At 35.3% G+C, this 109,101-nt stretch carries 94 protein-coding genes and 4 pseudogenes; 44 read left to right on the top strand and 54 right to left on the bottom strand.

Annotated features, from left to right (window positions below):
- Window positions 1-330: 330 nt before the first annotated feature.
- Window positions 331-909 carry a hypothetical protein gene (locus C4F49_RS14385; RefSeq protein WP_196936541.1) on the bottom strand — a complete coding sequence of 193 codons (579 nt, stop codon included), beginning with the start codon at window positions 907-909 and terminating at the stop codon, window positions 331-333.
- 319 nt (window positions 910-1,228) lie between these two features.
- Between C4F49_RS14385 and C4F49_RS14390 the strand changes: the two genes are divergently transcribed.
- The 4 genes from C4F49_RS14390 to C4F49_RS14405 all read left to right on the top strand — a co-directional run bounded on the left by C4F49_RS14390 (window position 1,229) and on the right by C4F49_RS14405 (window position 4,902).
- Window positions 1,229-1,645: an Ntn hydrolase family protein gene (locus C4F49_RS14390; protein ID WP_196936542.1), complete on the top strand. Its 417-nt coding sequence runs from the start codon at window positions 1,229-1,231 to the stop codon at window positions 1,643-1,645.
- A gap of 334 nt (window positions 1,646-1,979) precedes the next feature.
- Window positions 1,980-3,305 carry a mechanosensitive ion channel family protein gene (locus tag C4F49_RS14395; RefSeq protein ID WP_196936543.1) on the top strand — a complete coding sequence of 442 codons (1,326 nt, stop codon included), beginning with the start codon at window positions 1,980-1,982 and terminating at the stop codon, window positions 3,303-3,305.
- A gap of 585 nt (window positions 3,306-3,890) precedes the next feature.
- A complete protein-coding gene (locus C4F49_RS14400; RefSeq protein ID WP_196936544.1) occupies window positions 3,891-4,184 on the top strand; it encodes a hypothetical protein in 294 nt (97 codons plus the stop codon).
- Between the two features lie 532 nt (window positions 4,185-4,716).
- Window positions 4,717-4,902, top strand: coding sequence for a CsbD family protein (locus C4F49_RS14405; RefSeq protein ID WP_196935910.1), 186 nt, complete (start codon window positions 4,717-4,719; stop codon window positions 4,900-4,902).
- A 198-nt stretch (window positions 4,903-5,100) separates the two neighbouring features.
- Here C4F49_RS14405 and C4F49_RS18170 read toward each other — a convergent pair whose 3' ends face one another.
- The 6 genes from C4F49_RS18170 to C4F49_RS14435 all read right to left on the bottom strand — a co-directional run bounded on the left by C4F49_RS18170 (window position 5,101) and on the right by C4F49_RS14435 (window position 13,727).
- Window positions 5,101-5,319 carry a DUF4113 domain-containing protein gene (locus C4F49_RS18170; protein ID WP_196936545.1) on the bottom strand — a complete coding sequence of 73 codons (219 nt, stop codon included), beginning with the start codon at window positions 5,317-5,319 and terminating at the stop codon, window positions 5,101-5,103.
- Between the two features lie 167 nt (window positions 5,320-5,486).
- Window positions 5,487-5,879 carry a hypothetical protein gene (locus C4F49_RS14415; protein WP_196936546.1) on the bottom strand — a complete coding sequence of 131 codons (393 nt, stop codon included), beginning with the start codon at window positions 5,877-5,879 and terminating at the stop codon, window positions 5,487-5,489.
- A gap of 431 nt (window positions 5,880-6,310) precedes the next feature.
- Window positions 6,311-7,825 carry an endonuclease/exonuclease/phosphatase family protein gene (locus C4F49_RS14420; protein ID WP_196936547.1) on the bottom strand — a complete coding sequence of 505 codons (1,515 nt, stop codon included), beginning with the start codon at window positions 7,823-7,825 and terminating at the stop codon, window positions 6,311-6,313.
- A gap of 12 nt (window positions 7,826-7,837) precedes the next feature.
- Window positions 7,838-8,686 (bottom strand): metallophosphoesterase family protein, encoded by an 849-nt coding sequence (locus C4F49_RS14425; RefSeq protein WP_196936548.1) that lies wholly within the window; start codon window positions 8,684-8,686, stop codon window positions 7,838-7,840.
- 11 nt (window positions 8,687-8,697) lie between these two features.
- Window positions 8,698-10,494 (bottom strand): RagB/SusD family nutrient uptake outer membrane protein, encoded by a 1,797-nt coding sequence (locus C4F49_RS14430; RefSeq protein ID WP_196936549.1) that lies wholly within the window; start codon window positions 10,492-10,494, stop codon window positions 8,698-8,700.
- A gap of 26 nt (window positions 10,495-10,520) precedes the next feature.
- On the bottom strand, window positions 10,521-13,727 hold the full coding sequence (locus C4F49_RS14435; protein WP_196936550.1) for a SusC/RagA family TonB-linked outer membrane protein: 3,207 nt from the start codon (window positions 13,725-13,727) through the stop codon (window positions 10,521-10,523).
- 293 nt (window positions 13,728-14,020) lie between these two features.
- Between C4F49_RS14435 and C4F49_RS14440 the strand changes: the two genes are divergently transcribed.
- Window positions 14,021-14,614 (top strand): TetR family transcriptional regulator, encoded by a 594-nt coding sequence (locus tag C4F49_RS14440; protein WP_196936551.1) that lies wholly within the window; start codon window positions 14,021-14,023, stop codon window positions 14,612-14,614.
- Here the strand turns inward: C4F49_RS14440 and C4F49_RS14445 are convergent.
- Window positions 14,611-14,886 carry a CBU_0592 family membrane protein gene (locus tag C4F49_RS14445; protein ID WP_196936552.1) on the bottom strand — a complete coding sequence of 92 codons (276 nt, stop codon included), beginning with the start codon at window positions 14,884-14,886 and terminating at the stop codon, window positions 14,611-14,613. The genes C4F49_RS14440 and C4F49_RS14445 overlap by 4 nt on opposite strands.
- Window positions 14,887-15,455: 569 nt before the next feature.
- Here C4F49_RS14445 and C4F49_RS18005 point away from each other — a divergent pair.
- Both C4F49_RS18005 and C4F49_RS18010 read left to right on the top strand, forming a co-directional pair.
- The gene (locus tag C4F49_RS18005; RefSeq protein ID WP_231388323.1) at window positions 15,456-15,623 is read left to right on the top strand and encodes a hypothetical protein; all 168 of its coding nucleotides are present in this window, start codon (window positions 15,456-15,458) and stop codon (window positions 15,621-15,623) included.
- A 122-nt stretch (window positions 15,624-15,745) separates the two neighbouring features.
- A pseudogene (locus C4F49_RS18010) lies at window positions 15,746-16,249 on the top strand (DUF5712 family protein).
- Window positions 16,250-16,648: 399 nt separating this feature from the next.
- Here C4F49_RS18010 and C4F49_RS14465 read toward each other — a convergent pair.
- The 6 genes from C4F49_RS14465 to C4F49_RS14490 all read right to left on the bottom strand — a co-directional run bounded on the left by C4F49_RS14465 (window position 16,649) and on the right by C4F49_RS14490 (window position 23,621).
- Entirely contained in the window at window positions 16,649-17,863 is a 1,215-nt protein-coding gene (locus C4F49_RS14465) for an erythromycin esterase family protein (RefSeq protein ID WP_196936555.1), read from the bottom strand.
- A gap of 1,195 nt (window positions 17,864-19,058) precedes the next feature.
- On the bottom strand, window positions 19,059-20,612 hold the full coding sequence (locus tag C4F49_RS14470; protein ID WP_196936556.1) for a sulfatase family protein: 1,554 nt from the start codon (window positions 20,610-20,612) through the stop codon (window positions 19,059-19,061).
- Between the two features lie 450 nt (window positions 20,613-21,062).
- A complete protein-coding gene (arsB, locus tag C4F49_RS14475) occupies window positions 21,063-22,094 on the bottom strand; it encodes an ACR3 family arsenite efflux transporter (protein ID WP_196936557.1) in 1,032 nt (343 codons plus the stop codon).
- Window positions 22,095-22,097: 3 nt separating this feature from the next.
- Window positions 22,098-22,712: an arsenate-mycothiol transferase ArsC gene (locus tag C4F49_RS14480; RefSeq protein ID WP_196936558.1), complete on the bottom strand. Its 615-nt coding sequence runs from the start codon at window positions 22,710-22,712 to the stop codon at window positions 22,098-22,100.
- Between the two features lie 17 nt (window positions 22,713-22,729).
- The gene (locus C4F49_RS14485) at window positions 22,730-23,203 is read right to left on the bottom strand and encodes a DUF6428 family protein (protein WP_196936559.1); all 474 of its coding nucleotides are present in this window, start codon (window positions 23,201-23,203) and stop codon (window positions 22,730-22,732) included.
- 88 nt (window positions 23,204-23,291) lie between these two features.
- Window positions 23,292-23,621 (bottom strand): ArsR/SmtB family transcription factor, encoded by a 330-nt coding sequence (locus C4F49_RS14490; RefSeq protein WP_196936560.1) that lies wholly within the window; start codon window positions 23,619-23,621, stop codon window positions 23,292-23,294.
- Window positions 23,622-24,450: 829 nt separating this feature from the next.
- Here C4F49_RS14490 and C4F49_RS14495 point away from each other — a divergent pair.
- The 5 genes from C4F49_RS14495 (at window position 24,451) to ggpS (ending at window position 32,446) form a co-directional block, all read left to right on the top strand.
- Window positions 24,451-24,996, top strand: coding sequence for a hypothetical protein (locus C4F49_RS14495; RefSeq protein ID WP_196936561.1), 546 nt, complete (start codon window positions 24,451-24,453; stop codon window positions 24,994-24,996).
- Between the two features lie 324 nt (window positions 24,997-25,320).
- A complete protein-coding gene (locus C4F49_RS14500) occupies window positions 25,321-26,634 on the top strand; it encodes a TIGR00341 family protein (protein WP_196936562.1) in 1,314 nt (437 codons plus the stop codon).
- A gap of 418 nt (window positions 26,635-27,052) precedes the next feature.
- Window positions 27,053-28,480, top strand: a complete 1,428-nt coding sequence (locus C4F49_RS14505) for an alanine/glycine:cation symporter family protein (RefSeq protein ID WP_196936563.1) — start codon at window positions 27,053-27,055, stop codon at window positions 28,478-28,480.
- Between the two features lie 13 nt (window positions 28,481-28,493).
- The gene (nhaA, locus tag C4F49_RS14510; RefSeq protein WP_196936564.1) at window positions 28,494-29,690 is read left to right on the top strand and encodes a Na+/H+ antiporter NhaA; all 1,197 of its coding nucleotides are present in this window, start codon (window positions 28,494-28,496) and stop codon (window positions 29,688-29,690) included.
- Window positions 29,691-30,205: 515 nt separating this feature from the next.
- Window positions 30,206-32,446 (top strand): glucosylglycerol-phosphate synthase, encoded by a 2,241-nt coding sequence (ggpS, locus tag C4F49_RS14515; RefSeq protein ID WP_196936565.1) that lies wholly within the window; start codon window positions 30,206-30,208, stop codon window positions 32,444-32,446.
- A 397-nt stretch (window positions 32,447-32,843) separates the two neighbouring features.
- On the opposite strand, the gene C4F49_RS14520 is transcribed toward ggpS, so the two are convergent.
- The 3 genes from C4F49_RS14520 to C4F49_RS14530 form a co-directional block, all read right to left on the bottom strand.
- Window positions 32,844-34,394 (bottom strand): fimbrillin family protein, encoded by a 1,551-nt coding sequence (locus C4F49_RS14520; protein ID WP_196936566.1) that lies wholly within the window; start codon window positions 34,392-34,394, stop codon window positions 32,844-32,846.
- A 29-nt stretch (window positions 34,395-34,423) separates the two neighbouring features.
- Entirely contained in the window at window positions 34,424-34,591 is a 168-nt protein-coding gene (locus tag C4F49_RS14525) for a hypothetical protein (protein ID WP_196936567.1), read from the bottom strand.
- Between the two features lie 113 nt (window positions 34,592-34,704).
- Window positions 34,705-35,892: an OmpA family protein gene (locus tag C4F49_RS14530; protein WP_196936568.1), complete on the bottom strand. Its 1,188-nt coding sequence runs from the start codon at window positions 35,890-35,892 to the stop codon at window positions 34,705-34,707.
- Between the two features lie 577 nt (window positions 35,893-36,469).
- Between C4F49_RS14530 and C4F49_RS14535 the strand changes: the two genes are divergently transcribed.
- A complete protein-coding gene (locus tag C4F49_RS14535) occupies window positions 36,470-37,093 on the top strand; it encodes a response regulator transcription factor (RefSeq protein ID WP_196936569.1) in 624 nt (207 codons plus the stop codon).
- 36 nt (window positions 37,094-37,129) lie between these two features.
- On the opposite strand, the gene C4F49_RS14540 is transcribed toward C4F49_RS14535, so the two are convergent.
- From C4F49_RS14540 to C4F49_RS14565, 6 genes are all read right to left on the bottom strand, one after another.
- Complete coding sequence (locus C4F49_RS14540) at window positions 37,130-39,160, bottom strand: tetratricopeptide repeat-containing sensor histidine kinase (protein WP_196936570.1); 2,031 nt, start codon at window positions 39,158-39,160, stop codon at window positions 37,130-37,132.
- A gap of 151 nt (window positions 39,161-39,311) precedes the next feature.
- Window positions 39,312-39,620 (bottom strand): hypothetical protein, encoded by a 309-nt coding sequence (locus tag C4F49_RS14545; protein WP_196936571.1) that lies wholly within the window; start codon window positions 39,618-39,620, stop codon window positions 39,312-39,314.
- Window positions 39,621-39,623: 3 nt separating this feature from the next.
- Window positions 39,624-40,082, bottom strand: a complete 459-nt coding sequence (locus C4F49_RS14550; protein ID WP_262894796.1) for a lipid A-modifier LpxR family protein — start codon at window positions 40,080-40,082, stop codon at window positions 39,624-39,626.
- Window positions 40,083-40,859: 777 nt separating this feature from the next.
- Window positions 40,860-42,596, bottom strand: coding sequence for an FISUMP domain-containing protein (locus C4F49_RS14555; protein ID WP_196936573.1), 1,737 nt, complete (start codon window positions 42,594-42,596; stop codon window positions 40,860-40,862).
- Between the two features lie 21 nt (window positions 42,597-42,617).
- Window positions 42,618-42,797, bottom strand: a complete 180-nt coding sequence (locus tag C4F49_RS14560) for a hypothetical protein (RefSeq protein ID WP_196936574.1) — start codon at window positions 42,795-42,797, stop codon at window positions 42,618-42,620.
- Window positions 42,798-43,478: 681 nt separating this feature from the next.
- The gene (locus C4F49_RS14565; RefSeq protein WP_196936575.1) at window positions 43,479-43,727 is read right to left on the bottom strand and encodes a hypothetical protein; all 249 of its coding nucleotides are present in this window, start codon (window positions 43,725-43,727) and stop codon (window positions 43,479-43,481) included.
- A gap of 277 nt (window positions 43,728-44,004) precedes the next feature.
- Between C4F49_RS14565 and C4F49_RS14570 the strand changes: the two genes are divergently transcribed.
- The gene (locus C4F49_RS14570) at window positions 44,005-44,964 is read left to right on the top strand and encodes a beta-1,6-N-acetylglucosaminyltransferase (RefSeq protein WP_196936576.1); all 960 of its coding nucleotides are present in this window, start codon (window positions 44,005-44,007) and stop codon (window positions 44,962-44,964) included.
- 350 nt (window positions 44,965-45,314) lie between these two features.
- Here the strand turns inward: C4F49_RS14570 and C4F49_RS14575 are convergent, their stop codons facing one another.
- Complete coding sequence (locus C4F49_RS14575; protein ID WP_196936577.1) at window positions 45,315-45,458, bottom strand: hypothetical protein; 144 nt, start codon at window positions 45,456-45,458, stop codon at window positions 45,315-45,317.
- 155 nt (window positions 45,459-45,613) lie between these two features.
- Between C4F49_RS14575 and C4F49_RS14580 the strand changes: the two genes are divergently transcribed.
- A complete protein-coding gene (locus tag C4F49_RS14580; RefSeq protein ID WP_196936578.1) occupies window positions 45,614-46,597 on the top strand; it encodes a hypothetical protein in 984 nt (327 codons plus the stop codon).
- A gap of 382 nt (window positions 46,598-46,979) precedes the next feature.
- Here the strand turns inward: C4F49_RS14580 and C4F49_RS14585 are convergent, their stop codons facing one another.
- From C4F49_RS14585 to C4F49_RS14600, 4 genes are all read right to left on the bottom strand, one after another.
- Window positions 46,980-47,504, bottom strand: coding sequence for a GNAT family N-acetyltransferase (locus C4F49_RS14585; protein ID WP_196936579.1), 525 nt, complete (start codon window positions 47,502-47,504; stop codon window positions 46,980-46,982).
- Window positions 47,505-47,513: 9 nt separating this feature from the next.
- Complete coding sequence (locus C4F49_RS14590; RefSeq protein ID WP_336244720.1) at window positions 47,514-47,867, bottom strand: GNAT family N-acetyltransferase; 354 nt, start codon at window positions 47,865-47,867, stop codon at window positions 47,514-47,516.
- A 597-nt stretch (window positions 47,868-48,464) separates the two neighbouring features.
- Window positions 48,465-49,535 carry a hypothetical protein gene (locus C4F49_RS14595; protein WP_196936581.1) on the bottom strand — a complete coding sequence of 357 codons (1,071 nt, stop codon included), beginning with the start codon at window positions 49,533-49,535 and terminating at the stop codon, window positions 48,465-48,467.
- Window positions 49,536-49,544: 9 nt separating this feature from the next.
- A complete protein-coding gene (locus C4F49_RS14600; protein WP_196936582.1) occupies window positions 49,545-49,724 on the bottom strand; it encodes a hypothetical protein in 180 nt (59 codons plus the stop codon).
- Between the two features lie 485 nt (window positions 49,725-50,209).
- Between C4F49_RS14600 and C4F49_RS14605 the strand changes: the two genes are divergently transcribed.
- Complete coding sequence (locus C4F49_RS14605) at window positions 50,210-51,271, top strand: fatty acid desaturase family protein (protein WP_196936583.1); 1,062 nt, start codon at window positions 50,210-50,212, stop codon at window positions 51,269-51,271.
- Between the two features lie 371 nt (window positions 51,272-51,642).
- Here the strand turns inward: C4F49_RS14605 and C4F49_RS14610 are convergent, their stop codons facing one another.
- A complete protein-coding gene (locus C4F49_RS14610) occupies window positions 51,643-51,969 on the bottom strand; it encodes a CHC2 zinc finger domain-containing protein (RefSeq protein WP_196936584.1) in 327 nt (108 codons plus the stop codon).
- A gap of 234 nt (window positions 51,970-52,203) precedes the next feature.
- Between C4F49_RS14610 and C4F49_RS14615 the strand changes: the two genes are divergently transcribed.
- The 8 genes from C4F49_RS14615 to C4F49_RS14650 all read left to right on the top strand — a co-directional run bounded on the left by C4F49_RS14615 (window position 52,204) and on the right by C4F49_RS14650 (window position 57,347).
- Window positions 52,204-52,545 (top strand): YciI family protein, encoded by a 342-nt coding sequence (locus C4F49_RS14615; protein WP_196936585.1) that lies wholly within the window; start codon window positions 52,204-52,206, stop codon window positions 52,543-52,545.
- A complete protein-coding gene (locus tag C4F49_RS14620) occupies window positions 52,545-53,207 on the top strand; it encodes an RNA polymerase sigma factor (protein ID WP_196936586.1) in 663 nt (220 codons plus the stop codon). The genes C4F49_RS14615 and C4F49_RS14620 overlap by 1 nt, the downstream gene beginning before the upstream one ends.
- 11 nt (window positions 53,208-53,218) lie before the next feature.
- On the top strand, window positions 53,219-53,845 hold the full coding sequence (locus C4F49_RS14625) for a RagB/SusD family nutrient uptake outer membrane protein (RefSeq protein WP_196936587.1): 627 nt from the start codon (window positions 53,219-53,221) through the stop codon (window positions 53,843-53,845).
- A 727-nt stretch (window positions 53,846-54,572) separates the two neighbouring features.
- A complete protein-coding gene (locus C4F49_RS14630; protein ID WP_196936588.1) occupies window positions 54,573-54,818 on the top strand; it encodes a hypothetical protein in 246 nt (81 codons plus the stop codon).
- A gap of 13 nt (window positions 54,819-54,831) precedes the next feature.
- Complete coding sequence (locus C4F49_RS14635; protein WP_196936589.1) at window positions 54,832-55,395, top strand: hypothetical protein; 564 nt, start codon at window positions 54,832-54,834, stop codon at window positions 55,393-55,395.
- A 49-nt stretch (window positions 55,396-55,444) separates the two neighbouring features.
- Window positions 55,445-55,921 carry a hypothetical protein gene (locus C4F49_RS14640; RefSeq protein ID WP_196936590.1) on the top strand — a complete coding sequence of 159 codons (477 nt, stop codon included), beginning with the start codon at window positions 55,445-55,447 and terminating at the stop codon, window positions 55,919-55,921.
- 91 nt (window positions 55,922-56,012) lie between these two features.
- The gene (locus tag C4F49_RS14645) at window positions 56,013-56,633 is read left to right on the top strand and encodes a hypothetical protein (RefSeq protein ID WP_196936591.1); all 621 of its coding nucleotides are present in this window, start codon (window positions 56,013-56,015) and stop codon (window positions 56,631-56,633) included.
- A 186-nt stretch (window positions 56,634-56,819) separates the two neighbouring features.
- Window positions 56,820-57,347 (top strand): hypothetical protein, encoded by a 528-nt coding sequence (locus tag C4F49_RS14650; RefSeq protein WP_196936592.1) that lies wholly within the window; start codon window positions 56,820-56,822, stop codon window positions 57,345-57,347.
- Window positions 57,348-57,417: 70 nt separating this feature from the next.
- Here the strand turns inward: C4F49_RS14650 and C4F49_RS18175 are convergent, their stop codons facing one another.
- Window positions 57,418-57,672 carry an integrase core domain-containing protein gene (locus C4F49_RS18175; RefSeq protein ID WP_196937285.1) on the bottom strand — a complete coding sequence of 85 codons (255 nt, stop codon included), beginning with the start codon at window positions 57,670-57,672 and terminating at the stop codon, window positions 57,418-57,420.
- 603 nt (window positions 57,673-58,275) lie between these two features.
- On the opposite strand from C4F49_RS18175, the gene C4F49_RS14660 reads away from it, so the two are divergent.
- From C4F49_RS14660 to C4F49_RS18110, 15 genes and pseudogenes are all read left to right on the top strand, one after another.
- Window positions 58,276-58,737: a JAB domain-containing protein gene (locus C4F49_RS14660; protein WP_231388324.1), complete on the top strand. Its 462-nt coding sequence runs from the start codon at window positions 58,276-58,278 to the stop codon at window positions 58,735-58,737.
- 1,033 nt (window positions 58,738-59,770) lie between these two features.
- On the top strand, window positions 59,771-61,246 hold the full coding sequence (locus tag C4F49_RS14665; RefSeq protein WP_196936593.1) for a hypothetical protein: 1,476 nt from the start codon (window positions 59,771-59,773) through the stop codon (window positions 61,244-61,246).
- A gap of 1 nt (window position 61,247) precedes the next feature.
- The gene (locus C4F49_RS14670; RefSeq protein WP_196936594.1) at window positions 61,248-61,646 is read left to right on the top strand and encodes a hypothetical protein; all 399 of its coding nucleotides are present in this window, start codon (window positions 61,248-61,250) and stop codon (window positions 61,644-61,646) included.
- Between the two features lie 3 nt (window positions 61,647-61,649).
- Window positions 61,650-63,164 carry a hypothetical protein gene (locus C4F49_RS14675; protein WP_196936595.1) on the top strand — a complete coding sequence of 505 codons (1,515 nt, stop codon included), beginning with the start codon at window positions 61,650-61,652 and terminating at the stop codon, window positions 63,162-63,164.
- A gap of 9 nt (window positions 63,165-63,173) precedes the next feature.
- Window positions 63,174-66,554 (top strand): hypothetical protein, encoded by a 3,381-nt coding sequence (locus C4F49_RS14680; protein ID WP_196936596.1) that lies wholly within the window; start codon window positions 63,174-63,176, stop codon window positions 66,552-66,554.
- Entirely contained in the window at window positions 66,544-67,311 is a 768-nt protein-coding gene (locus C4F49_RS14685) for a hypothetical protein (RefSeq protein WP_196936597.1), read from the top strand. Before C4F49_RS14680 ends, C4F49_RS14685 begins: the two co-directional genes overlap by 11 nt.
- A 2-nt stretch (window positions 67,312-67,313) precedes the next feature.
- Complete coding sequence (locus C4F49_RS14690; protein ID WP_196936598.1) at window positions 67,314-69,062, top strand: hypothetical protein; 1,749 nt, start codon at window positions 67,314-67,316, stop codon at window positions 69,060-69,062.
- A complete protein-coding gene (locus tag C4F49_RS14695) occupies window positions 69,059-69,748 on the top strand; it encodes a hypothetical protein (protein WP_196936599.1) in 690 nt (229 codons plus the stop codon). The genes C4F49_RS14690 and C4F49_RS14695 overlap by 4 nt, the downstream gene beginning before the upstream one ends.
- A gap of 44 nt (window positions 69,749-69,792) precedes the next feature.
- Entirely contained in the window at window positions 69,793-70,335 is a 543-nt protein-coding gene (locus C4F49_RS14700; RefSeq protein ID WP_196936600.1) for a thermonuclease family protein, read from the top strand.
- 10 nt (window positions 70,336-70,345) lie between these two features.
- Entirely contained in the window at window positions 70,346-70,639 is a 294-nt protein-coding gene (locus C4F49_RS18180) for a DUF6804 family protein (protein WP_418895779.1), read from the top strand.
- 399 nt (window positions 70,640-71,038) lie between these two features.
- Window positions 71,039-72,085 (top strand): type I restriction endonuclease, encoded by a 1,047-nt coding sequence (locus tag C4F49_RS14705; RefSeq protein WP_262894798.1) that lies wholly within the window; start codon window positions 71,039-71,041, stop codon window positions 72,083-72,085.
- 486 nt (window positions 72,086-72,571) lie between these two features.
- Window positions 72,572-72,850 (top strand): DUF3892 domain-containing protein, encoded by a 279-nt coding sequence (locus tag C4F49_RS14710; protein WP_196936602.1) that lies wholly within the window; start codon window positions 72,572-72,574, stop codon window positions 72,848-72,850.
- 143 nt (window positions 72,851-72,993) lie between these two features.
- Window positions 72,994-73,303 (top strand): annotated as a pseudogene (locus C4F49_RS18015) (YWFCY domain-containing protein); the annotation flags it as partial.
- On the top strand, window positions 73,295-74,593 hold the full coding sequence (locus C4F49_RS14715) for a type IV secretory system conjugative DNA transfer family protein (protein ID WP_231388376.1): 1,299 nt from the start codon (window positions 73,295-73,297) through the stop codon (window positions 74,591-74,593). The pseudogene C4F49_RS18015 and the gene C4F49_RS14715, both read left to right, overlap by 9 nt.
- A 111-nt stretch (window positions 74,594-74,704) precedes the next feature.
- On the top strand, window positions 74,705-74,830 hold the full coding sequence (locus C4F49_RS18110; RefSeq protein WP_262894789.1) for a hypothetical protein: 126 nt from the start codon (window positions 74,705-74,707) through the stop codon (window positions 74,828-74,830).
- Window positions 74,831-75,136: 306 nt separating this feature from the next.
- Here the strand turns inward: C4F49_RS18110 and C4F49_RS14720 are convergent, their stop codons facing one another.
- The 12 genes from C4F49_RS14720 to C4F49_RS14775 form a co-directional block, all read right to left on the bottom strand.
- A complete protein-coding gene (locus tag C4F49_RS14720; RefSeq protein ID WP_336244704.1) occupies window positions 75,137-76,354 on the bottom strand; it encodes a site-specific integrase in 1,218 nt (405 codons plus the stop codon).
- 606 nt (window positions 76,355-76,960) lie between these two features.
- Window positions 76,961-78,103, bottom strand: coding sequence for a Wadjet anti-phage system protein JetD domain-containing protein (locus C4F49_RS14725; RefSeq protein ID WP_196936603.1), 1,143 nt, complete (start codon window positions 78,101-78,103; stop codon window positions 76,961-76,963).
- Window positions 78,100-80,604, bottom strand: coding sequence for an ATP-binding protein (locus tag C4F49_RS14730; protein WP_196936604.1), 2,505 nt, complete (start codon window positions 80,602-80,604; stop codon window positions 78,100-78,102). Before C4F49_RS14730 ends, C4F49_RS14725 begins: the two co-directional genes overlap by 4 nt.
- Window positions 80,605-80,628: 24 nt before the next feature.
- A complete protein-coding gene (locus C4F49_RS14735; protein ID WP_196936605.1) occupies window positions 80,629-81,498 on the bottom strand; it encodes an ATP-binding protein in 870 nt (289 codons plus the stop codon).
- The gene (locus tag C4F49_RS14740; protein WP_196936606.1) at window positions 81,482-82,060 is read right to left on the bottom strand and encodes a DUF4194 domain-containing protein; all 579 of its coding nucleotides are present in this window, start codon (window positions 82,058-82,060) and stop codon (window positions 81,482-81,484) included. The genes C4F49_RS14735 and C4F49_RS14740 overlap by 17 nt, the downstream gene beginning before the upstream one ends.
- On the bottom strand, window positions 82,057-83,517 hold the full coding sequence (locus C4F49_RS14745; RefSeq protein ID WP_196936607.1) for a DUF3375 domain-containing protein: 1,461 nt from the start codon (window positions 83,515-83,517) through the stop codon (window positions 82,057-82,059). Before C4F49_RS14745 ends, C4F49_RS14740 begins: the two co-directional genes overlap by 4 nt.
- Window positions 83,514-84,542, bottom strand: a complete 1,029-nt coding sequence (locus C4F49_RS14750; RefSeq protein ID WP_196936608.1) for a hypothetical protein — start codon at window positions 84,540-84,542, stop codon at window positions 83,514-83,516. Before C4F49_RS14750 ends, C4F49_RS14745 begins: the two co-directional genes overlap by 4 nt.
- Window positions 84,543-84,557: 15 nt before the next feature.
- A complete protein-coding gene (locus C4F49_RS14755) occupies window positions 84,558-86,498 on the bottom strand; it encodes an AAA family ATPase (RefSeq protein ID WP_196936609.1) in 1,941 nt (646 codons plus the stop codon).
- Window positions 86,499-86,510: 12 nt separating this feature from the next.
- Window positions 86,511-86,729, bottom strand: coding sequence for a hypothetical protein (locus C4F49_RS14760; protein WP_196936610.1), 219 nt, complete (start codon window positions 86,727-86,729; stop codon window positions 86,511-86,513).
- Window positions 86,730-86,737: 8 nt separating this feature from the next.
- The gene (locus tag C4F49_RS14765; RefSeq protein WP_196936611.1) at window positions 86,738-86,947 is read right to left on the bottom strand and encodes a KTSC domain-containing protein; all 210 of its coding nucleotides are present in this window, start codon (window positions 86,945-86,947) and stop codon (window positions 86,738-86,740) included.
- 2 nt (window positions 86,948-86,949) lie between these two features.
- A complete protein-coding gene (locus C4F49_RS14770; RefSeq protein WP_196936612.1) occupies window positions 86,950-88,815 on the bottom strand; it encodes an ATP-binding protein in 1,866 nt (621 codons plus the stop codon).
- Entirely contained in the window at window positions 88,805-90,028 is a 1,224-nt protein-coding gene (locus C4F49_RS14775) for an SIR2 family protein (RefSeq protein ID WP_196936613.1), read from the bottom strand. Before C4F49_RS14775 ends, C4F49_RS14770 begins: the two co-directional genes overlap by 11 nt.
- A gap of 612 nt (window positions 90,029-90,640) precedes the next feature.
- On the opposite strand from C4F49_RS14775, the gene mobC reads away from it, so the two are divergent.
- A complete protein-coding gene (gene mobC, locus C4F49_RS14780; RefSeq protein ID WP_196936614.1) occupies window positions 90,641-92,677 on the top strand; it encodes a conjugal transfer protein MobC in 2,037 nt (678 codons plus the stop codon).
- A 33-nt stretch (window positions 92,678-92,710) separates the two neighbouring features.
- On the opposite strand, the gene C4F49_RS14785 is transcribed toward mobC, so the two are convergent.
- On the bottom strand, window positions 92,711-93,334 hold the full coding sequence (locus tag C4F49_RS14785) for a trypsin-like serine protease (protein WP_196936615.1): 624 nt from the start codon (window positions 93,332-93,334) through the stop codon (window positions 92,711-92,713).
- A 169-nt stretch (window positions 93,335-93,503) separates the two neighbouring features.
- Entirely contained in the window at window positions 93,504-93,737 is a 234-nt protein-coding gene (locus C4F49_RS14790; RefSeq protein WP_196936616.1) for a hypothetical protein, read from the bottom strand.
- Window positions 93,738-93,892: 155 nt separating this feature from the next.
- Between C4F49_RS14790 and C4F49_RS14795 the strand changes: the two genes are divergently transcribed.
- The gene (locus tag C4F49_RS14795) at window positions 93,893-98,368 is read left to right on the top strand and encodes an AAA domain-containing protein (protein ID WP_196936617.1); all 4,476 of its coding nucleotides are present in this window, start codon (window positions 93,893-93,895) and stop codon (window positions 98,366-98,368) included.
- Window positions 98,369-98,414: 46 nt separating this feature from the next.
- Window positions 98,415-98,876: a hypothetical protein gene (locus tag C4F49_RS14800; RefSeq protein WP_196936618.1), complete on the top strand. Its 462-nt coding sequence runs from the start codon at window positions 98,415-98,417 to the stop codon at window positions 98,874-98,876.
- A gap of 97 nt (window positions 98,877-98,973) precedes the next feature.
- Here the strand turns inward: C4F49_RS14800 and C4F49_RS14805 are convergent, their stop codons facing one another.
- Window positions 98,974-99,519, bottom strand: a complete 546-nt coding sequence (locus C4F49_RS14805; protein ID WP_196936619.1) for an NAD(P)H-dependent oxidoreductase — start codon at window positions 99,517-99,519, stop codon at window positions 98,974-98,976.
- A gap of 79 nt (window positions 99,520-99,598) precedes the next feature.
- Here C4F49_RS14805 and C4F49_RS14810 point away from each other — a divergent pair, with 79 nt between their 5' ends.
- Window positions 99,599-99,979: a winged helix-turn-helix transcriptional regulator gene (locus C4F49_RS14810; protein ID WP_196936620.1), complete on the top strand. Its 381-nt coding sequence runs from the start codon at window positions 99,599-99,601 to the stop codon at window positions 99,977-99,979.
- 6 nt (window positions 99,980-99,985) lie between these two features.
- Here the strand turns inward: C4F49_RS14810 and C4F49_RS14815 are convergent, their stop codons facing one another.
- The 9 genes and pseudogenes from C4F49_RS14815 to C4F49_RS14855 form a co-directional block, all read right to left on the bottom strand.
- Window positions 99,986-100,219, bottom strand: a complete 234-nt coding sequence (locus C4F49_RS14815; protein ID WP_196936621.1) for a hypothetical protein — start codon at window positions 100,217-100,219, stop codon at window positions 99,986-99,988.
- Window positions 100,220-100,311: 92 nt separating this feature from the next.
- Window positions 100,312-100,890, bottom strand: a complete 579-nt coding sequence (locus C4F49_RS14820; protein ID WP_196936622.1) for a hypothetical protein — start codon at window positions 100,888-100,890, stop codon at window positions 100,312-100,314.
- Window positions 100,891-100,921: 31 nt separating this feature from the next.
- Window positions 100,922-101,143, bottom strand: a complete 222-nt coding sequence (locus C4F49_RS14825; RefSeq protein ID WP_196936623.1) for a molybdenum ABC transporter permease — start codon at window positions 101,141-101,143, stop codon at window positions 100,922-100,924.
- A gap of 151 nt (window positions 101,144-101,294) precedes the next feature.
- Window positions 101,295-105,881, bottom strand: coding sequence for a sacsin N-terminal ATP-binding-like domain-containing protein (locus C4F49_RS14830; RefSeq protein ID WP_196936624.1), 4,587 nt, complete (start codon window positions 105,879-105,881; stop codon window positions 101,295-101,297).
- Between the two features lie 118 nt (window positions 105,882-105,999).
- Window positions 106,000-106,809: a hypothetical protein gene (locus C4F49_RS14835; protein WP_196936625.1), complete on the bottom strand. Its 810-nt coding sequence runs from the start codon at window positions 106,807-106,809 to the stop codon at window positions 106,000-106,002.
- 268 nt (window positions 106,810-107,077) lie between these two features.
- Window positions 107,078-107,560 (bottom strand): annotated as a pseudogene (locus tag C4F49_RS14840) (arsenic resistance protein); the annotation flags it as partial.
- A 3-nt stretch (window positions 107,561-107,563) separates the two neighbouring features.
- Window positions 107,564-107,746, bottom strand: a complete 183-nt coding sequence (locus tag C4F49_RS14845; protein ID WP_231388325.1) for a hypothetical protein — start codon at window positions 107,744-107,746, stop codon at window positions 107,564-107,566.
- Window positions 107,747-107,833: 87 nt separating this feature from the next.
- A pseudogene (locus C4F49_RS14850) lies at window positions 107,834-108,305 on the bottom strand (DUF6428 family protein).
- A 67-nt stretch (window positions 108,306-108,372) separates the two neighbouring features.
- Window positions 108,373-108,702 (bottom strand): ArsR/SmtB family transcription factor, encoded by a 330-nt coding sequence (locus tag C4F49_RS14855; RefSeq protein WP_196936626.1) that lies wholly within the window; start codon window positions 108,700-108,702, stop codon window positions 108,373-108,375.
- A gap of 97 nt (window positions 108,703-108,799) precedes the next feature.
- Between C4F49_RS14855 and C4F49_RS18020 the strand changes: the two genes are divergently transcribed.
- On the top strand, window positions 108,800-109,101 hold a 302-nt coding region (locus tag C4F49_RS18020; protein WP_231388326.1), incomplete at its 3' end, for a hypothetical protein.

Below are 109,101 nucleotides of genomic sequence, written 5' to 3' on the forward strand. Positions count from 1 at the left end.
TATTTCATCATCGGGGTCACCGATATGACCAACGAACAAGATGACAACTTGATTTATCCTTCAAAAGCTGATTATTCTCTTCAATATAATTTGAAAATAAATGTGCGAAAAGGCGAAAAGTGCGAGATGTTAAATTAGGAGTAAGTATTCAAGATTAATGAACAATTTTTTAAACGAACATTCCTCATCGATCTATAGTGTAGCAAATGGTAAGCTCGTAAATTACGAGAGATAAACTTTAGACGAATTTGTTAATATATTATGCTTTGCCTAGCGTATGTCTACCTGATATATTGTAAGATTTTACTCTTCGAATATAAACGACACAATTTAATCAACTACTTCGACTAGATTGAGCATAGCAGCCACAACTTCTTGATCTGAAGGTACGGGAGTTTGGGTAAATCCTTGAAAAGACACTTTATGGGCGGTTTTTCCATTCGAGTAAACTTGCGGTATATAAAGCTGAAACATCCAATCTCCAGGTTTATTATTGCTGTTTTTAACTATGAAAAGTTTAGGGAATTTCTGTGTTCTACTATCTTCGACCGCGACTAAATTTTCGTTTTCATCTAAAATGAGTTCCAAAGTTTCTTCTCCTGTTCCATCAACTCCCGCAGAGATCCTTTGATTATTCTGTCCTTGTCCAGATACTCCTTCTTTATTCATTGAAAGAGAATAGTAATATATGCCCGCCGAAGACGGGTAGGTGCCAATCTGAGTGAGTTGTAATTCTTCTGTTGACCAGCCTGCTGCATAATTGCCAAGCGATTCAACCAGCTGAGCTTTAGTCGTTATGTGCTTAAGTCTAGCTTTATTCATGTCAGCCTGCTCTAAGTGCAGTTTTTCTTGAGGTTTTCCGCAAGCGAACACCAAAGCGGCAGAAACGAGAAATCCAAAAATCTTCATTGTTTTATTTCTTAAATTAAAAAGGATAATTCGAAATTAATACAAACTTTATAGTATAGCTATCCACGAAAACTAGTATTTTTTTCTATTCATCAGAGCTTTTTCTGACAATGACAGGCTCCTTGCAGAGCCCACCTCCGAGAAATAAGTAAAAAGTTAATAATGTACAGAAAAATCTTAATAATTTATTGCAGAGGCCACAGCTATTCTATCGAATCTTTCTGTTGAATTCAATTGTAATATTTTTTTTAAGCCACAGGCTTATCGTTGCCAATATTATAAGAACAGAAACTTTTAGCAACGGTTCAATTACGCCGACATGCCTGAGGTGAATGAATTTCGAATACAACTAATATATCAGTGCAATTCTCCAACTGAAGATACAAGAATTGCATTGGCTAGCGTGTTCAGTGGAACTATAAATTGCTTCGTAACTTTTAGGGGCAGTTCCGAACCAGAACCGAATAGTTCTTCAACTCGCTGGAGATCAGTGGCTGATCAGAAAAACAAGAATTATTATTTTGAGAATGTTTTAAATCCACGAACATTCTGGTTGGACTTCGCTAAATTCGATCTGATTGCTGAGGCAAAATCTATAAAACTGTCTTTAGATCGGAATGTTTGTGTCAATGGTTTGTTAAATTCAATCTTTAGACCAGCAGAGCCATTTAAGTTTTGGGAATGTAGCAGTTTAATGTTGATTTACAGCTGGCTGAGCGAAGATATATTGCCTTAAAAAGCCAGCGAATATGACGTATAAACTAAAGTTCCAAATCATAGGCAAATCAATGGTTTGAAAGAAATCATTTGGATCGAAGAAATTAATCAGCCTGGCATTTACAGGATTAGTCTTTTTCTAAGGCGAATAAGTGCAACTAAAATTATAGATATGATATCTTTAAACATGTAGATAATTATTTGTATATTAATAATAAGTGATTTAAAGTAAATATCCCGCATCAGGAAGTTTTTTTTAGGATAGTGCGTGTTCCAGCGTAGTGTGATTGGTGTAGTTTGGTGCCACTGCTGAAAATTCAGTTCTTTTTGTTTTTGTATATTTGTCTGTTGATATGATAAAAACAATTAATATTGACGCACCATCCCATCAAGCAAGTTTAATTTACGACTGGACATCTTCAAAAATTGATTCTTTTGGTTTTTCAGATCAGATGGATCACATCCTGACCTCTACAACATTACTGATCGGATTTTTACTGCTGCTTTTACTTTGTGATTTTGTGATTCGGGTTTTCTTTAAAGGGGTATTTACAAAGTTTATTAAGAAAACCAACAATAAATTAGATGACTACCTGTTTGATAATAAGGTTTTTAAGTATTTGGCTCACCTAATTCCTTTATCATTTTCAAAAATGCTGTTGCCGATTATTTTTGTTGGTTTCCCTGCTCTTGTATCTATCCTATCAAAAGCCTTAAGCATCTTTATTGCTATTGGTATATATCTTTTGCTGAACAGTGTTTTCAAGACCCTTCGAGATGTGCTAAGATCTTCCAAAGGATTTAGTGATAAACCTGTAGATAGCTATCTGCAAGTAATTCAGATTTTTTTGATTTTTGTATGCGGAACAATTGTTTTTTCAATTCTTACGGGAAATTCGCCTTGGTCATTTTTGGTATCCTTAGGTGCGGCTTCGGCAATTCTTATGTTGATTTTTAAAGATACTATTTTGGGGTTTGTAGCGAGTATTCAGGTTTCAGCAAATGATTCCGTCCGAGTTGGTGATTGGATCGAAATGGCAAAGTACGGTGCTGATGGCGACGTAATACAGCTAAATTTAAATAATGTACGAATTCAGAATTTTGATAAAACAATTGTGACTATTCCGACGCACAACCTGTTGAGCGATTCTTTTAAAAATTATCGTGGGATGCAACAATCAGGTGGAAGAAGAATCAAACGGGCAATGAATATTAAAATTTCTTCTATTCGTTACCTCAAAGAACAGGAAGTTGAAGGGTTAAGAAAGATTCAAATCCTGTCAGATTACATTGATGAAAGACAGGCTGAAATCCAAGACTACAATGAGAAAACAAAAGCGGATTCTTCTGTTTTGGTAAATGGACGGCACATGACAAATGTCGGGTTATTCCGAGCTTATATCATGCGATATTCAAAGAGTCATCCAGAAATAAATCAGAATATGACATTAATGGTTAGGCAACTTGCTCCCACAGAATATGGTCTCCCGTTGGAGCTATATATGTTTACAGACGGAACGACATGGAGTTTTTATGAGAATGTCATGTCAAATGTTTTCGATCATCTATTTGCCGCTATTAAATATTTTGATTTGGAGGTTTTCGAACTACCTGCCTCAGACGACTTAAGATCGGTACTTTCAAAACAGGCGGAACAAACAGTCAGTGAACGTACATAAAAAGCTTTCCGTATCAAAAGTTTGGAAGATCTACTAGTAGATTGAAACTCAATGCAACTGATGTTTCAAACGAAATATAAGACTTCGCGAAAAGAAATATTGACGCTGCGAATTCAAAAATGGAGTCTGAAGTTCTCATAATTTGATGAAATTCATACCAATGGGTACCTAACTCAATTCTTTTGTCATTGCCAAAGTACAATCTTGCAATAATTTTAAAGTTGTTCGGCGCAATAAAGCAATTAGCCGGCGATACTAATAAATAACTTAGCTTGGGCGGTGGGGCTCGTTATAGTGGTATTTTCTCTACTTTGGTGTTTTGGGATTAAAAGGATGAAGTGAAATGGTCAAATTAGAAGATATTATATCCTCCGCTTAAAAAAAGTCAAATTGAGCACCAAAAATCGTTATGTACTTTGATTGTGGCTAATTTCATGTAGTTACAATGCCACTGGTTTAATGGGTCAGCAGTTGTTGCTGTTTACCAATAATTAAATTCTATATTGTATAAATAAATATGGTTATGGAAATTATTAAGGCAATAAGCATTAGTCTTACCTTATCTATATTTAGTGCTTTGCTGTTATGGATTTAGAAAGATTGAACGATTTTGAAATTAAAGTCAGCTCCTGCGAAAGCAAAGATGCTTTATTAGACTTCGTTAAAGATTATGAGTATTATGTTACAGCAAATGCCCCTCACGGGTTTGTAGGTGCAAGTGGTTGGATTTATTACTTTGATAGGTTAATTCATAAACTAAAATCATTAGAGAGTTCTCCTAATAGCAATATCTTAGACGATTACAAAGAGGAGTACCTGTCATGTATAATTGCAATAAATAAATATCTTATAAGTTATCTTGAGGACAAAGACATATAATTATGCGTTTTAATAAATCAGCCTTTACAATTTCTGAAGATTTTTTATAAAAAAACTACTATGAAAACTAAAAACGAATCAATAAAAATACTCAACATTTTTATTTATTTTAGTACTAAGCATAATAGTTGTTTATTTAACCATAAGATTGAATGGATATTAAAAAAATCCCCAGCATGATCGCCGGGGATTACTGAACTTAAAGAAAGCAACGGGGAGTTGCTCCCAAACCGCTGCGAAGTTAAAATAATTAACCGTATTTTAAATTATTAAACTTTAGCGACTTGATTTTTTATGCTTGCATAGCAAATGCAATCGATTGTTTAAAAAAAATGCTCATTTCGATTGTAATGATTACTTAGTAAATTGTTTCACCCCCAATAGAACTTGCTGGGGTATTAAACTACTCCAATTCGAGGCAGTGGGGTTTCGTGATACTTTCAGAACATAAAGGTGAATTAATTATAGACTTAAAAAAATAAAACCTTTTTTTCTTTGCACTGTTATATTTATATAAACGAAAGGAGATATTATGAGTGAATTAACATGGAAAGGTCGTTGGAACGAATTGAAAGGAAAAGTTAAACAACAATATGCAGACCTCACGGATGACGACTTGCTATATGCTGAAGGTAAAGAAGATGAGCTAGTAGGTAGGCTGCAAAAGAAAACCGGTAAAACAAAGGATGAAGTGAATAGCTGGTTAAACGATTTATAATACCGGTTAATTAAATTGAAAGTGAAACGTTAGAGACGGGGTAGGGTTTGATAATCCAACCCCTTTTCTTTAATAAAAAATTACGTCTTTGAACCTGTACAAATTGAAAATCCCCCGGAAAGGTAAACGGGGGATTTTACTCCTAAGTTATTGTTATGGCAACGAGCGTTGTTAGAGGCAAATTTAAAATGATTTTTTTTACTTAGCAAATACGGTAATTACTTGATTTAATTTAGTGTTATAATCCCTCGACCTGAATTCTTGTTTCATCACAAAACTTCTTTCGAATCCAGGAGAGCCAAAACAGACGGTGTCGCGGCCCATGTCGGACAAAGCAGAACAGTGGACACATTCTATAAAAACCTGTATAATCTTAATATTATAGCTGATAGGTTTGATGGCCACCCCTAGCGCCATCTCGATTTTGTTGACACCGCAAAAGGTAAATTAACAGATTGTTTCCGTCACCGGGAACTCACAGAAACACAAATATTGATCGTACTGATGTTGCTCGCTATTTATTACAAACGTTTTTTTGATGAGCATAAAATCGTTCGGTGGGAATACTGACGAGTAAATTATACTTAGTACTTTCGCAATCGTTTATTATCATTTCCATCTCTGGGAGATGCATTTTCCCAGTTCATTTCAGCACCAGTTAATTTCGTAATTCTATACTGCTCTGTATACTGATTGTTTTCATTGTAAAGTGTAATCAATGTATTATCATAGCTAAGTACAACCTTAATGTCGCGGACAAGGGAGTCCTTGTTAGAGAGTGCATTGTAAATTCTCTTTACACAGGTTCCATCTTTCTCAAACGTATATGTGATCGATCCATCCATAACAACATTTGCATCTGCGATTACATTCCATTCACCGCTCAGGTTATCAATAGAAATGGTTTCGTCTTTTTTGCATGAAATCACACCGCAAATAAGTACCAAAGAAAATAAGAATCTGAAAGCTTTTTTCATTATAATTTAGTTGTTTTCCATTAAACGGTTGTGACGTACAAATTGCTACATTCGAATTTCTGTAAGGTCGTATTTGTGTTTAATCATGTGATGTTTTTAAAGGATTCGGATAATCTGCAGTAGACGATCATCCTATACAATAGTGAGTTTAATAGAAAATAAAAAGACCTAGACCACATTTTAAAACTAACAAATACTCCTAAGAGAAAGTCATTTTCTTTTGGAGACATACAATAGAAACTTTTACTTTAGAAATTCTTTCTGCTACAATAAATTGTGTGCTTTAGAAATATAAAGCTTAGGCATAAAATATTAAACGGAAAGCTGAGTCCTTTTAAATAATTCGTCGCTATAGTTCTTTAACATGCATACAAATTGAAGCATCTACGCCATTATGTTGAAATTTAAATAGCTGTTTCTTATAAAAATCATCAGTGAGTTAGTGTAATAGTGGTTAATAAAGCTGCATGATCTGAAGGATATTTCACAGGATGGCTGTTGATTATTTTAGAATTTATAATTTTTACTGTTTTGCTTTTGATGTAGATGTAGTCAATTCTATCTTGAAAAGTATTCGGATTAATGGGTGTCCATGTAAGCCCTCTTGTTTTAAGAGGATCTGGAAAAATTTCTCTGAAACTATCTCGAAATCCCATACTCTCTAAATAGATTGAAGTAGGGAAGGGCATTACATATCCCGAATTCAGATGTCTGACAGAAGAAATCCAATCCAAATGAGATCCAGAATTGAAATCTCCAGCAATAATTACAGGTATAAGTTTGCTGTTTTCTAATGCGGGTTTCAATGACTGAATAATTCCTTCCATTGTTTGCTTGTTGCCGTCTTGAGCAATCTCCCATTTTTCTACATCTAATTTAATTCCTTTATCAATCTCACCCCAATAGTCTATTGGATAATTTAACCATATGGAACTGAATACAATGGATCGATCGGCAATTAAAATTTTAACATTTGCATTGTGAAATGATTTATACGCCGGCAATGTTTCTTCTATGGGATATCGGCTCATAATTGAAATATTATCGCTTCTCAAATAGAAATAGTATCCCAATTCGTCCGCTATTTTTGCGCCCGATCCATAGGTTTCTTGCATGGCGATAATATCTGCTTTAGATTGCTTGATTATATCAACAATTCGCTTATATCCAATCCCTTTCCCTGTTTCATTTCCGCCATGCCAAATGTTGTACGTCATGATACGAAGTGAATCGACAGGCTTTGCATTTTGTTTTATTATTTCAGAAGGAACAAGTTGCTTGTAATACTGTCTTACATTTTTTTGATTCCAAGCATAGTTGAACAGTTTGACATCATCAATCATTCCATTAAACGTTTCCCATTCTCCCAAATCGCCTTTTTGATCACCACCAATTTGTATCCTAATCGACAACGGAACTGTTTTTGGAATAAAATTTTCTAAGGAATAAATAGCGACTTGCTGGCCGTTGTAATAAAAGGCAACTTCATGTTTTTGAGCATTAAAACTTAAAGAAAGTAAATTCCATCCCTGAGTGATCAATTGCCTTTTAAATCCAGGCTTGTATTCATATTTAGCATGTTTACTATAGATTTCGGAAGCCCATGCATTATTCATTTGTTTCTGCAATTGGTAATTTAATTGGACAGAATCAGGATAATTTATGGATAAATCAATAATTTTATAGGATTCAAAATCTTCCTCTGCCCAAACCCAAGCCATTAATGTAAATGATTCTTTCCATTTTTTTGGATCAATATCGTAGCTTACTGCTATTCTTTTGGATGCATCTGCCTTAAGATTCAATGCCTTTCTAAGAATGCCTTTTGATAGGCGATCTTCTGTAAATGTCTCAAAGTTTTCCTCCAATAGGAGATTTTCCTGAGCGACAACAGTATGCGATAGCAAAGAACAATAGATCATTAAGAAATGGAAAAGAAATTTCATTGTTTAAGTTAGTTATTTTTTAACTACTTCCCATCCGTAATCTACATACTCCCAAGTGAAATCATTTCCTTGGATATTTACTTTTAGATAACCTTCTTCAGTTCCATGAAAAGCACCGCTCCACCAATTAGCCGAAATAGCTCCAGCTGTGATGTATTGAACGCCCTTGACTTTAATTTCTTCATAAAGATGCTGATGTCCTTGCAAAACTAATTTAAGATTATACTTGTCAAATAAACTTCTGACTTCCATTTGATTAGTGAATGTATCAGCGTCAGTATAATACCCCTCTAACACTGGATAATAAAGAGAAAGAAATGGCACATGGCTAGAAACAACAATCGGTTGGTCAGCTGGAGTGTTACTAAGAATGGAGATTAACCAATTTTTTTGTTTGTCCGAAATGCAATATTTTCCATTGCAGATTTCAGCACTATTCAATACAATAAATTTCCAGCCTTTATGATCGAAACTGTAGTAAGGCTGATTTAGATAATTGCTAAAAAGACCAGCACCATGTTCACCCTCTGAATGCCAATACCGATCATGGTTGCCAATGGTATAAAACCACTTCAAACCAGATCTATCAACTATACTTTTATATCTTTGAAACAATTCCTTTGCTGTTTCCAATTGCTGTTCTTTGAGCCCGTCAACATCAACATTATCGCCGCCAGTTAGTACAAAATCTACTTGTTTACCTTTAACGTGGTTAATCGCCTGCTCTAATCCATTAAATGAATTAGCCTTTTCATTAGTATTCAAATGTAAATCTGTAAAATAGGCGAATGAAAATTGCTCCTGTGCAATTCCAAAAGCTGCACTGCCTAATAGCAGAAGTGTAATTAATATCTTTTTCATCAGTGTTATTTTTATTTCCAACCAAATGGTTGTTTTAAGTTAGGGTTTAAAAGCATTTGGGTTTCTGGTATAGGACGATAGTAATACATTGGTTCAATAAATGTTCGCGTACGTGTGTCAGTGACCATGCTTCCTCCATTTGATCCATTGCTAAGATACACACCTGCCGTACTATTAAATGCTCCAATTGTATAATAAACTAAGGCTACTCCTAAAGAATTTTTTTCTCGGTCAGATGGAATTGTTTGTCCTTCAGGAATCAATTTAATATCAGAAATACCATCTCCTGTCAGGTCATAATTTCCAATAGATGGAAAATACATTCCCGTAGGAATTTTTTCTAATAATTTTCCTGCATACCAGCGCATAAGATCATCAAATCTGCTATTCTCGAATGCTAATTCTACTCTTCGCTCACGTCTTATTTCTAATATGACGCCCGTATTTGCGCCAGTAACATTTGGGAAATCGGATTTCAGTTTAGAGTCGGGGTTTGAATTCGCAGCCGTTAAAATCAAGTCAGGCATGCCCACTCTTCTTCGCAATAAATTAACTGTTGCGTTTAGATCTTCTTGATTCAATGTGCCCAATTCTGCCTTTGCCTCAGCAAGAATTAACAACACTTCTGCGTATCGGTGAACTGGAAAATCTACGCTGTTTAATACATTTTGATCTGTACTATTGACATAGCCCTTTCTTTGGTGATAACCTGTGAAATTTTTATTTAGTCTCTGAACATAAATAGTTGGCCCAGGTTGTCTTTCCCATTCAGGAAAGATCAAGGTCTGCGATAATCGGGGATCTCTGTTTTCAAATTCTCGAACAAATCCGTAGGTAGCATAATTCGCGTTTTCCATAAATCGCGTTCCGTCTTTCATCAAATAGGTTTGCACCAAATCTCTAGATGGTGATTGTTCATAATCTCCAAACACCACGCTGTTTACATTTTGGGTTACATTTTTTCCTTGATCAAATGCATTTACTAAAATAACTTCAGTATTTGATGTCAGATCTTGGGATTCAAAAAGAGCGGCATAATCATTTTCAGGATTTCCAGTGTTATGGATAGAAAACTTTGCAGAATTTATTATTTCTTGCGCAGCGCTTTCAGCGGTTTTCAAGAATTGATCAGACGTTTGCAGATTTAGCTCTTGATGGTATTTTTGATAAGTTCCTTCATGAAGTGCGATTTTTGCCTGCATTAAATAAACAGCCCATTTGCCAGGCGTTCCAGTGGGAACATTCTCTCTTACATTGCTTACTGCGAAATCCAAATCTTCCATTATCTTGGTCATTATTTCTGACCTGGGAGATTGTGACTTGTATAAATCGGGGTCACTAGGGTTCAAGGTCTTATCATACCAAGGTACATCAGAATAGCGTTTTACCATACCGTAGTAGAAGATTGCTCTGTAATAACGGGCTAATCCAGCATAATGATTTTTTATTTCCTCACTGACATTTGCTCGAGTATAATTTTCTAAGAAGTAATTGATATCTCTTAACCTTCCCCATGACCATCCCGTCGTTATCGTTTGAGAAGAGGGGTTTCCTGTCATCATGATTTTTATTTCTACAGCCGCTGTTGTAGCTGCATTATCTGTCGACTGGTCATTTAAGTAACTGCTCCGGTTTGGCAAATTCAGCAATCCGTTGACATACAAAGAGAGATCTTCTTCCGTATTGAAAAAAACTTCGGGCGTGATTTCGGTTTGCGGTGTACGATCCAAAAAATCTTTATTGCATGCGGTTGTGAATCCGATCAATAAGATTAAAAGAATATATAATCGTGTATTTAATAGTTTCATAATCGTGTAATTTTTACTCTATGATTTTAAAAATCTAAATTTAAGCCTATAGCAATTTTCCGCTGAAATGGATAGGCCCATGCGCTACCATCTGTTCCATTATTGATAGCCTCAGGATCGACGAATCTTTTCACCTGAGAAAATTCAAAAATATTTTCGCCTGTAATGAAGAATCTAAGCCTGCCCAAGTTCCAGTTTTCAAGTACGTCTGTCGGTAAAGAATAACCCAATGAAATATTTTTGATCCTTACGTAAGCACCATTTAACAGATATTGTGTATTTGGAATTGCTAATCCCTTTCCGTCATTCGCGTCGGCAAGCCATGATTGCAAAACCGGATAGGCCGCATCGACATTAGCGTCTGCCAAACCAGCAGCTAAATATGCCTGAGAGTGTTTTGCTCTTTGTTCAGGCGAATCTGCAGTTTCACGGTAAAAATCTAGATGCCAAGGATAGATATTTGCGTAAGGTTGTTGGTAAGGCCCCCAAAAAAGATAGTGCTGCGGGTAAAAATCTCTTTTTAAAACTCCTTGCAGGAAAACAGATGCATCAAATCCATTCCAGTCCATGTTCAAATTGAATCCGATCCTGAATCTATCACCAGAATTGCCTATCACCTTAAGGTCTTTCATAGCGTTCTCGGTTAAGCCCCGTTCTATTTTTCCATCTCCATCGAGATCCTTAAATTTTGGCCATCCGTTCACAATGCTCAATGCGCCCCATGGAATAATAGCAGTCTGATCCAATGCATCTATCTCTTGCTGATTCTGGAAAAGACCATCCCCTTCCAATCCGTAAATAGTACCGAATTCATATCCTTCAAAATAGTCAGACAATAATCTTTGGTCATTCTGAAACTTAGTTATTTTTGCTCTAGAATCTGACAGAACAAGTTTCGCATCAAAACGGAAAGGCTTGTCTGAAATATTAAATTGATCTTTGTAGGACAATGTCAATTCCCAGCCCTTGGTTTGCAAATCTGCAGCGTTCTGCCGGGGAACATTTGTGCCCAAAACGCCAGGCAATTCTTGTCCCCGCGTTAGCATACCTTGAGTAGCACGGATGTAGTAGTCAAAACTTGCGAAAAGCTTATCGTTGAAAAAACCTAGATCCGTTCCGAAATTTAAGGTCGATACGTTTTCCCAAGTGTACGTGTTAGGATCGATTGTTAACGGGGGAGCGCCTCCAATGACCTGTGGCTGGCTGCCATTGATTAAATAAGGTGAAAGACCCGTTGACATAGTTTGGATGTAAGAAAAATCGCCTACATTCTGATTCCCTAAGCTGCCGTAGGACAGTCGAAACTTTAGATTCGAGAAGGTTGGCTTGATATCCTCGAAGAAACTCTCATTGCTCGCGATCCAGGCTCCGGATACGGATGGAAAGAATCCCCATCGGTTATTTTCCGGAAATCTTGACGAACCGTCATATCGTCCGGTAGTTTCAAATAGGTACTTGTCGTCGAACGTATAACTAATGCGACCGAAGGCACTTTGAGTAGCATAGGAGCTATATCCTGCATCAATACGAGGATCTCCATAGGTTAATCCAAGATAGGGCAGTGTCGATGAAATGAGTTTGTCACGATATGCCGTAGTTGTTGAATATGTATATTCTTCTTGATTTACGCCTAAGGTAGCACCGAAGGAATGCTTGCCTATGTTTTTATTGTAGTTTGCATATAAATTAAATACATCATTAAAAATTTCACCTCTGCGGTCTTGAACATAGCCATTTCCTCCTTCTTCTCGAATATCATCTGGACCATAGCCGATCTTATATTTGTTGGAATGTTGGGGATATCGCCAATATTCGCGCTTAAAACTTACATCTGCCGTTACCACCAAATCTCCATTTAGAAATGTCCCCACAGCGTTAAAGATGTTTTGGAATCCGAACATATCTTCATTCATTTTTCCTCCATCTACTAATCTTGCAGCTAATCTTCCAGCAGCATTATTGCCCCAACTACCATCTGGATTTTTTACTACGTCGGTAGGTTGCAGGTAATATATGTCTGTAAGACTGGCGTTTGGTCTTTCACGATTAGTTTGGTAAATGTTCATGTTGTTGTCAATTTTCAGCCATGACAGAGGCGAGAAGGAAAACCTTCCTCGAATACCCTTACGCTGCCAATAGTCTGGAGCTAGTTTGTTCAATCCATTCTCCTTTGTGTAATCCGCAGATAAGTAATAACTAAGAGGCCTATTGTTGATTTGACCGCCACCTGAAAAAGTTAAAGAGTGGACGTTAGAAAATGATGAGTTGTTAAGAAAATAATCGTTCCAATTGTTGCCACCCATGTAAGCCCATTGCGTAGGGTCATCTGGGTTTATCCGCACGTCGGGCAGAGAAGGGTCATCGGAGCGCTCCTTTGCCCACTGATAATGAGCTTCGCTGTAGTTAACGTAATCCCATGGCGTGTTGTCAGTTGATAGTTCCAGTAACCTTGAGAAGATATAAGGATCCGTAATAGCATCAGGCATTTCTGTCGGTTTACCCCATGCAGTAGTTACATTGTAACTCATCACTTGTTTCCCTTGCTGACCCGATTTTGTAGTAATTAAGATGACGCCATACGTTGCTCGAGCACCATAAATAGCCGCAGAGGCTGCATCTCTTAATACTGTGTATGTGGCGATATCGTTAGGACTTAGCCTAATCATATCATATGTGTCTGACACGGGGATACCGTCTATAACAATTAGCGGACTTCCTCCGTTGATGGATGTTGTGCCTCGGATATTGATGTTAGGTATACCGCCAGGGCTTCCATTTCCATAAGTGATATTCAAACCTGGGCTAGCTCCTTGCAACCCTTGCATGATGTTCGTGACCGGCCTAGACTCAAGTTGTTTTCCAGAAATTTGATCGACAGCACCGGTTAAATTTATTTTCTTTCGCGTACCAAATCCGACAACAACGATCTCATCTAAATTACTTGCGTCGTTTTCCATAAGGATGTTCATGACCTGCCCTGAATTAGCGATTACTTCTTGAGTTTTGTAGCCCAAGTAAGTGAAAACAACAGTCGAATTCGCAATTCCATCAATTTGAAAATTTCCTTGATTATCGGTAGATGTCATTTTGTTGGTCTCCTTCACTGTTACGCTAACTCCAGAGATTGGATTACCATCAATGTCAACAACCTTGCCTTTGATAGGATAATCTTGCGCAAAAAGAGAAAAAGGTATTATCCAAACCAAAAATAGGAGCAAAAAATTTCTAAACATAACGTAGGATGTTTTTTTTAAATAATGGCAGTATTTCATATTTAAATTAATTGAATGTTCATTCAAAATTACGCTTCATACTGTTAATAAAATGTTATTTCTAAATGAAGTTTTTGTTTTTGATTAATTAATTGATTTAATTGGAATTAATGAATTTGGTCATTTCCGTATTGACAAAACTAAGGTATTAAATTATAAAAATTAATCCAAGATTTTTTTTAAAATATGAAAATATCTGCTCATATTAGGAGTAGAATTTATTAAATGAACATTCGTTCAAAAAAACATGTAACATGGGAAGAAATAGTCTTAAGGATGAACGGCAGAAAGAAATAATCCAAAAGTATTATTTGGTGGCAAAAAAAGAAGGGATTGAAAATACTTCTATCGCAAAAATCGCTTTGGAAATGGATATTAATCCTAGCCTTATAATTCACTATTTCAAAAATAAGGAGGAACTTAATTATGCGTTAGTTGATTTTATTCTTGAAAAATACTTAATTATTTATAAACGGCAAAATGTTGAAGAAGATGATTTAAAGGGATATCTTGTCGAATTGATCGACAAATTGTTCTCTAAAAAATGGAACGCTTTATTCAATGATAGCATATTCTACAGTTGCTACGCAATCGGATTCAGGGATAATATAATAAAGGGAAAATTCAAGAGATTGCACGATTCGTTGCGCAAGCATCTTTCAGATGTCCTAATGAAATGCAAAATAGCTGGAGTTATTCAAATTGATTCTCCTGAAGCAACAGCAGATTTGATTTATGTGCTTGTAGATGGTGCTTATTATTATTTAAGTCTGATTTCTGAAAGAGGGGAATATGAAAATAAATTGAAGTCCTATAAAGAATATGCGTTCGGACTTCTCAAAATCTAATTAGGCTTGACGACTTCTTTCTTTTCATCTCTTTTGGTAAGATAGGGCCTTAAAAGACCATATAGTGCAATAATCATCCAAATTGAATTGGACGTGATGTTAGGAAGGTCGTGGAAGTAGAGAGCACTAACAACCAGCCCAAATCCACCGACAATATTGATGGTTTGATAAATCCAAGAATCAAAATTTAACGTTTTAGTATTTAACAGAAGAAAACCTAAAGTGCAGAAGGCTACACCCATCCATCCCAAAATCGAAACAATAATTTCCATACCATTTAATTTAAATGTCTTACAAGATATACATTCTTGCTCAAATGTATGAACTCAAAAAGATTAACATTTTGTTAGTCACTTCTGTCTTCTTTTTCTAAAATACAGCCAATGCAATTTTTCATGCTAGTCGCAGGAAACTTATGCGGTTTGCAAGGAGACTTTCAATAGCTACTTACCTTAAATGCCTCTCAGAATTGATCCGGTACGGTTACCTTGAATATGTGCCTTCCTATCACGCTACAGAAGCTAGCAGGTTTCGTTTTATCCTCAACCAAAAACAAAGGTGAAAGCAAGACTGGATGAAAAAATAAAACCTGTTCGCTTTCCCAAAGAAGCGGACGATAGGCTAGTGCTGCTAGCAGGAAAACTTGGACGTACTAAGCGGCTGCTAGTTGTTCAAATGGTAGATCACTTCTAATAAAACAAAAAGGACCCCTCTGATCTAAACGATGAACTGTTGAAGAAAGAACTCTCTAGCGAGATCAGCAGAATCCTTTCCTTTATCCGCAAGTGCCGGAGCATCTATCAAGGAAAATGTCAGCTACCTCAAGCAGGTGTATGCTCTATTGAGGAAGGTACATGAAGGGTTATCCGAAAAACAGGATTTAAAGGCCAATTTCAGCAAGATCATGGAGCATTACATTGCAGGAAGAGAAACGCTTGGCTGGCCGGTTTCGTCGGCAAAAAAAGATGAACGGGCAAAAAAGGTAAGGCAGGCGTTTGAAAGTCTATAATCGCTTCAGAAATACATCAATATCGCCCCATCAGAAACGGAGGATAACAAGAGGAGCAGCGGAGCGCTGGTTCATTACTTAGAAGAAAACATTCCCATTCAGGATCTTCGCTTACAGGAAAGATGCTTCAATGGGAAGAGTGGCACCATAAACCATATGAAGCGTGCATTGGCAGTGAGAGCAATGTCGCCAAACTAGGCAAAGATGGCAACAAATTCTTCTCGATCAATGTCAGCCCGAGCAAAAAGGATTTGGCTCACTTGGTCGTCGCTTATGGAGAACAGGGCGCAAAAGAAAAGCTGAATTAATTTGCGGTTAAAGTGATGGATGAATATGCAATAAATCTTAAAAGACCGGGAATTGGTACCAACGAAGGTCTGTTGTGGTTCGGGAAACTTGAAAACTACCGTTGCTACGGCTATCAAGACAAAGAGGTTAAAAACGGGACAAGAAAAAAGGGGGAGCGCAAAGAAGGTATACAGATGCATGTGCAGATTGTCGTCAGCCGTAAAGATATCACCGACCGGATTAAGCTCAGCCTCCAGAATACATCCAGAGGCAAAAATAAATCGCACTCCGCGAAGCTAGGTCAATTTAACCCAATGGCTTTTAAAGAATCTGGCTAAAGACTGTTCGATAAACAGTTCAGATTTGATCGCAATCTTAAGGATAGCGCCGGTATGCGAATAGGATGAAAAACGGAACTTCCCGCCAGCAGGCTGGCCATTTGAGCTATTTAATACCTTTTCTCAGGCGGATTACAATGAAGATGAAACTCCTTAACAGAAGAAGAAAGAAAGCGCAAGCGCAGAAAAAAACAGGTGACTACAAAGGTAAATTTATCGATCTACTGCGTGATCGGTTCTGTCTGCTTAACGTATAAATTTAGCTGATCCATAATATCCGCACATATAATAAAACTGGGTTTGTTTTTTTACCTGCTACTAAATTACTTCACGTGTCTGGCACGGCTCTACAAGTGAAGGCAGGGGTTATTAGTGTTTAGAAATTTTATAAGACCTGAATCAATCAAGATTTGATAGAACCTCTGCGTCTGTCAAATTGGAAAATAAAAAAATAGCGTCAACTGGATTCAATTGCTCATCTAGAACCAATGTGACATCTCGACCTTTAAAAAAGGAAATCGATGCCGGAATAAACTCTTTTATATCCTTAATGTCTTTAGGAAGAAAGAACCGATCCCCTTTTAATGCTAAGTTCCGCGCACGCTCTGAACCCGAAATATCTTCTACGGAAATTTTTTGAGCTTCGATATCAGCAATTGGCAGTTGAGCCGATCCAGAAAAATCAGTTAAAAACGCACTATAATTGCCCTTTAACTTTATATGTAAATTTTTACCTAGAGTCGGTAATACGGGATTATCGATCACGCTTTTGGACTGAAAATTACCTTTCATGATCCGAGAATTCGAACTGTAAAGTATTGCTTTATCTTTTGATTTTTCAAGAACTTGATCAACAACATACGTTTCAAATCGATCAAAATCGCTAACAGAAAACTTCAAATCTTGTGAATTTGGCTTTAGAACCATCTTGTTATGGTTGATATCCTTTCTGTACTTTCCAATCAGCTGTGCTACTTCTGAAGTCATCGTACTTGCATCAATACTGTTAATCCAGTCCTCGACATGTTGGTAAGCCTCCGATTCAGAATAATGATTTTTAAACCATCTCTCAGCAAGTTTTGGAGTGGCTTCGTAATCAATTGTTGTAACATAATTGTTGACAAGATAGTCGACAGGAATAGAAGAGTTTGCTGAGACACCATAAACACCGACAATAGCATCTGGATTTGAAAGATTATATTTTTTTATCCAGATTATAAACTCTTTAAATTCACCAGTGCGCAGATTGGGAACGGATAGACCAAAGCGAACCAATGAATCAATTACTAAAGTGTCTAGAATATCTTTGGAAGCCAAATAGCCGTTGAGTTCCCGTACCTTCCAATCGTCTTCCTCCAAAAGAACGGCACTAAAGCCTTGCTTGCCGATCAAATACGCAGCTAGAGCCGTGTTGAACCGTTGGGTTTCTCGTGCGAATGTCGCTACCTCCCCAATCCCAAAAACTTTAGTCCCATCTTTTATCTGTTTCCCTACTAATCGTTCAATATCCAAAAGCGCTTCATCGATTGGTTTTTCAGAAATTGACTGTACATCTTGTGCTTGTAAAAATAACGTGAGATTTGTTAGAAAAATGGCAATACATACTTTGATCATAATAGATAGAATTCTGAGGATGCTGTATCCCCATATTAGAGAAAATGTTAGGTTTTACTTGTAAAGAAACAAATTATTAATACCGGCGAATCGACATTTCTACAGAAACAATAAACTTTTGCCTGCCTATAATTTACGCGGAGGCAATTCTAAAAAACATCGGATCTAAAATAATTTGGTCCCTATAATTTACAATTTGTTTTTTCTTTGAACAAGTATAATAAAATTTGTGTTTAATTATAAATAAAATAACAATAAACAGCAATTTATAAATTTTAAAATCGGCCCTTAAAAAGGCTGTCCATCTATAATGAGACGATAAACAGAAATACAAAATTTTTAAACGAAAATTTCCGAACAAACCCCATCGAAAATCCTCAGAAGCAATCGCCATTAACGTCACCTACAAACTACTGTGATTAAAACTAAGCTATAGCATTTATGAGAATTGCTTAAGGAAATTTTAAAAATATCTTGTTTTTATGCTGTTTGACAAAATGCTTACCAATAAAAATTCAAAGATAGCTTCGATAAAAATGTCGCGACATCATAAAACAAAACCCTGCTTGTGGACATGAGCCAAAAAGCCTATTGCGAAGAAACGTGTAATTTTAAAGGGTGTGCCGGAGTGAGAAATTTTAGACGAAAAGAGAGCTAAAAGCAACTCATCAGTTACATGACGAAAAACCTCCAAGAAAAAAAATCTTACATCGTGAAACGCTCTGCAAATCCATTGTAAACATCTCCCGCTAGTGTATTGCAATAAAATTTTAATACACAAAATAATACCAGGATTGAAGCTTATAAATAATGTAAGGGCTCTTTTGCAAAAAAATGATGGTTCTCACTCTGTAAATGAGTATTTCATAAAGCGATATTTTATTTGCTCTATTTAAAACTTTCAATCCTTTTGTTAAAATGCTCGTTTGTACTACAATACAGGTTTGTTAGTTCTGCATTTACGCTTATACGGCGTAGAAAAGTCCTTGCCTTTCAAAGTTTTTATAACGTTAAATTTCTGAATGCGGTAAAATAATTGCTTCTAAAAAAACTCAATTAGTACGTTAATTCACTTTGTCGTTGATTTTATTAAAAATTTTTCTCCTAATTGATTTAATGGTTTTGTTTAAAATTAAATATTTACGAAATCTTTATTGTTTTGAGTTTCTGACCTTCAACTGGCGGGACTTCACTTTTATTCATGCCTAGGAAAGGCTCTTATTACTCCTTCCAACCGAGGATAAGTTTCAAAAACATCGCCATCCCCTAAAAGTCTTGGATCCGCTGTTATTATTAACTGATGTTCAAGTGAGTTTTTAAGCTCAGCCTTAATTTTTGAAAAGGATGTATCACCAGCTAAATTGTAAATGCAGGAGGGATCCGTTTCTACGTTATACAATTCTTCCCAGGGTCTCTTAGCAGTTGCCAAGTCGAGAAAGTAAAGTAATTTTTTATTTTCTCTGTTCTCAACCAGAAAGGTTAAGCTAGGCGCGGCATCTATATCATAAAAAGCACCATAATCGCTTAATTCCAATTTGTCGCTTTGTCCTCTACTAATCAACGCATAGGGGTCGCCAGCAGGCCATAAGTCGGGCTTGAAATTCCTGATATATAGATAATCACCTCTGCGAATCGCGCGTTGCGGGTAGCCAAGATTACCAAACCGCGAAGAAGAATGTCTTTCTCTAGCAGCAAATGCTGAATGACTAACCGACCCAGACACTGGATTCAACCATTCCTTAAGCACACTGCGTCCCCACATAGGAAATGATAGTTGCAAGTTATTGACCTGAGCAGCTTCCAATATTGTGGGCGCTATATTAATCATGGTAAAAACATCAGTATTAACCCATCCTTGACGAATGCTGGCGGGCCAACTCACTACTAATGGCACATGCAATCCATAATCATATGTGTTTGCCTTAGCTCTAGGAAATGGCATCCCATTATCTGAGGTGACAATCACTAGTGTGTTATCCAACTCACCATTTTCTTCCAATTGAGCCAACATCTTTCCCAATTGCTGGTCAAACCACTCAATCTCAAAACAGTAGTCCAAGATATCATTTCTGACTTCTCGCGTATCAGGCAAGAAATCAGGTACCACAACGTCTTCGAGCTTCTTTCCATTTTTTTGCCCTATGCCCTTTGCAAAAGGACGATGCGGTTCATGTGCACCAAACCAGAAACAAAATGGTTGTCCGTCTTTTTTCTCAGCATAAAACTGTCGGAAATTTTCGGCATAGTTTATTTTAGACACTCCTTCGGGAGAATCAACAAACTTGACGGAATTATATGCTGGACCCGCCGGATTAGCCTTTCTTCCCGATTCACCCCAATTACCAGGACCCCAACCTTTTCCAGTGTAACCGATTTTATATCCAGCTTCTTCCAAAATATCAGGGTACACTTTGAACTTTGACGGAAAACTGCTGCCATGAGTGCCCGCTTCTTCAGTTTGCCAGTTGTGTCGTCCGGTCAGAATCGCCGCCCGGCTTGGGCTACAGCCTGGCGAGGCTACGTAAGCTTTGGTAAATAATATCCCTTTTTTGGCTACCCTGTCGAAATTAGGCGTACGGACAGCGCTGTAGCCATAGGCAGACGCATGTGGAAACGACTGGTCGTCTGTTATCACAAACAGTATATTCGGACGTTCTATAGAATTCTCTACCTTATCTTTTTGTTGTTGTGCAGAACAATCCAAGGAGGCTGCGCCTATCAACAGGAAAACAACAAGATACTTACACATATTTCATAATCGATTTGCAATTTTATAATATTGAAAATTTATTCCAACTTTATAGTTTTAAGTCCTTTTAATCATGCAAAAGATAAGGTTTTTTAGGATAGATTTTCCCGTAAACTTCTTTTCCATACTCCTTTTTGCCGTCTGTAGACAATTGTTGAATTTTATAAAAACTAACTAATATAAAGCAATTTAAGAATTTATATTGAAGCTTTAGATATTCTTATATAGAAATCCTGTCTGCCATTAACAGCACAATTTATAAATGTAATGAATTCATTTAAGAAGCAACGTTAACTATAAAGTAACATCTAAAGTAAAATGGAGTTCTAAAAATTTCATTGCACGGAATTCACAGTAATACAATAAAAGCATTACTCTACTTGATGTACAGAAAAATCCTAATAATTATTTCAGAGGTTACAGCTATTCTGTCGAATCTTTCTATTGAATTCAATTGTAATATTTCTTTTTAAGCCAAAGGCTTATCTTTACTAATAATATCAGAATGGGAACTTCTACCAATGGCCCAATTACGCCTACAAATGCCTGAGGTGAATGGATGCCGAATACCGCTATTGCAACTGCAATAGCTAGTTCAAAATTGTTTCCTGTGGCGGTAAATGCAATTGCAGCATTTTTATCGTAGGGAACACTCAAAGATTTATTGATAAAGAAGCTTACGAAAAACATTAATACAAAATAGACAACTAATGGTATAGCGACCTTTATGACATCCATTGGCAACTCTACTATTTTATCCCCTTTCAGACTGAACATCACAACTATGGTAAATAGTAATGCATATAACGTAATGGGAGATATTTTGGGTACAAATTTACGGTTATACCATTCTATACCTCTTAATTTGACAAGGAAGTAACGGCTTAAGAAACCTGCAAAGAAAGGTATCCCTAAGTATATTAATACGCTTTCAGTTACGTCTTTTATAGATACGCTTACATTGAAACTTGCAATACCTAATTTGCTTGGCAGTACATTGATAAATAGCCAAACTAAAAAACTGTAAGTAAGCACCTGGAAGATGCTGTTCAATGCGACCAATAAGGCCGCATACTCCCTGTTACCTTTTGCTAAGTCATTCCAGACTATTACCATTGCAATACATCTTGCCAAGCCTATCAATATCAAACCTACCATATAATCTGGCTCACTTCTTAAAAAAAGAATGGCTAATCCGAACATTAAAATAGGTCCGATAATCCAGTTTAACACTAAAGAGATACTAATAACTTTTTTATCCTTCAATACTATAGGCAATAATGAATAATCCACCTTTGCCAGTGGCGGGTACATCATCAATATTAAACCTATTGCCAACGGAATATTTGTAGTTCCGACGGATAGTGTATTTGTAATTTTTGAAATACCCGGAAAAAAGTATCCTAAGCCAAGACCAAGTGCCATTGCAAAGAATATCCATAATGTGAGGTATCTATCTAAGAATTTTAGTTTTGGTTGCATCGGTTACTTAGTAATTTTTGAAAACACATAAAACATTTCCAATGCTATTTGTAAGCTTCTTTCTGAATATACCATTGTCTGGTCAGAAGTGTTATCTGAAATTTTAGGATCTTCAAATGTGATGGGAATCCTTTTTTCAGCACCAGCGATAAAAGGACATCCAACGTCAGCCTGCGAGCAGGTCATTATAGCCACAAAAGCAGATACTGGATTAAAAGGACTGTCATACTTTTTAGAAAATCCAATTATAGGTTGGGAATCATCATTATATTTTATGGCATAAACAGGATTAGTGCCATCATTTATTTTGAAAATATTAAACCCCTGATCGGATAGAGTTTCAGCTACTTTTGGAAACAATGCGGTTTCTTCAGTACCTCCCGAATAGCAAATCACATTCTCAAAACCGAAATGAGAAGCCGCTGCTTGTGCCCAAACCTGCGCGAAATGGCTCCTGCGTGAATTATGGGTACATATAAAATTTATATTTATTTGTTGTTGGCTATTTATTTTTAGCTGAATAAAATCAATCAATGGCTGTAATGTTCTTTTACGCTCGTCATTATTAATTTGTTCCCAGTCTAGCTGTTGAATTGTCTTTGATAAAATTGAATACATAGAGATTCTATTAAAATTTAGCAACATCCGGAATTTGGCGTGCAACAATTTGATTGATTTGCAGTTAATTCGGAAAGGCTTTTGTTTAGTTTTTCAGTAGGAATTCCGCAAGCATCCTGAGCCAAGCAGGCAGTCGTTTTGTTTTTCAGCACAAATGTATTTCCGTTGAAATCTAAATCGTACTTACCAATAGTATCGCTTTGATATTCCACTTCTATCTCAGCATCTTCAATTCCTAATTTTTCTTCTGAAAGTTTAATTATACTTAATAGCTTTCCTGGCTTCAACCTGTGCTCATAATCATCTGCATTCCACAGTTGGAAATTGACTGTTTTTTCTGTACGGAATACGCCGCCACAATCAATAAAATTTTTTATGATTTGTCCCACTTCAGTAACGTGAAAGTGTTCAGGAACAAATGCTCCATTTTCTAATTGAAATTCAACATTTTCTAATGCTGGTAAAATTTCTTTGATTTCGGATAATTTCATAATACTAAATTTTAAAATGATAAAATAGATAATTAAATACATAATCGTTACATAGCAATATAACGATATTTAAATATAAAAAAATGCCTTAACAGCATTGCTTTACGTTTACATCCTGATTGAAAAAGGCGTTAAACTCATCTTGAAATTGTTTCCATACCTTTTCTTCAATACAATAACATACAGATTTACCTTCAATTGAACCTTGAATAATCCCTATGGTTTTTAACTCTTTTAAATGTTGAGAAATAGTTGCCTGCGCTAATCCTAATTCCTCAACCAGATCATTACAAATACAAGCTTTTTGGTTGATAATATATTGCAAAATTGCTATTCTGGCAGGATGCCCTAAAACTTTAAAAAGCGATGACAATTTATTTTGTTCGTCCGTATATATTTCAGTTTTTGTAACTCCCATTTTTCACACATATTTACATCGCAATATTACGATATTAAGTAGGGAAAACAAAATAATTTCTTTTTTATTTAGGAAATTCATTGTTGCTATATATGTCCAAAAATTTTTGAAGTGTGCTGCCATTCCTGGGGAATACTGTTTGTCAAGCTTGGACAAATTTTTCATTGATGTAATAGCATCCCATTTTTGATTGCTTATTAGATAATCAAATACATTTTTGAAGCCAACTCCACATGTTATAAATATTATTCGCATTGAAACAGGTTTAGATTGCGTTTATTTGTGTTTGTACATTGACGGAATTATTAAGAATCTAAATTTAAAAAGCAATAAAATTAAAGTTAAACTTATTACACCCAAGGATTTTGATTGTTTTAATAATTAACTATACGAAGAAACATGGAAAAATGGATTTTATAACCAAAAACAAATCAAGAATTCCATGAACAACTTAAAAGTTATGACGTACCTAAATTATGGGGGATATCTGCAGGCACTTTGCAAACGCTCCGAGCGATAGGCGCAATATGTTTTATTAAAACTGGCGGACAATATTATTAATTTGACGTTTCTAGGAACTTAATAGAAGAAGATAAGTTTAATGAAATCGACGGTACTATGTTATAAGAATAATGGAATCTATACATTACCTTTCTTTAAAAATGCAGAAAGTGTGAGATTAAGTGTCATTAAATTTACATTATCTGAATTCGTAATACTCGTTTTTGCTAACAAAGGAATCAAATACGCCAATTTTTTATTTGAAAACCAAGGTAAATAGCCAAAAACTTATTTAATAAATGTATAAAATCTACTCATCTATACTTTAATGAAAAAAAGCATACTTTCGTTAAAGTATCGAAATGTTTTTTTGATATATTTATCGCCACAATCGAATGTTAGCTCAGGAACGATGGGATTTTTTGACTTTATTTTTAAGAAAACAACAAAGCTTGATAATGATTTCTTTGGAGAAATCGAATTTTATGAAGACTGGAGAAATTCACTTAAGAGTTATTTTAGATGTAAAAGATCGTTTGATCATTATGACCAATTAGTGGAAATTGCTGTAGAAGCAGATCTGAACGGTCCAAGCCAAAAGCAAATAGCTTTCTTTAAAGGCATTGAGGATAATTATTCAGCAATAGTTGAAAAAATATCATCTTTAATCGATGATGAATTTAGACAGTGGGAGAATAGCCCTAAAATCGAGGACTTTAGAGCAGAATTTGCTCCAGTTTATATTCAAATTCCGAAATGTCAAAATAAACCTATAATATGGGAAATCGATTTTGAATCTTACCTAGATAAAAATCATATCATCACCTTAGTCATGTCTGATTTTAATGCGCAAAATATATTAATTGATGGATAGAACTCCATGCTAAAAATCTTTCTAGATAGTTGTATATTTAATGAGATTTATCTTTATCTGTTTTATTTTGTTTGCCAACTAATTTTATCGAATGCTGGTATCGCCTTATAATTTTTTGCTTAAAGACTTTCATTAGCTAACCGCAAAATTTAATGCAGAAGTCTGAATGTACTAGCCCGCTACTCAATCCAAACTACTCAATTTTCGCAATCTAGAACTAAGGTAATTTTGCCGAGCCCTACAATCTAAATGATATCAGCTATGAATATTATAAGCAATAAAGTTTCCAGACTATTTATATATTAGCGTAAAAATAATACCGAAATGAATAAAATTTTTAATTTTTTTGACCTTCATGAAGGGGAAGATAAAAGAGAAACGGTTCTAGACAATGTCATTAAAAATATTTCTTTCCGGGGAGCCAATGCATGGATTTTGGCATGTGCAATTGTAATCGCATCTGTAGGTTTAAATGTAAATTCAACTGCTGTAATTATTGGTGCAATGCTTATTTCGCCACTTATGGGGCCTATTGTGGGAGCTGGTTTTGCATTAGGAACATTTGATTTTCCATTACTTAAAAAATCAATTAAAAATTTATTGATTGCAACCATGATCAGTCTTATAGTTTCATTCGTATACTTTTTGTTAAGTCCCTTTAAGGAAGCTCAATCAGAACTTTTAGCTCGTACATCACCGAATATATACGATGTGCTAATTGCTATTTTTGGGGGACTCGTAGGGGTAATTGCTATTACTAGAGTAGACAAGGGAAATCCTATTCCAGGTGTGGCTATTGCCACGGCTTTGATGCCTCCCCTTTGTACTGCAGGGTATGGATTAGCCATAGGAAACATGTCTTACTTCGCAGGTGCCCTATATTTATATATTATCAACTGCGTGTTTATCTGTATTGCTACTTTTGCTATCGTAAAATATTTGCGGTATCCTAAAGTCCATTATGTGGATCAGAAACGTGAAAAACGCATAACGCAAAGCATAACCCTGATTACGTTGGTTTTAGTGCTACCCAGTCTTTATTTCGCATATAATCTATTAAAAGAGAAAAAATATACCACTAAAGTCAAAGAGTTTGTACAAACGGAATTTAGTAATAAAGGATTCACCGTTATATATGAGAAATTACATTTTAAAAGTAATCCAAAGAAATTGGAGCTTGCTTTTTTAACAAAAAAATTCAGTGATGAAGAACTCACATCCTTAAAATCATCTATGGAAACTTCTGGAATTGAAAATACAGAACTTGTCATTCATCAAGACAGCTTTGATTTAAAATCCACCATCCTCAGCGAAATTGATAAGCGCTCCAATTTGGTTAACAGCAAGGACTTAACAATCAGTGAGCTAAATAACGAACTCGCTAGATTCCAATTAACAAGTCCCCAATTGAATCAAGATGTTAAAGTGCTATTTCCCGAATTAAGTTTTTACAGTATAGGTTTACAGCAACATTATGCAAAAGCCGACAGTGTCGGTAGCCGTGTAGTCTTTATCTATTCAACTTCAGAGCAGTTTACTGAGGCTCAAAAAAGTAGACTCCATAATTGGTTGAAAAACCATTTTCCTCGAGACAGTGTGGAAGTTATAAACAGACCGGAGTATACAACTTCAAATTAGATTGAAAGCTGGCTTAAGAATGAGTAAACTATCCATCTCCATTGATTAGGATAGCTTTATGTCATTGATAACTATTAATAATTAGTGTTATAAGATGCTTAATTACGGAATTATTATCAGTTTTTGATTTGCAGTTTAAGCGATTTTTACCGTTTAAGAATATGGGGAGTAGATTATTTATACTTTGAATACACTGCTATTATAATTATATCTACACTACTTCTTAATTATCGCACCTTTCAAAAATATAGGTTTGAGAATCGCGTGTAAACTTCAACAAATCCCGTCAGATGTCATTTTGTACTCATAAATTACTAGACATAGTTATCGAATAAAGGATTGCAATTTCCATCTTGGCGGACAATAAATTTAACAGACTTTTTAAATTTTAAGTATTTTAGCAATCCAAGGATCTATTATGCAAAACATCATTGAAAAAGTATATAATATTATTTGGAGTGACGCTCTGGTTTATTTTTGTCTCTTGGCAGGTATTTATTTCACTATCGTACTCAAGTTTCCTCAATTAACCCACTTCCGCGAAATGCTTCGTTTACTTTTTAAAGGAAAAAGCTCAGCACAGGGGATTTCGTCTTTTCAGGCGTTTTCGTTAGCGATTTCTGGAAGGGTGGGTACGGGAAATATAGCAGGTGTAGCAACCGCGATAGGAATGGGAGGACCCGGTGCTGTATTTTGGATGTGGGTAATTGCCTTCTTGGGAAGTGCTTCAGCCATTATAGAGGCTACTCTCGCTCAGATGTATAAAGAAATAAATGATGGGCAATATCGAGGAGGGCCAGCGTTTTATATTTTAAAAGGTTTAAATTCGAAATTTTTTGCTTGGGCTTTTGCTATTGTTACGATTTTTAGTACTGGTCTACTACTTCCTAGTGTACAGAGTAATAGCATAAGTGTAGCAATTGATTCGGCTTTCAATATATCTCCTGCGTTTACGGGGGTATTTCTTTCAATATTTTTAGCCTTAATCATCATTGGTGGGGTAAGACGCATCAGTAAAGTTGCCGAATATGTTGTCCCCTTTATGGCTGGATCTTATATAATTATGGCACTTGTAATTATGGCACTCAATTATAAACAAATTCCCTCTATAATTGAACTTATAATTTCTTCCGCGTTAAACCTAGACTCAACATTTGGTGCCGTTGCGGGAACAGCTATTGCCTGGGGAGTTAAACGGGGAATCTATAGCAACGAAGCTGGTCAAGGAACAGCTCCACATGCTGCGGCTGCCGCAGAAGTGAGTCATCCGGTAAAGCAAGGGCTAGTCCAGGGCTTTTCTGTGTATGTGGATACACTGATTGTTTGTACCGCAACTGCCTTTATGATTCTTTTCACAGGACAATTTAATGTTCAACACCCATCGGGCGGGTTTATCGTAGAGAATATCCCGTCTGTAGAAATGGGAGCTGCTTATACACAATATGCTGTTTCATCTCATTTTCCAAGTATAGGCAGTGGATTTGTTGCACTAGCACTTACTTTCTTTGCGTTTACCACAATAATGGCTTATTATTATATCGCAGAGACCAATGTACAATTTCTTTCCCGAAATGGGAAAAATCAAATCCTTATTTGGATATTAAGGGTTTCAATTTTAGGATCCGTTTATATAGGCTGTATAAGTACAGCTGAATCCGCTTGGTTATTAGGCGATATTGGCGTAGGGATGATGGCATGGCTGAATTTGATTGCCATTTTTCTCTTGCATCGAAAAATGCTTGTCGTGTTTAAAGATTATAATCTGCAGAAGAAAAAAAAGAAAGATCCAGTATTTACTAATGAGCATTTGAAATTTCCGAGTATGGAAACTTGGTCAAATAAATAAAAAATAACAAACTATGAACCAACTAATCAATTTGACAGTTTTTAAAAACTTTTTTAAATCAAGCAATGCAGGAGGAATTATCTTATTTATTTGTGTGATTTTATCTATTGTTTTAGCAAACACATCTGCTAGTACTTATCTGCAAAATATTCTTGACTATGAACTCGGATATGAGTCTGATAGTATCCATCTTAAATATAGCGTATTATTGTGGGTGAACGATGGCCTTATGGCAATTTTCTTTCTTTTAGTTGGATTAGAGATCAAGCGTGAGATTGTTGAAGGTGAATTGTCGTCACCTAAAAAAGCCTCGCTTCCGATTTTATGCGCCTTTGGAGGAGCAATTGTTCCTGCTTTAGTGTATTTAAGCCTAAACACCGGTAAAGAAACGGCAAGCGGATGGGGAATTCCTATGGCTACTTATATTGCATTTGCTCTTGCTGTAATCGGTTTGTTAAGAAACCATATTCCAGCTAGTTTGAAAATTTTTTTAGCCGCCCTAGCAATTGTTGATGACCTCATCGCCATTTTAGTAATCGCAATCTTTTATTCATCAGGTATCGAAATTACCTATCTCTTATATGCGTCTCTCGGATTAGCAGTGCTTATTATTATGAATCGGATGAACGTACTGAATCCTTATTTGTACCTAATACCGGGGATTTTTATTTGGTATTTTGTCCACCATTCGGGTATACACGCTACAATAGCAGGTGTTTTAGTTGCTATGACAATTCCGACCAATAAAACTAACGTGGAGTCACCTTTGGAGAAGCTTGAGCATGCGCTTGTAAAGCCAGTCAACTTTCTTATTCTTCCCCTATTTGCTTTCGTAAATACAAATATTACTCTTGAAAGTGAGATGATTGAAGGTCTTATAGCTCCTCTTGGATTAGGAATAGGACTAGGTTTGCTCGTAGGTAAGCCGATAGGGATTTTAGCTATGGCGTACATTTGTACGAGGCTTAAGATAAGTGCTTTACCCGAAGGAAGTAATTTCAGGCATATTCTAGGAGTAGGACTATTAGCGGGAATCGGTTTTACTATGTCTATATTTATCGCGATACTTTCATTCAATAATATATTATATGTCAACGAAGCCAAACTTGCAATTTTGGGTACCTCAATCCTGGCGGGTATATTGGGTTACATTATTTTGTTAGGTGCTAAAAATAGTAAAGAACTATTAATATCAAATACTGATACTTAAAAGGTATTTTAACCATAGTAATATAGTGCGTGTATGGAACAATACTTCAAATAGGTGGATAATTATAGCCAATTATCCATCTAATTAGTTAAACCATTTTTCGGAAATTTGCTTATTAGTTTATTTTTTCAGTATATTTGTATCAAAACAAACCATAATTCGCAGAATATGACCTGATATTCTGCTGAAAGATATTCATACAGGTGAAAACTTCAGTGCGAGGGGATCCATGCCTAGTTATTTTCTATCTAGAGTTTATACGAGTCATTGAAATATCTTGTGACTGTTAGGCGGTTTAATAAACTCAATAAGAACTTCTACGTAATATTACATTTATTGCTTATAAAATCTAGATACTGAGTATGTTAGAAATGCGGGGAAGGACATTCAGGTCGTGTGAAATATAGTAGGTATAACTGATAAATTAAGTGTATGCTTTAATTTTTAGGGGTTAAGTGTTGTAAACATGCCAATGTTGGTATTGAATATAAAGTAATAGAAAGGGATTTGAGATAATGTTATTAGCGACAGATTTAGATGGAACGTTCTTGGGAGGTAAGATGGAAGATAAACTTCAGTTATATCGGATTATCAAGGAAAATAAAAATATTCAATTAGTCTTCGTTACAGGTAGAGGGTTGGAATCAATTATTCCTCTTTTAAATGATCCACTCATTCCTACTCCAGATTACATCATAGCGGATGTCGGGGCCTCCATATATAATGGGCACAATTTAACTAGCGTTGAGCCTATTCAGGGAGAAATAGAAAATGCATGGCCTTCCATATATGAAATCCAGCATGAACTGTCTTCCATTCCTAATTTAGTGTATCAGGATGTTCCACAACAACGCAGAAGTTCGTATTACTACGATGAAGGCACGGATTTGGACCATGTCAAAGCTATTGCAGCAGGTTTTAATTGTGATGTAGTAACATCCGTAGATTGTTATTTAGATATATTGCCACACGGTGTCAATAAAGGCAGTACGCTTTTAAAATTAATAAATCTTCTTCAAGTTCCTAAAGATCAGGTAATGGTTGCAGGTGATACACTAAATGACCTTTCCTTGTATGAGATTGATGTTCGTGGAGTTGCAGTTGGCAAATCTGAAATAGGTTTGCTGAATGCAACGCAAGACTATCCTCACGTTTTACACGCAAAATCCGAAGGTGCCGGAGGAATTCTAGAATTTATGTCTAAAAGCGCCAATCTTTCGGTTTTTATAAATGGATATAAACCGTTGATAAAAGGAAAAGTTTCCAAAGGAAAATCACAGTTAGTGATGGTATATCACCGTCTGCCATTCGAGAGTACCGAAGTGGACGGAAAAACAATCCGTAGCTCTCCAAAAAGTCCAAATGGAATAATCCCTTCTCTGTTAGGTTTATTTGAAAAGGGACGGTCAGGGATCTGGATCGGAGAGGAAGTTAAACAGGAAGGGGCACCAGTTGTGAAAAATCAACTGGTAGATGGCGAAAAATATCCAAATCTAATTGCTGCAACCATCTCTCTTCCCAAAAATGACATCGATCAATTTTATCGCGTATTTTCAAAAGAAGCTTTTTGGCCTACAATTTTTTCGTTCGTGGATAAGGCAAAATTTAATCATGATGATTGGCACCATTATCTTTCAATTAATAAAATGTTCGCTGACAGGATAGCCAAAGAAGCGGATGAGGGGGCACTTGTTTGGATACACGAATATAACCTATGGATGGTGCCTGCCTATTTAAAAGTGCTTAGGCCGGATTTAAAAATCGGTTTTTTTCATCACACCGCATTTCCCGCAGCTGATATATTTAATATTATTCCGTGGAGAAAGGAAATTATTGGTAGCCTTCTGCTATGTGATTTTATCAGCTTTCACATACCTAGATACGTGGAGAATTTTGTAGATGTACTACGCAGCCATACGCCTTTTAAAGTGCTGAAAAAAGTAAATGTTGCTAAGCAATTTTTGACGTACAGTATGGCTCTTGGTGTGGAACAAATGACAAAAACGATTGAAGTGGATGGTCGATTGGTTCGGTTAGGTGCACAACCTGTAGGTGTGAATTTCCAACACATTCAAACCCTGTTAAATTCGGGATCTGTAATGGAGCGTTTAGAAAATTATGAAAAGCAAAATAAGGATAGGAAAGTAAAAAGAATAGTGTCCATTGAACGCTTAGATTATGTCAAAGGTCCACTAGAAAAAATTAAAGCTTTTGGAGAGTTTCTTGAAAATTATCCCGAATTCCAAGGAAAAGTAGAACTCATAAACGTTTGTACACCTCCTTCACAGGGCATGCAGGTTTATGATCATATAAGAGATAAAGTTAATCAAGCTGTTGGGGAGATCAATGGAAGGTATGCGACATTAGATTGGACACCAATTCAGTATTTTTTTCAAACTCTACCATTTGAAGAAGTCTTGATCCAATATGCTTTAGCAGATGTTGCGTGGATCACTCCGTTGAGAGACGGATTAAACCTTGTAGCAAAAGAATATATTGCTACACAAGGAATCCTTAATAAAGCCGGAGTTTTAGTGCTGTCGGAGTTTGCAGGTGCTTCGGTGGAATTACCGTACAGTGTGACCACTAATCCATATGACAGTAAAAGTATGATAGATGGATTATTACGTGCATTAATGATGGAGAGTGGGGAAGCGAGAAATCGTATTGTTCGTTCATTAGAACAGGTAAAATATTATGACGTTCACTTTTGGGGTGCGGATTTTGTTAAGGAATTAGAAAAGAGCGTGCAATAATCACCTTCAGTAACTTTTATTAATATGGGGTTAGAAAATGTATATTGTGAGAGGTTGAAATCCCAATTAACACAAGCAAAGTCGCTAAAAGGGTCTATTCTGCTCTATAAATCATAAATCCTTGCTGTAATTAAAAAAGTAATTACGATGCTTTCGACAGGTTGTGATTTGGAAATATTAAGCGGTATCGTCGGTACTCCGAATTGAATTAAACGATGTTGGCAGACATGTTAAAATACCCATCGATAAATTGATGGGTAACTTAAATGAATTGACTTTGTCGATTTCTAAGGCAATCTACGTTATATACCTGCTTTCAATGCTGACTTCGTAATATGCATAAACAAAGGACCGACTGTATCTCGAGTCCTTTGCTTATTAATTATTTTAAAAATTGTTAATTGGTACAATTAACAATTTTCTTACCATATCCAGATCCTTGCATCAAAGTTGCTCCTTGCACAGACTGAGTGGCTATGATTGTATTATCTCCAGTTTTGTTCCAAGTAATTCGATTAAACTGGTTCCCATTCGAAAGTGTTAACGGAAACAATGGACCTCCCGACGTTTTAGAGCCAAACATGGTTACATCTCCTGTTTCGTTTATCACTACTCGTATAATTGGAGCTGTTTGTGTTCCTGTCAGATTATATATTTCAGACGCTCCAGTCCCTCCCCATAAGGTTCCGTCCGCGAATTGAATGTTTCTTGGAAGAGTCGCGACCCCGCTTTGAAACTGTAACTCTTTCGTTGCTAGAAGTGTATTATTGATTTCTAGATTAAACGAATTATCTAACTTGGTTAAATCAAATACAAAACCATAATCTGCTGCGGGAGCAGTAAAGGTTTGAGGGGTGCCACCAGATAGATTAAAAGGTGTTCGTGCCAAATCTTGAGTACAAGGGCTCTGTAAAGTGAGGTTCAAATTGTATTTTACACCCGGTGCAATACGAAGATTATTAATCGCAAAATTTGTTTTTGAGACTCCATTTACTGTAATACTTCCAATGCGGAAAGTTCCGTTTGCTGTATTGGCAGATATTACTTGAGTGGGCGAACTCGTCAAAGTTCTAACACCTTGCCCTTGTCCACTAAACTGAACATTAGCCCCTAAGGTAACCGCAGATCCATATGTTACTAAACCATCTGAAAGCTTAATGGAAGCATTTGCAGATGTTGGATTAATCGTTGTACCAGAGATCGCAGTAATTCCATTTCCCGAGGGGATAGTTGACGCTAGTTGGATTTTTGTCGTTATCTGACTAAACTGATGCTTTAAGATAACATCCAAATTATTCTGTCCATAGGTTAGTGTTAGCACCTTTTTAAAGTACATCAAATCCTGACTAACACCCGTTAAACTAGCAGTTGCTAACGTCTCCTTTCCAATAATAGTTGGGAGCGCCGAAGTGCTGTTGATTGAATAAACGATGAACGTATACGTTTTTCCGGCGTCTAAGACAATTCCTAAGGCATTGGATAATGCAGTGTTATTGTAGTCTTTTTCACCTTTTAATGTTCCTGAGCTATCATACACAAGGACCTTATATTTTATGTTGTTCCCTAAAGGATTTCTTACAGTTGCAGCTGATTTCTGTCCTTTAAGTCCTCCAGATGAAAGGGCACTTTTTTCTAAAGGATTTTCGGGGGTAAGCGTAGCATAAAATGCTAATTGATCATCGAAAGGTATAATCTGCTCCTGAGATAAAGATTGTTGTAGTTTAGTCGAGATATCGCCAATGGAAGCAGACTTGGAAGAATTAGATGCTTTATCATCTAAGCCTTCGAACGAATTATCTACTCCTAGTAAGTTTATATTGACTACAGGCTCTCCAGTGCCCTCGATGGATTCCTCTGTTTTACCACAAGAAGAGAGGGAGAATGCGACAGATAAAAGCAAAACCGTCGCTACATTCGATTTTAAATATTTTGTTAGTTGTAATAGCATTTAGTTTATGTTAATTTTTTTGAAAAGATTTACCAATTAATCACCCGATTATCATCAGGTAAAGTTTCCCATTCATCGAATATTTGCTGATTATTATTCGGAGATACTACAGTTGCAGAACCCGCAGAAAATCCTTCCTCAGTTTCAACTACTAGAAGTTCAATTGTTGGTTGCTGATATTTCACCTTTTTGGTCATTTTTTATAAATTTGTTTAATGTTAATTGTGCGTTTTAATGTAAAAGCTCTTCGAGTGCGTAATAAAAAAGTGCTATTCATTGCTATCTAAATCAGAATACTTTTCTCATCATTTTAATAACTAATTGTAATTACTGCACGACTCATTCGAGGATCATCATAGTACATGTTTTCTACCCCGCCCTCATGAGAAAGTATTATCTGCGACGATTGAACGTTAAATTCTTTTATCAGCACATTATATACTGCTTGTGCGCGCGCTTCGCTTAATCTCTGGTTTGTAATTTTAGAACCTGTTCCAGCATCCGCATAGCCTGTTACCCGATATTTAGCATCCGGATTTCCTTCTTTGATAACTTTAGCTAAGAAGCCTAGGTTAACACGCATTTCATTACTAACATCACTTTTGTTAATTGGAAAAGTAAGCAATATAGGAGCTGCAATAATGCGTTTCTCCACAACAATATCAGTTACAGATTTATTGTGCGATTCTTCTATTTGTTTGCGTAAAGCATTATTGTCATTAGCTAGTTGGTTAACTCTTTCAGCTATAGTCTTTAATTCTTGGGAATCGTAGTCGATAGTAGTCACCTTTATTTTATTCCACTCACGCTCCTTTAAGGAATATTTGAAACCCACGCTCGCGGTTAACAATCCGTCCTGTCTTCTGTTGCCGGTTTCTCCATCAAATCTATCATTCACCATGCTTCCTCTAACGTCTAATATAACATCCAGACTTTTGTTGACACGGAAGGAATTGTATAAGCCGAAATTTGCACTAATCTCTCTTTCTATCGGTTTATCGATCGTCTCCATCCACCCTAATCCAATATAAGTGCTAATATTATAAAATCGATTTAGCTTATAACCTCCAATAATATTAGTTAAATTGAACAAAACGTCCGTATGTATATGGAAATAATCAAACTGTTGCTTTTCTAGCCATTTAGTTGCATCGTAAATCTCGCCTGTTGTATAGCTTCCATTTTGTGTTACTCCTTTAATTGTTGCGCCGTTCACCCCCCCGCGTACCCCAATACCCGGTGTAAACCATTTTCCAACATGCAATTCGTAAACAGGGGTCAACCTTTCTCTAAATTTCATTTGTTTATTATGATCGCCAAAAAATAGTTGTGCTCCGCCACCTAAGCCGAAAAACCAATTGTCAAAAAAATGATTGGTTTCTATTTTATGTTTATCGGTATTGTAAACGACAACTGTGTCTTTTTTAAGATCAAGTGATTGGGTAAAACCTTTAGTCCAAAATAGCAGGAATAAAATATAAAGTATTTGTTTTTTCATATGGTATGGTATCGAAATACATCTATTGTAGATAAGATCTATTTATTTATGGCGCGAATTAATGAAAATTATTTTACTGAAAGTTTTAAATCGAATGTAAGTAGCAAAAAATAGGTACGTTTGTTGTTCTTTATGCCTAAAATATGCTATTCGTTTCAAAGCTGAATGTAATTTCAAGATTTAGATTCAGAAAGTTAAAACCAGCAGGAAATCAATTCTATATTAAATAAATGATTGTGTTTGTAAGTTAAAATATGGCTAGGAGAGGCTAAATCTTAAATTTTTATCATTTTTAGTTGGACGCTTTCTACTCACCTAATCTACATTAGAATGTTTTTTATGAAAAAGCGTTTCTAAAGTACTTTAAAGAAAAAGACATGGCTTCGATGTTATAGGAAATGAATTTTAGATGGATTTTATTATTTGCCGAAATGCATTCTAAGAATTTCAGCGGTAGTGAATACTCCCGATCACTTATTTTGTTTAGTTAATAATAATTTCGAAATTTGCGCTTAACTACCTGACCTTCGCAAGGTCTTAAAATGACTTACTTTCGTTAACTATATATTAATTTTCAATGCATACGATTAGACAAGCTGTAATATTAGACGATCACAAACTCTTCGCTGATTCATTCTCCCTGCTATTAGAAAAATATGATATATTTGATCTAATACACGTCTTTTACAGCAAAGAGGAGTTTAGTAGATTTTTATTGGCTTTCGGAACAGACGAAATTTATGTTTTTTTGGATTACTACCTTGAGAAAGAGAATGGTCTATCGTTATTATCTGATATAAAACGAATAAGTAAAACTGCAAAAACAATATTTGTAACCAGTGCGGTATCTCCCTTGGTCATAAAGACCCTTGAACAAGCTCGACCTAATGGAATTATAAGTAAATCTTGTGGCTTAGATATCGTCGTAAGTTGCATAAGCAGTATTAGAAAAAATCAGTTTTATGTAGATCCAAAACTTGAGGATATACTATCTATACTTAATCAAGCTGTTGTTTTTTCACCTAGAGAAGTAGAGTTGCTGGCCTATTTCTCAAAGGGAATGAATATATCCAAAGTGGCGGAAAAAACATACCTAAGCCCCCATACAATTATTTCCCACCGTCGTAACATGATGTCAAAAGTAAATTGCAACTCAATTACGCAACTTCTTAATTATGCAAAGGAAAATCAGATAATCTGATTTCCATTTTCCATGTTACATGCGCTTCTTAGTAAGTTAGCTGGGAAGTTCAAACCAAAATTTACTTCCTTGACCGTCAGTGCTCTCAACACATAATTCACTTCCGTTCAGCGAAAGATAATACAAACATAATTGAAGACCTAGTCCAGAACCCTCTTCACCATTTGTTCCTAAACGACTTAATTTTCTTTTATTCAACTTCAATAGTTTCTCCGTTAGAGATTTTGGCATACCGACTCCTGTATCTGCGACGCGAATAGTTACCACCTGATCTGTTTTGGATAATGCAGCCGAAATGTTAATCTGATCACCTGGATTACAAAATTTCAATGAATTATTTATAAGATTCCTAATAACGATGGTAATGGACTCCTTGTTTGCAAAAGCTTCCAGATTCTCGTCAATCTGGAGAATAATTTTTATTTTTTTCTTGCTAGCATTCAATTGTTGCAAACCAATTTCGTCTTCCAGTAAGTCCCCTAATTTAAATCGAACCTTCTCCACATCTCTGTTATAAATTTGTGCTCCTATCCAAAGCAAAAGATTATCTGTCAAATTTACAATCTCATTAATTTCTCTGTGACATGAAAGCATTAATCTTTGGATTTCTTCTGAAGTCAGTAGATTAGAATCAAATAGTTGGAGTATATTATTTAAACTAGATATTGGTGTTCTCATGTCGTGAGTCATAACGCCTAGGAGATGTTCTTTAAAGCTATTTGCTTCTTCTAGGGAAACGTTTTGTTTCTCAATAAATTCTTTACTATCAATTAGTTCTGAGTGTGATCTTTTCCTTTGTCGTAAGTTGATAATTAAAAGCATAGCAACAATAACTAACGAAACGGCTACAACAGAAGAGACTACAAGAAGTTTTTGTTTTTTTTCTAATTGAGATGTGTGAACTAGCTCTGTTATTGCTTCATTCTTTTCGTATTTGTATTTTTCCTCTAATCTAACCAGATTTTGTTTGTTTTCGTCATTATATAGACTGTCGGCTGCATTTTTTGACTGTTTAAGAAAGCTCAAAGCTTTCTTAAACTCTTCGTTTTTCTCATACCATTTACTTAGCAAGTCGGCAGAGGTATGAATATAGTAGAGTTGCTTTTGCGAGACAGACAAATTATATAACTCATATGCATATTTAAAGGCGAGCTTGTCGTCATTAAGCTCAATATAACAATGAGAAAGATTTTCTAACAGACGTAAATATTCAGTTTTCTCACCAGTCGATTCGAGAATTTTTTTGGCTTTTAGATAAAAATCAAGCGCCCTTAGCGGCATATTCTGTTGCACAAGAAAGTTTCCTAATGACTGTAATGCATTTCCTTTTCCTTTTTTGTTATCATATTTTTCAGCTAGCACTAAAGAAAAATTGTAAAAATCACCTGCCTTTTTGTAGTCCTTTTTATTAAGATACAAATGTGCCATATTCCCAAGAATAAATGTTGACTTACTGGTATCCCCAAGAGATTCGTAGATTATCTTGCTTTTGTTATAAAAATTTAATGCATCGTCAGTTTTCCCTTGGTAATGATGAACCATTCCCAAATTATGAAAAATATGTCCAGATGTCAATTTCAAATCATACTTTTCTGCAATCCTCAACGCCTGATAGAGCATCTGAGTTGCTTTGCTGTGGTCACCCAGAGCAATGTAAGAAGTTGCCAAGTGACTGTAGGACTCGGCTTGTTTTTTGTAATCTTTTAAGGAGTCAGCTCGACCTAATAACCTATTATAATAAAATATTGATTGCAAATAATCTCCTTTCTCATAATATCCTGCACCCAAATTTTTCAATGCACTCATTTCACCTTTGGAATAATTCAGTTGAATGCTTAATAACAATGCTTGATCAGCGAGCAGAATAAGTGAGTCCGGTTTAGAAGACCATAGATTGCTTGATTGCTGAATTAATCGATTCACATAATTTGTATCTTTTACATCATGGATTTTGTCTGGATCTGTTCGATTTTTCGCAAGTGAAACAACAAAAAACATTTGAATTAATATAAAACTGATTGGATAATAAACCTGTTTTTTATTAAAATTAAATTTCTTTGATTTCATTTTTTGTAGTTATAGTTTATTTTGAGATTCAGAAATGTTTTTTTGTGTTTTAAGACAGCTGCAAAAGTAGTGTTTATAACAATATATCTTAATTACTCCTACACGAATTGATTCTTTTTCTTTTAATACTTTAAAAAGTCGTTGTTAGTCTTTATTTTAAGTTTTTTAATACACCAATATTTCTGTTGAAACTGGGGATATCGAACCATCCTAATTCGATCTCAGCGCCCAATGCTGCATCCGTATACAGCGTTCCTATTTCCAGTTTCGGACCAAGTTCTCCATACACCTTAAATCCTTGGAGACAAGGTAAACCAAATTCACCCACATCAATCGTGGTCGTTCCTCTAGCCGAAAGAGAGTAATTTAAGATCGGTAACGTATTAGGACTTACAATGGCATTTGGCCAACCACGAGGAATAGACTTTGTATCTTTGTATTCCAAATCGTTCTTTGCCACAGCTTAACCGGGATGTATGCCAGATTGTAAAAATTGAGCAATGATGGATGGAAGCTTTCCAGTCAGACCGATAGAACATTCATAAGTTGCTTTATATCCAGATATAACAGATTTTTTTGAATTCGATGTCCATCTGACGTTTCGGAATCGTGTCGAATTTAGCATCGTAACAGCTGAAAATGGCCTGGTATTTTCTATGACATCATAACGGTCTATTTCATAAGGTGTAAATCCACTAAATGTAAAGCGTTGTGTGTAATGATCTGTCACATAAAAATCTTTGGGATTGAATAGCTTTTGAGTAAGTAGATTATCGATCGGATAACGAACTAAATATTTGAGCAGACGAATATCTTTATTACTATTATGCCAGTTTAGACCTAATCCCATTGTATAGTCCATATCTTTATTGGTAGGGTCGAAAACATCTTGGTCAAGTGCGACTTCAAAATATCGATAGATCTCAGATAATTATTCTGTTTGCACATTCGACTACAGTGGTTTACAGCAGTCGATAGATAAAAGAAAGAAAGACGGGTGAAGTACATGTCTATTCATACTCATAAAAAAGGTGATTTGGTGTTTATTGGCCGTTATAAGTCAATGACTTATAGATGATAAATATAAGTGTTTTCTAATAAATGAATTCAAAAAATATATTGGTTGGAACGGAAGATATTGGTATAACTTATTATTGCAGATTTCCTTTCTCTGCTGGCAAAAAAAATCAAAAAAAGGAAGTGAAAGAAAAGATACTGAAACCTTGAGGAGAAATCGAACTTTACAAAAATTATGCTGGTGATATCTTTAAGGTATTTTTTTAAGAATATTGCTCATCGTTTTAAAAATTTCAGTCATGAAAGTCGAACTACAACTGACTGCTCTATAATCGTTTGTTTCACAGTATTTTATTTGCATAAAATTTTTAAGAAACTATTTTTGATCTCATCTAACTTAGAATACGTATCTTTTGATTTCAAAGCTAATTCGTAAGATCATGAAGCTTCACTAATTTACTTATTACCAAATTTTTTCAAAATTAAATTCAAATTGATAGTTCTTTAGAACTTAGTAAAGATATTAGTAGCAGGTTTTTTGAAAGTGACTTTTTTAACCAATTATAAAGCATTTTATCCGTTAAATCATAAGTTTTAAATTGAAAACAGGACAAACAAAAATGAGTTTAGCAATTGCTAAACTCATTTTTTAGTACTATAAAATCAAATACATGAAAATAATTTATTGTCTAATACATCGGATATTCAGCCCAAATCCTCTGTTTCTTATCCCGTATCCAGTAATGGCGCCGTTGTCACTTATGCTCATCAGGACTCTATTTGCAGTATTGTCCGTGCCAGATTCAGTAGAGGTCCAATAAGCTCCTCTTAACCCTCTTTCGACAAGCGTTCTAGCAGAGACGACAGGGCCGATATTTGCATCAGTGTTTCCAGCATGATAGTATCCTGAAATTGGAAAGGTCAATATAACATTGCGATCACGTTTACTTCGAAAAACCTTGGCATTAGTATATCTATTATTAGCGGCTGTCCAATTTGCCGAAGCGCCACGATTGTCTTCTGCCAATTGAGTAGTACTATTAATTAGATCATTCCATTCTAAAACTGTTGGTACTCTCCAGTTGCTGGGGCAAGGATCATTGGTCGTGTTTTTAATAGGATTATTAACAGTACCGTTAGTTCCCATCCACGCTCTGTCAGAAGCAACATTAGACCAGTAATTGTTCGCTCCAGCGTTTGCCGTTGCCCCTGTTTCTGGAGTAGCAGCTATTACATTTCTACCCCAATGGTAGTAATTACCGAATAGCGACTGAAAATTAGCATTTGGACTATTTAACAGATCCGCATCAGAAGTTGTATTTGCGCCTAGGTTGTGACGCATCCATATTTTTCCATTAATGCGAACCGCAGGGATTCCAGATTCAGTTAAAAATGCATCTTTAGGATTTACTTTTATAATTAATCGATAATGCACCCCTGGTAAAAGGTTAATATTGGCGAAATTTAGTGCTGTATTAGAAGTCAAAGGACCTATGTTCAAGGAACCTATAGATAAGCTACCATTAGTAATGTTATTTGTTACACTTATCGGTGTAGAGGTTACTACACTGGTGTTTAAAGTAGGAAAGCTTATTGTTGGATTTACAGTACCTCCAGTAGGAGTGAGAATTTGACTTTCAAAGTTTACTGACGCACCAGTTCTGCTAGATGTCAATCTTGCGGTTCCTATATTTCTAATAAGATAACCGTTTGTTGCCGTAGCATCTACAACAACAGTAATTTTACTCAACATATGTTTTAAAATAATATTAAGCTTTGTAGTTTGATTGTGAGAAACTGAAATGAGTCCGGAGTTGAATAGCATGAAATCCGAAGTTTCTGTTAATGCGCTAAGATTAAATGTTGTATTAATTTTAGTTCCATTTAAAGATTCTGATGGAGCTATATTGTTGTTGTATGAATAAGCAACAAACGTGTACTGATCGCTTAACAGACTTAATGGTTGACCATCTTCAGGAGTTACTGCGCCACTTGTAGATATATTATAGATCTTGCTCTGTAAAAAATCGCCATTTTTATTGTATACTATTAACCTAAACTTTATAGCTCTTGCTATGGGATCTCTTTTTATAGCTGCAATTTTCTCATTCTTGTCCCTGCCACCGCTTTCGATCGAAGCAGTATTAAGTAATTCCGACTCTTGTTTTAATTCTGCAACGATATAATGTTCTCTATCAAAAGAAACCTCTTGACGTTGTACTTTTGCTGCTTTATGCAAATCAGCATCGTCTATCTGAGGAACAAGATCTCCTAAATCATCAACTTCTTGGCTACTAACACTTACGTCCAAAGTAATTAGATCGTTCCCTAAGTCGAATGCATCGTTTTTTGTTGAGCAAGATTGTAACACACTTGTGAAGAGTATAATAAACAATGTAATAGTTAAATTATTTTTCATAAAATATTAATTAAGGACTTGTTACCAATCTATTTCGAATTCTTTTTCTCTCTCATCCCATTCTTCCATGATTTGATTATTATCATTAACGGGCTGTACCAACGCCGATCCTGTAGCTATCGTTGATTCAAGAACCAATAATAAAACCTCAATTCTCGGCGTAGAATACTGAAGTTTTTGATGTTTTGATTTATAGGACATATTTTTTCCTTGATTATTTACCTGGTTGCAATAAGTGTCTGTTAGTGTTTGTTTAAGTTGGTGCAATTTTATGAAAAATAATTAACCACGAAGCAAACTTGTTTTGTCTATTTCTCATTTTGTAGGTTTTATTCTACTCAAGGTTTATTTATTTGCTTTATATAAGGTTTTTTTTACTAAATGATCCGCGTTATTGCTTTTCAATATTTTTTCACAACAAGGGGATAAATTATAGTCTTTATAAAAATCTTAATAATGTTTTTTATTGAAAAGATAGCCGTCGAAACCAAAGCTTATCAAGACATATTGGTTATTTTATCTTTTATTGGAGAACACGGAGAAGATAAAATGAAACAACAAATTGAAAGGAACTGTAAATCGTCAGCAAAAAGTGGACACGGTATTTTGGTAAAACTATACAAGGACTTTCTTTCTTTTAGATTATCATAATATGAAAATTCCATCACATCAAAAGAAAAAATCAAGAAATATGTAAGAAATATTTGCGACTACAAAAAATATAGCTGTAGAGATGCATTTGAATAAAAAATATTTCTTTTATTCAATTTTAGCATATAAACTATTGAAGTGTTTTTCAGACTTTCGAAGTGGGAGATGTAAAACATACAAAGGTGTCGAATTCGACACCTTTACGCTCATTTTTTAAATTAAGTAGATTGCTTAATAAAGTAAATTCCTATCTATTTCTTCTTTGTGATTAAAATAAAAATCCCAAACTATGGTATAGTTTCCCGATCCATCGACCTGCGTATCTATATCTGGATGTAATATTAGCAAATCGGACATATCATTATTGAATTTGATACCAAATGCATAAGCGCCATACTTTTTAGTAATAACGCTTACCGTTGCTAATATTGGCTCTACCCTTTGGATAAAACTAATGCTTATCACTTTAATAATTTCCATACACTTTTATATTTATGCAATTTAGATTTTAATTATTAATAAATACTAGCAGCCGCAAATCATTCGATTCAAGAGGGTTGTAACTACATCAAGTGCTCTATAAACGGAAATGTGTGGAAATGTACACTAAAATTACTCCCACAATTTCATTATGGAGTATGTAGACTATACTAGGAAATCCAGCAATATGACATCGGTACGTATATTCGTATAATTTTTAACCTTAACTTTAGAAAAATCACATTTCGTACTCACCAAGCGAAATTTAATCACAAAAATGGACAATCCTTATAAATCTTTCGATAAAGATGGGCTTAATCTCTTAAATGGCTCAGAAACTGTTAAAATTGCTTATTTTATCATGGTACATCGACTCCCAAAACAGTTCGTAAGATTGTTTTCTGCAATTTATGATGTCAATAATTTCTATCTGATCCACGTAGATAAAAAAGCGGATAAAAATATAGAAGAAGAGCTTAATTCATATCTGAAAAATTATAAGAATGTTGCGATTCTAAAAAGTGAAGATGTTATTTGGGGCGGGTACAGTATGGTTCAAGCAGAGTTAGAAGGGATTAAATATCTTCTCAATCTCTCTGTTGATTGGGATTATTTTATTAATCTTAGCGGACAGGATTTCCCGTTGAAATCTCAAAATATAATCAAACAGTTTCTGTTTGAACATAGGGGAGCGAGCTTTTTGAAGTATGAAAACCAAAAAGAGGTGAGACCAGATACCATGAATAGAATAGAAAATTTCTTTGAAGAAATTGATGGTGAGATCTCTGTAAAAACACACCCCAGATTTTATTTAGAAAATACTACACCTTATATCGGTGGGCAGTGGATGATGCTTACTCGAGATTGTTGTAAGTTTGTTTGCAACAGCCCGGAAGTTAAAAAATATGAATACTATTATTTGAATACTTTAATAGCTGACGAATCTTTCTTCCAAACAGTCTTAATGAACTCATCCTTTGATGGAGCTTTGATTAATGATGATAAAAGAGCAATAATTTGGATTCCCGACGGGCTAATAAAGTTAAGACCTAAAACATTTTCTAATGAAGATTTGACCTACTTACTTAATAGCAATAGCCTTTTTGCTAGAAAATTCGATGATAACATAGATAGCAACATAATCAATAAACTTATGTTCCACATAAATGAACCTATGATAAGGGTAGAATTTGATGAAATGATAGGTGTTAAATCAAGTAATAACCGTCTTTGCTAAGTGAAAAAATATTTTGAATTAATCTTTAGTAACTCTTTGTTACTATTAACATAAAAGGCGCAAAATCCCCCGTTTACCTTTCTGGGGGATTTTCTATTTTCAATACCTTTCGTTACACGTTAAATCAGATCACATCACAAAAAAACTATTTCCATTGCTTCTCAAGTCCTTAGTAGCTAATTCTGTCGTAAAACTGAGTGCCTAAGCGCAAAGTGTTACCCTTTTCTAGCCATATAGAAATATTGCCAGCAGAAGTCCATTCAGGATTTCTTCCTGGATAATATGTCATATTTTCTCCTTGCCATAGATTTTCACCCACATAAGACAAATTCCTTACTACATAGGCTCCTTTAGCGCTTTGGGGTAACGCCCAGATTATAGCGAACATCGATAATAACTCCAGACTGAGTGTGTTTGTACTTTCCGACAACCTTAGCTTCTGGTACGATATCTGCACCGTCATCTTCAGGCTCACAACCCGAAAATACGTTCATAGTAATCAGTAGAACAAGAAAGGTAATTACTTTAAATAATCTCATAATTTTGTTTTTTTCAAAAATAATTTATCTAAAATCTAAAATAAATACCTCCATGTAGGTATTTTAAAATATACCCTTCATGATTATTTTTGACTATCGTTATATTTCATATGAGCAAAAACAGAATACTTTCATTAATCGGAATATTTACATTATCACTTCAATCAATATTCGCACAAGAGGCATTAAGAGACGCTGAAAAAACATTAAAGGATTTGGTTTTTCTTTTGGACAAAGGAAGCATTTTGACACCTGACTCAAGATTTAGTGTAATAGATTATAATATGACCTTAAACAATGATGTTGAATTCATAGCGGATCACTATTCAAATGGAGAGGCTATTATATTATTCAAAAACGAAGGGAAATTGGAATATACGTACAAGGATAATTTTTATGAGTTTTTTTCTAAAGATAACGAAGCCTCAATTACGGAGGAAGAAGGAACCCTGCGTAAATCTAAAATTTTCTTTAAAGTTGAAAAAATAAGCAGAGTTCAAGCTGACAGCATAGTATTGCTATTCGAAAAACTTTCTCATAATTTAAAACGAGTCAGTGAAGAGAAATCAAAAGATCAGGAGAATTTCAAAGCTAATAAAAAAATCTTTTATGAAACAGTCAAATCAGTCGATGCAGATAAATATTTTATCAATATCCCAATACCAAACACTGCTAACAGAAGCTTTAAGTCTTACTCTTTTTTTGATAACCCGTTAGAAATAAACAATAATTTTTACTCGGGTTTTAAATTTACGCCTCGCATTGATGGATATTTATATTGGTATTTTAATACTGTTAAGGGGGATAAAACGTCTTTTTACATCGTAGACTTAGATAAAAATACAAATGATGTTGATATTCCATATTTCTCAAAAATGTCATTTCACAAGGGAGAAGATGGAGAATCATCTTATATAATTCAAAAATCAAACGTAAAGCTTAAAAAGGGGAACACATATATACTTTGGTTTGTATCTGATACAAAACCACAGCCGCAGGCTAAAAATATATCGATACAAATGGAAGAGTCATCTAATCAGATATTAAGCAAATATTTTGAAGATCAGTTCAAATCTATTCAAAATGATTATTAATTTTCCGAAAATGTATTTTTAATCCTTATTGCTAATTATAAACATAGAAAGTCAGGCTGTTTAAAATTCCACCTATATCTACTATGGAAAATGCACTGCATCTTTAAAATTGTACACGATCAACAGTATTACAACTACTGACAGCAATTATATTAAAAGAAAAACTACAATGGATGAAAGCCATTACGAATAAATCGCCCTGTATTAGAACCTATGAGAAAGATAGAATTCAATTTTTTAAAAATATGGAGAAGGAAGTCGTAGGATAGGAACGGAATATTTTAAAAATCAATCACAATCTTAGGTTTCTTTTCTGTCCTAACTCTCGGAAGAAAGTAGTCTATTTCGAATGCAATAAATGGGATAATAATTATTATCCCATTTATTGCATTATTTTAAATTTCATCATTATATCGGTCTGCTCGTCGTCGCCCAATTTGAAAATATGTTTATCAAACTCAACAAAACCATTTTTCTTGTAGAAATTAATTGCTCTTGGGTTTTCTTGCCAAACCCCTAACCAAACGTAGTCGGTGTTTTCTTGTTTAGCAATGTTTATAGCTTTCTCATAAAGCACCTGTCCAACCTTTTTACCATGAAATTCTTTTAAGACATAAATACGTTCGATTTCGAGTGCCTTGTCGTCCTGTAATTCTGTTTGTGATTTCCCGAAATTAAGTTTGAGGTAGCCGACTACATTTTTGTCGACTGTGGCAAAATAAAATTCAACATTTTTGTCGATCAATTCAGCCGTCAGCTTTTCTATGGAAAATCCCTCGTTTAAATAATTTGTCATATTTTCTTCGGTATTTTCTGTCGAAAAGGTTTCATAAAATGTCTGCCGACCTATTTGTTGCAGTTTCACAATATCGTTTAACGTTACTTGTTTGATTTCTATTTGTTCCATTGCTTTTATTTATAAACTCAATTCAAAATTCAGCCAATCGTTGTTATCTTTTGCCCCTAATCTTTCACAAAATTTTGTCCCTGCTTCGTTCCACGGGGCAACTGTCCATTTTATCTGTTTGCAGTTATTGAGTTCCGCTTCTTTTATCAAAGTTTTCATCAACTGTTCGCCAATTTTCTGCCCCCGATAATTTTCATCCACATAAATCTCTTTCATATAAATTGCTGGTATGTTTTGGGCGGTATAAGGTAGGAAATAATACACTAATATTCCTGCAATTTTATCCTCGTCTTCTGCCACAATACAATAAAAATCTATTGGATTTTTGCGGAAACCTCTCTTCCTAACAATTTGTGGGGTAATTAAAAAACATCAATGTATTCTTCCAAAACTACCAATTCTTTCATTAGAACCCAAACTTTCTCGCTGTCTGCTTCAACTGCTTTACGGATTTTTATTATTATATCAGCCATAGACTTTTGTCTTTTTTTAAGTAAAGGTAGGAGTTTAGATTGACGAAGAATTTTACAAATATAAAAAACATCTATTTCCGAAAAATTCTTGATAAATGGAGATTTCGGTGATATTGGTTTGTTCCCATTTTTGGTGGTCAAGACGGAGTATATACCACACGCTTCCTCAATAAGTCAAATCCAGCTCTAATCGGTCGTTGACTCAAAATAACCCATCCATCCATAGGATTGGACTATTTTGTTTACTTTGGCCTTTCTTTAAGTATCTACCCTTTGTCCCTTTAGAGCTGTATGAGTCTTTCGTTGAGTTCGAAGATCTCGTTGAGAGGGGTGTAGGTATACTTAAAATTACGTGCTCAATCCGTACGCCACCTGGTCGTTTGGAAACATCCAGATTACGAATTCAATATCTTACCAAAATCGTGCTTATCGAAGTGCGAATTTGTTTTATTTAAATTATTTCTCAAAAAAGGCTATTAATTCCTTTTTACAGTTTATTAAGTGTAATTGTGAATGTATTTCGTTGGCCTGCTATGGGTCTTATAGTTACTGGCAGTCGAATTTTCTTATCTATATATGCATGCACTATTGGATTGTGCACATCACTGTTATTCTCTAAAATTAAGCTATTAAGTTGAATTTCAAAATTGGCAATATCATCTGTTCCTAAGGTATAGAAGCTTGCAACTTTGACCGAATCACCTGTGCTGTTGCTGTAGTTTTTCCACTTTGTGTTATCCAGAGTGCTTATTGTAGGCGCATAAATAGATTCGACTTGGTTAGTCACAAGATTGAACGTGCCGCCTTTTAAAATTGTATTGCCAACAGGCGACAAGGAGATTTCTGAAATTTTACATTTCATCTTTCGAGCATCAAATATAAAAGTCAAAGCAGCGGTTTTCCTTTGAAAAGTGAAATTTAAATAGTTGTCTTTAGAAGATGTAATGATTGTTCCACTAGCGGCCATAAATTCCGTTGTTACATCATTAATGGGCATCGTGATTTGATCATAAAGCAATGTGGGTAATGGATTCGTTTCATTATATGATGCAGCGTACCATCTATAAGTGGTATTGCCATCTGTTGTTACCTTATTTGACGTATATCCGCTTATAGTCCATGTTGCCGCCCAACTGTTCCAATTTTGGTTATTTTGGAATAGCATGAATCTATAGTAAGTTGAAGGCAAAATCATCTCATTTGATGCGTTTAGGGATGCGCTATTTTTACTAGATTGTTCATTCATTTTTTGATTCAATGAGAAATTTGTCAACCTTTCTGATTCTTTGTTTATGCTGATGTCAGCTGCTATATCATCAAAGTAAGCTGTTCCAATTAAAGAAGATGTCGCATTTATTTGATTGGACGCTCTTTTTGAAGTGCTTAACTTGGTTTTTTGATCGTTGTAGTTTTCTATAGCTATTGCTCTTGGAATAATAGTTACCGTGTTTTCTGAAGAGTCATTGTCTTTGGAACAAGATAGGGCGAAAATGCAAATGAATGTAAATGTGCTATAAGTATTTCGAGATCGTATGTTGATGTTGTTTCTAGTCTTCATAATAATCTTTTATAAGTTCCAATCAAAATTTTCATTGATACCCGTATCTTGCCAAGCTTCAATTGTGGGTCTTTCGTTACTTGTCGAGCCTCCAGGTTTAAACGTTGTAGATCCTGCTGCAATACTTTCTTCTAGTTCGATGTAATCGACATGAAGTTTGGGAGGCAGGTATGTTCTTTTTTCTTCCATTTTTTATCAGAGATGAGGAAATATTTTGAGTGATCTTAGTGATTCAATGCAGGTAACTTACTGCTCTAATTGAAATTCAGCAAACGCTAATATAAGTTCATCACACTAAAGAGCTAAATTAGCTATATAAAGATTTATCTTAGTTTTTTAGGGGGGGACAATAGGGGGACAAGTTTACATTTTTTATTTTTTTATTTCCATCGAATGTAAGTTGTTCCGAAGAAGGTTAATGTAATCAATTTATGAGAGGAGTATATTGCTATATAATTTAAAAAAGCCGGGCCAAATCCTCGAAATAAGAAAAAATAATTTTATAAAATCATAGTTGCTTGCACTCGTCTCTTAACAGTTTGTTTTGAGGCGAGTTTTTTAAAAAAAATATGCTGACATTTTTTCGTAGTTTAATAATCATTTTTAATTTTGCAATTCAAGTGATCAATATTTTTATTTTTTACACAAAAGCGCAATTAAGCTAAGGAATAGATATGAACTCGCATGTTAAATTCAATAATATAAACACTTTTTTTTCAAAGGCTCTCAGGGAGAAAATTCAAAATTATTTCATAGTAACCTCAAAAGATAAAACAGGGGGCAGGAAATTATATTTGAAATCAGCCATTTTACTGGCTTCGCTAGTTACACTATATAGCATCCTAGTTTTTATTCACCCCCACTGGATTGTTGGTGTTTCAATGTGCATTTTATTGGGAATAAACTTTGCTGCGATTGGATTCAACATAATGCATGATGCAGGTCATAACTCATTTTCGAAAAATAGTAGGGTAAATTCAATTTTTTCATATTCATTGAACCTCTTAGGTGGAAATATTTATTTTTGGAAGCTTAAACATAATATTGCACACCATACATATACCAATATAGAGGGCGAAGACCACGATATCGAAATCAAATTTATGCGTATTCACCCTGATCAGGAAATTAAGAAACATCATAGATACCAAAAGTTTTACTTTTTAATCCTGTATGGTATTTCATACTTTGCTTGGGTTTTTTACCAGGATTATGAGAAGTATTTTAGGCAAAAAATGAGTAAAAATTCTCCAATATTTAATTTTCCATTAAAAGAAAGGATAATATTTTGGATCAGTAAAATTATTCATTTAATTATTTTTTTGATAATTCCCATACTTCATGTTGGACTGTTTCCAACGCTTGTGGGAATATCGATAAGTTATATAGTGTGCGGTGTGTGTTTAGCTGTGGTTTTTCAGCTAGCACATGTAGTTGAGAGTACGCAGTTTAAAACCATTGAGGCACATAAAGTAGAAGATGAATGGATGATACATCAAATACAGTCTACAGCAAATTTTGCAACAAAAAATAAATTTCTCTCATGGTTACTGGGAGGTCTAAATTTTCAAGTCGAACATCATCTATTTCCTAAAATTAGCCACGTTCATTACCCTGCAATAAATAAAATTGTAAAAGAGACGTGCGATCAATTTAGTGTCAAATACGCTGAATATGAAACCCTTGGGGGAGCATTTATATCGCATGTAAAGGTGATAGAACGAATGTCCAAGTAATTTGGATTTTGTGGTAGTCGCGTCGGTATTTTCCAAAGATATTTCAAGAAATATCTTTTATTTGCTTAAGTATGGTGGAGTAAAGATTAAGAACATTGTTCGATGTACTGCTGTGTAATTTAAAAAGTAATTACGATGCCGTTTTGGGTTTTTATTCACCGTAGTGGAAGACAAAAGTATTCATTTCGTTTGGGAGCTGTTAAATTCATACGCAACTTATGTATGGTCATTTGATGATAGGCTACTGCCTTATCCAATGCAACACGAAGGTTGAAGAGGAAATTGGTCATATTTAAAACTGGAAGGGAAGAGTATAAGCAAGCATATGAAGATTCAGAAACAAAATCAGTATTCGTTTTTAATGTAATCCATCACTCTTCTACTTTAGCGTGATGGATAATTGGCTGCTGAAGGGAAAAATTACCGCTTAGGCTATCCAGTAATTCACCGACGGTACAACGATGGTATTCGATACCAAAATCAACCAGGTTCCCACCTTTACCCAGACCATGATCATACCATCGGTTTAGTTTTCGGTTAATCTTGAAGGAGGGTGTCTTTTCCTCCCGTAGCGGAGATAGATACCAATGATCGTTGTTCCTGATTTTTAAAGGCTCATGGCCTAATGAAGACAGGTAATTAACCATGTCCATTTCTTTGGCTTCCTCTATGGAAAGCCTTAGTTTTCTGAAACCCATAACCACATATTTTCAACTTCACAATTCAGTTCACTGGCGTAAAGTTAAACAGGGGGTTTGGGTTCTACCTATCCTCATCATATTTTGATGAGGATAATAGACTGGAAGTATAACTTATTTAAATTAGCATTCAAGGCTATGTCTTTGTAAATTTATAGACTATAAATAATCACTACCGTTTGTCCCCAATTTGAAATCTTAATCGTCATAGACGAAACACTAAAAGATAAAAACATGAAAGAATTCGCATTAATTTTCAGATTAAGCAACATTGAAGATTTCAGGCCATCTCCCGAGCAGATGCAGGAAAGAATGAACTGGTTAGCTAATATTGCAGCTCAAAATAAGCTGGTTGACAAAGGCAATACGCTTCTGCCCACTTCAGGAAGTGCAAAGACGGTAAGATCAGACAATTCAGTAACGGACGGCCCATACACTGAAATAAAAGAATTTATAAGCGGCTATATCGTTATAAAAGCAGAAAATATTGTTGAGGCGGTAGAAATTGCTAAAGGTAATCCAATCTTTACTATAGGTGGTAACATTGAGGTAAGGGAAGTACTAAAACGTGACTAATGCAGGAAAAAAGTCCCTTAGAGAAAGAAATTTTACCTCACCTATTTAGGCAAGAGTATGCAAAAATGACGGCTGTACTGTGCCGTCATTTTGGTTTGGAGCATATGGAAATTGGCGAAGATATCGCCAGCGAAACATTTCTTAAAGCATCTGAACACTGGGCCATTCATGGTATGCCCGATAACCCCACAGCTTGGCTTTATGCCGTTGCAAAAAACAAAGCGAGAGATTATTTCAAACGCCAGCACATTTATAAAACACGGATCAGGACTCAGGTAAATGAGGATGAAATTCAAGAAGCATATAATTTTGATGAACGGGACCTTCCGGACAGTCAACTGGCCATGTTTTTTTTAGTCTGCAATCCTAAGCTTTCAGCCTCGGCACAAATTAGTCTGGTGCTTCAGCTTCTTTGTGGTTTCAGTGTCGAAGAAATCGCTAATGCATTTTTGGAAAAGCGTGAAACCGTCAAGAAACGCTTGTTAAGGGGAAGGTCTATTCTTCGTAAGTGTAATTTCAAGATCAGGATACCGAACGAAACTGAGATTGAATCAAGATTGGATACTGTTTTGAAAACAATATACCTGCTGTTTAATGAAGGTTATTTTTCTAAATCACACAACCAACCTATCACCTTTATGCTGATTCGGCACTTTCCATAAAGAGTGACCTGATGGACTATTCTGCACTGAACAGCAGCCCTACCTATCCGATTGCCCGGTACAACCAAGAGGTGATCTATCAATCGGCTATCGGTGCACCGCAGATACTGAGCATCTCCCGTGCGAACATCGTTGAGGAGATCACCGGTAGCTATGTAGATGGCGACCTGCGGAAAGCGCTTTATTTCGTTAGAAATACAGATGGGACGTATGGCTTTCGAGGGAATTATATTGGAAGTGCGGGGCTGTTCATGGGCTATGCAACAGATGAGCTGTACCTTCTCCGAGCAGAATCTGCAGCGCGGACCGATCGGCTGCGGGTAGCTCTCCAGGATATCAATGCGCTGCTGTCCACGAGATGGAAAAAGGTAAATGGTATATCCACGTATCAGCCTATAGAAGAGATCGATGCCGATGACCTGCTTGCATTTATATTGTCTGAACGAAGGAAAAGTTTGTTGTTCCGGGGATTGCGGTGGTATGATCTGAAGCGGCTCAACCGCGATGGAGCCAATATTACGCTGAGAAGAAGGATAGCAGGGCAAGAATATGTCCTGCTTGCCAATGACTTGCGGTATGCGCTCCCTATTCCAGAAGATGTTATAAGGATATCCGATATGGAGCAGAACCCGCGCTAAATTAAATATGGCACCCGAAAAGGTGCCATATTGCTTGTTTTTTAATTATCAAAGTTAAATGCTTAAGTACGTGGAGGAGTTTAAGTTTTTGTAGGCTGGTCAATTCGTCACGGAATTGGGTGGTCATAAGCTCCGACCCCCCATGTGACCAACCCTTATACTGAAGGTGGATTTCAGCTTGAAAACATCTCTGCGATTTTTAGCGACTTTTACAGAGGTCAATACGCTCCTATAAATCAACTATATTATATAATCTTATTCAGTTTTTGATTACCAAGCTTATTTTTTTTACCTAGTGAGTTTAATAATCCACCTGTGTAACATCATCTTGAAAAGGAAAATGTGTGTAGCTTAGTGAATCTAAAGGGAAATAAAATTAGGTTGCCTAAACAAAAAGAATATCGTCCTAGTCAGGAAAAAAATTTAAAGCATCGGGAAGAGGTGCTTAGGGGGTGAGTTGGGAGAAAATAACTACTTTACACTATAGTGTGGATTGTAACTATTTTAAAATGGTAATAATGGCAATATCCCCTAACAGCTATGGGGACATGCTTCTACTGCCGCCAATACCTTTTCGTATACCATATGATAAGCTCAACATGTTAACCAGTATGATGCCCCTTCTCCGTATGCCTATGGCTTTATATTTTTATTGTAAAATTAGTGTTGCTATTTGTTAGAGAAAAATTTTCACTACCTTTATAATAACAACCAAATTATAATAATTATGAAAAGAGCACTGAAAACCGAACTTTCATTAAGCTTATTAGAAAAGAATTTAATGCACTTACGTCTTCACAAGCCCAGCAATATCTTGGGGGATGCGATAGTTGCAGTGGAACTTATGGGTATTGGGATTGATCCAGCGGACTTTCAACAGAGATTATCTGAACTGGCGGTGTCAAGGGGTATGAGTGCTGCTGTACTAATTAAAGGTTTGTCAAATGGCTGCCACGCAAGTACCGGTAATTAGTAGGTGTTAAACTATGAAATACTATTTAATAATTGCCTTCTTATTCTTATCAGCTAATGCTTATTCCCAAAATGTGGATGAGTCTACTTTCGAAAAAGCTATTAATCAATGCAACTTATTTATCTTAAATGAAAAAAAGATCCCGATAAAAGAGAATAATTTTAAGATAATGCTGGTGGGTAATTATTTAGATAGCGTTTCTATCTTAAATGGTAGAAGTGTCAATATCGGAACGGGGGATGTTCGATTCCTAAATATAAAGATTGAATCATCAGATCCGGCTTACGTAAGAGCTGATAGCCTCAAGATTTTCAAAAATTTAGAATTCTTGAGTAAAGAGCCCGATACAGTTTTTGAAAGTTTTAATTTTATTAATACTTCTGGATTAACATTTGAAGTATTTAAAATATCAAAAACCAAGAAGGGATATTCAGGACTTTCAGATTTTTTCTTAACTAAGAAGAATAATATTTTCTTTTACTTTTATTTTTATGGAGACAATCTTGTGGAACAAAAGAAAAATATAATCAAAATTTTAGAAACTTATCTAAACTGCGTTTCAATAATAAGTGTTTAATAATACCCAAGCTTCATAAGAATTTTTAATCTTCTAGTCAAAAAATAAAATGTATAATAAAGATATGTTTAAAGCAATCTTAAAAGACAGGCTGCTCCTTCTATCGATTGCCGTAGCTTTATTTGTTTCTTGTGGAGGTACTCACGGTCATATTAAAAGATATCAATTTACATCTTCAAAATCAGAACTTAGCCAACATATTAGAGCAGTGATTCAAGACGAAAATCTATCGCTTCCCGATTCTTTAAACAATTTGAAAGTTTATTATGGTATTGATTTTTTAGATTCTGACAGTGTAAATTTTTACGTCCAACTAAATGGCTTGAGAGAAAACTCTCGATTAATTTTTTGGTGCAAAATTATGGGGGGTACGGAAAATTGGACCGAGGAGAGTTGTTTTCTTGATCTTGTTGGCTATCGAGAAGGAAATTACAAATTCCTTTTCCTAGATAAAGACATTTCAAAAGCTGAAAAGGAAAAGGTTCTAAAAATTTTTGAGGATAAATTCTTAAAGAAAATATTATAAAATTAAATAATCAATTGTAATAACAATGGTTAATATCTACTTAATCGATTAATCAAAAAAACGGTGGGTTGAGTACTTATGTTTTTTGACAATGTGTTGGGTTGGGTCCGGATATCCAGACATTACAGATGAGGTCGATGACACTGGAGGAGGAGGCAGTGGCAGCCTTGGGGAAAACCCTAGGGTATATGATTGCGTTCGAATTTTAAACGGTAGCGCTTATATTGATAAATGTGGTAAATGTGTTGGAGGAACAACAGGTATTAAAAGCTGTGTCGATAATTTTAATGAAAAAATAGACGATGAAGAACTTCCAGATTGTATGGAAGAAGTATTAAATTCTTTAAGAAAACTAAGCGGTAATAGTGTAGCGGATATTATTCAAAAATTTGCTGGTGAAGTCCCTGGATATAATCTAAAATTTGCACAAGAATTAAAAAATGGTGCGGATGGGCTGACACGAGTAGCATGGGTAAATAATGTGATAAAAGATGGTTATGTCACAATCAATTTTAACACCAATAGAGATGTTTTAAAAAACGTGACTGACATGGCGACAGCTACAACTATACTGCACGAATCGGTGCATGCCTTTCTGTACACCTATTACAAGGACGACCCTAAAAGCGCGACAGCTACTTATCCAGAACTTTTTAAGAAGTATATTTTTAAAAAAGCTGGAATTAACAGTAACACAACTCAGCACAATTAGATGGCAAAAACGTTTATCAATGATATTGCAGCATCATTGATGCAATATGGAAGGAAAATGAAATATACAATTGATGACTTATTCTACAAGGATCTGGCATGGAAAGGTCTAACCGCACGGATGCCTTCAAAAGCCTTAGTGATAAAGACAAGAAGAGAATAACAGATATAATAAAAGCAGAACAATATGGAATTCAAAATGTTGCACCAAAAGGAAAAAAACTGGGTTGTTAATAGTCTGAGCATGAGTTTAGTAATGATTTTGCTTCTTTCTGCTTGTCAAAGTACAAAAAGATATCTTAACAGCAGGGGGTACGAAATTATTCATCATAATCAGGATAAGTCTGTCCAGCATGTTCCTTTATTGGTACATGGGAAAATTACGATAAGTGAAACGGGTAAAAAAGTTGCTTTTGCAACATTACGTTTTGAATCAAACAAAGGTAAGGTTTATAATGCCAAAGCGGATAAAAGCGGATTTTATAGCATAAAGTTTGATAAAGAATATTTCGAGGGAAATGTCGACGTAGAAGGAAATGGGAGTTCGTTTACGGTAGAGGATATATTTTTTGGTTACTCAGATGCCAGTGAATTTAATATTATGTTATATAATTATGACAAGCCTGGTAATTTTGTTGTTCTCAACAAAAATGACATCATTTCTATAAGGGAAAGAAGCGCAAAGGGAGATAGTCTGAAAATTGAATTGAAATAATATAGGCAACTTAGATCTCAGTTTATTGAAAAAATAGACCGGTGGAATTGTAACTAAAAATAAGAGACTTTTAGACTGCCAATCTTTCTTTTTCCAGCAAAATCTCTTCGATCTGCTTAGGGGTTTTATACCCCAGGGCAGAATGTGTTCTTTCGGTATTGTAAAATGCCTCAATATATCCAAAGACCTCCAATTTAACCGACTGCTGATCCATGAATTTTCTATGATAAACCGTTTCAGCCTTTGACGTCTTGAAAAAGCTCTCAGCTACTGCATTGTCCCAGCAATTCGCCTTCCTGCTTATACTTTGAAGTATCCTGTCCAGCGTCCCCCAGAACTAAAAACTAAGAGCACTCAGAAAAGTGCTCCTAGTTTTTTACCGCTGTTAGTTACTTGGTATCTCACCTTTGTCGAACTTTCATGATATAGCTGATCAAGGGGGAAAGACGTGCAGATGAGATAGTTGGAGGAACTAACGGACGAGATGTTGTGAATAGAGCTATAAACTAATCCCAACCCAAATATGCATCTCTCTACGATTAGAACAGAAAATCAGGTTCTAAGGAGTCATTGTGTGCATAAGCATGAAAATGTACTGCGAGAATATTAGGTCGTCTGCTAAACCAATAACAGTGCAAAATAGCTTTAATAAAGCGGCCTTATCTGCCTGTTTAAAACCATGGACTGCTCTTTGTTTCTCTGCTACAAGAAATGAATCAACAGCCAAGTTACTTCGCCTGTCTGATACGCCCCAGCGCGCACGCTCTAGCGCCCAATAAAAAACTGCATAAAATGGGTATCCTTTCTTGCAGAACGGAGCCTCCTGCGCTGCGCCATTTTCCTTGTTCTTTCTTTTGCTAAATCAAACTTCATGCTCGTGAGCAACTGGCGTTAATTAATTTTTTGTTTTACGCTAACTATAAATGCTATGAAAACTAATTTTATCGCTCATGAACTTCGCATCTCTTATCACAAAGATGAAAGCTTGTCCGTTTCAGATTTTAAGCGAGTCAATTGTTCTGCGCTCATGGACAATGTGTTCAGGTTGATTTGGAACAAAGATGAAATAAATGTAAGGGAAAGCTTTTATGCTATTTTCTTTAACAGCAAGCTCGATGTGGTCAGCTACAGAAAGATTGTAGATGGAGGTTTGGATGCCATATTGGTGGATATCCGCCTGCTGATGTCTACCGGACTGCTGTGCAACGCTGTAAGAATGGCTGTTGCGCACAACCATCCTTCGGGAAATTTAGCTCCGAGCCGTGCAGACAAGATGCTTACCCAAAAGATCATAGATGCCAGCGCTATTTTAGGGATCGACTTTCTGGACCACATCGTCCTTACGGAAAGCACCTATTATTCTTTTAGAGATGAAGGAGATATTTCTTAATGTAGCTAGAATCTTCATTAAGAAATATAGGGTCAAACGCAGGTTACGTGTACTATTGCGATCATGCGTTGACCTGGCTAAATAATGCTATCCGCGACGGCGATCCCTATGAAGTGTTGATTACAGACCTCAGTTTCGAGGAGGATAATAATCCTCAGAAAATTTCCCATGGCGTCGATCTTATCAAAGAAGCGCGAGCTATCCAGCCCGATTTAAAGGTGATCGTCTTTTAGGTCGAAAGCCGCCTAAGTATTATAGATGATCTATTTAAGGTGCATCGAATTAACGGATATGTGCGTAAAGCAAGGCATGATGCCGACCAACTTAAAAAAACCCTTCGAGCTATACATAACAATAAATCTTATCAACCATCCGACGTAAAGCAATCCCTTCGCGATAAGAATTCTTATGAGTTTACAACAGTAGATATTGCCATCATCTCACTATTATATCAGGGCGAGCTCCAAAAGAATATTCCTGAATGTTTGAAGCGGCGAAACATCAAACCCGCTAGTCTAAGCAGTGTAGAAAAGCGCCTTAACTTGATGAGGGAGGCACTTGGATTTACAAAGAATGAGCAGCTCGCCGTGTATTGCAAAGAAAAAGGACTAATCTAATAGAGACTAAGATTCGACGACAATCATTTGTCTTATATATGCTGGCAATAATGAAGTTAAATTTTACTCATCGATAGCCGAGTGAACAGCAAGTATATTGCCTGAACTATCTGATAATCCGAAAGTAAGCATCCCCTTCAAATCATAACCTCACATCTAGGGGGATTACTTCGATGATCTCCTTTTTATTAGATTTTTCCGAATTTCGATTTCCTTCTTTAATTCTTTCGCTTTACGGGAATCCGTAAAAATTAGTATACAACAGCCCCTACTTTTGTCTTGTTAATTAACCGAAACAATTAAAAATTGAAAGACATGGCGTGGGAAATTATAATAATGGTGAAAACGGATCGCAGTTACAGCGATCAAAGTAAAGCTTGTTTCTATCAATTTTTCATTAACTAACTTATCCAAAGATGAATATAAAATACGGTGCCATTCTAATTATTATAATCACTGTAAGTTGTTTTTACTTGACATGCGACAGTTCAAAAAATCCATTAAATGAAAAGATCAAAAAGTTGACGAGAGACAAGATTTTCGATTGTGATGATTTTGACCAGATAACTAGTTACGTAGATTCCAATAAGACCGACAGAAAGTTGAAACGCTTTTTTCGAAATGATACTTTAGATCTATCCACATTAATTTCTGTAATTAAGGAAGATCTTAATGAAGTATCTGTTAACATTGAGAAATGCGTGGAGAGGGGGGTACTATCTGCTCAGATAGAGAGTATAAATGTTTTTCTGGAAAATTCAGGCAGCATGGATGGATATGTTCGTGGTATTACTGATTATGAATCCGCGCTTTCGGACATTTTAGTAGAAGCAAATCACCATTTTGGTAAAGATAGAGTGTTTGTCAATTTCATCAATGAAAAAATTTATCCAGCGCAGCTTAATAATATTAATGATTTCTTCAAATCGCTAGAACCACAGAAAGCACCCTTTAATGTTGGAAATAGATCGGTGTCTGAATTAAATGAATTATTCAGGCTTATACTCAGTTCTACTGGAACAAATGATATTTCCATCTTCGTATCAGATTGTATTTACTCTTTAGATAAATCAAATTCAACCTTAAACGCGTTAATGTTCCAACAGAATTTAACGAAATCCGTTTTTTTAGAAAAATCAACTGAATTCCCATTTTCGACTTACATATTGCAATTATACTCACCCTTTAATGGTATTTATTATGATCATCTTAATGGGAGAAATCCTTTGAAAAACACGAATAGACCGTATTACATTTGGATTTTAGGACAAGAGTCGCTACTTAAGCAATTTTTAGCGAAAAAAGATCCAACGGAATATAACGGTTTTGCAAATAGCTATTACCTGAATATAGCAAAGGAGGCTAATATGCCTTTTGAAGTATTGAGCTCGACTAGTAAGATAGGGAAAAACCGTTTAAATAAATCAGATAATACCATTCTAGAAAAGGTAGTAATGAAAAATGGTGTGTTTCAATTTGCAATTGCCGTAGATCTATCAGATTATCCTGATAAGACCTCGATCCTCAACAAAATGGCTTATAAAATTAGCCCTGGTTTTGAGATTGTAGAAATAAAACTAGTTCCAGAAAATAATCAACCTCAAATTGTCAATCCAAATGAATGGAATAAGATATCGACCAGCGGATATTCGCATCTACTTATAGTAAAGAATACAGAGAAGAATTTTTCTTCCAAATTCAATTTAAGTTTTGTGAACAATCTACCTGATTGGGTTAATCAATCTCATACTGATGATGATACAGATATTTTGAATACCCTCGATAAGACGTTCGGTCTTAAATATTTGATAACTGGTGTAAAATCTGCTTACGAAACCTTAAATAAAGGACACGATAATACATTTTCTATTAACCTTACTTTAAATAAATAACATGAATGATCTTTTCGCAAGTTTGTATGAAAATGGACCTGTTGGTTTTTACGATAGTAACTTTTCTCAAGAGATTTTTAGTCAATACCTATATCAGAAATATGGATTGATCTTGTTTTTCTCAATCTTTATATTCTTAGGGTTATATTATAAGCTTATGGACAAACCGAGGTTTGCAAAAATCCACTATTGGTTTTTGGTCATTATTATCGTAGTGGTGTTTAATTTTTCCTTTTTATATATTGATGCTAAAACGCTTTTCGAATCGCAGGGATTTGACTTTGATGGCGAATATACTTCTCTCGCAATAGTAAATAGTATTTATGCTTTATTACTGTTTGTTTTATTGTCATTTGGATTTAAGTTTATTAGTGTAAACAACTCAAAAATTCCATTCTAATCTATGCCGAAATTATATGTATTTGCTATCGGTGGGACAGGTTCCCGCGTGGTAAAATCCTTAACTATGCTTTTAGCATCGGGAATAAAAACAAATTACGAGATCGTTCCGATAATATTAGATCCAGATGCAGCTGCAGCAGACGTGGAGAAAACAACACGAATTCTAAATAATTACAAAGCTGTGCACAAATATGTAAATGTGAGTAGTGCAGACTCATTGTTTAAGAACAAAGTTGAGTCTTTGGGTGATGTAGTAAATCCAAAAACAAACGAACATATCTCCAACGAATTTAGGTTAAACATCAATAATCTTAATGGAGGTTCTTTCAGAAGTTTTATCGACTTCAATTTATTAGAGAAGAAAGGAAACAATCAGGCGATGATTGAATTGTTGTTTTCCGATCAGAATTTAGATTTAGATTTGGAAGTTGGTTTTCAGGGAAATCCAAACATTGGTTCTGTTGTTTTGAACAAATTTGTAGACTCATCGGAGTTTGCACAGTTTGCCCAAAACTTTACGGATCAGGATCGTGTTTTTATAATCTCATCCATTTTTGGAGGCACGGGAGCCGCAGGCTTTCCGCTCATTTTGAAAAATATTAGAGAAGGTCATGTACAAGGGCATAATTTTGAACATCTGAAGAACGCTGTCGTAGGAGCTGTTACGGTATTACCTTATTTTAAACTGGATGGTGATGCGGATGAAGCAATTCAGAGTGCCACCTTCATTTCTAAAACTAAAGCTGCACTTAGTTATTACCATACCAATATTACTAAAGTTGATTCAATCAATTCATTATACTACATCGGTGATACTGCAAGTAATAACTATAAAAATATTGTGGGCGGGAGTGAACAAAAAAATGATGCACATTTTGTTGAACTAGCTTCTGCCATAGCTGTCTTGGACTTTGCAAGTGATGACAGCTTGAGTTCATATGGCGGGCGGGCAGTTGGCGCAAAATATAAAGAATTCGGAATTGATAGTATCGATAGCAGTAATCCAGTTATTACTTTTCCCAATTTAGCACTTTCTACACAAAATTTGATAAAAGAAAGCCTTTCGCAGTTATTTTTTACCTGCTTATATTTGGATAATGAACTGTCCAACCAAATGAAAGCTCCATTTGCGGCTAATCAGCCCGTGTTTGATACCAACTTTTTGTCCTCTCATTTTTATCAATCTCTGAACGGTTTTCTAAAAGAATTCAAGATTTGGCTAGGCGAATTAAAGCGTAACAAAGTAAGTTTTGCCCCCTACGATTTTCATGTTGAATCGGATTCCATTGGCAATGTTACTGGATTTACAACAAACAGACGAGACATTTTTACGCTATTAAACGGTGTGGCTACGAAAAGTACTGGTCTTAATTTTTTTAAGAACAGAAGTTATGACGTGATTACTGCTCAGTTAAGCACACTTTCTAAAAACAGAACATTTATCAGTGCGGAATCAAAATTGTTGGAGCTGTTTACAGAAGCAACCAAACAAAGTATTAACAAAGAATTATTTTAAACCTAGATTATGGCCAAAGTATTTCGATTATTTGAAGGTGCGGGCGTGACCCATTGGGAAACCCGTGCTGGTGATTATAACAATAATGTCGTCAAAGATATCCAAGGAGCAGACGGAGACAAAAGTAAAAATTTACCTACCTCGATCCCTTCTCCATTTGCTAGATTAGACCTATTCAGTTCCGCCTTCGACTATTTTGAGAATCCAGCAGTTCAGTTAGATGGAGACACCAATAACCATCGCATTGTTAGTGAGTGTCTAGATTTACTCGAATTGTTATATAACTACGACAATTTAGCCGATAGAATCCGCATAGTTTCTTGGGATAGAAGAGTTGATTTACCATTGCTACAACAATCGAGTTTCGATGGTCATCAGTTGTTGGTTAAGACCTTGTCATTGTTTTTAAATCAAGATAGAAAAGCATTTAATTTTGATTCTATTAATCGTTTTTACATTATCTATTTTGATGGTTTCATTTTAGGAGGTACATCACCCAAAACGTTGGTGTTTACTACTGCAAATTCAAAGAAGTTTGCTCAAGTCACAGTAGAGAATGATACTTTGTTTTCGGAGATGATAAAACCTTTATATAAGAGGAATAGAGGATTTGTTAAGTACCTAATTTCCTTATTTAAGGAATACGATGTATTGAAAGAGAAAATGACCGAGCTTGATGCGTACATCAGAAGAAATTTTGTACAAATACGTGCGAGCGATCAGGCATTCTATCGAGAATTGGATGAAGTCGATGTACGTACGATTAATGAATATGCTGAAATTGAATACAATAACACGTTGACACTAGAGTTGTTCGGTGTACCACTTCGCAAAATAAAGAAGCAAAGCCTTTTGGACAAAGTTCAGGAAGAATCTGAATTCCTAATACATACAGACAAAAAATTCGACGCATATATACCGATGATTCTTACTGCCAACGGTAATTTAGGTCACCTAAACTACTTAAATTCAAATACAAAGTGGGATATTAATCAGAAAGTATATGCCTCGGATTTACCATTAAATCAACGAATCCTGCCTGGTAAAAATATTCAATATCCCTATCTTACAGTGGATGATTTTTTAACTACAGAACTCTATGAAACTCCTTACCCAATCAATACGGAGTTTTTCTTCAATGGAAATCTAGATAATCAGACTGATAGTAAAGTTGGTTATCTCTTACCATTAAAAACGTTGTTTTTTGAATGTTTTGCTGAATCGAACCTCTGGAATAAAAAGTTCCAAGGAAAATCTATGATAGAAATCATCAAGAGAAACAGCTTTGTAAACGTTGTTTTAAGAATACCGATTAATGAAGGAAAAGACTTTATCGAGTTGACGAAAAAATATGAGAAGTCAGACATCAATTCCAACAATGGAAAATTAGTGTCGTTTAAGAAATATCTGCGATTATTTCCTTTTCAGAAATCAATAATCCAACCAAATTACTATCTTAATTTATTGGATGCTGAAGAAAATGATGCTAACCAAGAATTGCAATTAAAATTTGATGGAAAAAATCCTATATATCAATCCTCAAAATCAAGATACAGCAAAGCTAATTCTTTTTACAACACTTATTTTTATCGCATAAAAGATAATTTTAAAGTTATTGAAATCAAACAGAAGGATGCTTCGGTCTCTAACTATATAATTCCACGGTGGCAAGATGAGAAAGGGATAGACAGTCAATTTACATTTTCTATAGACTTTGGGACTTCTAATACACATATTGAATATGCAGTGAATGGTGGCAATACCAAACCTTTGAGTTTTGCAATTGGTAAGAATGGCATAGCACAATCATTTGATAGCGATGTTCTAGAAGGTGAAGAACGCTTAGTGTTTGAAATGGAGTTTCTTCCAGATGAAATCGGAGGGGATAGTGAATATACGTTTCCTGTTCGTACCGTTCTGTTTGATTATCGCAATTATGAAGTGACAAGTTATCAACCTATTTTAGATTACAATGTCGGTTTTACCTATGAAAAGAAAAAACTGTTGCCTACAAATAGATCTGCAGCAGTAACGAACTTGAAATGGATCAATAATGCTGTAAATAAAGCCGAACATGAGGCTCAAGTATGTTCTTTTTTAGAACAGCTTATCATAATGTGCAAAACGAAAGTACTTGTCGAAGGAGGAGATTTATCAGCCACGAAATTTGTTTGGACGTACCCTTTAACCTATGGAACTCGTCAGATTTCGAACGTTTCTGACAATCTGAAAAAGATTATAAAGGATCACTTTGGTGAAAATGCATCTGTAGATGATATTTGTGAGTCTATAGCTCCGTTTTACGCCATATCCAAAGAGGGAAAACTACTTGGCACATCTAATCATATTCTTTCGCTAGATATCGGTGGTGGCACGATAGACAGTGTGGTATACCAAAATAAGCGCGTCAAAAGTATATCTTCCATGCTCTTTGGTGCCAATTTTTTATACGCAAATGGTTATGAAACCTCAATCGAAGGAAATGGCTTCTACCAAATCGGAGAGAACTTTCTCAATGAACTTCCTGAAGATTTATCTGGGACAATTCAAGGAATTAAAAAGAGTATCAAAGAGACAAATAAAATAGAAGACCTCATATCGTTTTACTTCTCTTTGGAGAAGCATAGAGAGTTTAGAGGGAAGACCAATGTGAGTTTTTCGAAAGCTTTAGCCGATAACGAAAATATTCGAACTGTACTACTGTTTTATTATGCTTCCATTATTTACTACAATATTCGAGCAATGAAAGCCAATGGTTCTGAGATGCCTACTAAGATAATATTTTCGGGTAATGGTTCGCGATTCTTATCGATACTGGACAAAGCTGAGAGTAAGATAATCCTAACCGAATATACGAATGCGTTAATTAACTCTATCTATAATGTCGTAGATGGCAATAAATCCAAAATTCAAATCATTACTTATCCTAACCCAAAAGAGTTAACCTCCAGAGGTGCTATTAGCATCATTGCAGAAAATGATGAATTATTGGATGAGCTTTCTGTTACAAATATTAAAAAGAGTTTCGTTACTTATTTGGGAGATGTAAATGACACATTGATTTCTGAAAGCAATCCATTGCAATACCAAGATTTGGATTCAAAATACAATGTGCCTGTTTATGATGAGTATGCGAAGTTTATTCGCTTATTTATTGATCAGAAAGGTGTTAGCCTCCGAGACCTGTTCGATATAACAGTAGATATGAAGAAAAGTTTCGAAGATATTCTATTGAATAAGCAAAGAGCTATAGAGTATTTGGAGACTGGAATTGCTTTACGGCATAAACAAGTAACTATGGTCGAGGATATCTCTGATCCATTTTTCTTCTATATAGTTCGCGGTATGTTAGGTGATATGTTAAGAAAATTGATGCCCAATGAAAATTAAAATGATTGCTATTATGGTGTGGATGTTAAATGCTATAAACGTGCTCGGAGAAACTATTCCTCTTTCTGCATCCGACGATAAGGGTATTCCAATGTTGAACCTTTTATCCTACGGTATAAATCTAGTCTGCTTGATCGTTATTTTTATCCTTTTACTTAATATTAAAAGGATAAAAAAAGCTGAAAATCTTAACAAGATAACCAATGATTTCAAAAATCAGTCGACCCAAGAAAGACATCGAAGTGAAGAGTTGTACAAAAAACAGATGGAATACAGGAGGCGTTATGAAGAGTGTGAGTTTGAAAACGATCTGAAAAATATCAAGATAGGTGAACTTGAAAGTGAAATTGAGGAAATCAAAAAAGCGTATTCAGCAAATATAAATCAAACCGAAGATGTCGAAGAATCAATCGTAAAGGTATCATCAACTTTAAGTCAAGTCGAAACAATGGCTAAATGTGAGGAACATGCCGGCATATTTTACTTAAAACCTGCTGATCACAAAGACCGTAAAACGCTTTATAAGGTGATCGAGAAGGATGGTGAAAGTATGTTTACGATCGATTCGACCAATAGCGATGCAATAACTAATGCGCTTAGTTTTTATGACGTTTATATCGATGGATACTGTGAAAGTGTAAATAGCTACGAGGATACTTGTAGAACCATTGAAGTTGTTAATGATAGTTATGGTAAGTTGCTTAAAGAGAGCGAGCGGTTTAAAGTAACTGAAAAATTAAAAATTAGATTCAAGTAGATATGAGTACAGATGTTTTTATTTCGATTGAGGTCTTATTAATTACCGCAATCATTTTTTATCAATTCAAGATCGGTGTTCATTTATTCGGTCGAATCAAGACTTACGGAGCGTATGTACCCATCAAGTACTATTTCAAGACTGAGAAGGTAGATGTTGATAAGAATCTTGTAGAAACAGGAGATATAGATGAAGTATTAGCACGTATGAAGATGAGTTTAGATCCTACGCTTGAATCTTACGATTCTGAGGTTTTAAAACATGGTAGTGATCACAGTGTACCTATTACCTTGATAAATCCCAAATCCATATCAGGTACTTACTTTGATGATATTCTTGAATCGTTAAATATTTATTTGCTAAAGAATAATGGAGGGATAGCAGATTTCAGTATTGTAAAGGATCTAGTTGAAAGGAACGTTGCAGTCGAAGAGGAAGATATCAAAGACTCAATCAATAAACCATTATACTTAGGGTTGATGGCCACTATATTAGGGATTATTTTCGGTCTTTTTACAATGTTACTCAAGGTTAAATCGCCGATTATTTCAAATGATGATCTAGGGACGAATCAATTAGAATTAGATGATTTTCTTACTTCTGTCTGTATTGCGATGTTAGCAAGTTTAATTGGACTATCAATAACCACATTGACAGGCTTAAAGTTTTTTAAAGACGCGAAACGCAAAGTAGAACAACGGAAAAACGGTTTCTATAACTTTGTCCACACCGAACTTCTTCCCGTTGTTAGTCAGGATTTTGGTTCATCTATATCAAAACTCTCACAAAGTATGCATGATTTCAATATAGATTTTAAGACAAATGTGTCCTCACTGTCTGGCTTATTTATGAAAAATTACGATACGCTTAAGGTTCAAGACGATATTCTGGATAAACTACAACGATTAAATGCACAAGATTTCGCAAAGACAAATGCGAATGTGTTAAGTCGATTGGAAAAAGCTACTGGAGAATTTGATAAATTTAATTTTTTTGTGGAAACTTTAAATTCAGGCCTTTCAGAAACAAGTGCATTAAGCAGTAGCTTGTCATCCCTAATGAATCGTGTTAATAATTTTGAGGGTATTGCCAGTAAACTTGATTTAAGAGTCGAAGAGTCCAACCGTATAATTTCTTTTATTGAAAGCCAATTTAGTGATCTTGAAAAAATGAGAAGTAAATACACAACAATGATACAGCGTGTTGATGACAATCTTGACGATACACTCAATAAATTCTCCTCACATATTATTTTAAAAAGAGAAGGACTCGTAACGCTTATCAACGAGCAACATGATCTATTAGAAAAGGCCTATGTCGAGAATAAGACTAAATTCGATAAACTTGACTTGTTGGAAAAATTAGATAAATTGGATCTGCTTTTTGAGATGAATAATCACATCAAGGAAGAAAAAGAAAAAATTGGAAGTTCGTCCGATAAGTTTTGTGAAGTAGCTACAGAAGTGAGTAAAGCATTAAGCTCCTTTGTAACAAAAGCCGATCTATTGTTTGATAAGGAGAATAAAGGAGCTAACAATCTTAACCATACCATTCCGACACATCAATTTACTCCAATTTCAAATATCAGCAATGAGCGTGTTTTTGTTCCTAAGCAACCCGCTGATCTAACAACGGCAAGCTCTCCGGCTGGCAACGATACGACAGTAGATGATTTTCCACAGCAAAACTCTGAAGAGTCTACAGTGAAGAGAGGCTTTACGAATAGATTAAAACGAATTTTCAAACGATGAGTAAGAGAAGCGAAAGCAATGTGTTCTGGGTCAGTTTTTCCGACCTAATGACGAGCCTTTTTTTTATCGTGTTGGTATTGTTTGTAGTGACCTTTGTTAATAATCGAAATACAATCGTGGCGCAAGCTAAGCAACTTAAGGTTTATAAAGAGGTGGAGGAATCGTTGAAACCACTTAAACAAGATAGCTCGTTGTTCAGTTATGACGAAAGGTATAAACGGTTTTTGCTGTCTTTCGACGTGAAGTTTGAGATAGGTAAAGCGGAAATAAATGCACAGGATCTAAATAATTATGATATTACTCGGACTAAAATTTTAGACGCTGGTAAAAAGCTCAAATCTGTCTTGGATACCGTTGTAAACGACGCTTTGCAGCAAAACGTTGAGGGTGGGAACAACGTTACGTACCTAGTAGTAATATCTGGTTATGCCTCGAAGTTAGACAATGCTGATGATTCACCTATGGGTTTATTTTCTGAGTACCAGCTGAGCTATGCAAGAGCGTATTCGTTGTGGCGATTCTGGATAAAAAATGGGATCGACTTTGAGAATAAAAAATATAAAGGACTGATTGATCTACAGCTGGCTGGCAATGGCTGGGGTGGTGTCGGTCGCGCTGTGCAAGAGGATAAAAACCAACGGTTTGTCGTTCAGGTGGTTCCTAAGATATCCAACACAGAAGACTAGGAGGGGATATGAACCTATATCATTATCGGTAACTTAAAAAATGTATGAAATTAATATTATTCTCAAGCATTCTTATCGTGAGTTTGCTATTGACCGATTGCCAGTCTAAAAGCGCAAGATACGCTGAGGGCTCAAAAGAGATTGGACAAGGCAAGAGGAGTAGAATTGCGAACGACTATTACACAGTTTTCAAGGTAATCGACGGAGATACATTTTGGGTAGAAAGTCATGATAACAAGCAAATCAAAATTCGATTGATAGGAATCGATGCACCAGAGACACGAAATGCTTTTAAGTACAAAAAGCATCCTTTTGGTGCGATATCAAAGACATACTTAAGTGATATGATTCTTGAAAAAGAGATTAGACTTATCTTTGATGTCGATTCGCTAGACAGATTTGGCCGAACATTAGCTTACGCATATCTGAAAAGTGGTGATTTCGTTAATGAAAATCTAGTTCGCAATGGTTATGCTACCTTAATGACCATACAACCAAATGTAAAATTTGAAAACCATTTTTATAATGCGCAGGTGCATGCAAGAGAGAATAATTTAGGAATATGGCAAAACAGTATATCTGAATAGCGCTATGGTAATGAATCTAAAAAACATTCAAATAGGACTGATTATAGTGCTTATGCTTTGTCTATTGCCAATGCCCTACGGTTATTATACCATCGTCAGGATATGTACGGTAGTATATTTCGGTTACCTCACATTCAATGTAGATACAAAGAGTAATAAGAATCGTAAAGTATTGTTTTTTTATATAGCAATAATTATACTTTTTCAGCCATTCATCAAGTTGCCCGTTGGACGACTAATTTGGAATATAATCGATGTTGTTGTAGCCATTTGGATATTACTTCATCTAGGTAAAAAAAGATAGGCGGTAGCCAAACCTTTATTCCGTATCCTTTGCTCGCTGGTCTTCTAAACTTCGATTTAGGTTTTTTGTCAATACGGTTTCCCGTAAGAAAGCTCAGTTATACCTAGTTATCTTTAAGACATGATAAGGGCCATTGCCATACTTGTGTTCACGATATTGTATACTGATTGTAGTAGCATCAAAGCAACAGAAGTTGAAACCGATAAAAATATTGTATACATCTGTGCTAGTAAAAATGGTAAGCGGTATCATTTTACAAAAAACTGTCGGGGACTAAGTAATTGTCGAGCTAAAATAGTAAAGACCACGATCTACAAGGCCAAGAAGCAGGGGAAGACGCTTTGCGGCTGGGAAGATTAAGTAAAAATTAACTGAATGAAAATATTAACTGACTACAATATGGATTTTAAAGACGAGATACGCCAGTTTGCAAAACGAGTGGACAGGTTGTTACCGCAAATCAAGACTGAGGAAGCCACCAAGACCTCGCTCATTATGCCTTTCCTAAAAATATTAGGTTATGATGTATTCGACCCGTTTGAGGTACAACCAGAGTTTATTGCCGATATCGGCATCAAAAAAGGGGAGAAGGTAGATTATGCCATTCTTCGGGATGACAAACCTATCATTCTAATCGAGTGCAAACACTATGCAGATGGACTCGACCCTCATAATTCACAGCTTTTTCGCTATTTCCATACGACCGAAGCAAAATTTGGCTTATTGAGCAATGGCTTAGAATATCGGTTCTATACTGATCTGGTTACCTCCAACAAAATGGATGAGAAACCATTTTTCGAATTTAAAATCACGGATATTAAAGACACAGAGATTGCTGAGCTGCGTAAATTTCACAAATCAGTATTCGATCTGGATAGCATATCCAGTGCTGCTAGTGAACTCAAGTATTTTAATGAGCTCACCATTCTTGCCACTGGTGAATTGCAAAACCCAAGCGATGAATTCGTGCGATACTTTGCGAAGCAAGTGTATCCAAGTGTGGTCACAGCCAAAATATTGGAGCAGTTTACACCTTTAGTGAAGCGTGTGTTCACCCAGATCGTACATGATCAGATCAGCGAGAGGCTTAAAAGTGCATTGAAAAAAGAAACCGATGGCGAAGCACAGCATTTGCCAGTTACTTTAGAGGCCGAACCACTGGTAGTTACCACACAAGATGAAATCGATGGTTTCCTTATTGTCAAATCTATCCTTCGTAAAGAAATAGAAGTAGGTCGAATCTTCATGCGCGATAGTCAATCCTATTGCGGTATCCTGCTAGATGACAATAACCGTAAGCCAATCTGCCGGTTTTATTTCACTCCGAGTCGTTTACGTATCGGATTATTTGATCAGGAGAAGAAGGAAACTAAGCATGATTTGGTAGTGATAGATGATATCTATGCACATGCCGAACAAATCATGGAGACAGTGGGTAATTATTAAGAACTTATGAGACGTTTTCTGTCACTAATTATTTTGGTCCTATTAGTCGCAGGGTGCGGTAAAGAGCAACAAGACGACGAAATATATGGTTACGAGGTGGAGTGCAATCACTGTACTATCAGTTATCTCGATGCTAGTCAACGTTATGTTACCATTCATGATCAACGGAATCATTGGAAGATTGAATTTCATAATATGGTTATTTACGACCTTCATGTAACAGCTAACACTTCTTCCGCTAGTGGCGGAATAATAAAAGTACATATACTGAAAAACGGCTCTAGAATAATGTCGCGATCGGATAATAGCAGTGTAACGACAAGTTATAATGCGCCATCTTCTGGATCATCTAAACAACATTCCACTTCAACTCTTTGCGGAGCACCCACCCAAAAAGGAGGATCCTGTCAACGTAAAGTGAGCGGTGGTGGAAGGTGTTGGCAACATAAATAACATAGATATTATTCACTTATAAAATTTAAAATTATGACAATTGAAATCAAATGTATTAACAAAACAGATAGGTATAGTGCCTATGAGAGAATTAAGTCTATTGGAGGAACGAACTCTAATGGAACTCGTTGGAAGCTTTCTCAGCAGGAGGCCATCGATGGTATTGAAAATGGAAAATGGAGTTTTTATGTATCCAAAGGCGGACAGACCGTAAGGGTCATTGTTGCCAAAAATGGGAATAATAAATATATAAAAACAGAAAATGACGGTGAGCAGCCTAACAATTTGTTGAGTTTACCTGAATGCCCATAATCCTGTTTTAAGGTTGTGGTGCAAATATTCAATGAATTAATAGATTGATTCTTTGTTGTTTACTACTGAATTTTGAAGGAAGGCTCAAATTATAACTCGAGTCTATATTTTTCTACTTACACACTTTATGGGATACAGTCATATTGATACTTCATTTTTACTATTACTGCTATTATTTATTCAAACATTTTGACCTCACATGGCCTTTTACAGACCAGATATTAAGCAATATTGAGAGGGGGGGTATACACGTCATTTCATAAATCTAAACTTATTGCATTGGGCTTTCTGATACTTTCCTTGTTGGGAGCAAAGGGTAAGAAAAGCGAAAAGATTAATTACAAAACAGCACTCAGATATATAATTTCGGGACTGTTATTGTTCTTTTTGAGCTGGTTTATCCTGCTTGAAAAGAGTACACCCGTTGGTGCTTCCATAGGCTATATGTTTACGGTTTCCGTAGGATTTATACTAATTTTTACAGGTGGTACACTGCTCAGCCGTATTATCAAAGATGCTCTGGTAGATGATATTTTCAATGCTGAAAGCGAAACATTTCCACAGGAAGAAAAGCTGATTGAAAACGAATACAGCATTAACCTCCCGGCTAAATACCGATATAAAGGAAAGGTCAGGAACTCGTGGATTAATTTCATCGCGGTTTTTCGCAGTGTGATTGTGCAGGGAGGCCCCGGAGCAGGTAAAACAGCTTTTGTTATCCGCCATTTTATCAGTCAGGCATTGGGCAAACCGGAGCCGTACACCATGTTGGTTTACGATTTCAAGTTTGCCGATCTGTCGCTTATCGCTTATAATCACTGGCTAAAGAATAAGCATAAATACAAGCATGAATCAGTGTGCTATTTTATTAATTTTGATGACCTTTCAAGAAGCCATCGATGCAATCCGCTTGATCCAATTACTATGGAAGATATTACAGATGCTTCCGAATCTGCAAGGACGATTCTGTATGGATTAAATCGTGAATGGCAAAAAAAGCAAGGGGATTTTTTCGTGGATTCTGCAATCAATTTTGTGACAGCGGTCATTTGGTATTTAAGAAAATACAATGACGGCTTATATTGTACATTGCCTCATGTTATCGAGTTTATTCAATTAGAGTACGATAAAATGTTCAGTTTGCTGAACCAGGAAGATGAAGTAATATCCTTGATTACAGTCTTTATTCAGGCGTATCAGAACGGCGCGGTGGAACAATTGGAAGGACAGATAGCATCTGCTAAAATAGCATTGGCTCGGTTGTCATCTCCACAGCTTTACTATGTTCTTTCGGGTGATGATTTTAAGCTGGATATCAATAATCCTGAGCATCCGAAAGTCCTTTGTCTTGGCAACAATCCACAAAAGATTTTGACGTATGGAGCTGTATTATCGTTGTATGTTAACCGGCTGCTGAAGATCATAAACAAAAAGAACAAACTTAAATGTATGTTGGTCTTCGACGAATACCCCACCCTGACAGCAGACGTAACAACTACAATTTCCACTGGCAGAAGTAATTTAATAAGTGTCCTTCTAGGAGTGCAATCAATACAGCAATTGGTTAAGGAATACGGAAAAGAACAGGCTGATGTAATCACAACGATAGTAGGAAATGTCATATCCGGACAGGTTACAGGAGAAGGAGCAAAGCGGTTGAGTGAGCAGATTGGTAAGATTATGCAGGACCGGCAAAGCCTTTCTATAAACCGTACAGATACCTCCATTAGCAAATCAAAATAATTAGAATCTGCTATTCCGGCATCCAAAATTGCCAGTTTTTCATCAGGTGAATTTGCAGGAGTGCTTTCCGACACACCTCAACAACCAATGCCGTTAAAAGCATTTCCTTGTATGATCCAAAATGATTTTGATGCGGTCAACAGGGAAGAGGAAGCTTACGAACCGATACCTGTTATCCGTGAGGTTGATAACAGTTTAAGAAATCCTAATGAGGAACTAGGAGATTCTTTTCAATGAAAAAAGATATATAAAAATCAGTATGCGGTGCAACAAGATCGACAACGAGATAAAAACAACATATAAGCCTGATCCTGTTCGCATATTCGACTACCATAAGCAACTCAATCTATGAGGGTCGGCGCTCCCACTATGGACTTTTCTTTGTTTAGCCGACGCAAAGGTGCACCAAGAGAGGGTTGTAGCATGTAAAAACATCCTAAAATAACTTCTCCAATACCCTTCTGGAGATTTTGTTCGTATACATCGTCAACAAAGTGCTTTATCAGCTTTTGATAAAGCTACAGATGATCAAAATTATAAAATCTATATCATCAATTTTCTTTTCAGTACAGCCATGTCTTCACCGATTTTTATGTCCAGCACTTTCGCATAATGCTGAGTTGTCTTTATGTTCATATGTCCGAGCATTTTTGATACACTTTCGATGGGAACCCCGTTTGCCAGAGTGACGGTGGTGGCAAAAGTATGGCGCGCAATGTGAGAAGTAAGCTTTTTATCTATATCGCAAAGCACTGCAATTTCCTTTAGATATTCGTTCATTTTCTGATTGCTAGGCACTGGCAATAATGAATTTTTATTCACGCAGATTGGGTGATCGCTGTATCTTTCGATGATATCTGTTGCGGCAGGCAATAAAGGGATTGCGGTTCTTATTTTGGTCTTTTGCCTATAGGTAAAGATCCAGCGTTCTCCGTCAGGTCCTGTATTTATGTTTTCGGTTTTTAGCTGAAATACATCTATGTAAGCTAGTCCCGTATAGCAGCAGAACAGAAACACATCCCTAATCTGTCTCAATCGTTCAGAAGCAAATTGTTTATCGGTGATTTTACACACTTCTTCTTTAGTCAGGTAATGGCGATTCACAGTTTTAGATTTACCCTTGTACCCTAAAAGTGGATTTCTATCTATCCAGCCGCTTGATAAACATATCTGGATTATTTTTCCTAGATTTTTGATGTTCTTGACTACATAATTATTGCTGCAGCTTTTTTTCGATCTTAAATAGAAATCGAAATCGGTAATGAAGGATTGATCAATTTTTTTTACAGCAATGTCATTAAGGCTGTACGTGAATTGCATAAAGCTCTTTAGATGGGATTCGAGCACTTTGTAGCGTTTCCATGTTCCCAGAGCAAATTCCTTTCCTACTAAACTTTTCATTTTATTATTATGGTCTTTAACAGCTTCTAATAGTGTATGAGAGTCAAGAGATTTTCCAGCAAACCTATTTTTGATTGTCTCGGCAGTAATGTTTTCTTGCTCGCGGATCAGCGATTCATATGCTTGATAAATGCTTATTTGCAGATGGTCTAGATGCGTGTTTAGCAGTCTGGACTCCTCATTGGTTCCTTTAGCTTTTCCTGCTTTAGAATTCCAACGTTCAGGGTTGCAGTTTCTGCCAGTTGCCAGTTCTGCTCGTTTTCCATTGACAGTAATTCTTACGTAAATGGGAACATTTCCACCACTGAATTTTTTTGGTTTTTTTAAATAGAATAGTAAGCTGAAATTCGTTTTCATCATGATCAACAGTATAGAATAAAACATAATCAAGTACTGTCCTTCAGTACCGACTCTGCACGGCCACAAAATAATGCAGTGCAAATTAGCTTTGCTAGCTGACGTCGTCAAGATGTTCGTTCTTCAAACTAGCTGTCTAAAAGCTGGTTGAAGTCTGTTCGGTGAGTAGAGGTGGCTTGTAAAACTACTCACCGAATTGCTCACTTTTTATATGAGAATTCCTGTAAGTTTTTAGATGCCTCAAAAAGTAAAAACCCTGCTAATCGTGCGATTGCAGGGTTTTAGTACATTTTAAATTGAATTTTTGTGAACTCATTGGTACAAAACTCGAACTCTTTATTGGAAGATTTAAGGCGATTGAGTCAATTGAAAGATAGTCCATGTCAACAAGACTTGGACGCGGCACACAGGATCGAACTTAAAGAAGAAAGTCTAAGAAAAAAAAGGTAATATTGTCAGGTTATTGGTAATGACAGCCCTTGAACCAAAATCTGGGGTCAATATCCCCGGAATATGCAATACCCTCAAGAAAATTGAAAAGATGATTTGACACTATTTCAAATCCATAAATAATTCTCTTTGATATTTATTATAGTAAATTTTGTCGTTTTAAAGAATATTCTCTTTAACCCAATACAGCGGTATTTTTTCTTGTTCAAGCCTCCAATTATTTGTTTTTAAAATATCATAAAGTAACTGTTCCTCGTCTGTCAAATTGAGTTTCGTTGAAACACCTGTTGGAGTGCCTTTGTCATTTTCAAAGAATTCCTCAAAAGTTATTTTATCCATTAGCATACTTTTGGTATGTGGAAAATAAGATCTGAATTGGGATAGTATTTCAAAACCTTGGGCATCAATATCTCCCCAATAAAACAATTTGACATTGAAAAACCAATTTGCATTTTTAAGATTATAAACGCTATAACCGCTCCCAAATATGGCAATCGTTCTGTCCATTTTGGGTAGCGTTAAAGTGGTATAAAGTGTTGTTTTGTTTTCAACTACCAAAACTCTTTTAATTGGCAAATTCAATGTCTCAAATTGGCTTATAGGAATTGCCAGATCATCAATTCCTAAAAAGTATTCTTGGCTTATTTGTTTGTCCAGTATTTTAAATCGGATAAGTGGTTCACTAAACTTAAGATGAAACCTTTTTTCAAATTCTTTATACTCGCTGTTGACATGCTCTGGAAGCAGAATGTCAAGCAATTCCCGAATTACACTTTTATTTCTTTCGATAAATTTTGTGTGAATTTTTATTGGCAATTCTCTTATATACAAATTTGGTTTGGGATTTTGTTTAAAGTATTGACATACTTTCAAAATATTATCCCATTCCATTTGATTTGTAATTACTCGCAACGCATTTTTGATGATCCAGTCTTTTAATTCAGGAAATGCATTAGTAATTTTTTCAACATCTGACTTAAATAATTCTACTTCCTTCTCTTTGCCCAAAAACTTCAAAAAATCTTTTTCTGTATCAAAGTAAATGGAAATGGGTAAGTTTTGTGAGGCTAAAAATTTTGTTTTTACTAATTGAAATTCCAATGTGTAGCCAGACCCTTTTCTCTCTTTTGATTGACTGACGATTTGCTGAATTTCTTTTTCAAATTCAGGTAATGATGATTTGGTGTATGATTTATCCCCACGAATAACCAATTTTTCAAAAGGTTTCTGTTCTACTAATGATTGAAGAAAAGAAATGTACTTTTTATCGGTTTTGTTTCTTATTTCTTGTGCTGTAATCATTGATTCAAATAATTGGATTTTTCTTCTTTGAATTGTTCAATCGGCATATCATACAACCAGGAATGTCGCTCTTCTTTGCGTTCTACAAAATGAACGAATGAAATATCATTTTCTACAATGTGAATGTTGTCGCTTGGTGTAACTACCAACAACTGCAAATGAAGCTGTTTGCAAAGCGTAATCAGGTATCTAGCCTTATCTTCATCTTGTGCCTTGAACGCTTCATCAATGGCGATAAAGCGAAACGAATTACTTTGTAACCCTTCTTTTGTTAAGCCAAATTGATATGCAATGGCAGAACCTAAAATGGTGTAGGTAAGTTGTGCTTTTTCTCCACCTGAAAGCTGTCCCATTGCTTCATAGGTTTTGAATTTTTGATTGGTTTCTTTATAAAACTCTTCAGCCTTGTAACTAAACCAAGAGCGAACATCCATTACTTTTCTACGCCATTCTTCTTTATCCAATTTTTCAATAAAAGGCTGAATATTTTCATTAAAATGATGCTTTCTTCCGTCAATTGTAGCATTCATCTGATGCACATTCGGAACGGCATTATCCAGAAGCCTCCTAAATTCTTTTACTTCATCACTGATTTTATTAGGCGCAACAATTTGAATGTAGGTCTTAGGATTGCTTTTGAAGTCAATCTCTTTCAAGGATGTGTTCAGATGCTGAATATTGTCTTTTATAGAATCCGACCAGTTTTGAAAAAACATTCTGAAATCACCCACTTTGTTGGTAATGGTTTCCTGTAAATAGTCGTTGAATTTCTTCTCAAATTTCGGAAGATTATCATTTTGAAGTTTTCCCAATCTTTCCTGGTATTCTCCTATAAAATCTAGATTAGTAGAATCGGGCAATGAATTGACATCCGAACGCCAATCTTTGAATTTGTTGGTAATGGTTTCGTTCGGTTGCTTGAAAGCATTGATTTTAATTCTTACTTCGCTTTCTTTTTGTTGCTTTAGATTTTTAAGTTCTGCTTCTTGTCTTGATAATTCACTTTGAAAATTTGTTTGTGTCGATTTGATACTTGAATAATCTACATTAAGAATTTCACTATTGTTGTTTTCAAACTCAACAACATCTAAAATTCCAATAATCTGAATTGCGTTTTTATTTTCAGACATTCCCTTTTCAATATCTTCAATATTCTTTTTCTTATTAAATATATCTTGTCCCTTATTGAAAATATCAACTTCAGCAAGCTGTTTTAAGTCGATTTGCACCTTCTTCAATTGCTCTTGTAACTGCTTTACCCGGTCGTTTGTTTTTTCTAATCCTTCTTTTTGTTCTGTCTTTTCCTGAATTTCATTAGCATAAAACTGCCAGTTTATATCATCGTATTTATCAAACTTTGAAAACAAATTATGACATTCATCTCTGAAAATTCCTAAATTTCTTATTTCGTTGTTTGTACTTGAAATTGCCTTTTTATTTTCGGACTGTTGATTTTGCAGACTATTTAATTCTTTCTTTAATACAGTTATTTTCTCTTTGTTATCCCACCCCAAAACATAGTTTTCTTTTCTAGAAATGTGCGGACGGTCGTCTTTTTCGTGTTTTCCTCTTTTGAATTTTATCAATCCGTTTTGGGTAATTGCCATTTCTGAATGACGTTCAAATTCCGAAATGTTATCTACACAGGTAAAACTAAATTGTGCTTCCAAATAGTTTTCAATCCAATCGGCATAAACTGTTTTGGGTTTTATATCAATCTTATTAAATAAGGATTTTTCTCCGATATTTTTATTTTGAAAATTTTTGAGATAATCTTGCTCTTCGAATTTATCATAACGGATTCTGCCTTTCAGATTGTGGTTATTCACATATTGATTTACTTGTGAATAATATTTTGGAGGGACAATCAAACGCAAAGCAAAATTGTGCAATACTTTTTCGATGGAAGATTCCCAATTCTGTTCATCTTCTTTTACTTTAATCAATTCGCCAATAAAAGGAACTTCTTCTCTACTTGCTCCAATGTGCGCAATAATTTCATCTCGTATTTCTGCCTCGCGACCAGCGATGTTGTTTTTATTTTCCTGAAGTGTTCTAATTGTTTTTACTAACTCTTCCGTGTCCTGTTTTAGTTTGTCTTCTTCGTTTTTAAAGGCACGAAGATTTTCATTTTCTTCATCAATATCCTGTTGAGTACTTTGCTTTAGTTCTTTTGCTCTTTCCCGGTTTTCAATAAAAGCTTCTTCGCTTGGATTGGTGTTTAGCTTTATGTTTTGAGCAATTTTATTATAATCGTCAAGTTTTCTGCTTCTGTTATCTTTTAAGATTTGGAGGTTCTTAATTTCTTTTTCTAAATCTTTGATTTTACTTCCGACTTCATCTTTTTCAATAGCAATGGCAGTAGTTCTTTCTTCTTGTTTTAGGTCATCTTCTTTCGCTCGCAACCCGGCTAATTTATCCTCTAAAAGTTGTAACGTTTCTTTACATTTTTCCAATTCCTTTTCACCTAATTCAACGCCTTTATTAGCAAACCAATACACAGCCGTTTCTTTTGATAATTCTAACTAATGTAAATCATTTTGAATTACATTTAATTTGTTTGCTATCTCGTTAATTGGTGTAAGTTGTTTGATTTGTTCTTTGGCTTTTTCAATATTGGTTTTAGCATCCATTAAAGTCAAAAAACTTTCTTTAAGTTGGATAAATTCAGCTTCTGCATCTTGTTCTTCCAGCATATTTGTTCGGATAAATTCATCCAAATCTTCCAAAACTTTTACGCCCACAACCTGATTAAACAAGCTCAACGCTTTAACAGAACGCATCCCAAACAAATTGGACATTCTTTCGGCATAAGCTGTTGGTCCTTCTATAAATTCAATCTTGTTTTTAGTTGCATTGGCATTGTACATTTTATCCAATCTTCTTTTCCACAAGCCTTTAGCATCAAAATCACGAAAATCTTTTTCTACTTCAAGCGGAACATGAGCAATTCCAAATTGCCGTCTCAATTCATTATTAGAAAACCAGCGAACCTGAAACAGCGTAATTTGCTTTTGGTCGGTGTTTGAAAAGGAAGCAAGAATTACGGAATAGGTGTTTGTATCACGCAGTTTTTGTGTAGAGGTTGAACTTTTGCCTTCTTCCTGGATGTTTCCGTAATGCCCTAATACATACGTTTCTTCGGTTCGGTCGCCTTTCTTATCAACACCGGATGATTGATTGTAAAAACGGTCTTTTTTTGCAGGAACAATTAACGTCAACAACGCATCAATGTAGGTGCTTTTTCCTGAGGCATTTGCTCCGGTCAACAATGAATTATTTCCCTGCGGATTGATTCTGAAAACCTTTTCGTTAAAAGTTCCCCAATTGTAAACTTCCATGTATTGAAGTCTGAAACCTGCTTTGTGGGAACTGGTGCTAAACAGACTCAACATATTCTTTCAGTTTTGTTTGAAAATCCCGCAATATATCCAGCGTTATTTTTTCTTTGATAATTCGGTGTATCTGGTATTTTATTTCGTTTTCTTTTTCATTTATTACTTTTAAATAACCTAAATCTACTGCACTTCGAATATATTTGTCTAAATCTTTCTGAAATCTCAATTTATTATAACCTTCTTGCAGAAAGAGTTCCAACTCATCTTTAATTTCTGTATCTGTAATAAATTTCTCACTTGCCAATTGTGTTGGGTTGCTGTCAAAATCTTCTAAGCTTTGCCTTAAAACGACCAAAACTATGGATGTTTCAAAACCAATTTGCCGTCTTGTTACCAAGCCAAGCGTTTTACCTTCGCTGTCTTCCAATTGTTTCACAAAAGCAAATCCTTCGTCTTTCTTTACGATAAGTTCTAAACCAATCTGGCTGATATAATCCTGAATTTCATTTTGATAAAGAATGATGTCATCCCAGACGTTTGAAGTGCGTTCAACTGTGGATTTAAGCAATCTTACAATTGCTTTGCTATATGGGGTAATATACTGTTCTAAGCTACTCATTTAGTCAAAATTATTTCAGGAATTTTTATGTGTTTTCCTCTTTCCACATCGAAGATTATGTTCTGTGTTTTTTCGGGATTGATAACGTGTTTAAACTCTTTTACAATTCCAATATATCCGAACAATTCGGGCAAACCTTTTTCGAGTCCGCCATAATTTTCAACCACGTCTAAAAGTGTTGTTTGCGATTTTTCTTTCAAAATATCTTTGATTCTTTTCCTTAGCAACTCTTTGTCAATGTTGGATTGTGAAAACAATTTTTCTAAATGATTGGAGGTCATAATGTTTTCGTCTGCTATTTTTGGTTTGTTGGTATAAGTAACTTCTTCATTTTGTTCGGTCGCTAATTTACGTTCAAACGGGATATTGATTTCAATTTCGGTTTCCAATTCAAACGAAATGTCGGGCTTCTTTTTTGTTTTGCTGATTTCTACCAATTGCTTTTTGATTTCCTGGATCAACTTTTTCGTGGCTTCCGATTTTGTGCTTTCGGTTTCACGAATGATACGACTTAGTTTTTCAGCCATTTTATCATTGGCTTTATAGACCTTTCTTCCCGAATTGTACAAATGATTTTTCATTCCTTTGAGAAACGAATCGTTGACAGGAATAGCCTTTTCTTCCAAAGTCAGATACAATTCTTTAGTCAGACTTTCCCATTTGTTTTGCAAATCAGGATTGAGAATAAATGACCAGAATGCGTAGAAACTTTTGCCTTGCTGGCTGTCTTTCAGTTCATCAAGAGCATCAAAAGTAAAAGACAGAATATCGCTTTTCGTTAAACTTCCTTCAGCGTGTTTTTGATAAATTCCTTTTGTTATTTCTTTAAAATTATCTTCTACTTCCTTGAAATCGGATAATAGTTCTTTCGCTGACTGATTGAGTTGGTTGAAACGTGGAACGATTTCAAATTCTTCAAATACCTTTACATCTTCACCGATTTTTATGCGTTGAATTTGTTGTTCAATTTCCAGTTTCTTTTCTTCCAGTAATTGAATACGCTTCTCGGCATCTTCATTGGTAAACTCCACCAACTCTTTCAACTGATTCAGAATATTGTTGAACTTGGATTCTGTACCAACAAATTCCTCCTTTTTCAAACTTACTAACCAGTCTATGGTTTTGCTTGAATGGACAGAAAGTTCATAGGATACTTCGCCTTGTTCATCAGGGTAATTTGTTAAGAAACCGCTGTTTGTCCATTTCTGAATGTATTTTTTAGCTTTTACTTCATACGTATCAAACACACTGATTTCGCTTTCTTCGTCATTCTCGATTTCGTGTCCTTCCAAAAAATCCGCTAATTGTGTATGCATATTTTCGAAAGAAATTGCACCTTGCTTGTTTGAAAAGGTGTTTACAAGAAATTCAATAACTATTGCTCTGTTTCGTAAACGCAACAGTTCAACACTCGGCGAAGTGTTTAGTGTGTTTAGGAGTTGAGAAATATCCGTCATTTCAGCGCATTGATTTCATTTTCGATTAAACGGTATTTATCTTTTACATCTTCTCCCTGATAATAATTCAGTAAATCCTCTTTTGTCAATGTACCATCGGTCAAGAATTTTTTGAAGTATTGTTGATTAAACTCCATTAACAAGATACTTTTTTCCAGTTGTTTAAGAATAGCTTTATTATTCTCAATATTATTATAAACCAGACTTTTTATTGTTGTGATTTCATTGATGTCTTTTATAAGCCGATTGACCAATATCGCCAACAAATCCTTATCTAAGTCTACCTGTTTTGCATTTAACGCAATATCTCTTGCCAGCATATAAGCTATTGCTAAATTGGAATAATCTCCCTTTTGTGAATTGATGATCGCAACTAATCCGACACCGGGAATATACCCTACATTTTCAAACTCTTTAAGAACAGAGTTATCTACCAATGAAATATCAAATACAATTAGGCTTACTTTTGCATCCCTGTTAGCTTGCGCTTCGAGCAATTGGCTCCAAGCGGTATCGGTCTTTCTTGTAAACAAATCTTTGGATTCGATATCTCCTAACCGGACACTTTTGTCGAATTTACATTCAATCGCAATTCTCAGATTTGGATTACCATCTACTTCACAAATGATATCGCCTGTTTTATTTCTTGGAATAGTTCCTGCTGTATTGCCCGTAAGTATTGCCCGGTCTTTTAATCTTTTCTCTACAAAATATTGATTGAGAAAATCGACTATCTCATCTTCTGCCAATATTCCTTTGATAGAGGATTTGTAAAACAGCTCCTTTTTCATATCAAAGATCATCTTCAGGCTTTCCAGTTCTGTTCCCAGTTCATTACTGGTTTTGGAAAGAAATGCTGACATACGGTCTTCCATTAGTGCCAGCACACCGATATAAATAGACCGGAGTAGCTTTTCATCCCGTTCCGTCGCAGGAAGGCTGTCAAAATAGTTGAAAACGATTTGGTTTTCGATTTCGAATTCTTTTATTTCTAAGCGTTTAAGCTGTTGATTGATTCTTAGCATCCTAATTTTATTATTTTATACAACAAACCTCATATCCTTTATGCCTTTTTCTCCTACCCATTTCTGAAATTCCTCTCCCAATCCCTCAGAAAAGTCTTTATCAAATGGCTCTTCCTTACATTTTGTATCAATAAGATCATCTAAAATTGCTTCTATAGATTTTTTCACCTCATCTTCATCTTTAATTTTTTTGAACATTATCCAAGGTTTATCTTTAGCAGATGAAGATTTATAGTTTCCATCCTCATCAAGTTCGATTTCATTATGAGCTACCTCAAATGTTGACATAGAAACTCTATGAACTATTCTTAGACCTGATTTTCTCGCATTCGTTATCTCAACATAAATGTCTTGATTTCCCGTCCATACATTATTTATATTCCCTTTTTTATTCTTTGGATAATCAGTATCGTGAAGTACAGAAAAATCTATTTTGAAATGCTTGAGCATTTTTATCAAAGGAATGATTGTGTATTTTCCTCTGGCTCTTATTAATATTGGTCGGCAATTAACGTGGTATTTATCGGCGTTCATTCTCATAATGGTATCAAACGCGGCATATTCAGTATCGCCTTCAATCAGAATAGGATATTGACCGAAAAACATTTCAGAAAGGTTTTGGTCAAAACTATTAAGTAATTTCAGGTTTTCAATTTCCTCTTCTGAAAATTTGATCTCATCAGACCGATAAGTATTTGGAGTTGGATTACCCTCATTCCTTGATAACCGAACTATTGTCGTGTGGTCTTCAAAAGGATTAATGAAAAGAGGGCTGTGTGTCGTAAGCATAACCTGCCAAGATGGATCGTTTGCCAGCTCATATAAGTATTTAGACGCAGCTCTTATTCCATTTGGGTGAAGTGCTATCTCAGGTTCATCTATCAGCAACATATACCCTGGTAATGCCACTTCATTATTCCTTTCATCTACTGCTTTTTCTGCTTCAATTTTTTGTGCATTTTCTAACTCTTTTGTCTTTTCATCAATCGCTTCTTGCTTCGTTTGTTTCGTTGCATCGGTTTTCGCCTTTTCCCTTTCGCTTTCAAGCTTCTTAATATCTTTTTCTATTTGCTTTATTCTCTTTTCATTATCGGCTTTAAAAATTTTTACCGCCTGTAGCCTGGAACGAACCTGTAACAATGACCAAAATAATGCCCGCTGAGAACCGCTTCCTTGCTGATCCCAGTCAATATTTTCTTCAAACTCCTTGATATTTAATTTAGATCCTTTTATCAACGCATCGAGAGGGTCAACCTTTAAGTCAGACATTCCTATACTTAAATCAATAGAAAGATTTGGGAAGATTTTATTATGACTATTAGTCATTCTTTGGCTTATTTTTTCAATAATCTCTTTATGCTCCTCCACTGGCTTTTGAGCGTGACCAGTAAATATCTCTAACGCCTTGCTCAATTCAGATTCTTTATTCTCTAAATGAGAACGTAGATTCTCAGCGATAGGATCAACTATAAGTTTCAATAAATTTTTTAATTCCGCCTGCGGATTCTCCAATGCACCTATTCTGAAAGGGGCAGGTAATCGGCTATTAAAAACATTATCCAAGCCTGCGGCATTACCATCATCGGAATATTCTTGAGTTTCGGGATCGTAGGTCTTCCTTGTCTTAGAACCATTTTTATCCCATTCCCATCTGCTTTTTACAACTAATAAATCTTCTTGTTTCTCTTTCCACTTCTCAGCTATATTAGCCGTTCCTTCGGGTATGTGAACAGAAATTTCTACATAAGTATTTTGTTCATCGGACCTTTTACAATAGTCCTTATCGTAAGAGTATGTTTGCGTACCAACAGCTAATTCATAAGCTCTCAATACAGTTGACTTACCAGCATTGTTATCACCAACAAGGCATAGGATGTTATCAAGGCTGACCGACAAACCTTCATTACCGATACATCCTAAATTCCCAAAAGAGATTTTTAATAGTTTTGATCGCATATAGTTATTGTATTAATCGTATAGATTTTTCACATATCGATTGATATAGCTATTTAAACCACTACCATTTCGGGCAAGTCTTTTCATAGTTTCTACGTGGTTTTGTCCTGCTTTTCTGTAACTGTAGCGATAAATTCGAGTAGTTCCCGAAAACTTTACAGTGATATAATCAGCACCTATTTCAAAAGAGGAGACTCCTGAATCTCCTCCTGAATTTCTGTATCTTTCCATTGTAAATATTAAACTTTAGAGTAGCGATATACGCCTTTAATATTCTGGGCTAAATACTGCCCATGCGAATCAGCACTCATTATCCCGTCATAAATGTGTTGAGGTACATCAAAATACTGATAGATTGTATTATTCAAAAATTCAATCTCTAAAGTTGAAGTGTTTTCATCATATCCAATTGAAGCGATATTCGATGATGTTACAGGTTTTCTTTCCATTTTTATTTAATTATACGTTCAATTTTCGGGTTTTGAGCTCTCCAAGTTTCAATGAACTCTTCATAATTTGGAGTTTCTTCCATTTTATTACCCCATCCCCCAGGGCGAAGTGAGTCTTTAGATTCAACTTCATCAAAAACAATTGGATCTTGGCTGTCTGGTCTCCTGTCTTTTGAAGGAGCTTTTATAAATGTTCTCATAGGCAATTTTACAGCTTCACCTAAAATTATTGCTTCACCTGTTTTTAAAATCGGTAACATACTAGTGAGACCTTCAAGATTATCAGAAACAGCACTAGTAATATGACCTCTATCCGTGGAGTTTGAAAGTCTTAAAGCGAAGAAAGTACCGCATTGAGAAAGGATTGTAGAATTTATCTCAGATGGTCTTTGGCTCACTATCATTGTCCCAATACCATATTTTCTGCCTTCTTTTACTATTTTTTGAACAATAGAAAGTGCACTTCCCTCGGAATTTAAATAATTATGAGCCTCTTCCATTAGTAGTAAAAGTGGTCTTTCTTTTCCTCCTTGAGAAAGATTTCGAGACCAAAATAAGCCATCATAGATTATCCTAAGTAGAACGCCAATTATTGTGTTCAATATTGTAATTGGAACGCCTGATAAATCTAAAATTGTAATCGGTTTATCACTTCCAATCCAACCTTTCAATAATTCATCTAAATCTTTGTCTACCTCTCCATCATGTTTTGGGGTTAAATCAGTAGGTTTGAAAATGAAGTCAAATCTTGGAATCCTTAATTTTGAACCAAGAGAATGAAGTTGTTGTCCATTTGTTAAAGGAGATTCATTCTGATACTGAACTCGGTCCCCATTAGCCCCATTTGAATTAATTTTTTTAAAGATAGGAGGAAGCCCATTAACTGGGTCTCCTTTAATTTCATTCCCCTCTTTATCTAATTCATAAGCCAGTGGCTTCCCCTCTTTATCTTGATACAGTTTACCTAGAGTTTGTGTATATAACTCATACCAAAGATGATTTAAACTAAAAGGGACTGGAGAATCAACATTTAAGGTGTCCGTACTCAACCCTTTTCTATGATATTTTTCTAAGCTTTTTCTTTTTTCAGATAATATCCTTTCTAGTATTGTATTATAATCTTTTTCGTTTGAAATTTTCCCAAAACTCACCTCACACAGTTCGTCAAAATTTAAAGCCCAAAACGGAAGTAGAAGTTCTTTTTCAACACTTCCCTCACTTTTATCTGCATTTATCTTATAAAGATTGGCTTTGTCTTTTAAAGCCTGACCATATTCACCATGAATATCAAAAACCAAAATCCGAGAAGACGGATATTTCTCTGTATCTGATAATGCATTTAATAAGCTTGCAACAGTTGTAGATTTGCCAGAACCTGTGGTTCCTACAACCGCAGAATGTCTTGTTATTAATTTGTTCACATCAACTAATGCTGGAATAGATTCAGCACCAGCTATATGTCCAATATTCACAAAATAGGGTTTATCAGGTTGTCCGTATATTCTTTTTAAATCTTCCTCTGAAACTAAATGAACTTCGTCACTTATAGTTGGATATTGGGAAATACCTCTTTGAAACTCACCTGCTCTTTGTCCTTCACCAACTAATTGAATTGTAATCCACCTATTGCCATAAGGTTGATTTGCAACTTGATTTTCAGGAACAGCACCTGCACCAACTTGTGTAATAATACCAAATAGGTAATTATATCCAATAGGGATTTTGACAAAGCTTCCAATTTGTCCGATTCGATAACCTTCCCCGTTAACATAAGTCAAACCTGATAATGAATCATTAACCATTGCTACCCTTATGGTTGTACCAGTTACATCCTGAACCGTTCCTAAGTATGTAGAATTATTTTTCATCTAATTTAGTTTGGTTATAGCCTATAAGTGCTTGCAAAAAATCTCCTAGCTTAGAAAAATCTCCTAATTTTAAAAGATGTTTTTCCTCTGAATCTTCAGTAGATGATATTTTTTGGATACAATTTGCCAAGTTATCTTCATCCTCCATTTCTAAAGGGATTTTCCATTTTCCTCTTACAGTTCCAATCATAGCCTCATCATAAGACCATAGAGCAAGGTTATTTCTTCTTTTGGCTAATTGTATTGCTTTAGGATAACGCTCAACAACTTTTTTTTCTGAGTCTTCAAAAGTTAATGTGTCGAATAACATAGCTATAACCATAGAATTGGGATTTGCTTTTAATGCACTTAAAATTGTATCATTCAAATGTTCATCATTAAATGAATAGCCTGATAATACCATTAATGAATTTGGCAGTCTTAAAAATCTATTAAGTTGGTCTATTAGAGCTAAATATGGCATTTTTCTACTTTGTTCATATTTCAAATGAGAAGGATATATCAAATATGAATCACCATTAGCCTTTGTCAAACTCGATCTGTAAACCTCTTTGTTTTCTTTTTGAAACCAATTTATTGAACCGTGAATTTTCCATAACCTAGTCCAGTGTTTAGGAATCAAGTTATCCTCTACTGCACGTAAATCGAAAAAAGATTGTCTTGAACCTACAAATCCGTCAAAATATGGAATTGATAAATCTTCAAAGGCTTCTTCAAGAAGCAAATCATAATTTGTAGTAAACACCTCAATTGGTTTTTCTCTATCAATTGAAATCCATTGGGCAAGTTTATGGTATGGTGTATCTTTATCTGGGAGATTTACTTCAAGCTTTTCTGCAATTTTATTGCATATATCTTTTTCAAGTTCAACTAAGTTCTCTTTTGTGAATCCTCTGACTGAATTGCCAACAGAGACCTCTTTCAATCCTCGAAGAAAGCTCAAAATGTCTTCAATATTTTTCTCATCTTTTTCTGAAAGGATTACTTCATCAATTAGCTTGTCATAATTGTTTTTATCATCTGTTTTAGACTTTAATTTATCTGTAACCGATTGAGTTAGTTTTGCCACGTCAGGTATTAAAGGCCATTTATCCTTTGGCATATTTACAGATAGAGGGCAACCTGCCGAAATAAAAAAACCTAATGGTTTTTTGTCCTGTGATAATGTTTGTCTTAAAAATTTTATATGCTTTACTGGGTCATGAGCGCTCATTTTCTTTCTATAATTTATTTGATTAAAATCTAGATAAACAACAATTTACCTTTCAAACAAATATAATAAAATAAAAGCTCTATCGATTACGGGAACCCGTATTCGACTCATGAATGAAACTTTATTTAAGACTAGAGTATTTTCTTTAAAAAGTTTAACGTTATCATGAGAAGGACACAGCGTCAGCAATTATTTGCATCGGAGTCAGTAGAGATGAACAAGCACAAAAGGATGTACATTCTGTGTAGCCAAAAAGAAAAATCAGACAAAAATGCATTATTATTTATAACCAGTTATATATAAACATATAAGACTACACTTCGCTATGTATATACCTAGTTAAAATTGTCGTTGACTAGGCAGGGAATATGGCGCAAAGGCATTGCTGGACCGCCTAAATAACGTGGACAGGCCTAAAACTTATCTTAAAACTAAAGAGCAAACAAAATCTTATCTCGAACCCATTACGCCAACCAATTATTTAAAAGACCTGATGGAAAGCAGTAAGACTGATCAAGTGCCAACCGTTGGGCAAAGAAAGAAGAAAAGAAAAAAATATAGGAGTTTTTCTCGTTAGGGAAATACTGATTTATTTAATTTAAAGGAACGACCATGAATACAGGAGAGGATGCACAAGGGCTCAGAAAAATCGTAGATTTTACCCGCTTTATCAGTATTGTAGTTTTGGGCACCCATTTTTACAGCTTTTGTTATGAGGTTTTCAATCTATGGGGCTTGACAGCGGAGATTACTGATCGAATAATTTTCAATATCTCAAAGACGGCAGTCTTTAATCACATGATGAATGCAAAATTGGCTTCATTGCTTTTTTTAGGAATATCATTAATTGGTTTAAAGGGCAAGAAGGATGAAAACATACAGCTTAAGTCAATCGTTAAATATTTGTTCTCGGGATTGGTTTTATATTTTGCTAGCGGTCTTTTCTACTATTTACCTCTAGCTCAAAATATCGTTTCGATAGTGTATATATCCATAACCGTAATTGGCTACCTACTTATTTTATCGGGCGGGGCTACGCTTTCTAGGTTGATACAGGAAAACCTGAGTAAGGATATTTTTAACGATGAAAACGAAACCTTTCCGCAAGAAGAAAGATTGCTAGAGAACGAGTATTCCATTAATCTTCCAGCCAAATACAGATTGAAGAACAAGACAAGGGACAGCTGGATTAATTTTATCAATCCATTTCGTGGAATGTTGGTGGCAGGAACCCCAGGTGCGGGAAAATCATATTTTGTAATCAGGCATATTATAGATCAGCATCTTAGAAAGGGATTTTCTATGTTTATTTACGATTTCAAGTACGATGACTTGACCAAGATAGCCTATAACAAATTATTAAAATACCGTAAGAACTTTAAAGTACAGCCTGCATTCTACATTATCAATTTTGATGACCTAAACCGAACACATCGGTGTAATCCGCTCGACCCCGAGAGTATGGAAGATATTACAGATGCTACAGAAGCAAGTCGAACGATTATGCTAGGGCTTAACCGGGATTGGATCAAAAAGCAAGGCGATTTCTTTGTTGAAAGTCCGATCAACTTTTTGACCGGTATTATATGGTACCTGCGTAAATACGAAAATGGTAAGTACTGTACTTTGCCGCATGTGATTGAACTAATGCAGGCAGATTACGATCCCTTATTTGCTGTTTTGAAAGAGGAAGAGGAGATCAAGGTTTTGATTAATCCTTTTGTTTCCGCATTTCAGAATAAGGCAAGAGAACAGTTAGAGGGGCAGATTGCCAGTGCAAAAATTGGGCTGGCGAGATTGTCGTCACCGCAATTATACTACGTACTTAGCGGTAATGATTTTACCCTTGATGTAAATAACCCGCTAGAACCTAAAGTAATATGTGTAGGCAACAATCCACAGAAGATACAAACTTACGGAGCTGTGCTATCGCTTTACATTTCCAGAATGATCAAACTCGTTAACCGAAAGGGACAACTAAAAAGTAGTCTGGTATTTGATGAGTTTCCAACGATTTACTTTAATAATATGGATAGTCTAATAGCGACTGCTAGAAGTAACAAGGTATCAACAACGCTGGCAGTTCAGGATTTTAGTCAACTTAAAAAGGATTATGGTGCAGACCAGGCCGATGTAATCAGTGGGATTGTGGGTAATATTATTAGTGGTCAAGTAACTGGGAGTACGGCTAAAAAACTATCGGAAACTTTTGGGAAAATTATGCAGGATAGAACAAGCCTCAGTATCAATAGCTCGGATACTTCTATTTCTAAATCTACACAACTGGATTATGCGATACCTGCTTCTAAAATTTCATCTCTTTCTTCGGGTGAGTTTGTGGGTATTGTTGCAGATAATCCTGACCAGAAAATTAAGCTGAAGGTTTTTCATAGTGAGATACAGAATGACCATGAGGCCATTGGTAGGGAAGAGGAAGGTTACCAATCTGTCCCTATAATTAAGAAAGTAAGCGAAATGGATATTCAAGAGAATTACCTAAAAATTAAGGCTGATATTGAATTGATATTTGAAAATGAGCTCAAAAAAATTGATGATAGAAAGCCAAAGGTTGAGAACGAGCAAAAACAAAAAAGTGATGATAGTGAGGCAAAAGGATTTTTAGAAAACGGAAGATCTGTTTCTCTGTAGTAATTATTAATTATATTTGAAATTATAGTCTCATTAAATTCTGTTAAAAGATATTTTTAACTCTTTTAATTTCTGTAATATGTAATTAGATAATAGACATTCTCCTGTAGTATTTAAAATCCCTACGCAAGTCTCATTTAAAGTAACAGGTCCTCCACTAAGTCCGGCTGATGCCTGAGGTATCGGAGATATTCTAAAGGCATTAATGAGTATGTAGAAATTATCAGTTTTTTTGTTGACTTTAACGCATGCTCCGGGTTCTACCGATGTGTTGAGCTGTCTAAAAGTTGAAGTTTCCACTGATGATAGAAGTCTATTGTAACCAGAGATGGTCACTATCTCGTCTATCTTAGGCTTTTCTTCTGAAAAAATTACTGATGCAACAGGGATGATATTTATTTTGCCGATAAAAAGGTCAGTAAATAAATTACTGTGATACTCGTCCTCTGGCGTGTACTCACTATAAATCTCAGTAATCTTATGTGACTTTTCTTCAATTTCTGCTGCGTAAGAATAGTTAGGATTCTTAAATACGTGTCCCGCAGATATAAAAAAACCATTCTCATTAATAAAAAATCCTGTACCACGATCAATTATTACTTCATTTTGATCCTGCACTTTGATTAGAAAACAGCTATTTTTTATATTGTCTACCATAATTTTTGTTTACGTTTTGTCTGGACAATTATATTTATCTCTTTTAATACAATTGGTAAAATAAATTGAAAGTCTTTAGAAAATAATTATAATCAAAACTCATTTAATTAGCTCTCGTACAGTTTTAACTATAGTGTATGCATATTTTTAAGATTACTACAATTTTACACTATTTAAGTCGATACCGCAGTGCTACATTCCTCGCTATGGCCTTCAATAGGCCATGTGGATCGGTTATGGTGCGTTCCAAAGCATCCCATTCGCCTGATCCATTGCGGAAGATAGTCAATTCTTCGCCATTTAGACTGATCTTGATTTCGGAGGTTTCCCTATCAATTTTCTTGGTCAATATGGTATAGGTATAATCTTCGCCTTCAAATGTAATCCTCAATGGTAAACTCATCTCCGCAAAGTTAATACTTGAAATTGATTGTAAAAATAATAATCATATCCGCAGTGCACCTGCACATTTAATTCAAAAATACGGATACCTGATACGCTCGTTTTTTATTTGCGAACATAAAATGTAAATTAGACGATATTTAATAATGCTCGCTGATGTCCTCTAAATTTTTTCTTCAAAAACTACAAGATAAATTGAAAGGTGGAAACGCCAGATCAATACATTTGAATGCATTGCCTGGTCGCCTTGCCACAAGGATGGATGTCAAGCAACTGGATTTAGTAGAAGCAGGCCTTTCTGGTCGGTTTTTGGATATCCTATTGAGCAAGCCCAACGTTGAATTTACGGTGACATTTGACAACGTAGACCTGAATAAATTTACAATTGAGGAGCAGAAGAGGTTAGGCGTGATCGCTAAGCGTTTAAATTCGATTATTATTGAGAATGAGGATTATTACAAGGAACATGGCGTAAAAACGTTGGGTTTTGGTTATCCCATACTGGTAAGGCGTTCTTCAAAAGATCCTTCAAAGATAATCAAAGCGCCACTTTTTATTTGGCCCCTAGATGCACTGAAGTCTAAGGTCAAGGTTAACGAATGGTCCTTTTTGAGAAATAAGTTGGTGCACAGCAGTAAGGGACTAGTAGATTCTGCTATCCACAGTGTAGAAATTAACGAAGTGCTACTTTCTTTTATAAAGGGAGAGGACAATATTACCCTGCCAGGTTTTGATGGTGATGTGCTTGATGACGTGTTGATTGATAAAGATGAGCTGCTGTTATCTTGTGCGAATGTACTCAGTGCCTTGAATTCGGGGACTTTGCAGGAACACCTCGAGATTCTTAAACATAAGTTTGAACAACCTATCGTAAGCTTACCCGATGCGGCAGAAATAGATGGAATTGCCAATAACAAGGCTTACATCCACTTCGGAGGGGTGTTTGGTCTTTTTCGTGCGCAAAAGGAAAGTATTATAAACGATATCACAAAATTACTGGATCGTTTCGACGAGTTTGAGTTCGACAACCTTAAGGTCGAAAATATTTCGGATACCCCCTTTAGTGCAGTAAGTACAGACCCCACTCAACAGGCAATTATTAGCACCCTTGGATTGCACAGTAATCAGATTATCCAAGGTCCTCCAGGTACTGGCAAAAGCCAGTCTTTAACCGCTCTGGTAACCAATGCACTTGCCAACGGATTAAAGTGCCTAGTGGTTTGTGAAAAGAAAACGGCATTGGATGTAATTAAAAGCAACATAGAACGTGCGCATCCACAGATGGCGCATTTGGTAGCCGTTATTGATGATGTGAATGAGGATAGGGAGGCAATAGTAGACTCGGTAAGGGATAGGCAGACTATAGCCTTAGATCAGCTCCAAATTTTGCAGGCTAGGTCACAATACCATAATGTAATCGAAAAAATCAGTGAAGTAACCGCTACTATTAACCAACAGCATCTGTCGCTGGCAGCACCAATTTACGATGGACAAACTTGGAGCCGATTAGTTGGCCGTTTTTTGTCATTAAAAAAGAATTTTAGTTCAATCCCGTTAAGCAATGTATTAAGGAAAGAAGATTTTCTGTTAACTGAGCAACAGGCAGAACTCAGTCAGATTCTAACCTCACTAGCCAAGGCCAACCATCTGTTTGTGGCTTCTAGCCAGATTCATGATACTATGGCTAAGATTAATGATAGTGTTTTTGTAGAAAGAACATTGGGTGATTCACGGATGATCGTTGAGGATTTTATAGCGCAGGGGAGGGAAGTTATTCCCAAACTTAAGGAGGTCTTGGAAAATGGAATGGCCGATTCGAAAACCTGGTCTAGCTCGGTTTACGACGATTTTCCAAGGGTAATTAAAAATGAATTTAGAGACTACTTGCCATTTATAATGGGAGAAGTTGTTCAGTCGAGAGCATTACCAAGTAAGTTTGCACTGGAAGAAACGATAGAGGAGGCGAGAGCTAAACTAGAACAGCTTAAGGAGGCCGCTACGCTACTTAAAGCAAGCTATCAGCAAAACCTTATGGAGCATTACGCATTCTATCACCAGGAGTTAAACTTGGTACTCTCTTCTTATGAGCAGTTTATCAAAGAAAACCTAACTGCCCATGGTGCATTCTTTTTATCCAATAGCACGGGTGCGAAAATAAAGACAAATGTTTTAGGGTTATTTTCCAAGAGGTATCGTGAACTCAAAAGGGCCCGTATACAGCTAAAGGAAAAAATTGTTGATATAAGGAATTTTCATCTGAAAAAAGAATATATCGCCCATGATTACAATGATCATTTACAGACTATAGATCTTTCTATCTACATTGACAATATAAAGAGTTTATCAAGTAAGCTTGAAGATTGGGGCAAGGGTACTGAAGGGCGTATTTTAGATTATACAGATAAGATTTCTGTAGAACATTTTCATCCAGAATTCCAGGAAGTTAAAAAACATGCCACGGAGATGCTGATAAAGTACTGGAATACGACCTCGGATTTAAAATCAAAATATGAACTGCTAGATAAAGATGATCTGGTAGAAATCAATCAATTGATTGCCCATTTGCCTCTGGTTATAGAAAAGCTGGCAACTCATTTGCAATCCTTCAAAACCTTTAACCAGTTCCATGCAGATAGAACTAAGCTGTATCACCATATCCAAGAAAGTTTTAAGGAAATCGAAGCACCTAATGGTACAAATGTGTGTACTGGTTTATACCAAAATTACGGTGATCTGAAAGAAGCAGTGGCTCAGGTTACGTCGATTGATGGAACGATAGAAATGATGAGTTCCCAAATGAATGCCTTTCGTACCTATCATGAATGGAGAAGCTATTTTTTAGGGTGCAGTCCATTATTTCAACGGCTGATCAGGTTATCCTGGGAGAATTCAGAAGGTTCTTGGGAAAATGCATTTGAATGCTGGTACCTTTTCTGGCTGCTTTCTTTAAACGAGCCACAGCAACTTCCAAAAGGAGATTACGATATCCAGCTCTATAGAAAACTCAAGGGAGAGTTTGACCAGGCGCAACTCATAAGTTTGATAGGTCGCTGGAGGGAAAGACAGGCGGCAAGTGTTAGGACATTACGAACAGCTAATATTTCGATCAATAGTCTTTTCAATAAAAAGGGTGCAAAAGGAATGCGAAGGAATTCGCTCAGATATATCATCAAAAACCAGTTTCCGCTTTTTACGGATTTTTTTCCAGTAATCCTTCTTAATCCATCGGTATGCAGCTCGATCATTCCCTTGGAAGAAGGCATCTTTGATATTGTCATTTTTGATGAGGCCAGTCAATTGAGATTGGAGGATACCTACGCCTCATTGATCAGGGGCAAAGCCAAAGTTGTTTCTGGGGACAAGCACCAAATGGCCCCATCTTCTTATTTTGAGGGCAGCGGTGCGCTTTTAGACCCTTTGGATGGAGAGGATGACGGAGACGATGAAGTTGATGAGAACCTTGCTGTCAAAAAATCAGACCAGTCTCTGGCAGAGAGCGAATCACTACTTGCTTTCGCTGTGGATAAGAACTTTAGGGAATCATATCTTACGGTACATTATCGTTCCCAGCATCCCCATTTAATTGATTTCAGTAACCATGCTTTTTATGGGAAGCGGTTAATTCCTGTTCCTGCACAAAAAGATTATGTGCCGATTGAATTCATTCAGGTGAATGGAGTGTATGAAAACCAGACCAATAGGGCAGAAGCATTACGGGTAGTTAGTATTTTAAGGGAACGTATCATTGCTGACGAAAAAGGTGAATATCCGAGTGTTGGGGTGGCAACGTTCAATCTTTATCAACGCAATCTGATACTAGAGGAAATTGGATCGGCAAGAAGGGAATCAGTTGAATTCGATTCATTAATGAGCGCACTAGGGGATAGCTTTTTTGTAAAAAACCTCGAAAACATTCAAGGCGATGAACGGGATATCATTATACTTTCCAATACTTTTGGAAGAAAGGTTGATGGTAGTTTTTCGCAACAGTTTGGGCCTATCATACAGGGAAAAGGGCATCGTATGCTCAATGTTATCATCACCAGGGCCAAACAGAAAGTATTTGTGTGCAATTCTTTTCCAGAAGAATTTATAGGCCAGTATGCGCAATTGATTGCGGAAAAAGGTAATCGTGGAAGAGCCGTTCTATATGCATACTTAAATTATGCCCGGGCAGTGAGCGAAGGAAAAGAAGAACAGCGTAAAGGTATTCTAAACCTTCTAAGCCAGCATTGTACGGATAAATTATATAGTGGTAACGAAAACGCTTTAGGCTCGGAGTCTCCTTTCGAGGAAGAAGTGTTTGCTCGCCTTTCTCAATATATTGATCCAGCAAGGCTCGAACAGCAATATGAAGTTGGAGGGTTTAGGGTTGATATCGTTGTGCATCCAAAAACAGCAGCTGGAAGAAAAATTGCGATTGAATGCGATGGTGCTAAATATCATTCAAGTCCGGAGGCGTATGCCTGGGATGTTTTTAGGCAAGAGCAGTTGGAGAAATTTGGCTTCGTTTTTCATCGCATCTGGTCAACTAAGTGGTGGGATTCGGTCGATAGTGAATTAGAAAGTTTATTGGCATTTATCAATGAGCAGGATACAATGATAAAAACTGGATTATTTGAAAATTCATAAATCTGACAGAGCTAGTTTATGTGCTGCGTTAAAATAAAAATTACAAATGAATAATGTCCTTGAATTAGTTAAAATAGTTGGTGCTCTCGCTGGTTTATTAGCATTGAGCTGGAATATTTTTGTTTACATTAGTTCTAGGAGCGGAAAATTGGAGGCAACTATAGGTTGGGGAACTAATAAGGATCTTTCAACTTATTTATATTTATCTGTAGTTAATAAGGGTATGGATACCAGAACTATCAAACAAGTTGCATTAGTATATTTAGATGAAAAGCCCCTGAAAAACGGTACGCATTCAACCCAAGATTTTATTACTGAGTTGCCTGAAAAATCACTTAAAAGAGGAGAAATGTTCACTGAGAAAATTCAATATCAGCAAAACCATATACTGAAGGAACTTTTTTTTAGAAGGAAAATACTTTTTAGAGTTATAGATACATTAGATTGTAAATATGATAGTACTCGCCTAAATGATGGTGTTTTCTTTTTGCCTGATAAGAAATTATGATTTGTTAGGTAACAATAGATCATAGAGCGCATTGTTTGGTGAAAATCTTTTATTGAATAATATACAGATAAATTTGATAAAATATAAGTCTATATGACTAACCCAATTCCTCCAATTTAGCCACCAAGTTATTGGCATGGGCTTTAGCTTTCTCTCTTACTTCATCCGCCGTGTAACCAGCAGCTAAGGATGTTCCGTGGAAATAAATGGGGTTGACATAATTCATCTGTGCATAATAGGCGGTTTGCTCCAAGTTTTTGCAGAATTCATAAACCCTAAAATGATGGTCGCCCAGAGTTTGGTATTCATGTTCTGGTGCGCCAACGGTAAAACTAGGTAAGAAATTCCTGTTCTTGAGTTTGTCGCCTTCTGATCCATAGGCAAATTGATAGTCGAACACCACATCGAACCATAGTTTTAAAATGGCGGGCATATTATACCAATATATGGGATATTGAAAAACGATAGTTTGGTGTCTTAATAAAGTTTCCTGTTCTGCTTTTGCATCTATTTTGTAATCTGGATATAGCTTATGGATATTCCTGATTTCTATTTCCAAATCACTACTCTTCAATACATCTATTATTGTGCTGTTTGCGAAAGACGTTTCGAATTTCGGGTGTGCTAAAATGATTAATGACATACTATAATAATTATAGTTGCAAAACTATCTTTAGTAGTTTAGATTTGCAATAACTATCAAAATATATAGGTTAAGAAAGATGAGAGTTAAACCGGAATGCATTTATGACTATGTTAAACTAAAAGGCAAAACTTATCCCTGTACGGTAAGCCTAACCATGGATTTGTTTGGTGGTAAATGGAAAGCTGTTATTCTTTACCATTTAAAGGATGATGAAAAAAGATACAATGAACTCCGCAAAGAGATGCCTGCTATAACCGAAATGACTTTAAGCTTACAGCTTAAACAATTAGAAAAAGATGGTTTGGTATCGAGAAAAGTCCATGGTAAAAAACCACCAGTAAAGGTCATTTACAGTTTAACAGAGTTTGGTAAAAGCTTTGTTCCTGTTTTGGAAGCGATTACTGCTTTGGGGAATGAAATCGTTACTGATAAGGGGGAATTTGTAAAAGCGTCATAGATGATTTTATTTCAGCCGATACCTTAAGGCTACATTTCGGGCAATAGACTTTTTTAGGTCAGGTCCATCACTAATAGTACGCTCCAATACGTCCCACTCTCCAGAGGAGTTACGCGTTATAGTTAGTTCTTCTCCATCAAAACTGATTTTTATTTCAGAAGTATCTTTATCAATTTTCTTGCTTAGTATGGTATAGGTATAATCTTTGTCTTCAAAGGTAATTCGAAACGGTAAACTCATCTCGACAAAGATAGGGCTTGAGGCTGATTGTGGAAACAGTAATTAGGTATATAATATTTTAATATATTCATTAACAACCAGCCCTACAATTTCTAATTCAACTGTTGTATTGGTAATTTAATTAAAATTCGTCCTTCCTTTGCAAATTCTCTAGCCCGCTTTTGTTCCCGTTCCTGAAGAATACTTAGTCTGATCACAATCATTGCAATCATATACAGCATAGTTATAAATAGGGTGCCGAATATTAAAGTTCTATAGAAGAAATCTCCAAGCGTAGCTGATAGGTCTGATTTTATCCAGTTGATACCTGGATTATTGGAAAGATACAATATTTCGGCAATTAACGGGTATTTAGGCTGTTTCCAATTTTTCTTGTCGAGTGTAAAAGTGTGAGCATTTGATTTAATAAGTTTTCCCGTGGGTAGATTAAATGTGTATTCAAAATCACGCATTCTTGGGCTATCAGAGTATTGGTATAATCCGCCTTCTCCGGAAATCTTACCAACCGCCACTTTTCCATACTTTATAAGCTGGTATTCGCGGTAGGGGTTAATATGTTCTCCCCAAAGGAATAAATAGATCAATGTTAGTATAGCAATGTCTAACCAGGGAAACCATACTCCATAAATCTCTTTAAAAAATGCAATAATGTATCCTTTTATTCTTTTCATTTGTTAATACCAATTATCTAAAAAAAATCGTTTACCAATTATTGATGATTAAAAACAGCCCAATCAAAATAGAAGCATAAGCCAAAAGTTTACAAAAACCTTCAATTGAACGGGTCGCTACCGATTTTTCATAACTAGCGAAATGTTGTAATCCACTCGGGCCTCTTCTATTAAATCTTCTTCGGTTAATCCAATAGCGCAAGTATATTCCGAAAAGCAGTATTAAAATTCCGATTACAAGAGGTGTATTCATGGCGTCTTCGCTTGATTGCCTCACTTAAAAATACGACCATAAAATGTAAAAAGTGGTAACATTGTCAATTTTAGAATTTTGAGATATAGGGATTTCGCTAGCTAACACATGGTGCCACTAAGTAGTGTTGAATGATAAAATAGGTGCTTAACTAACAAAAAGTAATTTCCAGTTGTCTGAAAACTGCAGTGAATTTGTTATTATTAAAAAGATCATTGTTACTATCTAATATGAAGATGTTTCCTATGTCAAGAATTCTTCTTCTTTTAGGATCTAATGCGTTAAGTACCAAAAAAAGATGATAATTTTTTTTATGTAAGATGGCTTTGGCATATTCATCTCTACTGATGAAAAAGTGCTTTTCGTCACTGCTTTTCGCTTTAACCTCAACATAATGTATTTCATTATTTGTATCAACGAATTTCATATCGCAGTTATGTTCATCGCTTCCTTCAGGATTATGTCCGCACTTTTTAGAATTCAATGATATCCACTGAACGTTAAAACTATCTTTAATTAATTTGTCATAAACTGATTTTTCTCCAACTATACCTATTAACTCCAAATTTTCTCCAGTTTTACCGCCATTGATTCTCTTACCTCCAGTTCCTTTCCCTTTATTGACACCTCTTATTTCTCCTGAACTGCTTGTTTCAAATTCCTCAATCTCAAGATCGTCAGAATTCTGGTATTGGCTTAAATCAAAAGGTTGATAGGGGTTGTTAGTTGAATTGGTCTTATTTGCTTTTACATAATCCGCAAATAGGGTAACAAGCTTATCGACATTGTTGTCAAAATATAACAAGCTTCGGTTGCTATTCAGAAGCAAAAAATCATCTACAAAAGATTTTGCATCAACATCAATCAATTTTTTGAAAGTTGTTTCATTCTTTTTATATATTTCATTTATTTCAGATTTAGGAATATCCCAATTATTAAAATTAATGTAATCATATTTTTTACACAAGATGTTCTGTAATCCTCCTTCCACATCGAAATCTATTGTCGGAAAAGATATGTTTAAAGCTATAAGAGAATATTCATCCAAAATATTCTGAAATTGCATCTGTGCCTTTTGATTTTTACTTGCCAAATCTAAATAAACGCCTTTTTCAATTATATTTTTGTATCTAACTTTTAAGCCTTCAAATCTTCGTTTATGATATTCAGAGAAATCAATTTTATAAACTGCCACTTTGTTATAATCAAAAATATTGCAATTTAATTCTTTAAAGATGGTTGATAAAGGTTGGATGTTTTTTATCTCATTAAGGTTGTCGTAATTAACTATTGCGCATACTGAATCAAATTGTTTCTCAACATTAATATTTAGATCATGAAATAGATTTGAATATTTGATGCCATCCGCATCAAAATAATTTGAGAAATCTGAGAATCCTTTGGATATCAAAATATTTGACCAGAAAATTTGAACTTTAGAGAATGATTTTCCACCAACTTTTTGTTTAATTTCTTCAATCCTGTCGGTGGATATTTCGTGATTGTTTAAAAAAGCCATCACATCTCCTTGCGTGTAGAAATCTTTTAAAAGTATTCTAATCTTATGTAATTCTCTTCCCAAAATGCTTACCATAAAATCATGCATTATAGAAGCCATAAGTCCTAAATTGGTTGTAGTTTTTGTATGACTCACATAAATTTTAATGACTTGGCTCGAATCAATTTTATGCGAAACATTACTTAACGTAAAAATATGTTGACCTTCTTGAATCAGATCGATGTTTATTGATTTACAAACAATGATTTCTGCCTTTTTTATTATCGCAGCTAGATCGTCAAAGTTGGTTTCAAGATGATCTTCAATGAGAACTATGCTTTCAAAAAAGTGAGGGAACCATTCCCACAACTTTTTATGTTCTATCATTTCGACATCTTGCAAGTGTTGAACAATCTTTTTTCTGAAATCTTGACCAATTTTCTTTGCTATTTTACCAAATCTATTTTTATCCCTTATTGTAAAATGTGGTTGGATAATTTCTCTTATTTCTTTTGGTAAGATATCGTATCCAGGTTTATCCTCTATGTAATGGATTTTATGGGCTTTCTCAAAACTGTATTTATTTTTAATTTCATTAAATGCAAGAAAGTAAGTTTCCTTTAATTGATTTATATAGTTGTCATCTTTAATTTTATAAGCATAAAAGTCGAATAACTTATTGATCATTTTATTATAAAAAAGAGCGAATTCTTTATCATTCTCAATATTATTGGAGTATTTAGTGTAAATCCAATTAAATATTTCTTTGAATGAAGAAATATCATGCGAATCCAAATGTTTTAACTTGATAAGAGAAATCAAATTCGATCTCGAATCATGGTGTATTGGTATAACATTCAAATACTTTTTTGATAAAATAGCTGAAGATTCTAAACATTCAATAGGATCGATACCCACAAGATCCTTGATAAATAATGTGTTTTCTCTGTTTTCGAGAACAACCCATGCTAGTGTTTTCAATTGACTTACAAAGTTTGCCAAAGCTACTAAGTGATTTCTGCCAATACTGTGAATGTCAGAAGATTGAGATCTATATCTCATGCCAGGGAAAGTATCCTGTTCTATAATTCTTCTATATTTGTCCCAATTTTTTATAATTTCATTGGTAGACCACACATTATAATGTTGTGGATTATCAAAAAACCAATCATTGTATACTTCAAACCATAGTGTAGAAAAGCCTCTAATGTTTTCGTTTATATACCTAAATCTATCATCACCTTGTTTAATAATTTGCTTAGAAGTCGAGAAATAAATACCAGGAGCATTCCAAACGCCGAGCTCCAAAAGCCTGTTATTAAGCTCCTCCTTAGAATATCCCAATGAGGAAAATAAATCAAGATTTACGAACTTAGAGATGTCGTAAATTAGCATTAATTCATCAGAAGGAAGATACACACATTGAGTTAATGGATTTGCCCATTTGACTTTTTGCGAAACAGGGAGCATTACCTTTTGCTTTACATCGTCTATAACACGGCTTGATATTGTTAAAGAAAGCAATGAAATCAAAATATCAATCTTTGGTACTTTGGGTTCTTCATATAGCTTTAAAATTCTTCTTACAAGCAAATCTGCATTAAATTCAAAGAATCCAATTTTCTCTCTACCTAGGCTTGTTATTTTTATATCAGGGTGAGCGAAATGTATATACTTTTGAATTGACGGCGGAAGATTAATTTTTTCCTTATATCCATAAATTACATAATCATTGCTGGTACATAAGTTTAATTTACTATTAAGAAGTACCTTTTTACCTGTTAAATCTAGGTCTTCATGTTGGATTTGATACCTGTAAAGGTTCTCGAAAAATGATATGTTTTTTGTTTTTCTCTGTTTTAGGCATTCAACTTCTATGTTCTTTTCAATAGTTTTCCAATTCAGATAATCAATTTTAAATTCCTTGACTAGCCATTTCACTGTATCACTTTTTTCGATATAAACTATGCGTTTATTATTTAATATATTATCTAAAAAAAGACCTTTGTCAAAACCATCAGCAATAAAAACATCTTTGTAATTGAAAAATTGGTTAGATACTTTATCATATATGAATTTTTTATCTTCTAAGCCATTAATGATACCATCATAAAGATGTTTCAAGATGTCAGATTCCATCTTCCTTTCAAATGAAAGAAAATTAAGGAATGTATTTTGGTGGCTTTTCTTCGCCTGATTGAACCATTCTCCTGTAATATACTCAGCAATTTGCTTTAGCAAAAACACATTAAGACTAGAGTCCCTTAACTCCTTTCGTTCTGGATTAACAAGAAAATAACTGTGAATAATAAAATTGAAGCCTGATGTAATCTTAGTGGGCAAAAAAAGAAATAGTTTTGCAGATTCTTGCTTAACAAGATTATTTTGTCTATCAATATCGAAAACGAAAGTTATATCAATATAAGGATCATTGCCATAAATTTCTTTCTCTTTGTCTTCAAGTGTTTCTAAAATATCATCAGGGATTCTTACTTTATTCGTAGGCTTAAATTGCTTGAAAATGTATGTGTCATCGTTTAGTTTTATGATAAATATCCCTGTTTTAGTCTTTTCAGAAATAGTATAGTTGTAATTATTATCCACCGTTTTTAGCGAAATTACTTTTAAATTTCCCAAAAGCAGTATCTGGTGTACTCCAATTTCAATAAAGGCTTTTTCAATAGCATTAACATCTAGCCTTTTATTTAATTTCAATACAATTTTCGTTACAATATGTTGCTCTAGATCAGCCGAAGTCAGTTTCTCATTTTTGAAATGAGGTATAAAGAATAATGGTGTTTCTCGATCTTTAAAAACCCGTGGGGCAAGTAATTCACTAGTTTTATTCTTATCAAAAAATAATGTTCCCCATTCTGTTACCACTTCAGGGCAATCTGAAATTTCACTTACACTTTTAAATCCTATTCCTTTAAATCCTATAAATTCTGTGCTATCCTTGGGGCTATCACCATTCGTCGTGATGCTCCTTATACCTGGTTCGTCAAAAGGAAAACCAGTATTAGCTATTGTTAACTTGTCATCATCAAGCTCTATGAAAACCGCACCAATCATATTAGCCTTTTTATTGGCATCTCTTACATTCTGAATTAACTCGAATAGAAATCTGCCTTGATATGATTGCTGCAATGACTTTTCAGTACTGGCAATGTTTTTCAATGCTGCATCTGAATCGTTTAAACGTTCTAATTGAATGGTTTCTATAATATTTTGTAAATTCATTGGAGAGCTGTATATAGGGTTGAGAGATTTTAGTATGCTAAATATTGTTTATAGTGATATTGAATATTGTTTTAGGAGAATAGTATTTTGTTGGATTTTACTAGTTCATTAATAACAACTACAACATTTTAATCTCTCCGATTAAATAATTATATTTCATCTTAACCTTTTCTGAAGTTATCTTAGATACGGTTAACTCAAGATGATTTATAGCTCCATTAAGTTCGTTCTCTACTTCTTTTTTCTTATCTGGATGTAAAGTGAAATGGCTATTCATTAAATGCTTAAGTACAGTTGCCAAATTCATTTCGAAACCTCTATGAATAGTTATCATCTTTCCATTGATCTCTTTTTGCCCAGAAAAGGGTACAAATAAGTTTTTCATTAGCCCGTAAGATGGGCTATTGATAATTATATTATATGAAAAATCATCAAATATTATCCGAGGATAATCAGCCAGATTTGTTTCCAAATCGTAAGCATTGACCATTGCAGGACCAAATAATGGCCCACCTTCTACATGTACTAAATCATCAACCGATACGGCCCCTCGAATTAAAATTTTAAAGTCCTTCCACAACCTATATATGAGTCTACCAACGTATTCAATCAATGACATCGCATACATATCGTTTTCTAACCCAATAGATAAAACGACACTATCAGAAAAATGGGTTATCCTTATAGAGGATTCGCCTATAAGCGCTTTTGAAAACAAAGCTTGGACTCTTTTGATTTCATCCATTTCTTTTTTGCTTTCTTCAGTTTCATTGATTTCAAGAAACATTTCAGCATTGATATTTTCACTCCTCATTGAATTCAAAACATTGAATATCTCAAGACAATAATCTTTGTCCTTACCAGTCTTTTCTACAATATTTCTAAGTCCTAAAATGTCAATAAAAAATGTAATTCTCTTTTCGTACATCGTGTTATATAGTGTTTGTTATGTTAATTGTATAAAGTAACAATTCCAAACTAATCAGTCAAATTTTAATGCTAATTTTATCTAATCGTTATTTTACTGGGGGTTTCGGAGCCTATGACCACCCAATTCCGTGGCGAATTGACCAGCCTACAAAAACTTAAACTCCTCCATAAATCCTTAATTTATAATAATTTGAACTGGTCAATTTTGAACGAAATGGGCTGTCTTTAATTTCCGGAAAGCTATGGTCAGCAATACCGAAATCTCCAATGAACAGCCAAACTAAAAAGCTGTACGAAATTATTTGGAAGATACTGTTCAATGCAACCAACATAGCCGTATATTCCCTGTTTGCTTTAGCCAAGTCACTCCAAACGATCACCATTGCGATACATCTTGCCAAACCTATCAATATCAAGCCTGTCATATAATCGGGCTCGTTCCGTAAAAACAAAACTGCTAAACCGAACATCAATGCCGTTCCGATCACCCAATTCAGCAATAGGGATATGAAGATTACTTTTTTATCCTTAAATGCCATAGGTAATAATGAATAATCAACCTTAGCCAATGGGGGGTACATCATCAATATTAAACCAATTGCCAACGGAATATTTGTAGTGCCAACGGATAAAGCGTCTGTTACGCTGGAAATATCAGGAAAGAGGTGACCCAATCCTATGCCTATTGCCATTGCAAGAAATATCCAAAGGGTAAGATAGCGATCAAGGAATTTTAGTTTTGGCTGCATCGCTTATTTGTTAATAGTTGAAAAAACATAGAACATATCGGCAGCTATCTGTAAACTTCTTTCCGCATATACTTCTGACTGCTCGGGCGTATCATCTGAAATTTTAGGGTCTTCAAAGGTGATAGGAATTCTCTTTTCAGCACCAGCAATAAACGGACGGCCACCATCTGCCTGTGAGCAGGTCATAACAGCTAAAAAATATTCCAATAATGCACCTTCTAAAACGATAAATGCACTATTGATTTTTTGAACTTAAAGCATATGACTTCAATTTTAACAACATCCGACCTGGAGTACAAGCCTTGGCATTATTTCCTGGCAATTCCCCCAGATTTTTCTTTACTTTTTCGGAAGGAATACCGCAAGCATCCTGAGCCAGGCATGCAGTGGTTTTATTTTTCAGTACAAATGTCTTTCCGTTGAAATCCAAGTCATATTTGCCAATCGTTTCGCTTTGGTATTCCACCTCAATTTCCCCATCTATTATGCCCAATTTTTCTTCGGACAATCTTATGATGCTTACCAGTTTGGCTGGCTTTTATCTATGTTCAAAGTCATCAGCATTCCACAATTGGAAATTGACCACTTTTTCAGTACGGATTATGCCGCCGCAGTCTATGAAGTTTTTAGTGATTTGTCCAACTTCGGTAACGTGGAAGTGTTCGGGTACAAACGTTCCATTCTCTAATTGAAATTCAACATTCTCCAATGTTGGCAATAGCTCTTTGATTATTGATAGTTTCATATTTCTGACATTAATTCAATAAATGATATATTGCAATATTACGATTGTATAAGATTAAAAAAAATGCCTAACAGCATTCTTCTATATTTACATTATCAATAAAAAAACTGTTCAGGTCCTTTTTTACCTGTTGCCAGACTGTTTCATCAACGCAGTAGCAGACATTTGTTCCTTCGATATTTCCTTTAATTATGCCAATGCTTTTCAACTCTTTCAAGTGTTGGGAGATTGTAGCTTGCGCCAATCCCAATTCTTCCACCAGGTCATTGCAGATGCAAGCATTCTGTTTGATGATATGTTGCAGTATAGCTATACGGGCAGGATGGGCAAGCGCCTTTAGAGTGAGAGCCAAATGATTCTGCTGCGCTGTAAATATTTCTGTCTTTGTAACTCCCATTGTTGTTTTAAATATATCGCAATATTACGATAATAAATTTAAACAGCAATAATTTAGGAACGCTAAGTGGTCGTACGGACGCAAGACGTTCACGGTTGTGCTATGTTTTTGTCACTTTTATCAGCATCTCTTAAAAAATATAGGAAGCAATGTCTTCAGCGCTATTGGTTTTAACCCCTGCACAGAAAAGTTAGGACAGCTTAAGAAGCAATTCCCTAATGCGAGGACAATCGGAATATTTGATGATACCGTTTTAGGGCGCGTATTGGATTGTAAGGTTGTATTGGCATGCATACGGAAGGAGGTAAGCTTTGAGCTAGCTCATGGAGCGGTGCTATTTTCGTATAGAGGAAAAGATTTTGTGGTTCCTGAAGCTATTTTTTCCCTTCACCACTTTCG

The organism is Sphingobacterium hungaricum (genome assembly GCF_015210005.1).
Lineage (GTDB): Bacteria > Bacteroidota > Bacteroidia > Sphingobacteriales > Sphingobacteriaceae > Sphingobacterium > Sphingobacterium hungaricum.

Bases quoted from the DNA above. Each gene is read 5' to 3' on its own strand.
- C4F49_RS14385 (WP_196936541.1), bottom strand. From the start codon at position 909: ATGAAGATTTTTGGATTTCTCGTTTCTGCCGCTTTGGTGTTCGCTTGC.
- C4F49_RS14390 (WP_196936542.1), top strand. From the start codon at position 1,229: ATGCCTGAGGTGAATGAATTTCGAATACAACTAATATATCAGTGCAAT.
- C4F49_RS14395 (WP_196936543.1), top strand. From the start codon at position 1,980: ATGATAAAAACAATTAATATTGACGCACCATCCCATCAAGCAAGTTTA.
- C4F49_RS14400 (WP_196936544.1), top strand. From the start codon at position 3,891: ATGGATTTAGAAAGATTGAACGATTTTGAAATTAAAGTCAGCTCCTGC.
- C4F49_RS14405 (WP_196935910.1), top strand. From the start codon at position 4,717: ATGAGTGAATTAACATGGAAAGGTCGTTGGAACGAATTGAAAGGAAAA.
- C4F49_RS18170 (WP_196936545.1), bottom strand. From the start codon at position 5,319: ATGGCGCTAGGGGTGGCCATCAAACCTATCAGCTATAATATTAAGATT.
- C4F49_RS14415 (WP_196936546.1), bottom strand. From the start codon at position 5,879: ATGAAAAAAGCTTTCAGATTCTTATTTTCTTTGGTACTTATTTGCGGT.
- C4F49_RS14420 (WP_196936547.1), bottom strand. From the start codon at position 7,825: ATGAAATTTCTTTTCCATTTCTTAATGATCTATTGTTCTTTGCTATCG.
- C4F49_RS14425 (WP_196936548.1), bottom strand. From the start codon at position 8,686: ATGAAAAAGATATTAATTACACTTCTGCTATTAGGCAGTGCAGCTTTT.
- C4F49_RS14430 (WP_196936549.1), bottom strand. From the start codon at position 10,494: ATGAAACTATTAAATACACGATTATATATTCTTTTAATCTTATTGATC.
- C4F49_RS14435 (WP_196936550.1), bottom strand. From the start codon at position 13,727: ATGTTTAGAAATTTTTTGCTCCTATTTTTGGTTTGGATAATACCTTTT.
- C4F49_RS14440 (WP_196936551.1), top strand. From the start codon at position 14,021: ATGGGAAGAAATAGTCTTAAGGATGAACGGCAGAAAGAAATAATCCAA.
- C4F49_RS14445 (WP_196936552.1), bottom strand. From the start codon at position 14,886: ATGGAAATTATTGTTTCGATTTTGGGATGGATGGGTGTAGCCTTCTGC.
- C4F49_RS14465 (WP_196936555.1), bottom strand. From the start codon at position 17,863: ATGATCAAAGTATGTATTGCCATTTTTCTAACAAATCTCACGTTATTT.
- C4F49_RS14470 (WP_196936556.1), bottom strand. From the start codon at position 20,612: ATGTGTAAGTATCTTGTTGTTTTCCTGTTGATAGGCGCAGCCTCCTTG.
- arsB (WP_196936557.1), bottom strand. From the start codon at position 22,094: ATGCAACCAAAACTAAAATTCTTAGATAGATACCTCACATTATGGATA.
- C4F49_RS14480 (WP_196936558.1), bottom strand. From the start codon at position 22,712: ATGTATTCAATTTTATCAAAGACAATTCAACAGCTAGACTGGGAACAA.
- C4F49_RS14485 (WP_196936559.1), bottom strand. From the start codon at position 23,203: ATGAAATTATCCGAAATCAAAGAAATTTTACCAGCATTAGAAAATGTT.
- C4F49_RS14490 (WP_196936560.1), bottom strand. From the start codon at position 23,621: ATGGGAGTTACAAAAACTGAAATATATACGGACGAACAAAATAAATTG.
- C4F49_RS14495 (WP_196936561.1), top strand. From the start codon at position 24,451: ATGAAAAAAAGCATACTTTCGTTAAAGTATCGAAATGTTTTTTTGATA.
- C4F49_RS14500 (WP_196936562.1), top strand. From the start codon at position 25,321: ATGAATAAAATTTTTAATTTTTTTGACCTTCATGAAGGGGAAGATAAA.
- C4F49_RS14505 (WP_196936563.1), top strand. From the start codon at position 27,053: ATGCAAAACATCATTGAAAAAGTATATAATATTATTTGGAGTGACGCT.
- nhaA (WP_196936564.1), top strand. From the start codon at position 28,494: ATGAACCAACTAATCAATTTGACAGTTTTTAAAAACTTTTTTAAATCA.
- ggpS (WP_196936565.1), top strand. From the start codon at position 30,206: ATGTTATTAGCGACAGATTTAGATGGAACGTTCTTGGGAGGTAAGATG.
- C4F49_RS14520 (WP_196936566.1), bottom strand. From the start codon at position 34,394: ATGCTATTACAACTAACAAAATATTTAAAATCGAATGTAGCGACGGTT.
- C4F49_RS14525 (WP_196936567.1), bottom strand. From the start codon at position 34,591: ATGACCAAAAAGGTGAAATATCAGCAACCAACAATTGAACTTCTAGTA.
- C4F49_RS14530 (WP_196936568.1), bottom strand. From the start codon at position 35,892: ATGAAAAAACAAATACTTTATATTTTATTCCTGCTATTTTGGACTAAA.
- C4F49_RS14535 (WP_196936569.1), top strand. From the start codon at position 36,470: ATGCATACGATTAGACAAGCTGTAATATTAGACGATCACAAACTCTTC.
- C4F49_RS14540 (WP_196936570.1), bottom strand. From the start codon at position 39,160: ATGAAATCAAAGAAATTTAATTTTAATAAAAAACAGGTTTATTATCCA.
- C4F49_RS14555 (WP_196936573.1), bottom strand. From the start codon at position 42,596: ATGAAAAATAATTTAACTATTACATTGTTTATTATACTCTTCACAAGT.
- C4F49_RS14560 (WP_196936574.1), bottom strand. From the start codon at position 42,797: ATGTCCTATAAATCAAAACATCAAAAACTTCAGTATTCTACGCCGAGA.
- C4F49_RS14565 (WP_196936575.1), bottom strand. From the start codon at position 43,727: ATGGAAATTATTAAAGTGATAAGCATTAGTTTTATCCAAAGGGTAGAG.
- C4F49_RS14570 (WP_196936576.1), top strand. From the start codon at position 44,005: ATGGACAATCCTTATAAATCTTTCGATAAAGATGGGCTTAATCTCTTA.
- C4F49_RS14575 (WP_196936577.1), bottom strand. From the start codon at position 45,458: ATGAACGTATTTTCGGGTTGTGAGCCTGAAGATGACGGTGCAGATATC.
- C4F49_RS14580 (WP_196936578.1), top strand. From the start codon at position 45,614: ATGAGCAAAAACAGAATACTTTCATTAATCGGAATATTTACATTATCA.
- C4F49_RS14585 (WP_196936579.1), bottom strand. From the start codon at position 47,504: ATGGAACAAATAGAAATCAAACAAGTAACGTTAAACGATATTGTGAAA.
- C4F49_RS14595 (WP_196936581.1), bottom strand. From the start codon at position 49,535: ATGAAGACTAGAAACAACATCAACATACGATCTCGAAATACTTATAGC.
- C4F49_RS14600 (WP_196936582.1), bottom strand. From the start codon at position 49,724: ATGGAAGAAAAAAGAACATACCTGCCTCCCAAACTTCATGTCGATTAC.
- C4F49_RS14605 (WP_196936583.1), top strand. From the start codon at position 50,210: ATGAACTCGCATGTTAAATTCAATAATATAAACACTTTTTTTTCAAAG.
- C4F49_RS14610 (WP_196936584.1), bottom strand. From the start codon at position 51,969: ATGGGTTTCAGAAAACTAAGGCTTTCCATAGAGGAAGCCAAAGAAATG.
- C4F49_RS14615 (WP_196936585.1), top strand. From the start codon at position 52,204: ATGAAAGAATTCGCATTAATTTTCAGATTAAGCAACATTGAAGATTTC.
- C4F49_RS14620 (WP_196936586.1), top strand. From the start codon at position 52,545: ATGCAGGAAAAAAGTCCCTTAGAGAAAGAAATTTTACCTCACCTATTT.
- C4F49_RS14625 (WP_196936587.1), top strand. From the start codon at position 53,219: ATGGACTATTCTGCACTGAACAGCAGCCCTACCTATCCGATTGCCCGG.
- C4F49_RS14630 (WP_196936588.1), top strand. From the start codon at position 54,573: ATGAAAAGAGCACTGAAAACCGAACTTTCATTAAGCTTATTAGAAAAG.
- C4F49_RS14635 (WP_196936589.1), top strand. From the start codon at position 54,832: ATGAAATACTATTTAATAATTGCCTTCTTATTCTTATCAGCTAATGCT.
- C4F49_RS14640 (WP_196936590.1), top strand. From the start codon at position 55,445: ATGTATAATAAAGATATGTTTAAAGCAATCTTAAAAGACAGGCTGCTC.
- C4F49_RS14645 (WP_196936591.1), top strand. From the start codon at position 56,013: ATGTGTTGGGTTGGGTCCGGATATCCAGACATTACAGATGAGGTCGAT.
- C4F49_RS14650 (WP_196936592.1), top strand. From the start codon at position 56,820: ATGGAATTCAAAATGTTGCACCAAAAGGAAAAAAACTGGGTTGTTAAT.
- C4F49_RS14660 (WP_231388324.1), top strand. From the start codon at position 58,276: ATGAAAACTAATTTTATCGCTCATGAACTTCGCATCTCTTATCACAAA.
- C4F49_RS14665 (WP_196936593.1), top strand. From the start codon at position 59,771: ATGAATATAAAATACGGTGCCATTCTAATTATTATAATCACTGTAAGT.
- C4F49_RS14670 (WP_196936594.1), top strand. From the start codon at position 61,248: ATGAATGATCTTTTCGCAAGTTTGTATGAAAATGGACCTGTTGGTTTT.
- C4F49_RS14675 (WP_196936595.1), top strand. From the start codon at position 61,650: ATGCCGAAATTATATGTATTTGCTATCGGTGGGACAGGTTCCCGCGTG.
- C4F49_RS14680 (WP_196936596.1), top strand. From the start codon at position 63,174: ATGGCCAAAGTATTTCGATTATTTGAAGGTGCGGGCGTGACCCATTGG.
- C4F49_RS14685 (WP_196936597.1), top strand. From the start codon at position 66,544: ATGAAAATTAAAATGATTGCTATTATGGTGTGGATGTTAAATGCTATA.
- C4F49_RS14690 (WP_196936598.1), top strand. From the start codon at position 67,314: ATGAGTACAGATGTTTTTATTTCGATTGAGGTCTTATTAATTACCGCA.
- C4F49_RS14695 (WP_196936599.1), top strand. From the start codon at position 69,059: ATGAGTAAGAGAAGCGAAAGCAATGTGTTCTGGGTCAGTTTTTCCGAC.
- C4F49_RS14700 (WP_196936600.1), top strand. From the start codon at position 69,793: ATGAAATTAATATTATTCTCAAGCATTCTTATCGTGAGTTTGCTATTG.
- C4F49_RS18180 (WP_418895779.1), top strand. From the start codon at position 70,346: ATGAATCTAAAAAACATTCAAATAGGACTGATTATAGTGCTTATGCTT.
- C4F49_RS14705 (WP_262894798.1), top strand. From the start codon at position 71,039: ATGGATTTTAAAGACGAGATACGCCAGTTTGCAAAACGAGTGGACAGG.
- C4F49_RS14710 (WP_196936602.1), top strand. From the start codon at position 72,572: ATGACAATTGAAATCAAATGTATTAACAAAACAGATAGGTATAGTGCC.
- C4F49_RS14715 (WP_231388376.1), top strand. From the start codon at position 73,295: ATGTTTACGGTTTCCGTAGGATTTATACTAATTTTTACAGGTGGTACA.
- C4F49_RS18110 (WP_262894789.1), top strand. From the start codon at position 74,705: ATGATCCAAAATGATTTTGATGCGGTCAACAGGGAAGAGGAAGCTTAC.
- C4F49_RS14720 (WP_336244704.1), bottom strand. From the start codon at position 76,354: ATGATGAAAACGAATTTCAGCTTACTATTCTATTTAAAAAAACCAAAA.
- C4F49_RS14725 (WP_196936603.1), bottom strand. From the start codon at position 78,103: ATGATTACAGCACAAGAAATAAGAAACAAAACCGATAAAAAGTACATT.
- C4F49_RS14735 (WP_196936605.1), bottom strand. From the start codon at position 81,498: ATGTTGAGTCTGTTTAGCACCAGTTCCCACAAAGCAGGTTTCAGACTT.
- C4F49_RS14740 (WP_196936606.1), bottom strand. From the start codon at position 82,060: ATGAGTAGCTTAGAACAGTATATTACCCCATATAGCAAAGCAATTGTA.
- C4F49_RS14745 (WP_196936607.1), bottom strand. From the start codon at position 83,517: ATGACGGATATTTCTCAACTCCTAAACACACTAAACACTTCGCCGAGT.
- C4F49_RS14750 (WP_196936608.1), bottom strand. From the start codon at position 84,542: ATGCTAAGAATCAATCAACAGCTTAAACGCTTAGAAATAAAAGAATTC.
- C4F49_RS14755 (WP_196936609.1), bottom strand. From the start codon at position 86,498: ATGCGATCAAAACTATTAAAAATCTCTTTTGGGAATTTAGGATGTATC.
- C4F49_RS14760 (WP_196936610.1), bottom strand. From the start codon at position 86,729: ATGGAAAGATACAGAAATTCAGGAGGAGATTCAGGAGTCTCCTCTTTT.
- C4F49_RS14765 (WP_196936611.1), bottom strand. From the start codon at position 86,947: ATGGAAAGAAAACCTGTAACATCATCGAATATCGCTTCAATTGGATAT.
- C4F49_RS14770 (WP_196936612.1), bottom strand. From the start codon at position 88,815: ATGAAAAATAATTCTACATACTTAGGAACGGTTCAGGATGTAACTGGT.
- C4F49_RS14775 (WP_196936613.1), bottom strand. From the start codon at position 90,028: ATGAGCGCTCATGACCCAGTAAAGCATATAAAATTTTTAAGACAAACA.
- mobC (WP_196936614.1), top strand. From the start codon at position 90,641: ATGAATACAGGAGAGGATGCACAAGGGCTCAGAAAAATCGTAGATTTT.
- C4F49_RS14785 (WP_196936615.1), bottom strand. From the start codon at position 93,334: ATGGTAGACAATATAAAAAATAGCTGTTTTCTAATCAAAGTGCAGGAT.
- C4F49_RS14790 (WP_196936616.1), bottom strand. From the start codon at position 93,737: ATGAGTTTACCATTGAGGATTACATTTGAAGGCGAAGATTATACCTAT.
- C4F49_RS14795 (WP_196936617.1), top strand. From the start codon at position 93,893: ATGTCCTCTAAATTTTTTCTTCAAAAACTACAAGATAAATTGAAAGGT.
- C4F49_RS14800 (WP_196936618.1), top strand. From the start codon at position 98,415: ATGAATAATGTCCTTGAATTAGTTAAAATAGTTGGTGCTCTCGCTGGT.
- C4F49_RS14805 (WP_196936619.1), bottom strand. From the start codon at position 99,519: ATGTCATTAATCATTTTAGCACACCCGAAATTCGAAACGTCTTTCGCA.
- C4F49_RS14810 (WP_196936620.1), top strand. From the start codon at position 99,599: ATGAGAGTTAAACCGGAATGCATTTATGACTATGTTAAACTAAAAGGC.
- C4F49_RS14815 (WP_196936621.1), bottom strand. From the start codon at position 100,219: ATGAGTTTACCGTTTCGAATTACCTTTGAAGACAAAGATTATACCTAT.
- C4F49_RS14820 (WP_196936622.1), bottom strand. From the start codon at position 100,890: ATGAAAAGAATAAAAGGATACATTATTGCATTTTTTAAAGAGATTTAT.
- C4F49_RS14825 (WP_196936623.1), bottom strand. From the start codon at position 101,143: ATGAATACACCTCTTGTAATCGGAATTTTAATACTGCTTTTCGGAATA.
- C4F49_RS14830 (WP_196936624.1), bottom strand. From the start codon at position 105,881: ATGAATTTACAAAATATTATAGAAACCATTCAATTAGAACGTTTAAAC.
- C4F49_RS14835 (WP_196936625.1), bottom strand. From the start codon at position 106,809: ATGTACGAAAAGAGAATTACATTTTTTATTGACATTTTAGGACTTAGA.
- C4F49_RS14845 (WP_231388325.1), bottom strand. From the start codon at position 107,746: ATGACCTGCTCACAGGCAGATGGTGGCCGTCCGTTTATTGCTGGTGCT.
- C4F49_RS14855 (WP_196936626.1), bottom strand. From the start codon at position 108,702: ATGGGAGTTACAAAGACAGAAATATTTACAGCGCAGCAGAATCATTTG.